This window comes from Allobosea sp. LC85 (assembly GCF_000735605.1).
In the GTDB taxonomy this organism is placed as follows: Bacteria; Pseudomonadota; Alphaproteobacteria; order Rhizobiales; family Beijerinckiaceae; genus Allobosea.
This window is the reverse complement of sequence record NZ_JPKG01000046.1, coordinates 1-114,021: the sequence shown is the minus strand read 5'-3', so window position 1 is coordinate 114,021 and position 114,021 is coordinate 1. Positions and strand designations below refer to the sequence as shown.

Genomic DNA, 114,021 nt, shown 5'->3' with positions numbered 1-114,021 from the left:
GTTCGACGAGGCGGCCAGGGACGCTTTCTATCAGCGCCTGTTCCCGATCTACGAGCGCAATTTCGGCAGTGTCGCGGCGGGCCCCCAGCATGTCGTGCAGATGACGCATGACAGTCTGAACGAGCAGCGTTCGGCTGAGCAGCTCGCCATGCTGGAGATAGCGGTTGGAGAGCCGTTGCGCGGCAAGCGGATGCTCGAGGTCGGTTCGGGAATTGGCCTGACGACCAGCGTCGCCCGCAAGAAGTTCGGCATCGAGGCCTATGGCATCGAGCCGGGCGATGACGAGTATGAAGGCTCGCTCAAGCTCTCATACGATATCCTGAAAGCCGCCGGCGTCGATGCCGAGGCGGTCCGCTATGGCGTCGGCGAGGCGATCCCGTTCCCTGACGATCATTTCGACGTGGTCTATTCGACCAATGTGCTCGAGCACGTGAACGTCCCGCCCAAGGTTCTCGCGGAGATCGTCCGCGTGCTGAAGCCCGGTGGCGTCGCGCAGATCGTCGTTCCCAATTATGGCTCCTGGTGGGAGGGGCATTACGGCATTCTGTGGCTGCCGCATCTGCCGGCGTGGCTCGGCAAGCTCTACGTGCGTGCGCTCGGCCGCGACCCCGACTTCATCGACACTCTGCAGCTCGTCTCGCGCGGGAAGGTCGAGCGCTGGATCGCGCCGCTGGGGCCGCGGATCGACATCCTCGGCTGGGGAACCGATGTCTGGGAGGAGCGGGTGACCGGCCTCGGCTTCTCGGAGTACTCTGCACTTGGCCGCCTCAAGTCGATCCTCCGCATTTTCCACAAGCTGCGTGTCGTGCCGCTGCTGATCAAGGTCGGCAAGCTGCTGCACTGGGAAACGCCGATCATCCTGACCTTCCGCAAGAAGCCTGCTGCACCGGCCTCCGGCCTGTGAAGGCCAGCGGGGCAACGGACGATCACGAGTCGGAGTTCGCACTGTGTCCTTGAAGGCGCGCTGGCATAAGGCTTGTGCCGAGACGATTGGCAGCAAACTGTTCTGGCGCATTGCCGTCGATCATCTTTCGATCGAACGGGAGCTCGTGCCGCTGATCGAACGTCATGCGAAGGGCCGTATTCTGGATGCTGGCGCCGGCCGACTCGCCTGGCGCGAACTTCTCGCACGGCGCAGCTCGCATTATCTCGCGACCGACTATGTGCCCGCGCATCCGGACCTTGCCTTCACGGCCGACCTTCAGGGCGGCATCCCGCTCAGGGATGCGAGCGTCGATACCATCTTCTGCTGTTCGGTCATCGAGCACACGCCCGAGCCCTGGCGCGTGCTGCCGGAGTTCCGCCGGATTCTCGCGCCTGGCGGGCGCGTCATCCTCTCGGTGCCGTTCCTGTATTATCTCCATGACGCGCCGCACGACTATTTCCGCTTCACGCGTCATGGCATCGAGCGGCTGGCCGAGGCGGCCGACCTCGATATCGTCGAGATCAACGTGTCCGGAGGGATGGCACATGCGTTCGGGCAGGCTTTCTCGCTCGTCTGGGCGGGCCTGTTCTGGACGCGAAAGGCGCCCTGGCTGGTGACCCTGCCGGCCGCTGCGGTCTTCTCGATGTGCCGCATGCTCGACCGGCTGGATCGCTCGGGCCTGTTCGCCCAGACCGTCAATGCGGTGCTCACCCCGAAAGCTCCCGGCACCGCTCGCCCCGCCATGCCGCCCGCGACGGCGGCGGAGCGGCCGGCGTGAACTTCCAACGCTTCGCAATACGGCTACGCGCCGCACTGGCATCGCGCTGGGCGAAAGCCATCCAGGCGGCCGTGACGCTGCTCCTGGTCGGCTGGATCGTCACCTCAATCGATCGCGAGGTCTGGGGCAGCCTTCGCAGCACCTCGCTCGTGCTGCTCGCCGGCTGCGTGCTGATCTTCGCCTCCGCTCAGATATTCGGCGGACTTCGGCTTTTTCTGCTGACCCCGGGCCTCGGCTGGCGCCAGGCGCTGCTGACCACCTGGGTCGGCTATTTCTGGGGCAATTTCCTGCCGGGCAGCGTCGGCGGCGATGTCGTCAGGGCGTTCAAGCTGAACAAGGCCGGTATCCCGCTGTCAACTGCCGCAGGGGCGCTGGTGATCGACCGATTGTGCAATCTGATCTCTCTTTCCGTGCTCGTAGCCGTCTCGACTTTGCCGCTCTCGCTCCGCCTGGTGACGACCGCCGAGCTCGAATGGCTCGCGGTAATCCTTGGCCTAGCGGTCATTGCCGTCGGATTGCTGCTCTTCATGTTTCGGGCCCGCTTCGTTGGGGCGCTCGCACGGGGCGCGGCCCCGTTCCTGGTGCTCATAGAGAAGCCTTACCTCGTGCTTGGCGCGCTGCTGCTCTCCTTAGCCAATGTTGGCGTCTCGATCCTGGCCCAGTGGTTGATCGCCAGAGAAATGGGCATCCCGGTCAGCTATATGGAGTTGGCGGGGATCGCCGGCTTCATCACCCTGATCGTCATGTTGCCGATCAGCCTCAACGGTCTGGGCCTCCAAGAGGCGAGTTACATCGCAGTCCTCGTCTCGATGGGGGTGCCGAACGAGAAGGCCATCGCATTCTCGCTCCTGTCACGTTTCCTGATTCTGGCTGCGAGCATCATTGCCGGCATCGTGCTGCTGTTCGATCAGACCACCCGATCCTCGCCGCGGGCGGTCTGAGAGGATGCCATGCTGAAGGCGATACCATGGCTGGGGATCAACGGGCTTGAGATCGCGTGCGCCCTTCTCCTGCTCGGGCTCTTCGGCTGGTTCTTACGCGAGCGGGCGCCGACAGCGCCGGGCTGGATCGCTCTGCTGATCGTGACCCCGGTCCTGTTCCTGACGGCGGCCGAGGGGACCCAGTTCCTCACGATGGACGAAGTCGGCATCTTCATTCGCCTATTCACCGCCGATAACCGCGCCATGGATCAGGTGATGCTCGGCGTCTTCGGCGCCAGCCTGCCGATCTCTCTGCCCCTGACACGCATCCTCGAAGCGTCCGGCCTGAGTGCAGATGCGATCCGGATGTTGCTGAAGGCCCTGTGGTGGCTGATCGGAGGCGGCGTCGCAATCCTGATTGCGCGGCTCCTGCTGCAGTTTGCTGGCTTTTCGAGACAGGGATCGCAGGTGCCGCTGGCTTTTGCCTTCGCCGGTATCCTGACCTTGCCGACCGTGCAGCTCGCTCTCAAGACCTTCAACTACGACATCGTCTCGTCGGGCCTCGGCATCGTCGCGGTGCTGATGATGCTCAAGGCGGTGGCTGAGGGCGACGCGATCTGGCTCAAGCAGGCTTTCATCGCAGCAGTGATCGCCGCGCAGGAGAAGCTGACGGCGGGGCCGATCCTGCTGGCGGCGATCATCGCGATTGGCGTCACCCGTGGCGCGCAGGAAGACCGGATGACGGGCCGTTTCGTCCGAGCCGCTATCTCGGCGGCGACCTATGTCGTGATTGCAATGGCGATCGGCCTGGTGCTGCGGGCGCTTCTTTGGCTGAGCGGCCCGCCTGTCCTGCCGCACTTCTATTGGTCTACCGCCGTGGATGCGTTCTCAAGCTGGCTTTGGGTTCCTCTCAAATACCTGCTCCCGATCGAGACGATCCTTGCCCACCGGTCGGTCATCGCGCTCGCGACGGCTGTTCTGGTCAGCGCGGCCGCCGGCCTCATCGCGATACCGGCTTCACCCGCATCTGCGTGGCTTCGGCGGCTCGATACGCCGCCTTGGTTCGTCTATGCGGCTGCTGCACTCGTGCCGGCTTTTGTTTTCGGCCTCGGCACCTTCGGCCTGCTGACGGTTCAGGGATATTGGGCCCCTTATCATCCGCGGCCCGTCTTCGACGGCGTGCTGTTGCAAGAGCTCAATCTCGTCACACTGCATACGGGGGCTTCGTCCCCAACGCAGCATCATCTCGAAATCGTCCTGTACGCGTTGGCCGTCACGGTCGCGGCGGTTCCGTCCGTATTATGGGCGGCGGGCGCTGGCGGTCTGGTGGCTTCGGGATTGGCGTTGGTGACACGCCGCGCGCTCGATCCAGCGCTCAAGCCTGCTCTCGTCCTCAGCCTCCTCTCCCTGCCGCTGCCGATCCTAGCGGCTCTCGGCGGGGTTCCTTTCGCGCATCGCTATTTCAATCTGAGTCTCGGGCTTCTGGCCTGCGCCCTCATCCTGCTCGGCCTCGCCCTGCTGCGGCCGATGCAGCGCAGGATCTACGGCCATCTGGTCACGGCGCTGTTCTTCCTTGCTCTGCTTGTCGAGATCGCGCCGTTCCGGCCGCTCTTTGCTGCGTTCCGGCCGCTGTGGCTGACCTATGGCGACGCGCGAAAAGCAGAGCCCGGGCGCCTCAACCCGTCCTGGATGGGATGGGGCGAGGACATCATGATCGCCGGAAAGATGCTGGAAGCGAAATGCCGCTCGGGAGCGCCTGAACTGGAAGGCGTCGCCTGCAGAGATCTCACGCTTCACATGATGTCATCCGGCCTTTGGCCTGGGCGCCACGCCATCAAGGTGCTGCCGCTCGATTCCGGCAAGGTGCTCGACAGCAAAGCCGACTACTACATCGTCAACCGGCTCTACCTGATTCAGAATTTCTTCGCGGTGCCGCCGATCGAGCCAGATTATCGCGTTTCTTTCCGCGGCTACGATCTGGCGTGGATCTATCGAGGCGACAGGCTGGGTGCTGCGGGTTATTCCTTTCGCAAGCCGGGAACCTGAGGCCCGATCGAGGAAAGGGGCTTGCCTGCCAAGGGAGGCCGGAATATTCCCTTCCGTCCAATTCCTGAGAATGTGGTGACGATGACGTTTTACGGACGTTTGCCCGACGGAACCGGGCAGCCGGATAACAGCCTTCGCGATGAGAGCGTTGACGCGCGGCAGGCCGGTGGCGGCATCCAGCTGTCGATCGTCATTCCGCTCTTCAACGAGGAGGAAAATGTCCCTGCAATGGTCGCCGAGGTTCTCCAGGCGATGGAACTGGCGGAGCGGACGTTCGAGATCATCCTTGTCAACGACGGCAGCCATGATCGGACGGGTGCCCTCATCCGCGAGATCGCCTCGCGCGATCCGCGTGTCAAGGTCGTGGACCTCCGGCGAAACGCCGGGCAGACAGCTGCGATGATGGCCGGCTTTGACTTCTCCAGCGGCGATATCATCATTCCCATGGACGGGGACATGCAGAACGATCCGGCCGACATCCCGCGATTGCTGCAGAAGCTAGACGAGGGGTTCGGCGTGGTCTCCGGCTGGCGCAAGGACCGCAAGGACAAGCTCTTCGTCAGGAAAGTGCCGAGTTGGATCGCCAACCGGATCATCTCCTGGGTTTCGGGCGTGAAGCTGCACGACTATGGCTGCACGTTGAAAGCCTATCGGCGCGATGTTCTGTCCGGCGTCAGGCTCTATGGCGAACTTCACCGCTTCGTTCCGATTTTCGCGAGCTGGCAGGGTGGCCGCGTCACCGAACTTCCCGTCAATCACCGCGCTCGCGAGTTCGGCGTCTCGAAGTACGGAATGAACCGCATCTTCAAGGTCGTCCTTGACCTGATCCTAGTGCGCTTCCTAACAAAATACCAAGCCAAGCCAATCTATGTCTTTGGTTTTATCGCCATGCTTTTCTTCATCGTGGCCTTCCTTGCAGGAATTTACGCCGTGTTCCTCAAGTATTCCGAGGGCATTGCCTTTATTCAGACCCCACTTCCACTGCTTTTCGTGATGGGCTTTATGAGCGGCACCATGTGCATCCTGCTGGGTCTTATTAGCGAAGTGCTCGTGCGAACGTATTTTGAATCGCAGGGCCGGACACACTACATTGTCGGAACGACGATCAACCTGGATCGGATTTGACGGGATGTGCGGCATAGCCGGCTTCGTCGGGGCGGGGACGGAACGCGATCTCGCCCGCATGACCCAGGCACTTGCCCACCGTGGGCCAGATGGGACGGGCAGCTTCTCGCACGAAACTCAGCGCGTTCACCTTGGCCACACGCGCCTGGCGATCATTGATGTAGCCGGTGGACGTCAGCCCATGGTCTATGATGAGGCTGGCTGTACGATCGTCTTCAACGGAGAAATCTACAACCATCACGCCCTGAGACGCGCGCTTGAGGCGACCGGAGAGCGCTTTTTCACGGACCATTCCGACACCGAGGTCATCCTGCGCGGTTACGCCGCGTGGGGCGAGGCGGTGGTCGAACGTCTCGAAGGCATGTTCGCGTTCGCGATCCACGACGCGCGGCGCGGCACGCTTTTTTTGGGCAGAGACCGTTTTGGCGAAAAGCCCCTCTTCTTTCACGCGGGGGCGGACGGGTTCGTCTTCTCGTCCGAGTTGGCCAGCCTCAGGCAGCATCCGAGCGTCGCGACCTTGCCTGCTGACGAGGCCTCGCTGCGTAAGTTCTTTGCCTATTCGTTTCTGCCAGGCCGCTCGACACCGTATCGCAATGTCGAAAAGCTCCTGCCTGGATCAACGCTGACCTACACAATTGAGAGCCGCGAGACGCGGGCACGACGCTATTGGCAGTTCGCCATTGAACATGGCCGGCCGCCTGAAGGAACAGAGGCGGATTGGATTGAACACGTCCGCATGCTTCTGCGCGAAGCGGTTGCATCGCGGCTAGAAAGTGATGTTGCGCTGGGCGTTTTTCTGTCCGGCGGCATCGATAGCAGCGCGATTGCGGCATTCGCTTCGGAGCGGGCTCCGATCTCCACTTTCACCATCGGATTCAATGAGCCGAGCTACGACGAGTCAGCCTACGCAGAGGCAATCGCTCGACATTTGGGCGCGTCGCACCACGTGCACACATGTGATGTTGCTTTCATGCGCAACGCGGCCCCCGGGATTCTGGATGCTTTGGGCGAGCCGTTGGGCGACCCGTCCCTTATTCCCACCCATCTCCTCGCGGCTCAGGCCTCAAGACATGTGAAGGTGGCCCTTAGCGGCGACGGCGGTGACGAATTGTTCGCGGGCTACGACCCGTTCAAGGCCCTGCGGATCGCAAGCATCTATAAGAAGGCGGTTGCGCGGCCAATCCACGCCGCACTGCGTATGATTGCGGCGCGTCTACCTGTTTCTGATGCGAATATGAGCTTCGATTTCAAGCTTAATCGCGCCTTGCGCGGCATGTCCTATTCGCCGTCGGTTTGGAACCCGGTTTGGCTGGCCGCGCTGGAGCCGGATGATATTGCGCGGATATTCGGGCAGCGGATCTCAATTGACGAGCTTTATGAAGATGCCATTGCCTTGTGGGATCGCTCAGGTGCAGGCGATACCGTCGACAGAACGCTGGAATTCTATACCAACCTGTATCTCCCCGACGACATCCTGGTGAAGTCCGATCGGGCCGGAATGATGAACAGCCTCGAGATCCGGGCTCCGTTCCTAGCTGAGGGCTTGGTGAGGTATGTCCAGCGTCTTCCTTCCCACGTCAAATTCCGCAATGGGACGACCAAGTGGATCCTGAAGGAAGCTCTCAAGGGGGTGATCCCCGATAGCATCCTCGAACGCCGTAAAAAGGGCTTCGGCATTCCGGTTTCGCAATGGCTTCGCGAGATGAAGGCCTCGCCTTGGCGCCCGATCGCCGGGCTTGATGATGGTGTCTTCCGAGGCTGGAATGCAGAGCATCAGAGTAAGCGCAGAGATCATCGGGGAGCGTTGTGGTGTCGCATGGTCCTCGATCGAACGCTAGCTGTACCGTATGGCGGATAAGTTCCAAAGCCATTCAAGGTACTGCATTCAATCCGTTTCGGATGTCAAGGTGTCGATAATTGAATCTGGCCCGGCGATCTACTGGGACAATTCAATCGAAAGTGCGCGGCATCAGGCCTGACAGAAACAATACCGGAGCAATTACGTCATGAAATCCTCGCCGCTAGCTAATTTCACCGACCAGAATGTGCTCGTCGTCGGGGGGGCCGGATTTGTCGGGTCTAATCTCGTACGCCTTATCCTGCGGGATAAGCCGCGCAAACTCACGATCGTCGACAGTTTTCTCTCAGCCGATCCGATGAACGTCCACGCGGATCCGGCGGTTAGGCTGGTCGCTGGTTCGATTACCAACGAACGGATCCTGAGCGAAATCGACGACGATCTCGACTACGCGTACCATCTCGCATGTTTCCACGGGAATCAGTCCTCGATTCATGATCCTCTGATGGATCACGAAAACAACACGCTCACCAGCCTCAAGCTGTTCGATCGCCTAAAGGATATTAGGACGCTGAAGAAGGTTGTTTATTCGGCAGCTGGTTGTGCTGTTGCTACGAAGACCTTCGATGGCGCCTCTGCCACGACAGAAGACGCCCCGGTCTCTCTTTACCATGACAGTCCCTATTCCATCTCCAAACTGATAGGCGAGATGTATGGGAATTACTATTTCACCCGCTTCGGCATGCCGTTCGTCAAGGCGCGTTTTCAGAACGTTTACGGTCCAGGTGAGATTTTGGGCGCCGGTCGTTGGCGCGGCACGCCGGCCACTGTCTGGCGAAACGTTACCCCAACCTTCATCTGGAAGTCCCTGCATCGGGAGGCTTTGCCTGTCGAGAATGGTGGCGTAGCCACGCGGGACTTTATCTTCGTCGAAGATATGGCGCGTGGGCTGAAGGCTTGTGCGCTGAAGGGCGACCCCGGCGAAATCTACAATCTCGGCTCCGGAGTCGAGATCAGCATTCGCGAACTTGCCGAGCGCATCAATCGTCTAACAGGAAACGCCACGCCGATCGCACTAACGCCCGCACGAGATTGGGATCGCTCCGGCCAGCGGTTTGCTGCGACGAACAAGGCGCGCGAAAAGCTCGGGTTCTTGGCCGAGGTGGATCATGAGGAAGGCATTCGCCGCACTGTCGAGTGGACGCGGGCTAACAAAGAGGCTATCACGCGCAGCATGATGAGCCACGCTTTTTTTGTGCCGGACGTCCGCCAATACGCGTGAGCGAAGGCTCTATGAAGTGAGTAAACGATAGTGCCAACCAGCTGCTCCAGCAGCCTAGCCTGAAATGCCATGAAATTAGATACGAGCAAATCCGCATCCCTCGATTTTGTCGAAGGTTTGATGGCTTGGCGCCTTTGGTTGCGCTTTGGCTGGCACGATATTCTTGCGCGGTATCGCAGGTCTTGGATGGGGCCCTTGTGGCTAATCGCCACGACCGCGATCTTCGTAATCGCGTTAGCCTTCGTTTACAGCACCCTCTTCAAGGTAGCGCTTGCTGAGTATCTCCCGTTCATCGCGGTGGGAGTGGTCTTATGGAATTTCATTTCGGCAATATGTGCGGAAAGCGTTATGGCCTTCGTTGAATCGGAGGTCTATATTAGGCAGATTCGCCGCTCACCGTTTGTGTATGTGTTTCGTGTAATTTCGCGCAATATCATAGTATTTTTGAACCAGTTTTTAGTTGCAGCTGCGGTATTAGTTTATTTCGGCGGCGTAAGTGCCTTTAATATTTTTCTTGCTGGTTTCGGAATTGCGCTTCTTTTTCTGCAGACGCTTTGGATCGTACCGCTTGTCGGTCTGATCGGTGCGCGTTTCCGAGATCTGCTGCCAATTATCCAGAGCGCACTTCAGATCTGCTTCTTTGTCACGCCAGTAATCTGGCCCGCAAAGGCGCTTGCCGGTAAGGAATGGGTAGCGCTGGCTAATCCGTTTCATCATATAATCGATATTGTCCGAATGCCGCTGTTGGGCGGGACGCCGGCTTTCGCCTCCTACATAGTCGTTGGAGTAATGAGCATTTTGGGCTTGGCAGCCGCCCACCTGTTCTATAGTCGCTTCCGCTTTCGCATCATCTATTGGTTGTGAGGGAGGGGGGCATGGTTAAGATCGTCCTTGAGAATGTCCATGTTGATTTTCCGCTGCTTCAGCAAGATCAGCGGTCGCTCAAGCGGCTTCTGTCCGCGCCGTTGAAGCCGATGCGGATTACCCTTGATCCTCGCGAGCGGCCGATCCTCCAGGCGCTGAAGGGCGTTAACCTAACTCTCAGCGAAGGTGACCGGGTTGCCGTTGTGGGTCCCAATGGAGCCGGTAAGTCGACGTTGCTGCGCGTACTCGCTGGCATCTATCCACCGACCTCAGGGCGAGCCGTAATTGACGGTCGCGTTGGCGCGTTGCTGACTGTTGGTCTAGGAATGCGTGATGAAGTCTCTGGTTTTGACAATATCGAGTTTTGCCTTCTGCTGCTTGGCGCATCACCTCACGATATTGATCAGAAGCGCGAGGATATCGTTGCGTTCACTGGATTGGGTGAGTTTATTCATTTGCACGTCGGCGCATACTCCGCAGGCATGCGCACGAAACTCGCGTTCGCGATAGCCACGTCGATTGATCCCCAGATCTTGATCCTTGATGAGGTTTTCGGCGCGGGCGACGCAGCATTCGTGCGCAAGGCTGAGGAACGCATGATAGAACTCATCCAACGCTCGCGCATTCTCGTCTTCGCCTCGCATGCCCCAGCACTCATCGAGCGGTTTTGTAGCAAGGCGATTTGGGTCGAGGGCGGTCTTATCAAGGAGTTCGGCGACGTCAAAACTGTCTCGGACGCCTATCTCGCATCCGCTCAGGGCTGAAATCGGAAACGGGCGATTCCCATTTTGCTGTGTTTGTGATTCACCGTTTGCAGAGGTGGATCATGGTGACGTTGCCCCTCAGGCTTGATCCGGTTTGAAGTTCGTTCTGGCCCACTGAGAGGACCAGAAGATGAAGCGTAAGCGCTGTTCCGACCGCACCTTCTTCGCAGCGCGTTGAGCGCCCACTCTGACGATCCTGATTTGGAGGGTCGTTTTGTGTCTAGGCTTGACCATAGACTTGAGCCTGAGGGCGAGGTTCGCCGCTTCGAGGTGATCACCGGCGCGATTGGCCGGCGGCGTTGGAATGCCGACGACCGGGCGCGGATTCTTGAAGAGACGCTGGTTCCTGGAGCGGTCGTCTCCGAGGTCGCGCGCCGGCATGGCCTGATGCCGCAGCAGTTGTTCACCTGGCGCCGCGAGGCGCGCAAGGCCGCGCAGACGCTGCCGGCCTTCGTACCGGCGGTTGTCACTCCCGAACCGGTTCTCGCAGCGGAGCCGCCGGCTGTATCGCCGCGCCGAAAGCGGCGCAGTCGACAACATCGGCGCGCGGCGGCGATCGAGATCGACGTCGCTGGTGTGAAGGTGACGATCGAGAACGGGGCCTCTCCGGCGACGATCGCCGCGGTGCTCGGTGCGTTGAAGGTCGGCTCGTGATCGGCCCGACCGGCGTGGTCCGCGTCATGGTGGCGACGAAGCCGGTCGACTTCCGCAAGGGCGCCGAGGGCTTGGCCGCGCTGGTGCGCGAGAGCATCGGCGCCGATCCGTTCTCGGGCACAGTCTATGTGTTCCGGGCCCGGCGCGCCGACCGGATCAAGCTGGTTTACTTCGATGGGACCGGCGTCTGCCTGTTCTCCAAGAGGCTGGAAGACGGCAAGTTCCAGTGGCCCGCCATCGCCGACGGCGTCGTGCGGTTGAGCGCTGCTCAGCTTCAGGCCTTGCTGGAAGGCCTGGACTGGCGCCGCGTGCACGAACGGCGCGAAACGCTGGTTCCGGTCGCGGCGAGCTGATCCGGTTCGTGCTGGCGAGCTTCTGTAATCTATGATTGCGACGCGGCCGAACCTGTGACCAACGATCCGATCGCGCTTCGTGCGATGCTCGCGGCGGAGCGCGCCGAGAACGATCGGCTGCGCCAGATCATCAAGGAGTTGCAGCGCCATCGCTTCGGCCGCCGGGCTGAAAGCCTGCCGGTCGATCAGTTGCTGCTGGGACTCGAGGAAGCCGAGCAGATCGAGGCCGAGGGTTTTGCCAACGAGGAGGCTGCCGATCCAGAGAAGCACGCCGAGCGGGCCAGGAAGCGGCGCACCAACCGTGGATCGTTGCCGGCACACCTGCCGCGCGTGGAGCAGGTCGTCGACATCCAGGACAAGACCTGCCCCTGCTGCCGCGGCGCGCTGCATGCCATCGGCGAGGACATATCGGAACGCCTCGACGTGGTGCCCGCCGAGTTCCGTGTGATCGTGACGCGTCGGCCGAAATACGCCTGCCGGGCGGGTGAGGAGGTGGTGGTGCAGGCACCAGCGCCCGCTCGCCTCGTCGAGGGCGGCATCCCGACGGAGGCCACGGTTGCCCATGTCCTCGTCGCGAAATATGCCGATCACCTTCCGCTCTATCGCCAGGCCCAGATCTACAGCCGGCAGGGCGTGAACCTGGATCGATCGACCTTGGCCGACTGGGTGGGCAAGGCCGCTTTCCTGCTGCGGCCCGTCCATGCGCGGCTGTTCGAGCGCCTGAAGGCGTCGGGCAAGCTCTTCGCCGATGAGACCACGGCGCCGGTGCTCGATCCGGGACGTGGCCGGACCAAGACCGGCCAACTCTTCGCCTATGCCCGCGACGACAGACCCTGGGGCGGATCGGATCCACCTGGGGTTGCCTATCTCTACGCGCCCGATCGCAAGGCCGAGCAGACGATCCGGCATCTTCAAGGCTTCGTGGGTACGCTGCAGGTCGATGGCTACGCAGGCTACAAGGTCCTGGCCGAACGCAACGCCGTGAGCCTGGCCTTCTGTTGGAGCCATGTCCGGCGGAAGTTCTACGAGCTGGCCCAATCAGGTCCGGCGCCGATCGCCATGGAAGCCCTTGCGCGCATCGCGATGCTCTACCAGGTCGAGGCCGAAATCCGCGGCCGCCCGGCCGACGAACGTCGTGCCGCCCGGCAGGCCAGGAGCCGTCCCATCGTCGCGGCGCTGGAGTCGTGGCTCAAGGAGAAGCTCGGCCTCGTCAGCCAGAAGAGCAAGCTCGCCGAGGCAATCCGCTACGCCCTCTCGCGCTGGCAGGGCCTCTCCCGCTTCCTCGACGACGGCCGCGTCGAAATCGACTCCAACGTGGTCGAACGCGCAATCCGGCCGATCGCGCTCAATCGCAAGAATGCGCTCTTTGCCGGCTCCGACGGCGACGGCGAGCACTGGGCCGTCATCGCCTCGCTCGTGGAGACCTGCAAGCTCAACGCCGTCGACCCGCAAGCCTATCTCGGCGACGTCATCGCCCGCATCGTCGCCGGTCATCCGCAAAGCCAGATCGACGGCTTGCTGCCCTGGGCCCTACGCACCCCAGCCGCTCAAGGCCGTGGCCTGAAAACAGCGGTTACGATGAAGCGCAGCGGCTTCTCGGAAGAACAGATCATCAATCCGCGCGCCCAGATGATCGCGCTCTGCGGGAGCGAATGATCGCGATCGCCCGCGAGCGCCGCCGCTTCGGCTATTGGCGCCTGCATGTTCTGTTCAAGCGCGAGGGGCACGTCGTGAACCACAAGCGGCTCTTCCGGCTCTATCGCGAGGAGAAGTTGGCCGTGCGTCAGCGCGGTGGCCGCAAACGAGCCGTCGGGACCCGGGCGCCCATGCTGGTGCCGCTACGGCCGAACGAGCGCTGGATCGGCCAAAGCCATACTTCGCGGCGCTTGTCATCTGGCGTGGGCGGAAGCCTTCTGTGCCAAGGCTAGTTTGTCTCGCGAGCTACCGCTACGATCATGCAGATCCAAGTCGAACCCGGGGGGCGCTGTTCGGTTGCTTCCGCCGTTGCTGGCTCCCTCCACCACGTTCCAAAGGATACATCGGGCGATGTGCCATTCAATCACAGGGCGTGCTGTAGAGCGCGTGCAATCTTGGCGGCGGCGTCACCAGTGCCGTAATCAGTAATGTCTCGGCGAGGTGCGTAGGTTTTACTCGTCCAGAGCCGATTCCAGCCCGCCTCGATGGTCTCAACCCACTCCGTTTCGTCGCGCAGTGTCACGCACGGAACGCGATGGAAATAGGCCTCTTTCTGCAAGCCGCCGGAATCGGTGTAGACGGCGGCGGACTGACTGAGCAGGCGGGCCATGTCGAGATAGCCGATCGGGTCGATCAGGGTCAGGCCCTCCAGCGTGAGTCCCCGGCTAACGAGAAGCTTGCGTGTGCGCGGATGGACTGGCATCACGATCCGCCGCATGCGGGCGGCTTCCTCTAGCCAGTCCATGACATGCAGGAACCGCTCGGGGTCGTCGGTGTTCTCTGCGCGGTGGATCGTTGCAACGGCGTAGCTGCCCGGCTTCAGCCCGTGGGTCTCGATGATGGTCGAACGACCCTCGGCCCGTTTCACCGCAGCCAGCGTGGTATCGAACATGACGTCGCCCACGGCATGGATGCCCTTGGTGAGCCCCTCGGCGGCGAGATTGCGGACCGCCGTCTGCGTTGGGCAAAATAGAAGAGCGCTGACATGGTCAGCAACGACGCGGTTGATCTCCTCCGGCATGCGGCGGTTGAAGGAGCGCAGACCGGCTTCCACATGAGCGACCGGAATGTTGAGCTTGGCGCCGGCGAGTGCGCCCGCAATGGTGGAGTTCGTGTCGCCGTAAATGAGGATGATGTCGGGCGCTTCCGCCAGCATTGCTTCTTCGAGTTTCTCGAGCATGCGGCCAGTCATGGCGGCGTGCCCTAGGCTGTTGACCTCGAGATTGTAGGCAGGCTTCGGGATATCGAGTTCGTCAAAGAAGACGTCCGACATCAAAGCATCAAAATGCTGGCCAGTGTGGGCGATGACCTCCGTCATGCCCTCCTTGGCGATGGCACGGCTGACGGGAGCGGCCTTGATGAACTGCGGTCTGGCGCCGAGGACTGTAAAGATGTGGGGCATGATTGGTCCGCTGCGGAGGGCCGGCTCATTTTTACGTTCGCCGATGGTATGGCGAATAGAGGACGGTCTCTGGCGATGCAAACTTTCGGGGCACTGGTTGGGCAATACGCCGCCGTGAAACGTGCGTCGTTCCCCGCCGACGGCGAAGCTCTAGCGTGGCTCGTTCGTCGTGGCAATGCGGTTGGGCTCCGCGACCGTGCTCGCGCCGCTCCGCTCTTGACCAATCAATTAGCTTCCACCTATCTCGCTGTACTGATGGAAAGAGGATTGGCATTTGACAAGCGTTCGGCGCGCGCTCGCAGCCTATTCAATGTCAAGTACGTTCGTTCAGACGACGCTTGACTATCTCACTGCTTTCAAGCATTTCGGTGGGTTTGAGGTGGACTACGTTCATGCCACTCACCACGCATCGATAGGTTTCGATTTCGAATCTTATGATATTGTTTTTCATAGCTATTGCGCACGTCTTTGCTTTGAAGGATACGTCTCCGACAGCTATCGGGAGCGCCTGAAGAAATTTTCTGGTATAAAGGTGCTGTCCGTTCAGGATGAATATGACAACACCGACGTTCTTCGGGCCGCGATTAAGGATTTGGGCTTTGATATCGTCTTGACTTGCGTGCCGCAGGATGGTCTCGAGTACGTATACCCTAGATCAGAATTTCCGAATGTAGAATTCATCACAGTCTTTACCGGCTATGTGCCGGATGACTTCGCCTCTGATCTGCCGCCGCCGAAGCCGTTGGCTGAACGATCGATTTTCGTCGGTTATCGAGGGCGCGACATCGGTGGCCGATATGGCCGACTTGGCTTTGACAAGTTCGAGATCGGTCGCCGCATGAAGGAACTCTGTGCTGCGCGCGGTATTGAAACCGACATCGCAATGAACGAGGCAAGCCGGATCTACGGCAAGGCGTGGTTCGATTTCGTCGGAGATTGCAGGGCGATGCTTGGATCGGAATCGGGCTCCAACGTGTTCGATTTCGATGGCAGCATCGACGCCCGTTTCAAGGAGATGACGGCCGCGAACGGTGGTGTTCCTCCGAGCTACGCCGATTTCCTGCCGATCGTTGCAGATCGTGATGGGGCGATCGAGATGGGGCAAATTTCGCCGCGGGTTCTGGAATGCGCGATGATGCGTACCCCGATGGTCCTGTTCAAGGGGCGCTACTCGGACACAATCGCACCGAACGAGCACTATATCACGTTGGAGAAGGATTTCTCCAACGTGGACGAGGTCCTCGCGCGCCTTAGGGATTTGCCGGCGCTCGAAGCAATGACGCAGCGCGCTTTCGACCATCTCGTCGCGTCGAAACACTTTACCTATCGCACGTTCTACGCCGGCATTGCCGCTGCGATCGAACGGCATCTGGTGGCTAAAAATAGGACGCCTGCGGGCCGTTCCGGGGTGTCTCCCGCGATGCTGGATTCGTCCGGCTTGTTGATGGAGCATCCGACCGCACTTCCGGAACAGGAAGAGAGCTTCCAGCTTCGAAAGGACGTGGCTGAAAGTGTCCTATATCGAAGTGAAGTCGATCGGCTGATCGTCGAATTCAGCCATCTTCGATCGTTGCTACAGATTGAGATTCGCCGAAACTATGCCAGCTTCGGTCGTGAAATGGCGCTGTTCAAGGGCCTAACCCAGATTGCCGATATCTGCCGGCTCACGATGCCTCGACCTGTCGAGGTGAGCGATTTTTCAGGAGTGCTCGCCGGCTACGATGCCGAAATGCTCCTGGAGCAACCGCGACGTGCTGCCGCCAGCGCCTCATTCCGTAGCGCTTTGTCGTTTGGCGATGATAGGGCGATGGTTGCCGCCGCGCTGCGCAACATGCTGGAAATCGAGAAGGCAGGTTACTTCAATATGATCGAATGGATCGAGAGGCTGAACAAAGCCTACGATTGCTATAGGGAGGAGATAGCGCAGGCCTATGGTGGAGTGATCGAGTTGGTCCCGGGCGTCCTGTCGCAGCTCACCCCCCGAGAGCGACTCCGCGTGCGCTTTCTCTCTGCTATAATCCGCTTGCGGCGAGCGCGGATGTCTACGCTGCGTGGGATTGTGCGCTCCAGACTCGCGCAGCGCGTGCTTACTGCGCTTCCCGCGATCGAGCCTCTGGCCAAGCGCATTGCAGCACGTCTGAGGTCAAGCGGATGGACCTAAGATTCCTCTCTGCTTGGGTCGTTGAGGTCAAGCTGCTCCACCTTGTTTTTCGGATCGCCTCGCCCCGTGGGTCACACGCTTCTCTTCGCGGTCGGCGCGAGGCCGCCGCATGCGTGGTGTCCGCTCCTCCTTCATCAGCGCTACGGCTTCATATTGCAGCCAGTGGGCGCCCTGCGGGCTCTTTGCCTCACCGGAGCTGTGCGCCGTCGCTCCCACATGCGGTGGAGGATCACGGCGGGCTTGCGGGCGACTGCGACGCAAGCCCGCGCCATGCTGCGATGCCTGGCGATCTTCATCCCCCACGCCCGCAGGCTCAACCATTTCTGGCTGCGCACGAGCAGCGTGTGCGCGGCCTCGTAAAGCGCGGTGCGGGCGAGTTCGTCGCCGCAGCGGCTGATCTTGTCCTGGATGTCGGTCTCGCCGGACTGGTAGCGCGCCGGCGTCAGGCCGAGATGGGTGCCGACGTCCCGCGACCGCCTGAGCCGATCCGGCCGGTGAATCGTCGCGCGGAAGGCGAGCGCCGTGATCGGGCCGACGCCTGGAGCGCTCATCCGCCGCCGACAGACCTCCTCCCTGCGGACGAGAGCCAGGACCTCCTTCGTCAGTCGAGCGAGCGCGACCAGCATGGTAGCCAGGATCGCAAGCAGCGGTTCGGCGAGCTTCACCACCAAGGGATTGCCCTGCGTCAGTTCGCGCACGCGGCCGGCGAAGGTCGGGCGGCCCGGCGTGCCGAGCTTGAGGCCGGCCTCCCGCAGGATCGCCCGCACCACGTTCTCGATCGCGCGCATCTCATTCAGGACCGTGCGGCGCGCCGCCAAAAGCGAACGCCACAGCCGGCACTGCCGGCTCTTGACGTGAACCTGCCGGAACCAGCCCGTCCGCATGATCTGCGCCAGAGCCCGGGCGTCGTTGCGGTCGGTCTTATTCAGCATTGTCTTCATCGCGGCGTTGGCCTGGCGCGTCTCGATGCAGAACGCCGGCAAGCCGGCCGCGCGCAGGCAATCTTGAAGCCAGGCCGTCAGAGAGCACGCTTCCAACCCGATGCGCTCCAGAGGCAGGTCGATCTCATTCAGCGCGACGATCAAAGCCGCAGGCTCGCTGGCCGCACGCGCCTCCTTCACGATCCGCCCGGTTCCATCAACCACGCAAATGGCAGTCTCTTCCAGCGACACGTCCAGTCCGGCATAATGGTTCATGGCTGCTCCTTCCCGATGCTTGTGGCCACTCAACACGGACCAAGTTCCAACATCCCGAACGGAGCAGCACCCGCCGGGTAAGACCCCAATCACCCCATCTGTTTGAGAATACTCAAGGATGGACGACCCGCCGCAGCATGAGGCTTCCGAGTGCGACGTGGGTCATGGCTTCGGAGACGTCGAGGCGCTGCTCATAGTCTCGGACGAGGCGTTTCCACCGGTCATCCAGCCGAAGGTGCGCTCGACGACCCATCGCCTCGGCAGCACCTTGAAGCCGGACGTCTCGATGACGAAGTCGCGATAGGCGGCGGCGTCCAGGAGGCGGGTGCGATCATAGGCGCCGTCGGCGAACAAATGCTTGAGCCAGGGCCAGCGCTTGTGGATGGCGGCAACGATGTGCTGGGCGCCGGCAGTGTCGGAGATGTCGGCGGCGGTGAGGTTGACCATGAGCAGCCTGCCATCGGTATCGACGGCGATGTGGCGTTTGCGTCCGACGATCTTCTTACCGACGTCGAACCCGCGCTTTTCTGCGGCTGGCGCCTTGATCGACTGACTGTCGACGACGGCTGCGGTTGGTGACTGCTCCCGGCTCTCGCGCTCGCGATCGAGCATCAGCGCGACATCATGGATCGTCTTGAACAGCAGGCGGCGAACGAACCGCCTGAACCAATAGACCGTCTGCCAGGGTGGAAAGTCGTTCGGCAGCATCCGCCAGCCGCCACCGGTTCGGGCAAGATAGCGCAGCGCGTCGAGCACCTCGCGAAGGTCGGTCGTCGGCTTGCGTCCGCGATTCGGGATCGACGGCAGGAACGGACGGATGAAGAGCCACTCCTCATCCGTCAGATCAGTCGGGTAGCGCTTCGCGCGTTTCTCAAATCCAGCCATCCGGCCACGGCTTGCTCGGGTCCACATCCCAAGCTTGAATCATGTCCCAAGCTTGAATCATGCCGCCGCAATCGCATCAACCCATTCTCAAACGGTCTCTAAGTTGCCGGTTGGTTCAACCGCTACTTGGTTGCCGTGGCGTACAAATCCAATCCGAACCAGCGTGGAATCCAAGACTTAAGGAGTTCGCGCCGAGGTGGGCTGCGCTCGAACGGGACCCCATTGTCGATGTTCTCAGTCTGGCCGGAGAATGACGCGTAGCCGCGGCAGAGCTTGCGGAGCGATCGGATCGAAACCCAGTCGGTGTGAGGCGCACCTTCACCGGCTTGGTTGGCATCATAGGCCGCCCGCTCGGCTTGCGCGCTCAGGCCGACGACGCCGCGAAAGCCGAAGATCTCGCGCAGCATGTATTTCAGCGTTTCGCTGCGCGCCTGGTAGAAGCGCCTGTATGAGTAGGCGTAGTAGACCATGAAGATGAGCTTGCCGCCCGGGCGAAGGACGCGCTGGCACTCTTCTAAGGCCTTAAACAGATCGCCCGTATGATGCAGGCAGCCGATTGCGACGACATAGTCGAAGCTTTCGTCGGGGAACGGGGCCTGCAGGATCGAACCTTGCTGGGCCTGGCCATCGAGCCCGACCTGCTTCAGCCGGTGGTTGACCATCGCTACAGGGCCGGGGGCTATATCGAGGCCGCGATAGAGCGCGCCAACTTCGGCGAGGCGCTGCGATACGGTGCCATATCCCAGGCCGATCTCCAGGACGTCTTTCCCCTTCATGTCCTCGAAGGGGATATGCACGAACAAATAGGGGTAGAAGGCAAAATACCAGTCGTCGAACTTCTTAAGTGAACTCGCTGAGCTATCGGTGACGCCCAGCGACTTGGCGAACTGTGTCCCGCACAACTCGCTCCAGAACGTAGAATTGCGCGAGTCGACTGCGGCTTGATCCATCATATTCGACATGGAAACCTTCGTGACAAATGTCGTGCGCTGGCAGACCGCGCCGGCGGCTTGATAGAAGCAAAGTCACCACTTTCCAAGTCCGGGCCTGCGATAAATCATGCTTGCCGGCCATATTGCGATTGACAAGGGGGGCTTACTTGGCGACGAGCCAGTATGTTGGCGGAGATGCGGAAGCCGGGGATGCCGGTTGCGCCGGCTCCTGTCTTGTCTTGAGGGCCCTTATCATCATGGCTAGTTCGGCGGCACGGAAGCCGCGTATTGGGCTGATCTGCTTTTCCGCGATTCCCGACGATCCGCGCGTCCGCCGCCAGGGCGATCTGTTTCACGCGCACGGCTGGGACGTGGTCGCAGTGGGGTTGCCCGGCGCGCGTTCGCCGTCGCCGCAATGGTGCAGCCTCGCGATCGATTCCGACAATGCTGCGAGTTTGGCCGCAGAGCATTCCGCTTCTCCGATTGATGCAGGCGGGGAGTCACCGGCTGCGCCAGCTTCGCGCCCACGGGATGCGCTCGACCGGGTGTTGCATCTGCTTCCGGCCAACTGGCGACCGGCGAGCCGAGCAATGGCAGGCCGTATCGCGCGGCGCACGCTCTTCCCCTTTCTGCGTCGGGCTAGGCGCGCCATGGATATCGCGCTGGTCTACGCCACTCCGCAGCACGCCAGTAAGGCCTATTGGACGCTGAACGACCGCTTCGAGCGGCTATACGAGCTTGCCAGCCAGGAGCAGGCTGATCTCTGGCTTGCTAATGACTGGACGGCGCTGCCAATCGCGCGCCGACTCGCGGCCGAACAGCGTGTGCCTTACACCTACGACACACATGAGCTGGCGGTCGACGAATACGCCCAGCGTCTGCTCTGGCGGCTCACCCAGCGCCCGGTCATCGCAGCTATCGAACGCGAGGGTATCGCCGGCGCGGCCGTGACGAGCTGCGTCTCGCAAGGTATCGCCGACCGCCTCTACGAGCTCTACGGTCTTCCCGAAAAGCCGCTGTTGATCCGCAACATGCCACGCTACGAGGCGCACCGGCACCGCCCATGCGGCGAGACCATCGAGGTGCTCTATCACGGAGTCGTCAATGCCGGCCGGGGGCTCGAGTCTTGTATCGACAGCGTCGCTCTGTGGCGGCCGGAGTTTCGGCTAACGATCCGTGGCCCCGGCCCGGCCGAGTATCTCGAGGCGCTCGCCAATCGGATCCGGTCCGCGGGCCTCGGCTCACGCGTCGTGCTGGCACCGTCGGTACCTATGGTGGATCTGGTCAAGGAGGCCGCGTGCTTCGATGTTGGCCTCTTCGCCCTGTCCGGGCACTCGCATCAAAACGTTCACGTCCTGCCTAACAAGTTCTTCGAATACACAATGGCCGGCCTTGCCCTATGTGTTTCGGACTTGCCGGAGATGACAGCGCTGTTGCGGCAGTACGAGCTTGGCCGCCTGATTTCGCAGGTCACGCCGGAGGCCATTGCAAACGCAATCAACGGCTTCGACCGCGCTTCGATCGACGCATACAAGGCGCGCTCGCTGGAGACGGCGAAGGCCCTCAATTGGGAGGCCGAGGCCGACCGGTTCTTCGATGCTATCGACCGCGCTGTCCGCAGCCGGGCGATGCAGGGCGTCGCTGCGCAGTAAGAGCCCCGGATAGACTGCCTCAGGCCGTCGATTGGCAGAGGTGCTCGACTATCGTCAGCAGCTTCGTGCTCTCGGCCTCAAAGTTCACCCGACGCGCGGCTTCGAGGCTGGCGCGTTTGCAGGCGTCGATCCGGTCGCGATCCAGCCCGGCGAGGCAGGCCGCGATTGCTTTCGGTGCGTCCTGGGGGAGCAGCAATCCGCAGCCGGTTGACTCGACGTGCTTGCGGATCTCGGGGAGATCGCTGCTGACGAGCATCAGCCCGGCCTGCATGTATTCGAAGACCTTGTTCGGCAGCGCGAAGCGGGCATGGGTCGTGCTGTTCGAAAGTAGGAAGATACCGATATCCGCTTGCGCAGCCGTTGCCACGACCTGATGGGGCGCAACGGCGGGTTCGAAAGCGATGCGGTCGCCGAGATGCCCGGCCAGACCGCGCAAATGCTGATCGAACTGGCCCTGCGTCGGGCCGCGGATGATCAGCCTGTAGTCGGCCGGCCAGAGCGGCAGGCTCGCAATCAGCGTCTCGAGCCCGCGGCGGGGCACGACCGCTCCGTGGTAGAGCACCGTGACCGGGCTTCCCGTCGGGCGGAAGGCGGTGGCCTGCCAGGACGGGGTGTTCGAGATGACGACGGGACGCTCGGAGAGCCCGTAGCGCTCTGCAAGCGCCTCAGCGATACCGGGGCTGACAGTGACGATCGCGTCTGCCTTGCGGATGTAGCGGTCCTCGACGCGCATGACATGACGTCGAGCCAGCGCGCGCCAGCGCCAACTGTCGGAGAACTCCTCAGGTGCAAATTCATGGCTGTCATAGATGATGCGGGCGCCGCTGGCGCGCCTGGCGGCGAAGGCGACGGGCAAGGAGCGCCAGTCATTGGCGATGACTAGATCAGGGCGATATTTTAGCAGATCGCGGCGCGCCGCCAGCTTGATCGAGGATGCCCAGTAAAGCGAATCCGCGCTGGCTGGCAGGAGCGTCGCCGGAGCCTGCCTGAACACCATGCCGAACCGTACCCGCCAGTCGCTGCCGGGGCCCCGCAAGACCGTTACCGGGGTCGGAGGTGAATCGGGTAGCGGGGCCTGAGCGAAGATGCGGACGTCGTAGCCGGCGCCCGCGAGCAGCGCGGCGTGCCGCAGCACGCGCGAATCATGCCGCAGCGGCGAGATGCAGACGAGTGCGACCCTAATCATGTACGCCCCGATATGGGCAGTTCGCAGTTGCATTCTTTCCTTCGGATCGCGAACGACCAAGGCGACAAACTTACGGCCCCCAGCCGGTGGGGCAAGACCGCGCCTAGGGTGCAGAGCACTTCAGCTGAAATTATGGAATCTTCCATCTGACGCTCGATTGCGCTCATTGTTCCAAATATTTTAAGCAGTATAGTTCCAAGCTCGGCCGCTGCCATCGGTGTCAAGCAGTAAAGTGACGTTGTGGCAAGCGCGAGAGCGGCTCAAGCCGGTTTTATTTGCTGCTGGCAATTCCGCGCATCGACGATGGGAGCAAGGCGCTCAGCAATCTCCTCAGCGCGTTTACGCCAGGAGGCATGTGCCCGAACATAGTCCGCGCCATTATATCCTAGGCGGCGCGCGCGGTCTGGATCGGCAGCAAGCTCCGCAGCGGCTGCGGCGAGGGAGGGCGGGTTCGCCATCGGAATCACCAGTCCGGTCTCGTAGTCACGCACGAGTTCGCGCTGGAAGGGCAGGTCCGTCACGATCACCGGTACGCCGCTTGCCATCGCTTCGAACAATTTCAGCGGGGCGACGCCGGTGCCGAGATGGCCGGCCGTGTCTTCTGTGATGGAAAGTGCGGCCACTGCACCACGCAGATAGGCGGCGACTTCCTTGGGCGGCTGGCGGCCGAGCCAGCGCACGCGCGAGCCAAGGCTTGCGTCTTTGAGGCGATCGCGCTCGACGCCGTCGCCGATGATGACGAGGCTGAGATCGGCCGGCCACGCTGCTTCCTTCGTCGCCGCGATCATGGTTGCGATTCCATGCCAGGCCGTCAGGCCACCGACGAAAGCGATGTAGCGCCCCGGTTCGTTCGACCGTGGCCCATCGGGCGTGAACAGTTTGACGTCTGCACCATTGGTGACGACGCTGATGCGATTGTGCCCGGCCTGGGCCTCGGCCCAACTGCGCAGGCCCTCCGTGACGACGAAAACATGTGCCGCCATTCGCATCTGGCTGCGATAGAGCCAGCCGATCAGCGGGCTGATCCAGCCCAGCCAGCGATATGTCACGAAGATGTCGGCCGGAAGACCGTTGATTTCCTGGAAGACCGGGACGCCCCGCAGCCGCGCCCAGAGCGCGGCTGGCAACGCGGCGAAATGCGCGCGCATATAAACGCCGTCGCACTCGCTCATTCGGCGCGCCAGAACCCACTGCGCGCGGGCGTAATCGAAAAGGCGCGTCAGATAGCCGGTGCCGGAGCTTGCGCCACCCCGGCCGGTTGCGACCAGATCGACCTGCCAGCCGATCTCACGCAGGCCCGCGATGATCTCGTGGACGTGGGTGTAGGTCGCCTGACCTTCGCGCGGGGTTTCGAGCGACAGGTAGACAAGGCGCCGCTTCCGCGTCACGCCGCCGAGGCCTCGCGGTTCAGGGCCTCGCGCACGGCCTCGATGATGTAATCCTGCGTCGCAACGTCGAGATAGGGGTGCATCGGCAGGGCGACGACCTCCTGCGCGACGCGCTCCGAGATCGGCAGGCCGTTGCCGGCAACGGGGAAGTGCTTGTATGCGGTTTGTTGGTGCAAGGGCTTCGGATAGTAAACCGTCGTCGGCACACCCTTGGCCTTCAGTGCCGCCTGGAAGGCGTCGCGGCGATGAGCGTCGACGCGGATCGTGTATTGAGCCCAGGTTGAAATGCAGTCGGGCATCACATGGGGCGTCACCGTGACGTCCTTGAGTGCCTCGGTATAGCGGCCGGCGACAATCTGGCGCTTCTCGATCTCCTCGGCGAAGACCTTGAGCTTCTCGATCAGCACGGCGGCCTGGAGCGTGTCGAGGCGGGAATTCACGCCGACACGGACATTGTCGTACTTGTATGAGCCCTTGCCGTGAAAATGCAGCGAGCGGAGGAGGGCGGCGTGCTCATCGCTGTCGGTGAAGATCGCGCCGCCGTCGCCATAACAGCCGAGCGGCTTGGCCGGGAAGAAGCTGGTGGTAGCGAATTGGCCGATGGAACCGACGACGCGGCCCTTGTAGCGGGCGCCGAATCCCTGAGCGGAATCGGCAATCAGCACCAGGCCGTTCTCGGCGCAGAAGGCTTCGATCGGGTCGTAGTCGGCGGACTGGCCGAAGAGATCGACAGTGATCAGCGCGCGCGGGGTGAGGTTGTTCTTCTTTGCCGTGGTCAGCGCCGCGGCGAGGCCCTTGGGATCGATATTGAAGGTGGCGTCGTCGATCTCGGCGAAGACCGGGGTGGCGCCCATCCAGGCAACGACTTCAGCGGTGGCGGCGAAGGTGAAGCTCGGGCAGATCACAGCGTCACCTGGGCCGACGCCGATTGCCTCCAGCACCAGCACGAGCGCATCGGTGCCGTTGGCGACGCCGATGGCGTGCTTGGCGCCGCAGTAGGCGGCGAGTTCGCTTTCGAACTGCCTGACCTGCGGACCCAGGATGTAATTGCCCTCATGGACCACCCTGAGGATGGCGTCATCCATCGCCTGGCCGATATGCTGGCGCTGTGCCTTGAGATCGATGAACTCGATCGTCGGAGTGCCCATCACAGAATCTCCTCCAAGCTGTCCGGTCCGGTTTCGCGGTAGCGCCTGCCGGTTTCAGGGCAGGCGAGATCCGGCCCAAGCTTGGCGCCATTATGGCTCATCCAGCCGATCCTGCGGGCCGGTACGCCAGCCATCAACGCAAAATCCGGTACGTCTTTCGCCACCACTGCGCCAGCGGCGATGAAGCAGTAGGCGCCGAGCGTGTGGCCACAGACGATGGTGGCATTGGCGCCGATGCTTGCGCCCTTCTTGACGAGGGTGCGGCGGAACTCGGATTTCCGGTTCAGGAAGGCGCGCGGATTGTTGACGTTGGTGAAGACGCAGGACGGGCCGCAGAAGACATTGTCTTCGAGCTCGACGCCGTCATACAGGGCGACATTATTCTGGACCTTGCAGCCGTCGCCCATGGTGACGCGCGGCCCGACCATGACGTTCTGGCCAAGGACGCAGTCCTTGCCGATGACCGTCTGCCCCAGGACATGGACGAAATGCCAGACCTTTGTGCCAGGCCCGAGAGCGACGCCGTCGTCGACATAGGCGCTCTCGTGAATCTTCGCGCCGGGAAAACGCGGGTCGTCGCGCATCTCTGAGGCCGCGGCCATCGTATCAGGCCTTCAGATATTTATGGACAAAGGGATGCTGCTCTCCGCCGGACACGATCGGAGCGTGCCGGAACTGCGAGACGACTTCGACACAGAAGCGGACGTCGTCAAGGCCATAGCCCTTGCCGGCCAGGATTTCCTGGTAGCTGCGCGTGTGAAGGTCGGTGAAGCCTTCGGAGAATTCGACCTCCTCGCCGTCCAGCGAGATCGAACGATAGGTCGTCTTCTTGCCCTTGACGCTCTCGGGCAGATCGTTGGCATCGACCGAGAGGAACCAGCGCACATCGGCCTTCTCGTAGGAGAGGAGGCCGCCGGCGCGCTCCGGCTCGCGGAGATTGGCGGTCTGCGACTTCAGCGGGCCGAAGACATAGGCCAGCATGTCGAAGAAATGGACGCCGATATTGGTGGCAACGCCGCCCGACTTGCTCTCGTCGCCCTTCCAGGAAGCGTGATACCAGCGGCCGCGCGAGGTGATGTAGGTCAGATCGACTGCATGGCGTTCATTCGACTGCGCGATGCGCTCCTTGAGCGCCTGGATCGCCGGATGAAGCCGCAGCTGGAGGATGGTGTTGACCTTGCGGCCGCTGTGCTGCTCGATTTCGGCGAGGCCGTCGATGTTCCAGGGGTTGAGGACCAGCGGCTTCTCGCAGATCACGTCGCAGCCGGAACGCAGCCCGAAGCGGATATGGGCGTCGTGTAGATAGTTGGGCGAGCAGACGCTGACATAGTCGATGTCCTCGCCACGCCGGTGCAGCTTGTCGACATGCCGGTCGAAGCGCTCGAACTCGGTGAAGAAGTGGGCCTGCGGAAAATGGCTGTCGATGATGCCGACGGAATCGTTGGGATCATACGCCACCTTGAGGTCGCCGCCGACGGCCTTGATGGCCATCATGTGACGGGGAGCGATATAGCCGGCAGCGCCGATCAGGGCGAAACTCGTCATCTTATCAGGCCTTGAAAACGTTAGTGGCGACGATGCCGGCGCGGGCACAGGCATTACGCGTGTCGACGACCAGCTTCGAGCCGGCGACGAGGGCGCCATAGTCGACATCGTCATGGTCGGTGGCGATCAGCACCGCGTCAAACCCCGCAAGCGAATCCTTCGAGATCGACACGCTCTTGCGTCCGGTCAGCTCGGCATGCTCGCGGGTCGGCGGGATGACAGGGATATAGGGGTCGTGGAACTCGACATGGGCGCCGCGCTTCTCGATCAGCTCGATCAGCTTGAGCGAGGGGCTCTCGCGCATGTCGTCGATGTTCTTCTTGTAAGCGATGCCGAGGATCAGGATCTTCGCGTCGCTCAGGTTCTTGCGGACCTGGGTGTCGACCAGCTCCGCAAGCTTGTTGACGACGGCATAGGGCATCTGGGTGTTGATCTGCCCCGCGAGTTCGATGAAGCGCGTGGTGATGTCGTATTCGCGCGCTTTCCAGGTCAGGTAGAAGGGGTCGATCGGGATACAGTGGCCGCCGAGGCCGGGGCCGGGATAGAAGGGCATGAAGCCGAAGGGCTTGGTCTTGGCGGCATCGATCACCTCCCAGACGTCGATGCCCATCGCGGCGTAGACCTGCTTCAGCTCGTTGACGAGCGCGATGTTGACAGCCCGAAAGATATTCTCGGTCAGCTTGACCGCTTCCGCGGTGGCGGTCGAAGATACTGGAACGGCCTTAACAACCAGGGCGCTGTAAAGTGCGACCGACATGGCGAGCGAATCGGCGCCGTCGCCCCCGACAACCTTCGGGATCGTCGAAGTACCGAAGTCGGGATTGCCCGGGTCCTCGCGCTCCGGCGAAAATGCCAGGAAGAACTCCTCGCCGCTCTTGAGGCCCGTGGCCTTCTCGAGGATCGGGCGCATGACCTCGTCGGTCGTTCCGGGATAGGTCGTCGATTCGAGGACAACGAGCTGCTCCTTGCGCAGGCGCTTGCCGATCGCCTCCGTGGTCTTCACCACATAGGAGAGATCGGGCTCGCGATGCTTGGTCAGCGGCGTCGGCACCGCGATCAGCAATGCGTCCGGTTCGGCCATGCGGTCGAAGTCCGTGGTCGCAATGAAGTTGCCGTTCTTCACGCCTTCGACGATCAGATCCATCGGGATGTGCTTGATCGCGCATTTCCCGGCATTCAGATCGTCTACGCGGTGCTGGTCGATATCAAAGCCGATGACCTTGATGCCTTGGCGCAGCGCCGCGAGGGCAAGCGGGATACCGACATAACCAAGTCCGACGATACCAATGACGATCGACCGATCCTGGACGCGTTCAATAAACCGCTGCGCGACTGGCGAATTCACATTCAACCTCAAGATTGCGCCAACATCGTTCAATTGGCCGTTTTGTGTGCGTGCTTCTTCCAGACTTGCTGGAAACCGTCAACATCCGTTGAGGGCTTTTCCGGGCATGTGCGCTGAGTAATCGTCCCGCTAGTCCCTGTAGAGACTCTTGAAATGGCGGTTGATTTTGTCGTGGTCTACGACGACGCCGCAATTGCGCTCAGCAAGAAGCGTCTGGTGGAAGTACCAGTCGTCGAAGCCGACATTGAGCCGATCATAGCCTGCCTGGGCTAGAAGGAGCCTGATCTCCTCCCGGCGCGGCTCGACGAAATTGTGCTCGATGGTGAAGAGCGGGATCCTATGGCGCGCCAGATCGATGCTGCGCAGGATGTCGAGTTCGGAACCCTCCGTATCGAGCGAGACATAGTCGAAGCCGTTCAGCGCGAAATCGCCCATCGCAGCAATCTCGTTGAAGGTGATGGTTTCGACCTGAATCAGGCCCTTCTCCGCGACGGCCTGGCGGCGATGTCTGGCATAGCCGTCGCTGTCGGCGAATTCCTCGAGGGTGCCGATCTCCTGGGAGGCAACGAAGTCGAGGATCCTGCCAGACTCGCGATAGACCGCCCTTTCCAGGCAAATGGCGGTTCGGTTCTGCCGGAGCTTTGCGAAAAGTTCGGGATTGGGCTCGACCGCCACACCTTTCCAGCCATGCTCGGTTTCGAGAAAGTAGCTGTTGCTGTGGAGAACCCCGTCGAAGGCGCCGATCTCGGCAAAGCGACCGTCACGCCTGCCATTGCACATCGCAAAGACCCAGCGCTCCTGCTCGATCTGCGAATTGGTCGGCATCTCGTAAGCAAGGCGTGGGTCGAAGGGGCGCGTGTCGTCAAATCCGATCGTCATCCGCTGCCCCATCACCCAGTCTTGTCACGTCGGCGCCTGCCGTGCTCGCCTTGATAATGCCTTGAGCTTTCAACCAGCCCAGGGACAGGGTTTCCACCTGTCGCGAGGCCTGCTGCTTTCGCGGTCACGGTTGGTCGGAAGCTCGCTCAGTGAATCTCCGGTTCCGCCACCTTGGCCGTGCCCTCCAGATAATCGAAATCGCAGCCCTTGTCGGCCTGCCGGATATGGGCGGCGGACATGCGGCCATAGCCGCGCGCATAATTGCGGTCGGGCGGTGACCAAGTGGCGAGGCGTTCGGTGATTTCGTCGTCGCTGAGCTCCACGGAGATGCTGCGAGCCTCGACATCGACGACGATGATGTCGCCGGTCTGAACCGCAGCGAGCGGCCCCTTGATATAGGCCTCGGGCGCGACATGGAGCACGCAGGCGCCGTAGCTGGTGCCGGACATGCGGGCGTCCGAGATGCGCAGCATATCGCGCACGCCCTGTTTCAGCAGCTTTTTGGGAATCGGCAGCATGCCCCATTCCGGCATGCCGGGGCCGCCGACCGGGCCGCAGTTCTTCAAGACCATGACGTGATCGGCGGTGACATCGAGGTCCTGGTCGTTCACCGCGCGCATCATTGCGTCGTAATCCTCGAAAACCAGGGCCGGGCCGCGATGCTTGAGCAGCCGAGGCTCCGCGGCAGAAGGCTTGATGACACAGCCATCGGGCGCAAGATTGCCCTTCAGGACCGCAAGCCCGTTGGCGGTCGAGACCGCCTTGTCGAGCGGGCGAATGACGTTGTCGTCATAGACTTTTGCGAGCGCGATCGTCTCGGCGAGCGGCTTTCCCGTTACGGTCATGGCGTCGGTATGAAGCTTGCTCTCCAGCTGCTTCAACAGGGCGGGCAGACCGCCGGCATAGAAGAAATCCTCCATCAGGAAATCTCCGGACGGCCGCAGGTTCGCGATCACCGGCACCGTGCGCGAGAAGGTATCGAAATCCTCCGGCGTCAGCGGCACGCCGGCCCGGCCCGCCATCGCAATCAGGTGGATGATCGCATTGGTGGAGCCCGCCACCGCCATATGGACGGTGAGCGCGTTCTCAAAGCTCTTGCGGTTAAGGATGCGGTCGGGCGTCAGATCCTCCCAGACCATCTCGACGATGCGCTTTCCCGCAGCCGCCGCCATGCGAGGGTGGGCGGCATCGGCGGCGGGGATGGCGGAGGCGCCGGGCAATGTGAGCCCGAGCACCTCGGCATGGCTCATCATGGTCGCGGCGGTACCCATCACCATGCAGGTGCCGTGCGAGCGGGCGATGCCGCTTTCCATCTCGCGCCATTGGCTGTCGGTGATGTTGCCGGCTTCCTTCTCGGCCCAGTATTTCCAGACATCGGCGCCGGAGCCCAGTACCTTGCCGGCCCAGTTGCCGCGCAGCATCGGGCCGGCCGGCACGAAGATGAAGGGCAGGCCGGCACTGGTTGCCCCCATCACGAGGGCGGGCGTGGACTTATCGCAGCCTCCGAGCAGCACAGCGCCGTCGAGCGGATGGGAGCGGATCGATTCCTCCGCCTCCATCGCCAGGAAGTTGCGGTAGAGCATGGTCGTCGGCTTTTGGTACTGTTCTGACGCCGACATCACGGGGATTTCGACCGGGAAGCCGCCTGCGGCCCAGACCGCGCGCTTCACCGCCTCGGCCCGGTCGCGCAGATGGGTATGGCAGGGGTTGATTTCGGACCAGGTGTTGAGGATGCCGATGACCGGCTTGCCCATGAACTCCTCATGATTGAGGCCCATCTGCAGCGCCCGCGAGCGATGGCCGAAGGAACGCAGGTCGCTGGCGCCGAACCAGCGCCTGCTGCGCAGCGTCTCGGGCGTCTTGCGGGGATGAGTCATGGTGTTTCCTCGGATACTTCTTGCTTGTCGGTCACGACCAAGATTGCGAGCGCAGTGACGGAAATCCAGCGGCAGCAGTTCTAGTTCTAGCTGGATTGTTTTGTCGCGATGCTCCTCGCAATGACGGTGGCGACTATTCCGCAGCCGCCTGCTGTCTGCCCCAACCAGCGACGATACGGCTCAATTCGGCCCGCTCGCTCTCGTTCAGCTCGGGCAGGCCGGGCAAGCGCACGGGGCCGACCGGCGTGCCCAGCAGGCTGAGCGCTTCCTTGACCACTGTGACGTTGGCGCCGTTGCCGTACTTGGTGCGCAGCGTCTCGAAGCCGGCGATCTCGTCGACGAGGCTCCGGGCGCGTTCATAGTCGTTGCCCTCCAGCGCCTTCCAGATCGCCAGCGAGCGTTCAGGCGCGACATTCACCAGGCCCGAGGTGAAGCCACGGGCGCCGAGCGCGTGAAAGGGCGCAGCCCAACCCTCGGCCAGCCCGCAGATCCAGTTCGCGCTGGTGCCCTTGGTCGCGCGCACACACTCAGCCAGCAGCATCATGTTGCTTGAGGCGAATTTCACGCCGGCGACATTGGCGTGGGTCGCGACGCGGGCGAGGTCCTTTATGCCGATCGCGTCGGAGCGGATATAGGCGACGACCGGGATCGACAGGGCCTCGGCGATGGCGAGAATATAATCGGCCTGCGATTGCGGCGCGGCAAAGGGATCGAGTGGGTGATGCACCATCACCGCATCGCAACCGGCAGCTGCTGCGAGCTTGCCGGTCGCGATGGCTTCGCGAAGGGAGCGGCCGATGCCGGCCGTGACCAACGCCTTGCCGGCCGCAGCTTCGGCGGCGGCAGCATGGCTGCGGACAACCTCGTCGGTGGTCATCGGGTAGAATTCGCCGGTGTTGCCGGCCGAGACGATATTGTGAATGCCGGCTTCGGCAATGCGTCGCACGATCTGTCCGGTCCGGGCCCAGTCGGCCTCACCATCGCCGTCCCAGGCAGTGACATGCACACCGGAAATTCCGCGCAATGCGGTCCACAAGCGGTCATTCGTCATAGGCCAATCCCTCCGCATCCGAGCCGAACACCTGGCGCACATGGCTCTTGGCCGAGCGCACGATGTGGCTCCTCATTCGCTGCTCGGCGAGCTGGGGCTTGCGCCCAGCCAACGCCTCGAAGATCCCCTGATGCTCGACAAAACCCTGCCGGCGTTCGTCTTGCTCGCCGAGCAGCGCGATGCGCTGGGCGTGATCATACATGCGCTGTCCGTCGAGCCGGCGCTCCAGATAGGTGCAGCCTGAGATCCGGTGGATCGCGCCGTGATAGGCCTCGTTCAGATTGACCAGGTCCTCGAGCGCGCTGTGCTCGGTTGCGTGCGCCATGTCGTCGATCAGCCGCGACATGTCGCGGATCTCGGCGTCGCTGATGCGGTTGGCGGCGATATGCGCCATCACGCTCTCGATCGCGGCGCGGCCGAGCGCCATCTCCAGAGCCTGGCGCGCGGAGAAGAGCACGAAGACGCCGCGTCGCGCCTCCGTGCGGACAAGCCCCTCGCTTTCGAGCTTGCGAATCGCATCCTTCACCGGGGTCGTGCTGACGCCGAGCATCTCGGCGAGCTGACGCTCGTTCAGCCTCTCCCCGTTCTGGAAGCGGCCGGCAACGATCGCCCGGCGCAGGCGCTCATGCACATGCTCGCGCAAGGAGCGCAGCAGGTGAGGGGCGACGGGTTCGATCGTGATCGTCTCGGTCATCATGATCCAGTTATGTGCGGGTGAGGGGGCTGCCGAATCCCGGCCGGGCTCCGGCGTTCCCCTGCATCGCCACATCAAACACCACAAACATCAAGTCGCAACAAGTCTGAAATTTCAGATTTCAAATCTGAAATGCCGTGCTATGTCCTGCGGCAAGGAGCCCGAGAAGGGCCGAGCCGGCGCGAATTGTGCGGGCGCTGCAACAAGGGAGGAAGACCTGATGAGTTTGACGCGACGCGCGGCGATGGCCGCCGCCTGCCTGATGATCGCACCGGCTGCTCTGGCGCAGTCGGATTACCCCTCGAAGGTCGTGACCATCGTGGTGCCCTTCGCGGCCGGCGGCACGACCGACCTCCTCGGCAGGATCCTGGCCGAGCGGCTGGCGGTGCGGCTCAATGGCAAGTTCATTGTCGAAAATCGGGCCGGCGCGGGCGGCAATACCGGCGTCGCGGCGGTCGCACGGTCGCCGGCTGACGGTTACACCCTGACGATGGGTACGGTCTCGACGCATGCGATCAATCCGGCCGTCTACAGCAAGATGCCGTATGACCATATCAAGGACTTTGCGCCGATCTCGCAGGTGGCGAGCGTGCCGAATATCCTGATGGTCAATCTCGACTTGCCGGCGAAGTCCGTGCCCGAGCTCGTCGAGCTGCTGAAGAAGAACCCGGGCAAATACTCGTTCGGTTCGTCTGGCGCCGGCACCTCGACGCATATGGCGGCCGAGCTGTTCAAGGTCGCGACCGGCACCGACATGGCGCATGTGCCTTACCGCTCGAGCGGGCAGGTGACGCAGGATCTGCTTTCCGGCCAGATCCAGCTCTCCTTCGACAACATCACCATCGCCTGGCCGCATGTCGAAGCCGGCAAGATCAGGGCGCTCGCCACGGCTACGCCGGGACGGCTGGCCGTTGCCAAGGACCTGCCGGCGCTGGCCGAGTTCATTCCGGGCTACGCCGCGACCTCCTGGCACGGCTTCTTTGCTCCCGCCGCGACGCCGAAGCCGATCGTCGACAAGCTCTCCGCCGAGGTGCAGGCGATCATGCGCGAGCCGGCCACCGTCGAGCAGCTCAGGAAGCTCGGAGTCGACCCGGTCGGCTCGAACCAGGCCGATTTCACCGCCCATATCGCCGCCGAAACCAAACGCTGGGCCGAGGTGGCGCAGAAGGCGAACGTAAAGATCGAATGAATCGCGATTGCCGTGGCCTGAACAAGGGCGTCACGCCGGGGCTGCGCGGCGTTCCGGTCCCGGGGCGGCGATTATCAGCGCGGGATGCCGCTTCCTTTGAGCGAATGAGGATCACTTTCCAATGACGCCCGTGCTGACACCCGAAAACCGCGAGAAGCTGAAGCGCGTCTCCAGCGCCACACTGACGACTGCGCTGTTCAAGCGTGGCTTCCGCAATGTCTTCATCCAGGACGTACGGCCGTTGGGGACCGTGGCGCCTCGGATGGTCGGCGAGGCCTATACGCTGCGCTACATCCCGGCACGTGAGGATCTCGACCATCTCGGCGTCTTCGCCGATATCGAACATCCTCAGCGCAAGGCGGTCGAGGCGTGTCCGCCGGGCCATGTCATGGTGATCGACAGCCGCAAGGACGCGCGCGCGGCTTCCGCTGGCGGCATCCTCGTCTCGCGGTTGATGCAGCGGGGCGTCGCCGGCGTCGTCACCGATGGCGGCTTCAGGGATTCGCCCGACATCGCCCAGATGCCATTCCCGGCCTTTCACAACCGGCCGAGCGCCCCGACCAACCTGATCCGCCACCACGCCGCCGATATCAACGTCCCGATCGGCTGCGGTGATGTGCCGGTGTTCCCGGGGGACATCGTGGTCGGGGACGGCGAGGGGGTCTGCGTGATCCCGGCTCATCTCGCCAACGAGGTCGCCGAGGAGGCTTATGAGCAGACGGCCTATGAGGATTTCGTCGAGGAGCGCGTCCGTGCCGGCGAGTCCATCTTCGGACTTTATCCGGCCAATGCCGAGACCAAGGCGAAGTTCGCGGCCTGGCGGTCAGGTTGGTCTTGAGTTTGGAAATCTCTACCGGGGGTTGAGCCTCATCCTTCGCCGGAGAGCGAGGCTGGCTTCGTAGATGCCCGTCTCGCTGCCTCGATCGGGCAAGACGACGGGGAAATGCGCACGACCTTCCCGCCGTCAGCCGTAAAAGGCCCGGTACCAGTCGACGAAGCGCTGAATGCCGTCCTCGATCGTGGTGGAGGGGCTGAAACCGACGCGGGCTGCGAGGGCGCTCACATCGGCATAGGTCGCCGGCACGTCGCCCGGCTGCACCGGCAGATGGCGCTTGATGGCCTCCTTACCGCAGGCCGCTTCGATTACGGCAATGAAGCGGTCGAGCCGGACTGGCGTGTGATTGCCGATATTGTAGACACGGTAAGGTGCCGCGGATGTTGCGGGATCCGGCGAGGCGACGTTGAAATTGGGCGAAGGGGCGGGCGGTTCCCCGACCAGCCGAACGATCGCCTCGCTGACATCGTCGACATAGGTGAAATCCCGGCTCATCTCGCTTTCGGCATAGACGTCGATCGGCTGACCTTCGAGAATCGCCTTGGTGAAGCTGAAATAGGCCATATCCGGTCGGCCCCAAGGACCATAGACCGTGAAGAAGCGAAGGCCCGTGACCGGTATGCTGTAGAGATGCGCATAGGAATGCGCCATCAGTTCATTGGCGCGCTTGGTTGCCGCATAGAGCGAGACTGGATGGTCGGCGCCGTCATGCTCACTGAACGGCACCTTGGCGTTGGCGCCATAGACCGAGCTCGATGAGGCATAGATCAGGTGCTGGACCGGATGGTGCCGGCAGGCCTCCAGTACTGAGAGGAAGCCGTCGAGATTGGCGCTGGCATAGGCGCGCGGGTTCTCAAGTGAATAGCGCACGCCGGCTTGCGCCGCGAGATGAATCACGGCGTCAGGGCGAAAGCGAGCAAAGGCGCCTTGAAGCGCGTCATAGTCGGCAATGTCGAGCTGCTCGAATGAAAAGCCGTTGCGCGGAGCCAAACGGTCGAGCCTCGCCTGCTTGAGCGCAGGATCGTAATAGGGAGTGAGATTGTCGATGCCGAGGACCTGAACGCCCTGCACCAGCAAAGCCTCGGTGACATGAAAGCCGACGAAGCCCGCTGCGCCCGTAAGCAGAATCCGCTGTGGTGAGGCCTTGATCGTCACAGGATGGGCCGCCAGATCGTCATCGTTGATAGCAGCAGAGCGACTCATTTCGCTCCCCCAGCAGAACCAATCAAGTTCAGCTTTGGGTGTCTGGCACGACGGGCGCGCGGCCACAAGGAGAGGGAGCTTCAACCAACGCAATGCGGGAAGCAGCCCCTTCGCCGCATCATGTTCGCCGCGCGATATTCCACCGGATCACGCGTTCGGCTCTGGTCCCGCGGAACTCGGCCGCGATTGGACGAACCGCAGCCCCCTGCTAAAGGGGCGTCATGTTCGATCTACAGAACCTTCCCGCCGATATCCGCGCGATCATCTTCGATTGCGACGGCACGCTCGTAAATACACTGCCGGTTTATGCCGAGGCCTGGACGCAAGGGTTTCGCACCTCGGGCAGGGACATGATGCGCGACTGGTATCTCGGCCGCGCCGGTCACTCCGAACATGCGCTCATGGACCTCTTCGAGGCCGACCAGGACGTGACGCTCGACCGCGAGGCAGTGATCAAAGTCATGCGGAAACATTTTCTGCAGAATGTCGCGTCCGTCGGCGAGGTTGAGGCGATTACCGCTGTTGCACGCCATAATCAGGGCCGCCTGCCGATGGCTGTCGCATCTGGCGGATCGAGGCAGATCGTCACCGCCACGCTTGAGGCGACGGGCCTGATGCCCCTGTTCGATACGATCGTGACGATCAACGATGTCGTGCGTCCCAAGCCCGAACCCGACTTGTTCCTGGAAGCAGCGCGGCGTCTGGGCATTGCCGCGGCTGATTGCCTGGTCTTTGAGGATTCTCCTGAAGGGATGGAAGCCGCTGACCGCGCTGGCATGCGCTGTATCGATGCCAGGCCGCACCGGGCTTAGGTCAATTGGGGAAGCGTCGTTCAACCGTCGTACGCGAATCGAGAAGCGGGCTGCTGCCGCTGAATGCGAGTTCGATCGTGTGAAAGAGACCGGTCCCGGAGGAAGGGCGAAACCCGCGCAGCTGGACGAGTGTCCGAAGGTGGTGGCTCGGCATCCCGCGACGGGCGATCCAGTTCCAATGGCCATCAGAGCGGCGCACGTTTCGCCGGCACTGGCTTTGGCCCCGGCGGGGCTTTTCCCTGGTCGTGCACAAAATTGCTGCATTCCGTCGGCTTAATGCCCCAACTTCGCCACGAGTATGACAAGGGGCCATTATGGCGAACATTCTCTGTCGCGCAGGCATCGCGGGCCTGCTGGTATCTGGTTGCTTGCCGCAATCGGTGCCGACGGTCGAAGCGATCACTAAGCCGACGATCGAAACCTTTGCCCGGTTGGGGGGCTGGCGACCCTGGCAATCTGCTCAAGCCGAGAAACAGCAGGCGGCGCCCGCAGTGCCTCCTGCCGATCCCGCGCTGGAGCCGAGCAGACCAGTGTTGCTCGAGCGCGAGCAGGTGAAGGTGATGAGGCCAGCCCTGAAGCCCACTCCCGTCGTTGCAACTGTACCGAAACCTGTCGCTCCGCCCGCGCCACGCAGCGCGCCCGTTGCGATGCGGGAGGAGCCGACCAAGTCCCTGCCAGCCCTGGTCTCTTGCCGTACGCACAACGAACCAGGTCAACGCGTGCGCATGGAGTGCAACCCAGTCGAATGATGGCGAGCGCCGAAGGTGCAAAAAAGTTGAGCTGCACGTTTCTTCAGGTCAAGCCAAGCTGAACAAGGACGGGCAATATTGCGCCCTGGCTTCGGCCTTCCAGCGTTTAGATCGCGCTATGCCGGAGTTATGCCGACCGCAAGAAGCTGAGTGTCGTTGACTGATTCAGCGACAGCGACAACGCCTGCTCTGGCGCTTCGATTCTCGATTGATACGGGCTGATTGCACTGCGAGCAGCGGAGCTGCGCTCCTTCTATGTCGCGCCAAGGCCAGCGCTCCGATCGCCCTAGTCGGGCGATGAACGATCTCGCCGCAGTCCAATCGAATGGAGTTTTGGGATGGTAGCGGGAGAGGGACTCGAACCCCCGACACGCGGATTATGATTCCGCTGCTCTAACCAGCTGAGCTACCCCGCCCCAAGACCAGCGACAGTGGCGCCGGCGGCTTGCGATGGCGCGGATATAGGGGGCGCAGCAGGGAGCCGTCAAGCCTGCTGGTGAATGCTTCACATCCTTTACGCCGATGCGGGAGCTTACGCGCGCGGACGGGCACGGCAATTGACCCGGGTCCGCCATGCGTTCCTGCAATGACGAGGCGCTTGATCCCGGCTTGAGCATGCCTAGGTGAGGGGCGAGGGGCACAAATGTTGGTCATCGCAGGCTGGGCTGCAGGTTGCCGCCGGTGCCGCAGGGCATCGTCGTCCGCGAGGCCATGATCCAGGAGTCCTCGCGAATGAGTTCGATCGTACAAGAACAATCCAGCTTTTCGATGCGTTTGAAGCTGTTCGCTCGAAGGGGCCTGCTCGCTGGTGCAACTGGGCTGACGCTGTTGACGGCGCCCTTCGCGATGATCGCTCCCGTCGCAGTGCAGGCTGCCGAACCCTGGCAGCAATCCTGCGCCTACAAGACCCAGTTCGGGGTGCTCGGTACCGGGATGGGGATTGCCACCGATTACTGCACGCGGCTGACTTTCTGTCAGAAGATGGCCGACCGGAACGATCCGAACATGGCGCAGAAGGGCTGCTTCGGTTTCGCGTCCAGCGCCCCGGCCTCGCAGGAGTTCGTCAGCAAGTATCGCTGAGCGACAGGCGCCCGGCCGGGTTCAGGCCTTTGCCGGGCGCTTCTTCAGCCTGACCACCTTGAAGTAGCCCTTACCGACATGGACAGTGTCGTAGCGGCCCGTTCGCGCGGCCCAGTCCGTCAGGCGGCGGACCTTGAAATCCGTGCTCCAGCCAATCGCCTTGGCAATCGGGGCGAGCGCCGTCCAAAGCGGCGCGGTCAGCGCACTGTCGTCGACCAGCCGGCTTGAGATGATGATCTCGCCACCTGGCTTCAGGACGCGGTCCATTTCGTCGAGCGCCTGTTCCGGGTTCGGCACCAGCGTGATGACGAATTGCGCCGTCACCGCGTCGAAGCACTCATCGCCGAAGCCCAGGCGACAGGCGTCCATCACCATCAGCCCCTTGACATGCTTCAGGCCCTGACTGGCGACCTTGCGGTTGGCCACTTTCAGCATGTCGAGGGAGAGATCGGCGCCAAGCACGCGGCGGTCCGGCGTGAAATAGGCTAGCGTGAGGCCGGTTCCGACGCCGATTTCGAGAATGTCGGGGCCACAGGCACAAGCGGCGGCAACGGCCTCGCGCTGGGCGCGAGCGAGCAGGCGCAAATAGACCTTGTCGTAGAACTTCGCCCAGGTGGCGTAGACCCGCTTCTGGCCTTCGAGGTCATAGGTCACAGGCATCGGGCAGCTCGACTGGATCGGAGTGGCGTGGGCGGGGAAGGAGGGGCCGCGATCACGATGCGGCGAGGGCAAGCTCAAGCCGGGCAGCCGCAGCCTGGGCCGCAGGCGAGATGATGGTGCCGCCGCCGAGGACACGAGCACCAGATCCGACAGTGTCGTAGATCACGCAAGCCTGGCCGGGGGAGACGCCTTCCTCCTCGCCGGCAAGCATGATCATGAGGCCGGCATCGTCACGCAGCAGCCGGGCTTCGCGCGGGGCGCGGGTCGAGCGGACGCGCACCGCCACGTCGAGCCCCTCGGCCGGCAGGGCGTCCAGCGAGACATCGCCGATCCAGTTGAGATCGCGCAGCCGAACTTCACGCACGCCGAGCGCCTCGCGCGGTCCGACGATGACGTGCGCCCGGTCGGCATCGAGCCTCAGCACATAAAGCGGTTCCGTCGTGCTGATTCCAAGCCCCTTGCGCTGTCCGACCGTGTAGTGGAGGACGCCTTCGTGGCGGCCCAGAACGCGTCCATCGAGATGGACGATGTCGCCGGGCCGTGCGGCGCCGGGCTTCAGCCGTTCGATGACGTCGGCATAGCGCCCGTTCGGCACAAAGCAGATGTCCTGGCTGTCCGGCTTGTCGGCGATGGCGAGGCCAAGCTCGGCGGCAAGGGTGCGGGTCTGAGCCTTATCGATCTCGCCGAGCGGGAAGCGCAGCAGGTCGAGCTGATCCTGCGTCGTCGCATAAAGGAAATAGCTCTGGTCACGCGCTTCGTCCGCGGCGCGGAAGAGACCGCGATGGCCATTGGCAAGCGCCCTGCTGACGACATAGTGCCCCGTCGCCAGAGCATCGGCACCGAGTTCGCGTGCGAGCCCGAGCAGATCGCGGAACTTGACGGTGCGATTGCACTCGACGCAGGGAATGGGTGTCTCGCCGGCGAGATAGCTCTCGGCGAAGCGCTCGATCACGGCATCGCGGAAGCGGCTCTCATAGTCGAGAACATAGTGCGGGATGCCGATCGTCTCGGCGACGCGGCGGGCGTCATGAATGTCCTGTCCCGCGCAGCAGGCTCCGGCCCGATGGACAGCGGCTCCGTGGTCATAGAGCTGCAGCGTGACGCCGACGACATCATAGCCTTCACGCTTGAGCAGGGCTGCCACCACAGACGAGTCCACGCCTCCGGACATCGCCGCGACGACGCGCGTCGCCGCAGGCGGCTTGGCGATGTCGAGGGAGTTGAGGGAGGTCATGGCGAGCGGGATCATCCTGGCGAAGGCGACTATGTGGCGGTTCTATACCGGCTTTGACAGGGGGGGGCCAGTGAGCGATCGGCAAATCCTGCCGCCTCGCCAGAGGGGGCAAGGAGAATCTTGCCGCTCACGATCCGAGCATGGCTGCTACCGCCTTGAAAATAAAGGAACGGCATCCTGGCGCGAGACTTGCTGCTCGCGGCCTGGGCATGTTCCTGCCCGCGGTCCGGATTTACCTGATGTCTGCCGTCTCCTCGTCAGTCGCCTCGCCCAATGCCGAGCAGGCTGCGTCGCGCCGCCGCGCGCCAGAGCGCGGCTCTGATGGCACTGCTTCGCCATTCAGTCTGACTGAGGGTGGCGGTGGCCAGGACGCGCTAGCCACGGTGAAGGATGATACTGCCGCGACGAGGCCGGAGACAGGGGGCAAGGTCGGCGCAGCACAGGAGCAGAAAGCCGCTGCGTCCGCGCCGGCCGCGGTGCCACCCGTGGCGCTGCTCAAGGGAGCCGCCACGGTGGCGCCGGCCGCTGAAACCGCCGAAACAGCTCCGACCACGACCCAACCCAAGTCGGATATCGGCGCGCTCGTCGCCATCGTCGTTGCCGAACAGGCCGCAGCCGGCAAGACGCCCGTCGACGGCAAGCCTGGCGCCGAAGAAAAATCCGGGAATCCGGAGGCGACGGAAACGGCCTCGGCCGACAAACCTGTCGAGACCGCTGTCGTGATGCCAACTCCCGTGCCAGTGACTATCCCGGTCATCGTTACGCTGCCGCTGGTCGGCAGCGATGTTGTCCCGGGAGGCATTGGCGATGAAGCCGCCACGGGCGGCGCGAAATCGGGTCCGAGGATTCGTGCTGGCATGGAGCAGGCAGCTACGCCGGCCCAGGCTATCGTGACAGCCGTCCCGACTGCTGTGGCCGCTGGAATGGCCGAAACCGATGCCGCCGCGCCGACCTTCGAAGGCGATGAGGTCGGCAAGCCAGCGGAGAAGCCGCATACGGGACCGGCGATCGCCGCATCGAAGGACAGTGCAACCGGCCCGGCTGCCAGCTCGGTCGCCGCGGGACAGCCTCTCGGCGAGCTGTTCAAGCCCGTCGAGGCCTTGCAGCAGGCTCCTGCGTCGATCGATCTGTCCGCAGTCGTGTCGCCGCGTTCCGGTAAACCGGAGGGCGTTGCCGGCCTGCCTGACATCGACCCGGCCAAGGCGGGACAGCTGCCGTCGGCCGGTATGCATCGTGGCATGCCCGACGGACAGCCGACGCCTCTCCATGTCGTGCCAATCGAGATCGGCCTGCGTGCGCTTGCCGGCAGCAAGCGCTTCGACATTCGGCTCGACCCGCCCGAACTTGGTCGCGTCGACGTCAATCTCGAGATTTCCGAGAAGGGCGAGGTCAGCGCAAAACTGGTCGTCGATCGTGTCGAGACCCTGCATCTGCTTCAGCGCGATGCGCGGACGCTTGAGCGCGCCTTCGAGCAGGCCGGTCTCAAGCCCTCGGATAGCGGCGTCGACATCACATTGCGCGATCCCAACGATCAGTCCGGTTTCCGCCAGCAGCGACAGGACGACCAGGCGCCGCGCCGTGCCCGCATCGAGCCTGATGCGGCTGATCTGGGCGATGCCTCAGCCATTCCGGCGCAGCCCGCGCCCATCCGCCGCCTCGTCAGGCTCGGCGGCGTCGATCTCAGCATCTGAAGGGGCGCTGATCATGACCGTTTCCAACACCTCGTCGAGCTCCTCCACCAATTCCGCCACCACTCTCAGTGGTGGCTCAAGCTCGATCGCCAATAACTTCGATCAGTTCCTGACGCTGCTGACGACCCAGCTCAAGAACCAGAGTCCGCTCGATCCGCTCGACACCAACCAGTTCACGGCGCAGCTCGTGCAGTTCGCCGGCGTCGAGCAGCAACTCAAGACCAACGAGACGCTGGGCTCGCTGCTCGGCCTCAGCGCCGCCAGCACGGCGACCAATGCCGTCGGCTTCATCGGCGCGACGATTACGGCCGAGGGCGCGACCGCACGGCTGAAGGACGGCGCCGCCTCGTGGAAGGTCAACGCTCCGAGAGGCGGCTCCGCGACCATCACCATCAAGAACTCCACGGGAAGCGTCGTCCAGACCCTGACCAGGAACCTCGATGCGGGTGACCAGACCTATACCTGGGATGGCAAGACCTCGACCGGCGTGAATGCGCCTGCGGGCGATTACACCATCAGCATCGATGCCAAGGACACCACCGGACAGGCGATGACCGCCAAGACCCAGATCAGCGGCGTCGTCGACGGCGTCGACTTCACCAGCTCGATCCCGATGCTCAAGATCGGCACCATCAGCGTCGCCATCGACAAGGTGAAGACCGTGGTGCGGGCGCAGTGAGCATTCGTGCCGATACCGAAATCCGGCGCTATCGCTTTAGGCAATTCTTAAAGCCGCGGTCTTAAGGTCAACACAACTAGGTCTGTTGAGTTGTGTGAGTGTATCATGACCGAGCCGTTGCGACCGCGGGTGAAGTATGTGATCGGCCCGGACGGAAGTCCGCTGACGATTGCCGATCTTCCGCCAATGAATACGCGCCGCTGGGTCATCCGGCGTAAGGCCGAGGTGGTTGCTGCCGTGCGCGGTGGCCTGCTCAGCCTTGAAGAAGCCTGCCAGCGCTACACCCTGACTGTTGACGAGTTCCTGAGCTGGCAGATGTCGATCGACCAGCATGGCCTCGCCGGGCTGCGCACCACGCGCATCCAGCATTACCGTCAATAGGCCGGAGGAGCGGAGCGTTCGCGCTTTGCAAAATCGGTCCTGTCCGGGCACACAGGGCGCGCTGCGAGGCGCGCCCTGTGTGTTTCAGTCGAGCTCGAAGGCTTCCTTGTAATCGAGCTTGAGGCCGGGATCCTGCGCCTCCTTTCGGAGGATGCAGTTGCCGGCGACGAGGACCTCGATCTCCGACCCCATGAAGCAGCGGAAGGCGTCGGTGGCGTTGCAGACGATGGGTTCGCCACGCACGTTGAAGCTCGTGTTGACCAGTACGGGACAGCCGGTCAGTTCCTTGAAGCGGCTGAGCAGCGCATGATAGCGCGGGTTGGTGTCCTCATGCACAGTCTGGACGCGTGCGGAATAATCGACATGGGTCACGGCCGGAATGTCGGAGCGCGGCACGTTGAGCTTGTCGATGCCGAAGAGGGCCATCTCGGCCTCGGTCATGTCGCGGCGACGCTCTTTGCGCACATCAGCGACGAGCAGCATATAGGGCGAGTCCGTATCGAGCTCGAACCAGTTCGCGACATCCTCGCGCAACACCGATGGCGCGAAGGGCCGGAAGCTCTCGCGGTACTTGACCTTGAGGTTCAGCATCTTCTGCATCTGAGGCGAACGTGGATCACCGAGGATCGAGCGGCCGCCGAGTGCGCGCGGACCGAACTCCATCCGACCCTGCATCCAGCCAACCGCCTTGCCCTCGGCCAACGCCTCTGCGGTCGCTTCGATCAGAGCGTCGTCGCCGAGAACCTCGAAGCGTGCGCCGGCTGCCGTCAGCTCGGCCTCGATTTCGGGCTGCGGGAAGCTGGGGCCGAGATAGCTGCCCTGCATTGAATCACTGCCGCCCAGATTGGGTTGGCGCGGGTGGCCGGCGAAGAGATGATAGCCGGCAAGCGCTGCCCCAAGCGCCCCGCCAGCATCGCCGGCCGCCGGCTGGATCCAGAGGCCGTCGAAAATGCCCTCGCGCAGGAGCTTGCCATTGGCGACGCAGTTCAATGCGACGCCACCAGCGAGGCACAGGTTCCTCTGCCCGGTTTCAGCCCGCACCGAACGGGCGAGGCGCAGCACGATCTCCTCGGTCACCGCCTGGATCGAGGCAGCCATGTCCATGTGGAACTGGGTGAGCAACTGTTCGGGCGCACGCACCGGCTGGCCAAACAACGCGGCGAAGCGCTCGTTCGTCATGGTCAGGCCGGTGGCGTAGTTGAAGTAGCTCTGGTCGAGCTGGAAGCTGCCGTCCGGCTTCAGATCGACCAATTTTTCGAGCATCAGGGCGGCATAGCGCGGCTCGCCATAGGGCGCGAGGCCCATGACCTTGTACTCGCCGGAATTGACCTTGAAACCGATGTAATAGGTCACGGCTGAATAGAGCAGCCCGAGCGAATGCGGGAAGTGCAGCTCCTTATGGATCTTGAGATCGCTGCCCTTGCCGATGGCGAGCGTCATCGTCGCCCATTCGCCGACACCATCCATGGTCAGGACGGCCGCTTCCTCGAAGGGTGAGGGGTAGAAGGCCGAAGCGGCGTGCGAGAGATGATGCTCGGTGAAGAGCAGTTTCTCGGGATCGAAGCCGGGCGCGATCTTGCGCAGTTCCTTGCCGATGATGTGCTTCTGGAACAGCTTCTCGCGCAGCCAGAGCGGCATCGCCATGCGGAACGAGCTGAAGCCGCGCGGGGCGAAGGCGAGGTAGGTCTCGAGCAGCCGCTCGAACTTGATGAAGGGCTTGTCGTAGAAGACGACCGCGTCGAGTTCGTCCAACCCGCAGCCGGCGACCGAGAGACAGTACCCGACCGCGCGATGCGGAAAATCGGCATCGTGCTTCTTGCGGGTGAAGCGCTCCTCCTGAGCGGCGGCCGCGATGGTGCCGTCGACGACGAGCGCCGCGGCGCTGTCGTGATACAGGCCCGAGATACCCAGAACGCGCATGCAGGCCCGATCAGAACAGGGTGTAGACGAAGGGCGCCACTGCACTGCCATGCGTCAGCACGAGCAGGCCGCCGAACAACAGGCTGATCAGCAGGATCGGGATCAGCCAGAACTTCTTCCGGGCCTTCATGAAGCGGAAGAACTCTCTCAGAAACGACATCAGGGCTGTCCCATTAGAATTGATCTTTCATCGAGAGCGGCTCCGGTCCCGGCGGATCGCGGGGGATCCAGTAGCTTGCAGCTTCGGGCTTGCGTCGAAGTCTCAGGAAGTCCTTGCCGAGAAGCCGGGCCAGCAGACCGATCGGCGTGAAGACGGCGAAGAACAGCAGCCCGAGCACGATCGGGTTGACGATGCTGCCGAGCAACAGTCCGAAGCGGGTCCACAGCGTGTTCAAAGGCGCGAGCAGCGAAGCGCGCACCAGTGCGACCCCGAGAAAGGCCGCCGCGATTCCGGCGAGCCAGGGCCAGGCTCGGCCGTGGTGCCAGCCATTATAGAGGGTCAGCAGCGCAAACACGCCGGCGAAGACAAGCCCGAAGGAGCGATCGCTCGATCCCTCGACTGCCCCGTGTCCGGAGCGGAATTCGTGATGCTCGCCTTGACCTGCCACCCGGCTCTCCTCCGACGTTGCGTGCTGTCTAGACGATAACCGGGGTCGGAGGAAACGGGATTCCCCAATCTCTGCCCTTGTCCGCTGGCCCCAGAGGCGGGCGGAGGCTGCCGAAACACAGGCCCATCAACAGCATTCTTTACGGCGCGGTGTCAGAAATTAACGGGTTGCTAACCATGCACTGGGAAAAACTTGCCTAGTGAGCGGCGTTGCGCGCGTTGCTCTGACGGGGTTGTGAAACGGATGACGGCGTGAACGGGATCGTCGAGCAGTTTACGAAATTCGGGGCGGCCCGGCTGGCAGCGATGCTGGCAGTCACGCTCGCGCTCATCGGCTTCTTCGGCTTCGTCATGCTGAAGATGTCGCAACCCGCCATGAGTGTGCTGTTTTCGGATCTCTCGACCCAGGATGTGAACGCGATCCTGAAGGATCTCGACACCCGCGGCATCAAGTACGAACTGCGCAGCGACGGCCAGACCGTGCTGGTCGCCAAGACGGATGTGCCGCGCCTGCGACTGGACCTTGCCGGCAAGGGCATCCCCTCCGGCGGCGGCGTCGGCTACGAGATCTTCGACAAGGGCGATGCCTTCTCGTCGACCAGCTTCGTTCAGAACATCAACCACCTGCGGGCGCTCGAGGGCGAGCTGTCACGGACCATTCGTTCGATCGGCCGGGTGCAGGCGGCGCGCGTCCACCTCGTCATCCCGGAGAAGCGCCTGTTCGAGCGCGATCGCGAACCGCCACGTGCCTCGATCGCGTTGAAGCTCGCAGGCGAACTCGATCCGGCCCAGGTTCGTGCGGTTCGTCACCTCGTGGCTTCTGCCGTCGATGGCCTGAAGCCCGAGCGCGTCTCGATCGTCGACGAGCGCGGCCGCCTGCTCGCCGACGGCGCTCAGGGCGAGCAGGGACTAGCCGGGCTCGGGCTCGACGAGCGCCAGACCGCGATCGAGAAGCGAATCAAGACGCAGATCGAGGACATCGTCGCCAGTATCGTCGGCCAGGGGCGGGCGCGGGTGCAGGTCTCGGCCACGCTTGACAGCAACCGCATCGAGAGCCGCTCCGAGACCTTCGATCCCGAGAGCAAGGTCATCCGGTCGAGTCAGAACCGTACCGAGAACTCCGCCAGCAACGAGGCGCAGAACGGCGCCGTCACCGTCGGCAACGAGTTGCCCGGTGCACAGCAGCAAGGGCAGAACGCGCAAAACCAGCGTGACGTCTCCGCCAAGAACGAAGAGGTGGTGAACTACGAGATCTCGCGCACGACTCGAACCGAGGTCCTCGAAGGCGGGCGGGTCAAGAAGCTCTCGGTCGCGGTGCTGGTCGATGGCAGCTATACCCGCAGCCAGGGCAGCGAGCTCGGCTATCAGCCACGCAGCCCGGAAGAACTCGAGCGGATCAATCAGCTGGTTCGCACCGCGGTCGGTTTCGATCAGGCCCGCGGCGACAAGGTCGAGGTCGTCAATCTGCGCTTCGCCGAGGCGCCTCCGGCCGTTGCCGACCTCACCGAACAGACGCTGATGCAGCAGCTGATGTCGTTCACCCGGGAGGACGTCATCCGCCTCGTCGAGATGGGCGTCATTTCGCTGCTGACCTTGATCGTGCTGATGGTGGTGGTGCGTCCGCTGCTGAAGCAGGTGCTGGCAAGCGACAAGTCGGTGCGCGCGATTCCCACCTTCATGCGCAACGGCGTCGCAGTGATCAACGATGGGACCGGTGACCCTGCGAGCCCACGGATCATTGGCCCGAATGGCGAGGTGACGGCAGTTGAGGTCGAGGCTCCGTCCGAGCGGATGCTGGCGATCGCGCAGATCAAGGGCCAGCTCAAGGCGCAGTCGGTCGAGAAGATCGGCGCGATGGTCACGCAGAATCCCGCTGACACGGTTGCGGTGCTGCGCGGCTGGATTCACGAAAAAGCGCCGGCGTGATGGGCTCCTGAGGCATGGCAGCAACCCGATCCATCGCGACACGCAATTCCGGAAGTGACGGAGGCGATGCCTCCGACTTCGACCCCGGACTGGTGCCGATGAACTATGCGGGCATGACCGGGCCGCAGCGGGCCGCTGTCATCCTGCTTGTGCTCGGCGAGGAGCACGGACGAACCATCTGGCAGGAGTTCGACGACGAAGAGATCCGCATCATCACCCGCGCGATGGCCGAGCTCGGAACGGTCGATTCCGACATGGTCGAGCGGCTGATGTTGGATTTCGTTAGCAAGCTCTCCAGCGCGGGTGCGATCACCGGCTCCTTCGATCGCACCATTTCGCTGCTCGAGAAGATCCTGCCTTCCGATCAGGTCGCGCTGATCATGGAGGAGATCCGCGGCCCGGCGGGGCGAAACATGTGGCAGAAGCTCGGCAATATCGATGCCGTCGTGCTCGCGAACTTCCTGAAGAACGAGTACCCGCAGACCATCGCCGTGATCCTGTCGCGCATCCGGCCCGAGCACTCCGCCAATGTCCTGCGCAACCTGCCGAACGAACTCTCGATCGAGGTGGTCGCTCGCATGCTGCGGATGGAGTCGGTGCAGAAGGAAGCGCTCGACCACATCGAGAACACACTGCGCTCGGAATTCGTCGCAACGCTGACGCAGACACGCAGGCGCGACCCGCACGAGATGATGGCCGAGATCTTCAACGGCTTCGACCGCCAGACAGAAATCCGCTTCATGTCGGCGCTTGACGAATCCAACCAGGAATCGGCCACGCGCATCCGCGCCCTGATGTTCACCTTCGAGGATCTCGCCAAGCTTGACCAAGCGGGGCTTCAGACCCTGATGCGGCAGGTCGACAAGGATGTGCTGGCCCGGGCCTTGAAGGGTGCAAGCGAGGACATGCGCGCCTTCTTCTTCGGTGCCATGTCGCAGCGCGCAGCCAAGAACATGCAGGACGACATGCAAAGCCTCGGGCCGCTCCGGCTGAAGGAGGTCGACGAGGCACAAACCAAGATGGTCACCCTGACGAAGGACCTTGCCGACAAGGGCGAGATCGTTCTGTCCAAGGGTAATTCCGAAGACGAGTTGGTCTACTGACGATGAGCACTGCCAAGAAATTCATGTTCGGAACCGATTTTCGCGAGGGCAGCTGGCGTGCTGTCAGCGAAGCGGATCTGGCGGCGGCGCGCTCGGAAGGGTTTGCCGCCGGGCAGGAGCAGGGGCGACGCGAGGCCGACGCGCAGTTGAACGGGCTGCTCGCCCATCTCGTGCGGTCGGTCGAGCGGCTGCTCGTGGAGGAGGACAAGCGCGCCTTCGCCATCGAGGAACAGGCGGCCCAGGTCGCCATCGTGACGGCGCAGACGCTCGCCGGTGCGGCCTTGGCCGAGCGACCGCTCGCAAGGATCGAAGCTGCGGTCCGCGAATGTCTGAGTCACGCCCGCCTCGCTCCGCATCTCGTGGTGCGTGTCCATGAAAGCGCGGTCGAGACGATGGAGAGCATGCTGGCCGGGCTCGCCCGGGAAACCGGCTTTGCCGGCCGCCTCGTTGTCCTTGGTCAGTCCGACATCGGGGCAGGCGATGGGCGTATCGAATGGGCTGATGGCGGCATGGCCATCGACAGCGCCTTGATCGGGCAGAAGGTCGAAGAGGCCGTGCGCAGCATCTTTGGCCATATGCCCCAGTTCAACGCCACGCAGGGAGGATCGCTATGAGCCAGGAGAACGATCTGAACCTGCCGCCGCTGAACCCTGCCGATCTCTCTTTCGACCATAACGCGGCTTCGGTTGCTCGCTCCGGCCCGGTTCCGATCAAGACCGCCGAGGATCTGGAACAGGTCTTCGACGTCCCCGTCACGGTCTCGGCCGTGCTCGGCTCGTCTCGGATCGCGGTCGGCGATCTGCTTCAGATCGGCCCCGGGGCGGTGCTTGAACTCGACCGGCGCGTCGGCGAAGCGATCGACATTTTCGTCAACGAGCGCCTGGTTGCGCGCGGCGAGGTCGTGGTCGTCGAGGATCGTCTCGGCGTCACGATGACCGAAATCATCAAGGCTGACCGCTGATGTCTGCCCGGCCCGCCACGCATTCATTCGGAAAGGCCTGAGCCATGCGCCTCATCATAGTCGGCGGTCTTAAGGGACAGATCATCGCTGCGGCCAAGATCGCCATCTCGCATGGCGCTGCGGTGACCCATACCGACGGCCTCGAGCAGACCCTGGCGGTGTTGCGCGCCAAGGGCGCGGACCTGCTGATGATCGATGTCGCCCAGCCGATCGCGCAGTTCGTCGCGGCGCTGGCGAGCGAGCGCATCCGCACGCCGATCGTCGCCTGCGGTACCTCGACCGACGCCCGCGCGGCGGTTGCCGCGATCCAGGCCGGTGCGCGCGAGTATGTCCCGCTGCCGCCTGATCCGGAGCTGATCGCGGCAGTGCTGGAGGCGGTTGCAGCCGACCAGTCCAGCCTGATCTGGCGCGATCCTGCCATGGAGCGGGTGGTGCAGCTCGCCGGCCAGATCGCGCGCTCGGAGGCTCCTGTCCTGGTGACCGGCGAGAGCGGTACCGGCAAGGAGGTCATTGCCCGCCATCTGCATCAGAAGTCGCTGCGCAAGGACAAGCCCTTCGTTGCCGTGAATTGCGCGGCGATTCCGGACAACCTGCTGGAATCGGAATTGTTCGGCCATGAGAAGGGCGCGTTTACCGGCGCCATCGCGCGGCGCATCGGCAAATTCGAGGAGGCTCATGGCGGCACGCTGCTGCTCGACGAGATTTCCGAGATGGACGTGCGCCTGCAGGCGAAGCTGCTGCGGGCGCTCCAAGAGCGGATGATCGACCGTGTGGGCGGTTCGCAGCCCGTGAAGGTCGATCTCCGGATCATTGCGACCTCGAATCGAAATCTCGGTGAAGCCGTTCGCGAAGGCTCCTTCCGCGAAGACCTGTTCTATCGCCTGAACGTCGTGCATCTGCGGCTGCCCGCCTTGCGCGAGCGGCCGGGCGATATCCTCGTGCTGGCGGATCACTTCGCCAAGAAATATGCCGAGATCAACGGCATGCCTCTGCGCCCGATCGCGGCCGATGCCCGCAAGGCACTCCTCGCCAATGGCTGGCGAGGCAATGTGCGGGAACTGGAGAACACGGTTCACCGGGCGGTCCTGCTGGCCCAGGGCGCGGAGATCGGGCCTGATGCGATGGTGACGCCGGAAGGCGAGACGCTCGGGCTGTCGTCAGGTCATGACGTCGCAAGCCGTGTCGTTCAGACGGCAGAGGCCGTCACGCGCGGGCTGGTGGGGCGGACCGTTGCCGATGTCGAGCGCGACCTGATCCTCGATACGCTGGACCACTGCCTCGGCAACCGTACGCATGCGGCCAAGATCCTCGGCATCTCGATTCGCACGCTACGCAACAAGCTGGGTGAATATACTTCGGCGGGCATTGCGGTTGCCGAGCCGGGCCAGGCGCGCGTCAGCGTCGCCTGATCCGGGCGGGCCTCCGTTTCGAGCGTCAGTAATAGTACCGACGGCGATAATACGGGCGGTAATACGGACGATAGTAAGGGCGATAGTAAGGGCGATAATATCGGGGGCGATAATAGTATCTCGGCCGATAATAAGGCCGATACCCATAATAACGTCGTCTGTAGTAGGTGCTGTACTCGGCGTCGGCCTTGTCCAGCGCCTCGCTGGTTTCGGCGGCGAGCTTGCCATCATCCTTGGCCGGTTCGCGGGTGGGGATGAGCTTGGGCTCGGCCGCTTCGGCGACGGCCAGGCCGCCAAGGCTGGCCGCGGCCATGCCGCCGAACAGGGTCATCATGAACGAACGTCTATCCACGGCGTCCTCCCAGACAGGGTTTCGGCCACCCTTTCGGTATCCACGAAATGGTGCGGTATGATAACGCAGGTCCCAGCGCATTGTTCCGGCCGATCGCGCTCCCTCTCGTATCGGCACTCCCAGCGGGCTCAATCCGCCGCATTCAAAGGCCGCGCGACGCTCTCCAGCGGCCGACGCTCGGCCCTGACGGCGTAGAGCGCCGCAATGACGGCCGCGGCCAGCATGAGGGCCGCGCCAAACAAGTAGCCGCCGAAGACGCTTGCTCGCGATCCGGTGTCGATCAGCGCGCCGAACAGCCAGGGGCCGGCAACGCCACCCGCTCCGGTGCCGATGGCGTAGAAGACTGCGATGGCAAGCGCGCGCATCTCGACGGGGAAGGTTTCGCTGACCGTCAGATAGGCCGAGCTTGCAGCGGCTGATGCGAAGAAGAACACGACGCTCCAGCACAGGGTGAGTTGGGGGGCCGTCACCAGATCCTGAGCGAACAGATAGCCGGTGCCGGCCAGCAGGAGCGCCGACAGGGCATAGGTCGCTGCGATCATGGTGCGCCGGCCGAGCGTATCGAAGAGCCGGCCGATCAGCAGCGGACCCAGGAAATTGCCGGCGGCGAAGGGCAGGATGAACCAGCCGATCAAATGCGACGGCACCTGGTAGAAATCGGTTAGGATCAATGCGTAGGTGAAGAAGATCGCATTGTAGAAGAAGGCCTGCGAGACCATCAGCGCCAGCCCGACCAGCGCGCGCTGGCGGTGTGTGACGAAGAGGGAATGGAACACCTCGCCGAGCGGCGTCGCGGGGCGTGGCCGCAGGCGGATTTGCGCCAGGCCTTCACTGGTGCTGTAGCTGACGCCGGCCAGCGTCTCGATGCGTGTCACGATCGCGGCCGCCTCCTCGGCGCGGCCATGACTGAGCAGCCAGCGCGGGCTTTCAGGAATCCAGCGCCGCAGGATGAGAATGACCAGACCGAGCGCCGCACCGATGAAGAAGGCAAGCCGCCAGCCCAGTTCAGGGTTGATGGTTGCGGGGTCGAGCAGGATGATCGCTCCGATCGCGCCCATGGCAGCTCCGACCCAGAACGAGCCGTTGATGACGAGATCGGTCCAGCCACGGACGCGCGCCGGCACCAACTCCTGAATGGTCGAGTTGATCGCGGTGTATTCACCACCGATCCCCATACCGGTGAAGAAGCGGAAAATCAGGAAACTTGTGACGTTCCATGAGAACGCCGTCGCGGCTGTGGCTGCGAGATAGACGAGAACGGTGATGCTGAAGAGGCGCTTGCGGCCGAGCCTGTCGGTCAACCAGCCGAAGAACAGGGCGCCGAGGACGGCGCCGGCGATATAGGCGGCACCGGCAAGACCGATCTCCGTATTGGTGAAGCGCAGCACCGGGCTTTCCTTCAGTGCGCCCGAGACCGAGCCGGCAAGCGTCACTTCCAGCCCATCCAGGATCCAGGTGATCCCGAGCGCCACCACGACCAGCGTGTGGAAGCGCGACCATGGCAGGCGATCGAGCCGGGCCGGGATATCCGTCGCGATGACCGCGGGCGGAGCCGCGTTATGTGGCGGCATGACGATCTCCCTCTGGGTCTGGCGTGCCGTCATGGCTTCGCCTCATGCGAAGAAGGCGGTGCCCCTCGGCACCGCCTTCTCGAAACTCTGCGGCCTAGCGCACGATCACATCCCGGCGTAGCACCACGGGACGGCGATAGCGCGGGGCGGGGCGGCGCACGACGCCGCGCTCGCGCACGACGACCGGGCGCCGGTAGGCCGGACGCGGCCGTCGAACGACGGTGCGTTCGCGGACCACCACCTGATTGAAATCGGCATCGGCACGATCAAGCGCGGCCTTGGTTGCAGCATTCAATTCGTTCGCAGGCAGCATCTCCGGCGTCGGGGTGGTCTTGTCCATCGCTGCCTGGGCCATGGCGGTTCCGCCAAGCCCGGCCGCGGCGAGGCCACCGAAAATGCTCAAAACAAAGGAACGTCTATCCACGAATATCTCCAATCAAGTCGGCCAGAGAAGCCAGTATGTCGACCCCACCCGCGAGTTGTCCGGCCGAATGGGGCCAGAAGGCGGCAATTCAATAACCAACCATTCAGGAAGGGGTTCCACGGCCGGATTTTCTGCCCGGCTTAACCATTCGTTCACCATGAACCCGGCAAGAATTGCCGGGTATCGTCGCGGAAGCTGGAGGGGCATGGTTGCCTGACGGCCGCGTCGCGACGGGGAGTGGACTGGTCGATGACGGACGTGACGGCGGGTGCCGGTGGCGGTTTCAAGATCCCCAGCGGCGGCGCCATGGGGAATTTCCTCAACCGGCCCGACCTGTTCCTAGCCATTGGCGTCATGGGCATCCTCGTGGTGCTCATCTTCCCGCTGCCGGCGCTGCTGCTCGACCTGCTCCTGGCCTTGTCGATCATCCTGTCCGTGCTGGTGCTGATGACGGCGCTCTTCATCGAGGAGCCGCTGGAGTTCTCGGCCTTCCCGACCGTGCTGCTGATCGTCACGATGCTGCGGCTGGCGCTCAACCTCGCCTCGACGCGCCTGATCCTTGCTCATGGCCATGAAGGCAGCGCGGCCGCTGGCCACGTCATCGAGGCCTTCGGCAACTTCGTGATGAGCGGCAATTTCGTGATCGGGGTGATCGTCTTCACCATCCTGATCATCGTCAATTTCGTGGTCATCACCAAAGGTTCGGGCCGCATCGCCGAGGTTGCGGCGCGATTCGCCCTGGACGCGATGCCCGGCAAGCAGATGGCGATCGACGCCGATCTCTCGGCCGGCCTGATCGATCAGGACGTCGCCAAGGAGCGCCGCAAGGCGCTGGAGGACGAGGCCAATTTCTTCGGTTCGATGGACGGTGCCTCGAAATTCGTGCGCGGCGACGCCATCGCCGGCCTGCTCATCACCTTCATCAACGTCCTCGGCGGCATCATCATCGGCGTCGCGCAGCAGGGCATGGGCTTCGGCGATGCGGCGCGCGCCTACACGCAGCTGACCGTCGGCGACGGCCTCGTCAGCCAGATTCCGGCCCTGATCGTCTCAACGGCGGCCGGCCTGCTGGTCTCCAAGTCAGGCGTGCGCGGCGCGGCCGACAAGGCGCTCGGCAGGCAGCTCTCAGGCTACCCGAAGGCGCTCGGCATGTCGGCGGCGGTGATGCTGCTGATCGCGGTCCTGCCCGGTATCCCGATGCTGCCCTTCCTGCTGCTCGCAGGCGGTTCGGCCTGGCTCGCGCGCCATTTCGGCCGGATCGCCAAGGCTAGGGAAGTCGAGGTGGCGGAGGCTGCGCAGGCTGCATCGCCGCTTGCTGCCGACGGCACGCCGAAGGAGGAGACACTCAACGATCTGCTCAAGCTCGACGAACTCAAGATCGAGATCGGCTACGGGCTGCTACCGCTGGTCAACGCGGCGGGCGGCCAGGATCGGCTGACCGATCAGGTCAGGGCGCTGCGCCGCCAGCTTGCTGCCGAGCTCGGCTTCGTGATGCCGGCGGTGCGCATCGTCGACAACGTCCAGCTCGAAGCAAACCACTACTACATCAAGATCAAGGAGATCGATGCCGGGCACGGCATCGTCTATGCCGGCCAGTTCATGGCCATGGACCCGATGGGCGGCAGCGTGAACCTGCCCGGCCATAATGTGCTGGAGCCGACCTTCGGCCTGCCTGCGACCTGGATCGATGCGTCACTGCAAGACGAGGCGCAGCTGCGCGGCTTTACCGTGGTCGATGCCGCCACGGTGATCTCGACGCATCTGACCGAGGTGCTGAAGTCGCATATGCCGGAGCTGCTCTCGCATGGCGAGGTGCAGAAGCTGCTGCGCGAGCTCCCCAAGGACCATGCCGACCTCGTCAAGGAAATCGTGCCGAGCCAGATCTCGACCACCGGCATCCAGCGCGTGCTGCAATTGCTGCTCGCAGAGCGCATCTCGATCCGCGATCTCGCCACCGTCGTCGAAGGCATCGCCGAAGTCGCCGGCGGCATCAAGAATCCGCGCGACATTGCCGAACATGTTCGGGTGCGGCTCGCGCGGCAGATCTGTGCCCAGTTCTCGAACCAGCAGGGACATTTGCCGATCATTACGCTCTCGCCGGCCTGGGAGAGCATCTTTGCCGAATCGATCGTCGGCCAGGGCGAGGATCGGCATCTGGCCATGCAACCCTCCCGCCTGCAGGAGTTCGTGCATCAGGTGCGCGACAAGTTCGAAGACGCAGCGCGTATCGGCGAGATGCCGGCGCTGGTCACCTCGGGCATGGCACGACCTTTTGTGCGCCAGATCATCGAGCGCTTCCGGCGCGAGACGCCCGTGCTGTCTCAGGGTGAAATCCATCCGCGCGTCCGGCTGAAGACGGTTGGAAGCGTCTGAGCCGGCCTCAGCGGCGCACGACGACAACGAGATAGCGTACCGGCTCCGGTCCGGGGTTGCTGAAGCTGCAATCGCTGGGCGGGCCGAGCTCAAGGCAATCCCCGGCCTGCAGCCGCCTCATCGCCTCGCCTTCGCGGAAGTCGAGCGTGCCGGACTGCACCCAGATCTGCTGCCTGATGAAAGCGTAGGAGTCTGCGGGATACGAGATGCGCGCTCCGGGCGGCAACTCGGCATCGACCAGTTCGATGCCCGCTTCGCCAGTCGGCGAAATGGCGCGCCGCGTGAAGCCGGTCTCCGGATCGCGCCAGAATGGTTGATCTGCGCAGCGTCTGAGAAACTCGCTCGGCGTCTCGGCTCGCGCGAGAAGGTTCGACAAGGTCAGCCCGAAGGCACCGGAAAGTCGACCGAGCAGAACAGCGGTCGGGCTCGCTTCTCCCCGCTCGATCTTGCTGATCATCGCGCGGGAGACCCCGGATTTGTCGGCGAGATCGCTCAGGCTCCAGCCGCGACTTTCCCGCTCGATCCGCATGCGGTCGGCGAGCATTGACGTCAGGTCGTCCATTATCATAGCGTCAAATCTTCTATAGTGGATGAGCCGGAGTGCAACCCATGACAGGCGGCGCGGATGCGCAGGATGCACGCCTGCGTCACGCCCATGCAGCCGTCGCCAATCCGGCATTGGTCCTGTCGTTTCGGCATCGCTAAGGACCGGGTCATGTCGCGCAACGCCTTCTATTTCGCCCTGATGTGCCTGGTTTGGGGGCTGACCTTCCTGCCGGTCAAGATCGGATCGGCCCATGTCCCGCCGATCTTCCTCGCGGCGGCACGATTTTCGATCGCCGGGGTCCTGATGTTGCTCTGGGCCGGGCGCGACGTTCTCGCCGTTCCGCCGGCGGCTCGGCGCCGCCTGCTGGTCACCGCGCTTCTGGTGAATACGGGCAATTACACTTTCCTGTTCTGGGGGACCGCCCATGCGCCGTCTGGGCTCGCCGCCGTCGTCAACCTTGCGACGATCCCGATCTACACGCTGATCGCGAGCCGCCTGATCGAGGGGCAGCGGGTCACCGGCCCACGCATTGCGGCCATCGTGCTCGGGCTCACCGGGCTGTGCTTTCTGTTTGCCACGCGGGCTTCCAGCGGCTGGAGCGCGGCGCATGGCGATCCGATGGAGATCTGGGGGCTGGCGGCCGTGGCCTTCGGCACGCTGCTCTACTGCTTCGGGGCCGTACTGACGCGGCGGATCGCCGGGACCATGCCGACGCTGACATTGGCCGGCTGGCAGACGGTGATTGGCGCGCTCGGCCTCGCGGCGGTCTCGTTCGCTGTCGAGCCGGTCACGCTCGCTGACATGCGCTTGCTCGGAGAGTGGCCGGTCTGGCCGGCGCTTGCCGCACTGGTGTTCGGCGGCTCCCTGATCGGCTTCACCATCTACATGCGGCTGCTGCGCGACTGGGGCGCCTTTCATGCCGGGCTCTACGCCTTCGTCAGCCCCGCCATTGCGGTCACGGCCGGAGTCGTCGTGCTGAACGAGCCATTCGGCCTGTCGGAGGCAATCGGCGCGGTGCTGATGTTTGGCGCAGCCGCAATCGCGCTCAGGCGCTGAGGCCATGTTCTAGCGCGTGATGCTGCCCGCCTTGTCGGCATTATGCTTGTCAGGGCGGCGGCGCGATGCGGGTGTTCTTCCTGAGCTGGCTGCGCTCGAAGGCCAGCACGATCGGCAGCGAAATCACCAGCGGCAGGATCAGGTAGAACAGCCGCCAGATCAGCAGCGCCGCGAAGACGGCTGGCGCCGGCACGCCTGGCATGACCGCGAGGAAAACCGCTTCCATCACGCCGACCCCGCCCGGTACCTGGCTGAGCAGCCCAGCCGAGAAGGAGAGGAGGAAGGCGCCAAGCACGATGAAGAAGCCGGGGTTTCCCTGATCGGGCAGTGCGAAATAGATGATGCCGGCGGCGCCCATCAGTTCCAGCGGCGCGGCGAGATACTGCCGTGCAACGACCGGCAGACGGGGATAGATCAGCTCGAACTTGCCGATCTTGAGCGGCTTGAACTTCAGCCAGGAGCCGATTGTGTAGAGCCCGACGAAGGCAAGCAGCCCGAAACCGATCAGTCGGGCTGTCGTGTCGCCGAGGGTGAACCAATGCGAGAGCCGACCGAGCGGACGCAGGATCTGAGGCTCCCCAATCAGGACGAGCCCGAGCAGCAGAATGGTTCCGAAGGCGAAGGTGAAGGAGCAGAGCGCCACCAGAACTGCGACATCGGCCGTTGTCAGGCCCTTCGCGGTATAGGCGCGGAACCGTACCATGCCGCCAGAAAAGACCGAGGCGCCGATATTGTGCGAGAGCGCATAGGTCACGAAGGAACAGAGGGAGATATAGGGCCAGGAGATGCCCTTTTCCTTGCCAAGATGGATCAGGGCAATGCGATCATACCAGGCAAGCGCAGCGTAGGCGACGAGCGTTGCGAGAGCTGCGTGCAGGAAGGCGTCCGGCGAGATCAAGGCGATCTTCTGGCCGATGCCTGCCGCAATGATCTTGACGTTCTGCCAGAGGGTTCCCTGCTCCAGCAACGCCTGGACGGCGCCGTCCGTGCCGGCCTCGGCCTTGAGCTTGTCCCAGAGCAACTCGACCGACCAGACGACCGCGACGAGACCGATGAGCGGCCAGAGATAGTCGAGATAGCGTTTCATGAAACCGGCAGGCTGCGAGGAGGCGTCGAAGGCGGTGTCGCGGCGCGCAGGGGAAGGCCTGGGGAAGCCGGCCGGAGCGAACCTTCGCCTGTGTGCCAGCGAGGGAGGGCGAGGGCAAGCGGCGTTGCCCACGCCCGGCCGGTTCGGAGGGCCTATTTTCCGTTTTTCTTCAGCCAGTCCCGCATGAAGGCGATCTCCTTCTCCTGGGCGGAGACAACCTCCGTGGCGAGCTTCTTGATCTCCGGGTCCTTGCCATGGGCAAGCACGATCTTGGCCATGTCGATGGCGCCCTGATGATGCGGAATCATGCCACGAACGAAATCGGCATCGGCGTCGCCGGTGAAGGAGGTCGCCATGTCCTTGTGCATCTTGTCATTGGCCGCCTTGTAGGCCGTCGTCGCCGGTGTGTCCGCAGCGCTGGCCGCCGAGCCCTGCATGGCGCCGTGCCCCTGATGCTGCTGCGCAATGGCGACACCGCCCAGTGCCGCGATGCCGAAAAGAGCGGCGGCGAGCTTCAGCTTTACATGTCTGGCCATCGAGAGAATCCTTGTCCGTTTGAAGCGGTGCGCCACGGCTTCACCTGGCGGGAATGGGGCATGCACCGCACGATCTGATCTTTCCGCCGGGATCATGTCATGATCGCGGCGATATCCGGCAGCCTCGATGGCGCCGGATTCGCGTTTCGGCCGCACGGCGAACCTACTGCAGACAGGACCATGAGCGACAGCCTATCCATCAGCCTGACCGGCATCACCGACCTTCCGCCCGGCAAGATCGCGGCAATCGTCACGTCTCTCGAGATGTTTGCGCCGCCGGCCAGGCGGGCCGATCCGCCCGGCCTGTCGGGCTTCTCGCTCGAGCCGATCGGGAGGGACGATGTCGCGCGCTACCTCGCGATCTATCGTGTGCTCGGCGAACGCTGGATGTGGTTCAGTCGGCTGGTCAAGCCCGTAGCGGAGATCGAGGCGATCCTCGCCGATCCCGCCGTCGAGTTCTTCGCCGTTCGGGCCGATGGCCGGGACGTGGGATTGCTGGAGCTTGATTTCCGCGTCCCGGGAGAAGGAGAGCTCAGCTTTTTCGGGCTGGACGAATCCGTGCTCGGCCGCGGCGCCGGCCGTTGGCTGATGAATCGGGCGCTGGAACGGGCCTGGGCGCAGCCGATTTCGCGCTTCTGGGTGCATACTTGCACGCTCGATCATCAGAGCGCGCCGGAATTCTATCAGCGCTCGGGCTTCACGGTCTTCAAGCGCAGTGTCGAGGTCGACGATGATCCGCGGCTGAAGGGGCATATGCCGCGCGACTGCGTGCGGCACCATCCGGTGATCGAATGAGAAAAGGGGCGGGAGGCCAACGGCCTCCCGCCCCTTTTTGCATGCAAGGCCCCTGAAGCCAACGGTCAGGCGCGCGAGCGCAGCCCGATCGAATCCATCATCGACTGGTCGCGCGCCGCTTCGGCGGCTCGTTCGGAGGCACGCTCGCGATCGTCGAGAATCTCGACCTTCTTCATGTCCTCGAAGGCTTCCTGAAGCTCGGCCTTGGCTTCATCGAGCTGGCCCTTCAGATTATCCGCCGACTGCCGCAGGTTGTCGCGGCGCCCAAGCGCTGCCTTGGCATAGGTCGGATAGGCGAAATGAGCTGGGTCGGAAATACCGGCCCGTGTCTCCTCGCTCTGGATCTCGCGATCCAGATCGGTCGCCATGCGATGGAAATCCGCAATCATCATCTCAATCTGGCTTACCCGGCGACGCTTTTCGTCCACCTGGAAGCGTTTGAGACGCAAGAGGGTCTCTCGCGACTTCATGTCGTGTCCAACTCCTGGTTACGCATGGCGGCTCCCCGACCCCTCGGTTCGCCGCCGGAACTTGATCCGCGAGACGAAAAGTACAATGGCGCAAGGAGGTTGACCGTTTCTTACCGAGGCAGCCCGCTTTCGACGCATATTGAGTCCGCGTCGCCGCTGCTGCCGTGGCCTGAGCGTCCCCTATAGACTCTGCGTCTGTTACCAGGGCGTTCGCCCGTCTTTCCCTGCCGGATCGCTTTCCTTTGCTTGCCCTATCACGCCTTCCGGAGCACTGGCCGCTGCTCAGCGGCCTCGCTCTCACCCGCATCATCGGCTGGGGATCGACCTATTACGCACCGTCGGTTCTGGCCGCCTATCTCGATCGCGAACTGGGGATGAGCGGGGAGATCGTCTTCGGGGGCATCACCATCCTGCTCGTGACCGGTGCTGTGGTCGCGCCGATGGTCGGGAGACATCTCGATCGTCGCGGAACGCGACGCGCCATGTGTGTCGGGGCCGTCATCTGCGCGCTGGGCCTTGCCTTGCTTGCCGCTGCACAGGGGCCGATCAGCTATCTCGCGACCTGGTTCGTCATCGGTATCGGTCACTCGCTGACGCTCGCCAATGTCGGCAATGTCACAGTGGCACAGCTGATGGGTGCGCGAACGCGTCGCGTCATCGGTGTGATGATGCTGGTCACGGGGCTTGCCTCCAGCGTGTTCTGGCCGTTGTCCGCAGCCCTTTGCGCTGCCTATGGCTGGCGTGTGGCCCTGCTCATCTTTGCCGCGATCCAGATCGCGATCGTGCTGCCGATCCATCTCGCCATCCCGGGCACACCGCCCCAGGCGCCCGCTGCCGGCCCGACAGCGGCGGCTGTGCCTGCCGATGAGGGCAGGGTGTCTGCGCAAGAGCGTCGCCCGATCTTCTGGCTGCTGGCCTTCGCCTTTTCGGCAAGCGGGTTGGTCTCCTGGGGCCTGCCCCTCCATCTCATCGGCCTGCTGGAGAATACCGGGCTGACCAGCGCCACGGCTGTCACGATCGCTTCGCTTGGCGGTCTTGCAACGCTTGTGGCAAGACTGGTCGATGTCCTGGCCGGGGAGCGCTTCGCGGTCGAGCGCGTGGCCTTGGTCGGCCTCGTGCTCGGGCCGCTCTCCTGCCTGTTCATGGCGCTGGCATCAGGGACCGCTCTTTCAGCCATCGGCTTTGTCGCCGCCTTCAACGCCGCCATGGGCGTCATCGCCGTGGCACGCGCCACCTTGCCACTTTCGCTGTTTGGCCGGCGCGGCTTTGCGACCATGCTCGGGCGGTTGACGGTGCCGCAGAACCTGACCTTCGCAGCGGCGCCTCTGCTTTTTGCGGTGATGATCGAACGTTTTGGCAGCAGTGCGACGCTGATGATCTCGGCGGCCGTCCAGACCTTCGCGCTGGTAGCGATGCTGGTCCTGGTGCGTCGCGTCAGCTCGCCATGATGGCTGCGAGCCTGGCGTAGCCGTCCCCCAGCGTCGTCGCCTCGTCCTTGGCCTGTTTCAGGAAGGCTTCGAGCTGCGGGTTGAGCCGGATGGCCTCGTCGACCTCCGCCGATGCGCCCTGGCGATAGGCGCCAAGCCGGATCAGCTCCTCCATGTCGGAATAGGTCGCGAGCGTCGCGCGGGCCTTCTGGACGACGGGATAGTAGGAGGGGTCGCAGGAGCGCGGCATGGTGCGCGACACGGATTTCAGCACGTTGATGGCGGGGTAGCGTCCGCGCTCCGCAATCGAGCGTTCCATGACGATATGGCCGTCGAGAATGCCGCGGACCGCGTCGGCGACAGGTTCGTCATGGTCACCGCCGTCGACCAGCACCGTGAACAGTCCGGTGATGGCACCTTCTCCGATGCCGGGGCCGGCGCGTTCGAGCAGGCGTGGCAATTCGGCGAAAACGGTCGGTGTATATCCCTTGGTCGTTGGCGGCTCGCCGGCGGCAAGGCCGATCTCGCGCATCGCCATGGCGAAGCGCGTGACCGAGTCCATCAGGCACATCACCTGTGCGCCCTGGTCGCGGAAGTATTCGGCCAGGGTGAGAGTGGTGAGCGCGGCCTGCTTACGCATCAGCGCCGGCTCGTCGGAGGTGGCGACCACGACCACGGAGCGCGCCAGACCCTCGGGGCCGAGGTCGTCCTGCAGGAATTCCTGAACCTCGCGACCGCGCTCGCCAACGAGCCCGATGATGTTGACATCGGCACGCGCGTATCGGGCCAGCATGGAGAGAAGAACCGATTTGCCGACGCCCGAGCCGGCAAAGATGCCCATGCGCTGGCCAAGGCAGCAGGTCAGGAAGGCGTTGAGCGCGCGAACGCCGAGATCGAGCGGGGAGCCGACGCGGCGCCGCGCATGCGCGGGCGGCGGGTCGGCGCGGTAGGCGCAAAGATGTTCTCCCTGGGGCAGGGGCGGGCCGCCATCCACAGGTCTTCCGAGCGCATCGACAACCCGGCCGAGCCAAGCATTGGTCGGCCGGATGCCCGGGGCCGCCTGATCCACATAGGCAGGGCAGCCGCGGCGGACACCGTCGAGGCCGCCATAGGGCATCACCAGCGCTTTTTCGCCGGAAAAGCCGATCACTTCGCAGGGGACACGCGTTCCCGGTGCGATCTCGATCTCGATGCGCCCGCCAAGGCTCATCGCGCCGATCGGCCCGGAGACCTCGACCATCAGGCCGCGCACGCCCGTCACCCGGCCGAAAATCGTTACAGCGTCGAGGTTGCCGATTGTGGCGGCGAGGTCGGATAACCTGTCTGTGCCGTGCTTTGCGACGCTCATTCCCCGTCCCGTCAATCTTTCATTTACCTCTGTGATTAACACTGTGCATCGAGGCTGTGTCGTGTCGCAGGGGCTTTTCGTCCCTGTTCCTCGAAATAGTCCTCCGCGAAAGGCGATTTCGCGGGCGAAGGTCTCCCGATCCGTGTCAATTTCGACTCACCTCGACAAGGATCGTTCACTTTCTCCCTGGAAGCGCTTGCGCTCGGGAATCACGGTTTGTTAACCATTTTCCCAGTAGCGTGTCGTGTGGCGTTTCATCGGGCAAGCGCCTGGTCGTCCAGAGCCATGAGGGTTCGGATGAGAATGTGGTCGAGCTTGCCTCGGGGCGAAATTGGGGACGTGACATGCGGGTTCTGCTGATCGAGGACGATAGCGCGACCGCCCAGAGCATTGAGCTGATGCTCAAATCAGAGAGCTTCAACGTCTATACGACCGATCTGGGCGAAGAGGGTGTCGATCTCGGCAAGCTCTACGATTACGACATCATCCTCCTCGACCTGAACCTGCCGGATATGTCGGGCTACGAGGTGCTGCGCTCCCTTCGCGTCGCGAAGGTGAAGACGCCGATCCTGATCCTCTCCGGCCTTGCCGGCATCGAGGACAAGGTGAAGGGCCTCGGCTTCGGCGCCGACGACTATCTCACCAAGCCCTTCCACAAGGACGAGCTGGTTGCGCGCATCCACGCCATCGTGCGCCGCTCGAAGGGGCATGCACAATCGGTCATCACCACCGGTGATCTCGTCGTCAATCTCGACACCAAGACAGTCGAGGTCGATGCCGCCCGCGTGCATCTGACCGGCAAGGAATACCAGATGCTGGAGCTGCTTTCGCTCCGCAAGGGCACGACGCTGACCAAGGAGATGTTCCTGAACCATCTCTATGGCGGCATGGACGAGCCGGAACTCAAGATCATCGACGTCTTCATCTGCAAGCTTCGCAAGAAGCTCGCCAATGCGTCCGATGGAAAGAACTACATCGAAACCGTTTGGGGGCGCGGCTATGTGCTGCGCGAGCCGAACGAAGTCGAGGAACGCATCCCAGCCTGATCGGTGTCATCCGGTCGTCACGAACGGATGCGACAAGAGACACAGCCTGATCGTCGGATGTACACGACAGGTTGACGGGACCCCGCCGAGAGGCGGGGTTTTTGTTTGTGACAACAGTGGTTGAAGCATCGGTCCGAGAAGTGGATTGGGCCCGAAAAGTGGATTGCGGTTTTCGAGGAAGCCGATGCAAACACGTTAGATCATCGGACGGGATACGATATCCGCTCCGATGATCTATAGGCGGGTGCCAATCACGGCTGGTGGGCGCGACCGATCGAAGGGGTAGCCTAGGGCAGGCGACTGAGCCTTGCCGGAGCGGCCGTCGCGGTAGAGGCCGCGATGCTGCTTGTCCGGAACGATGCTGGTGGTGATGCCGATCACTGTTTCGGCGGCGCCAAGCAGGAAGGCTCCGTCCGGGGCAAGCCGCTGGGCCAATGCGGCCATGACCCGCGCCTTGGTCGGAACGTCGAAATAGATCAGGACGTTGCGGCAGAGGATCACGTCGAAGAGGCCGAAATGACCGCTTGGTTCGAGCAGGTTATGCTGCCGCAGCTCAATCATCGCGCGAATCTGCTCCGAGATGCGCCATTTGTCGCCTTCCTGCCGGAAGTGCTTCAGCAGGAGTTGGATCGGCAGGCCGCGTTGGATCTCGAATTGGGTGTAGAGCCCCCCGCGGGCACGCTCCAGAACTTCGGCGGAGATATCGGTTCCGACGATCTCGATCTTCCAGCCCACCAGCTGCGCCGCCATCTCGTCCAGTATCATGGCGAGGGAATAGGCTTCTTGTCCGGTCGAAACCGCGGCGCACCAGATCCGCAGGGACCGGTGGGCAGCATTCGCGGCGAGTTTCTCAGGGAGGATCACATTGCGAAACAGGTCGAATGGGGTCCGGTCGCGGAAGAACAGGGTCTCGTTCGTCGTCATGGCCTCGACGACGGCATTCTCAAGGCCGCGATCGCCTTCGAGCCGGAGGCGCTGCACAAGCGGACCGAGCCCCGCGATATTTCGCTTTCGGCAGAGGATACCGAGCCGGCTCTCGACGAGGTAGCGCTTCTCGGTGCTGAGAGAGAGACCTGAACGCAGGTGCAGTAGCGTGCGCAGGAAGTCGAAATCGGCCTCCGTCATGCGGGGTATCCTCCACGCACAAGCGCACGAATGGCCGGGCCGATGCCGTCGAGCGCAACGACGGTGCTGGCATGGCGGGCGCGCACGACAGAGCCGGGCATGCCCCAGATCGTGCTCGACATTTCATCCTGTGCGATCACGGCGGCTCCGGCGCGCCGCAAGGCGCCTGCGCCGTCCGTGCCGTCACTGCCCATCCCGGTCATCACCAGGCCGAGGGCGGCCGGACCGAGGTGATTGGCAGCTTCGCTGAAGAGCACATCGACGGCGGGCCTGCAGAAGCGCACGGGCGGCCCGTCGCCGATGCTCGCGACGATGTGGCCGAGCCTGCGATCGATACCGAGATGGCGCCCTCCCGGCGCGATATAGACCGTGCCGCGACTCAGCCTTTCGCCATCGAAAGGCTCGCGTGCCCTGACTCCGATCTGCCCGGAGAGCTGTTCCGCGAAGGATGCCGTAAAAAGCGGAGGCATATGCTGGACGACGAGGGTCGTCAGGTCCTGGAGGCCTTCGCCAATATCGGTGAGGACCTTGGCCACGGCGCGGGGGCCGCCTGTCGAGGCGCCGATGACGAGGTAGCGCGGCATCATCGAGATCAGCGGTCTGAGATCCGTGATGCCGCTCGGCAGACCCGGTTCGGGCGGGACTTCGCTGAACGGCAGCAACGCCTCGTGCGAGGATTGTGCGATGCTGCCGAGCTTGGTCAGGAATTCGCTCCGGAAATCCAGCGACAGCGTCATGCCGGCGCGACTTTCAGGCTTGGGCAGCACGTCCATGGCACCCATGGTCATGCCCTGCAGGGCGAGCCGGGCGTTGCGTTCGGTCAGCGTCGTGGCCAGCAGGATCGCGGTCTTCGGGCTCTCCCTGACGATCTGGGGCAGCGCTGCCAGCCCGTCGAGGCCGGGCATGTCGAGGTCGAGAACCATGATGTCGGGGCGGTAGCGCGTGGCATGCTCCACGGCCATCTCACCATCGCCAGCCACCGCGACGACATGAAACTGGCCGCTCTCGCCGAGCCAGCGTGCGAACAGCCCGCGCACGACGACGGAGTCGTCGGCGATGACGACGGTCTTCGGACGTATGGCTGTTCTGCCATGGCTGGATGAGCGAGGGCTCACCATTCGGCACGACCCCTGTGCGTCGAGTGCAGGGCTGGCTGAGCGGGCCGCGAACGGCCCGCCGAAGAACATGCCGCGACAACGCCGGCCGCGGCGCGGCTTGTCACAGCAGGCCGACCTGATGGAATTTGGAAGCGACGATCTCCTTGTCGAACGGCTTCATGATGTACTCGTCGGCGCCGGCGTGCATGGCGCGTGCGATATGGGCAATGTCGTTTTCGGTCGTGCAGAAGACGACCTTGGGGCGCTTGCCACCTGGCATCTGCCGCAAGGTGCGCAGGAAATCATAGCCGTCCATGATCGGCATGTTCCAGTCGAGCAGCACCGCATCCGGCATCTCGCCCTTGCAGGCATCGATCGCCCGGGCGCCGTCCTCGGCTTCCGCGATCCGGAACTGGAGCCCCTCGAGAATGCGGCGTGCGACCTTGCGGATCACCGCTGAGTCATCGACGACGAGGCAATATTTCATGATCACTCTCCAGAATGGGCGGGCCGCGGCTCAGGCAGCCAAAGGCAGGTCGATTTTCAGCACGGCGTCCACGTCGAGCACGACGAGAAGGCGGTCTTCGAGGCGGTGGACACCGGCCGCCAAAGAGGCCCAGGCGCGGTCGAGATGGACTGGCACCGGCTCCAGTGTGGAATGATCGAGACGGATCACCTCGCCGACCGTGTCAACGATCAGTGCGTAGGCTTCTCCACCGTGATCGATCCCGACCGCAACCAACTCCGGGGCTCCGTTCTGCAGGGGCTCCCGGCCGAGGCGCTTGCGCAGGCAGATTGCGGTCACGACCCGCCCGCGCAGGTTGAGCAGGCCGATAATCTCGGGTGGCGCCAGCGGCACCGGTGTGATGCGGCTGGTATTGAAGACATCCTGCACGCGGCCGATCGGCAGGCCGAGCAACTGCTCGCCAATGGTCACGGTGACGTAGTCGAGGGATTCGGTGAAGCCCATCGCGTCGGGCGCCGGACGTGCGCTGCTCGGCTTTGGGCTCATGCCGCCTGCCTCAACCTGGAGTGGCTCTCCGCCAGCTCGGCGAGCAAGGCGCGGCGATCGAACTTTGCGACGATGGCGTCCATGTGCGCCTGCGCTGCGAGCGCATGGAGCTCCGGGGTGGCGAAGGTCGTCATGCCGAGGATGCGGAACGCATCGCCGCCTTCGCCGTGACGCAGTTCGGCTGCGAAGCCGAGCGCTGCATCGGTGTAGCGGTCGAGATCGATCAACACGCCGTTGAGCCCGCCAGCCGCGACATGCTGCCGGGCGCTGGCGATATCGGCGGCCAGTGTTACGCGAAGTCCCGCGGCCTTCAGGACGGGGGCCAGCATTTCGCGCAGGAATTCGGATGGCTCGACCATGAGGACATGCGCGCTGCCGGCAAGGCCTTCGCGGCGGCTCGCGCGCAACCAGTTCGGATCGCCCTTGGGCAGGTAGTGAGCCAGATCGAGGATCTCGGTGGCGCGCCCCCTGATGATGGCCGACCCTACGGCACCCTGGTCGAGCATGGCCTGCAACTCGACATCGAGAATCTCGTCAACGATGTCGACGATCGCGTCGACTGCGAGACCCATGGTCAACTCGCCTTCCGCGATGATCACGAGTGCCTGCAGGCCCTTGCTCTTCACGTGAGTCTCGCCGACGGGGATGACCGGCATCAAACGGCCGCGATAGTTCAGCAGCACGCGACCGCCGCTGATCTCGAACCGCTCTGCCTCGACCTCTTCCAGCCGTGTGACGAGCGAGAGCGGTACGGCTTTCAGGCTGTCGGCCCCGGCGCGAAACACCAGCATGGTCGTGCGTTCACCGACTGGGGAGGGGCCGCTGGTCGCGTTCTGCTCGGGGGCATCGGCAGAGGTTGTCGCTCCGACGAGGCTTGCGACGCCATTGGGATCGACGATCAATACGACCGCGCCATCGCCAAGGATGGTGTTACCGGAGAAAATCGGGATGTGACGCAGCTTCGTCGACATCGGTTTGACGACGATTTCCTCGGTGTGGAAGACAGTGTCGACCAAAATGCCGAACTGACGTTCGCCGATCTGTGTCACCACGATGAACCCGTCATCTGCCGCCGCGGGACCGGCGTGCAACAATCCGGCAAGTGCGATGATCGGCAGCAATCGACCACGCAGCCGGAGGACAGGAGTGCCGTTGATCTGCTCGACCCGGTGATCCGCACCTGCCTTCACGCGCACGAGCTCACGTACGACGATCTGAGGGATAGCGAAGCGCTGTTCGCCGCAGGCCACGATGAGGGCCGCGACGATGGCGAGCGTGAGTGGGATCTTGATGGTGAGGGTGGTACCGACGCCCGCTGCGCTGGCGATATCGATCAACCCACCAATGGCGTCGATGTTCGACTTGACCACGTCCATGCCAACGCCGCGGCCGGAGATCGCGGTGACATTCTCCGCGGTCGAGAATCCGGGGTGAAATATCAGGCGGCTGAGCTGCGCTTCGCTCATGCGCTCGATCTCGCCATCATGGGCGAGACCCTGCTGCAGGGCCTTGCGGCGAATGCGCTCGAAGTCGAGACCGCGCCCGTCATCCGAGATCGAGATGGTGACCGACCCGCCCTCGTGATAGGCGGCGAGGCGAATGGTGCCATGGGCCGGCTTGCCGGCCGCAATACGATCGGCCGGTGGCTCGATGGCGTGATCGGCGCAGTTGCGCACCATATGGATCAGGGGATCCTTGATCAGGTCGAGGATCTGCCGGTCGAGCTCGGTATCGGCACCTTCGGTGACGAGTTCGATGCGCTTGCCGAGTTCGCCGCTGAGGTCGCGCACGATGCGCGGCAGCTTCGACCAGGCATTGCCGATCGGCTGCATGCGGGTCTTCATCACCCCGTCCTGCAATTCGGCGGTGATCAGAGACAGACGCTGAAGCGGAGCCTTCAGAGCGGCGTCATCCTGGCGGCGCGAGATTTCGAGCAACTGGTTGCGGGTCAGCACGAGCTCCGAGACCATTGTCATCAGATGCTCGATGGTGTCGACATTGACGCGAAGGCTTGCCGGCCCCGCCGAGCGGCTCTCGCGGGGGGAGGCGTCGTCGGCGGCTGCATCGTGGCGGGCGGCGCTTTCGATGCGCCCGTCCGGTCCGCGCTGCGGTCCGGGCGCGCTCTGGAAGACGAGGTCGAGGCCGTCATCGGTCGCGGATGCAGCGTGCCGGGCCAGGTAGGCGGCCACCGGATCCGACGGGCTGACCGAGGGGGACTGCGCCAGCTCCTTCTTGGCCTGGTCTGCCAGCGCTTGCAATTCGCGGATCAGGACCTCGTCGCTGCCGCTCGGTTCCTGACCCTTGTCGGCCAGTTCCGCCATGATTTCCTTGATGCGGTCGATGGTCTCCAGAATCGCGGTCACCGCAATCGCATTCACGGTTGCGCCGTCGCGGAACTGGCCCATCACGGATTCTGCCGCATGCGTCAGGGCTTCAAGACGCGGCAGGCCAATGAATCCGCAGGTGCCCTTCACGGTGTGAACCAACCGGAAGATGTTGCGCAGGATGTCGCGATTATTGGGCTCCTGTTCGAAGCGCACGAGCTCCCTGTCGACGGTGTCGAGATGCTCGCCAGTCTCGCCAAGGAACTCTTGGAGCAATTCGTCCATGCCGAAGACCATTACCCACGCAACAACGCTGCACCCATCTATGCAGCGGAAGGGTTTATGATCGGTTGAGACAGGACTGAAAGCGCGATGTTCCTGCGCTTTCGGCCGAAATGGTTCAGTCCGCCTTGTCGGCCGTGATCGTCACGGTGTCGCCGTCGATGGAGAAGGAGATCTTCATGTTCGCCGCGCGGGCGACCATGCCGGCGTAAAGCGGCTGGACGGCGTGAGCGTCGATCGTGCCGGTCTCGGAGCGGCTGGCGAGCAGTTCCTCGACATGGGCCGGAATTCGGGCATGCGAACCGGTGGCGGTGATATGGAAGCTGCCCTGCTCGCCCTCCAGGGTGGTGCGGGCGACGAGGCGTCCGCCGCGCGGCACGGCCTGTGTCGCCAGGATCAGCAGGTTGAGCACGAGCTTGACCTGATTCTTCGGCAGCAACGCGCGCGGAGCCTCCCAGTCGAGCGAGAGCTTGTCGTCATTCAGAAAGCCATTCGCGACCGTGCCGGCATCGCCGAGGTCGATCATCGCGCCCGCCGACCCCGCCGCGCCGAAGGCAAGCCGGGCGAACTGCAGCCGGGCGGACGCGCTGCGCGCGCTCTTCTTGATCAGTTCGAGCGCGAAATCTCGCATCGAGGGATCGTCTTCCTCCAGAACCTCGAGCGCGTTGACGATGGCGCCGACCGGGCTAATCACGTCATGGCAGACCCGGCTGCAAAGAAGCGCAGCCAGATCGAGCGGCTCGAGCGAGATGTCGGTCATGGCAGATGTCCTGGGAACAGCGTTTCGGGGCGCTCATGGCAAACGAAGCGCCGATAGGATAAGGTATGAGGTGATCTTGGTTTGCATGTGGTTAACTGTGTTTTGGCCAGCAGAACAGCGAATGGGCGCCCAATCCGCATGATAGCGCCCGATGATCCGCGCCTTTCCGACCGCAATGCCCTGGCTGAGAAGCTGGCCGAGGCGGCGCGCCTCAGCGGCGCCGTGCTGCTGGCCATGCGCGCCGCAAGGGATGTGCGGAGCAAGGCGGACGGTTCGCCGGTCTGTTCCGCTGACCTTGCTGCCGATCACGCCGCGAAGGCGGCCCTCACGAGGTTGCTGCCCGATTTCCCCGTGATCAGTGAGGAGAGCGTCGAATCCGCGCAGCCCGCACCCGTCTTCATTTTACTCGACCCGCTGGATGGCACACGCGAGTTCCTGGCGGCTGGCGGAAGCTATTGTGTCGCGATCGCCATTATCAGCGGCTCGCGGCCGATCGCGGGGGCGATTGCCGCGCCGGAGATCGGTCGGCTCTGGTTTGCGGGGGAAGATGCCTTTGCACAGGCCATCGCGCCGGACGGTTCAACGCTCGGGGTGGCGCAGCGCATCGTCGCCCGTCCAACGCCGGCGAGCGGCCCGGTCGTTCTGGTCAGCCGCTTTCACGGAGACGCACTCAGCAGCAGCGTTCTCAGCGCGATGTGCAAGAGTGAACAGATGCCGATGTCCTCGGCGGTGAAATTCGGCCTGATCGCCAGTGGCGAGGCCGATCTTCATGTTCGCGGAGGAACCACGATGGAATGGGATATTGCTGCTGGCGACGCGATTCTGACCGCGGCGGGCGGTGTCGTCCGGCAGCTCGATGGCAACGTGCTGCACTATGGCTGTGCCGAGCGGCAATATCGTAACCCATCCTTCGTGGCGGCCAGCAATGAGGGATTGGCCGGGCGTGCGATCGCGCTTGCGAAGGAACTGACGCCTGTCGGCCAGACGGGGCCGATGAGCTAACCTTGTAAGATTGCATCGGCTTTTCCGAAAACCGCAATCCACCTTTCGGGCCGATGCTTTAGCGAGCGATCTGCCGGCTGACGAGCTGCCAGTTGGATTGCGCGAGCTGGCGCAGGGAGGCTTCCTGGGTGAAGCGGCGCTTGTTCTCTTCACTTCGGAAGAGGAACAGCCGCGAATCAATGATCGCGAAGCGACGCGGGTCGGACTCAACCGCACGTCCATCGGCAACCGCGAGCGGGTCGAAGCCTGCAAAGGCTGGCTCGTAGATATCGGGCGAATCACGAAAGGCTTCGCGGTTGCTGGCAGTGCTGAAGCGCCAGACTGCGCCCTCGTAGACCAGCTCATAGTCCGGGCGGCCGGAAACCGCGCGCGCTTCTGCCTGATAGGCAACGGGGTCATAGCCGCGCAATGCCAGCCCGGAACGGATGTCGCGCTGCATTTCCTCGCCAATGGCAGGCAAATCCGGAAGACCATCGGGTAGCGCCGCCGGCTGAGCCAGCACCGGCTGGACCGCGATGGCAAGGGCAAGGACGCCGACCGCGATCGAAATCCAGCGCTGCCATTTTACGGCCTTCATCACAGATTCCTTTGCTGGGGGGACGGCGGGGAGCAGCTCCGCGCGATCTTCACGGGTTGGATACTCTTGGGGCGTATCAAACTGGTTACTGAATTGTCGCGCATTTGCGTGATGCCGTGCCCCGCCGCGCATCCGGCCACCCGGCCGGGATGCGACGCCTAGCCCGGAGTTTCCTCGATGGATCTCACTCGCCGTTCTCTTCTGGCCGGTGCGGTTGTCTCAGCCACCCTTGGCCTGAGCAGCCTGCCGGTCCTGGCGCAGCGCCAGAATCCGCAGTCCTTTTCCCAGACCGAGCTTGTCAGCTCCGGTCATCAATTCTTCGGCAACGTCTCACGCGGGCTTGCGCTGACGATCGAGGAGGCCGTCCGCCGCTGGGGCGAACCCAATGGCTATGTGCTTGGCCAGGAAGCGTCCGGCGCTTTCGTCGGTGGCCTCCGCTTTGGCGAGGGCACGCTGTTCACACGCAATGCCGGCGACCGCAAAGTGTTCTGGCAGGGCCCGTCCGTCGGCTTCGACTTCGGCGGAGAGGGCGCTCGCACCATGATGCTGGTCTACAATCTGCCGGTCGTTGATGCGCTCTATCAGCGATTCGTCGGCATTGATGGCTCGGTATACTTCGTCGGTGGCTTCGGCTTCACCGCAATGGCAGCCGAGGGCGTGACGCTGGTGCCGATCCGGACGGGCGTCGGCTGGCGCCTCGGCGTCAATCTCGGCTATCTCAAGTTCACGCCGCAGGCGACCTGGAACCCGTTCTGACCGGAAGGGCTCGTTTTGCTGGCCATGGCGCCGTTGTCATGGCAGGGTTTCGTGCTTGGAATCGTTCCTGACCGGAGCCCCGTGATTTGATCGAAGCCGTTATGCTCGTCACGCTCGGCTTCCTGACAGCCCTTCTGCTGGCGCTGGCGGCATTGCCGGCGCTCGCCCGGCGGGCCGATCGCCTGGCTCGCAAGCGGGCAGAGGCGGCATTCCCGCTGTCGCTGGCGGAGATCGCAGCCGATCGAGATCATTTGCGTGCGGAACTGGCGATGCAGGCGCGGGCTCTCGAGCAGCGGGCCGAGAGCGGATTCGCTGCAAGGGCCGGCGCGATGGAAGAGCTCGGCCGCCGCGACATGGCGATCGGGCGGCTCGAACGGGAACTCGGCGCGCGCGAACATCGCATCAACGGGCTCGAGGGCGATCTGGCGGCCACACGCTCCGATCTCGCCGAAACCCGCGACGCGCTGGCCAGGGAAACCGCCGCCCTGACACTGGCCGGCGCCACCATTGAACAGCGGATCACTGATCTTGGCGCATTGGACCGCAGCCTGAACGAAGCGAGACATGCGCTGCGTGGCACCGGCTCCGATCTCGATGCGCGGACCGGAGAGTTGGCAGAGCTGCGCGCGGCGCTCGAACGGACCGAGGCGCTGCTTGCGGAGCGCGAAACGGAGCTCGCGCAGTCCCGCCAGGAGAGCGACGCCCATCGCGTTGCGCAGGTCGAGGGTCGCACGCGCGTCATGGTGATCGAGGGAGAACTCGCGGCCAGCCGGCGCGCCGTTGATCAGGCGGAAGCTGCGCTCAAGGCGATGACGACCGATCGAGACAGCGAAAGACAGCGCGCCGACGCCCTGGCCACACGCGCGACACAAGCCGAGGCAGGCCTTGCTGCTGTGGATTCCGGTGCGGTCGAGGTCGCCGCAGAGGCCGCGCGTCTCGCCGCACTCGCCCGCAAGGTCGAGGCGGAGCGCGACCAGCAGGTGCGGATGAAGCAGGAACTCGAAGTGGAATTGGCGCAGGAGAAATCCATGAACGCGTCCAGAAAGCAGCGGGCCGCCGAAGAGGTTGCGCAGGTCCAGAACGAGTTGCGTGCTCGGGATGCCCGACTCGAAACCGAGCATGCAGAAGCGCAGACCCTGCAAGGAGCGCTGGCTCAGGTGCGAGCCGAGCTTGCGCGCACCAAGCAGGAACTGGCGCAATTGCGACGGGACGCGAAGCCCGGCAGTAATCCGGCTGCACGGAGCGACAATGCCGCTCTGCGGCAGGAGATCGTGCGCATCGCCGATCAGCTGATGGCGCCGCCGTCGAGCCGGGAAGCGGCGGAATAGCTCGCAACTCAGCGGAAAACCGTTTCCACCTTGGGCGCTTGATGCTTTAGATCGCCGTGCGTCCATTCGGACGCAGGATGGGCGATCTATCTCTTTGTTCGAGCATCGGATTTTTCCGAAAACCGGATTCCACTTTTCGGTCCGATGCTCTAGGAAGGCGCGCAGGCTTTTCGCCGCGTCCAACAGCTCTGGCCTGAGACGGTGCCGTGACGGATAAGACACTCGACATTCTCTGCATCGGCGAACCGCTGGGCGAGTTCAACGCGACCCGCGGCGAGGCAGGTGCCTTCCGCTTCGGTCATGGCGGAGATACTTCGAACTGTGCGATCGCCGCGGCGCGGCAGGGCGCCAGCGTCGCCTATGTCGGCGCTTTGGGGGATGACAGCGCAGGCCGCTCCTTCCGCGAACTCTGGGCCAGGGAAAATGTCGATGACAGCCATGTCACGACCCATCCGACCGCGCCGACCGGGCTCTATTTCGTCGATCACGGACCGAATGGGCACGTGTTCTCCTATTTGCGTGCGGGCTCGGCTGCGAGCCTCTGCGGGCCGCGCGACCTGCCGCTCGATTCTGTTCGCTCGGCCAAGGTGGTGCAGGCTTCGGGTATCAGTCAGGCGATTTCGGCAAGTGCCTGCGATGCGGTGTTCGAGGCTTTTGCCGTGGCCCGCGCCAGCGGCGTCACCACGGCCTATGATACCAACCTGAGGCTGAAGCTCTGGCCGCTGACCCGGGCGCGGGCGATCATCCATGCCGCCTGCGCCATGGCCGACATCGTGTTGCCGGGTTTTGACGACGCGACCCAGTTGACGGGCCTGAGCGAGCCGGATGCGATCGCCGATTTCTATCTCGGGCTTGGCGCGAGGATTGTCGCGCTCACCCTAGGTCACGCGGGCTCGCTGGTTGCGACGCCGGAGCGGCGCCAGCGCTTCGTGCCGATCAAAGTCGACGCGATCGATGCGACCGGAGCCGGCGACTGCTATGACGGCGCCTTCCTCGCCGAATATGTGCGCACCGGCGATCCTTTTGTCGCCGCCGCCTACGCCAATGTCGCAGCGGCACTTTCCACGCTGGGTTATGGCGCAGTCGCGCCGCTGCCAAGGCGCGCCGATGTCGAGGCGCGGATGGCCGTCGAGGCAAGGGCTTGATTGAGATGAACGTTCCGATCCTGAGCCAGGCCGGCGATTTGCTCGCCGGCTATGACGTGCTGATCAGCGATGTCTGGGGCGTCGTGCATGACGGTGTCTGGGCCCTCGAACCTGCCTGCGATGCGTTGATCAAGTTCCGGCAGCGTGGTGGCACGGTCGTGCTGCTCTCGAACGCGCCCGGTCCCTCGGAGCAGATTGCCGGCGTTCTCGACGACAAGCGCGTTCCTCGCATGGCCTGGGATCGGCTGGTGACCTCCGGCGATGTGACCAAGGCGCTCATCGCAGCGAGCCCGATGCGGCAGATCTATCATATCGGCTGGCATGCGGACCGAGCGGTGTTCGCGGGCCTCAATGTCAATCTCGTCAACGAAGCGGACGCCGAACTCGTCGTCGCGACCGAGCTGAACGACTATCGGCGCGAGACGCCCGAGGATTACCGTCCGCTGCTAACGCGCCTTGCGGCGCGCAATCTTCCCTTCATTTGCGGCAATCCCGATCTTGTCGTGCATGTCGGCGAGGATCTGCTGCCCTGCGCCGGCGCGCTTGCGACGATTTACGAGGAGCTCGGTGGCTCAGTGGCCTGGGCTGGCAAGCCGCATCGTCCGGCCTATGACTTGGCGCTTGCTGCCGCCCGGGAGGCTCGTGGCGGCCGCGAGATCGAAGCCGACAAGGTTCTGGTGATCGGCGACGCGGTGCGGACCGATCTCGCTGGTGCACGCATGATGGGTTTCGACAGCCTTTTCGTCGCCGGTGGCATCCATCGCGAAGAGACGATCCTGGATGGCGAGGTGGACCCGGCCGGCGTCACCCGCGTCCTTGCCGGGCAGCCGGCCGTGCCTGTCGCGGCCATGGCCGCACTCGCCTGAACGCGCTTCAGACCGGGGGCGCTCGCTGAGCCTTCAGCCAGGCTCCGATATCGGCGTAGAGCCCCTCGAAAGGGCGGAAGACGAAGCGGATCTTCGATCGGCCCGGTGGTACAGCGACCGCCCTGAACAGGACATTGGCGCGCAGCAACTGAGCTGGCTTGCCGTCGACCTCGACCTGCCACCAGTGATGCCAGACATCATTGAGCACAACATAGCCGCCGCGCGGTGCATCCGCCTCGACAGCGACTTCCGTGGTGCCGTAATCGACGATGCGGACCGAGCCCGGCCCCACCGGCCCGGCGGGCAGGGGTGGTGGGGCTCGCTCCAACAACACCGCGGTTCTCGGGTCGAAGCCCGCCGGCCATTGGCCGCTTGCCAGGATCGCGCCGAAATCGGCCCGCTCGGCCTGCGCGACAAACAGGACGCGCGGCAAGGCGCGCGCGTTCTCGTAGACATAGGCATCGCGCGTCCTGGCGATCTGAACGAGGTCGCCGGGCTTCAGAGTCTTGTCGATCTGCTCGGCGGGGACGCCGGTCGCGATGAAGCGCAGGCCGAGCATATCGGCGAGCAGCGAGCGGTAACCCGGCATCAGCGGCGAGAACGTACGCTGGTCCGGCAGCGCGACATGATCGCCCGCGCCAGTCGCCTTGCTGTAGAGACCGAGCCTGAGGGGATTGTAGCCGAGCGTATTGTCGAGCTGATGGACGAGACTGGCATTGGGCCAGTGGAAATCGATGCCCGCGAGCTCGATGCGGTCGCGGCGGTCCGGTGCGGCGGTGCGGGCCGTCTCGCGCTTGAGGAGCGCAATCGTCTCGTTCGTGCTGTCGGCGCGCAAGACGTCATAATTCTGCGAGGGCAGCGCGGTGGATTCGCTCGGGCCGTTATTGACGGAGAGATCCACCGTCAGCGTTGCTGCCAGCAAGGCAGCGGCCGCAAGCGTTGAACCCCTCAGCGCAAACTCGCGCGCTGCAACCAGTGCGCCCGCGCTCAAGAGGGCGCAAAGTAGGGCAGTGACCAGCGGGATCGTCGCAACACCGACACGCCCGATGGTCCAGGCGAGCCAGAGGGCGAGGCCAGGGGCGCCGACCAGAAGAGCTGCCTCGACGAACCTTTGCCAAAGCCGCGCAGGTGGCGCGGTGTCGGTCATGACGAGATGGGTCAGGTAGCCGCCGAGGATCGCGAGCAGCGCCCCGAGGATGAAGAGCGCATCGGCCGGCCGCCGGTAGAAATTCACTCCCGGCAGCACCTCGAAGATCAGCCGGAATCCGGGTGTGTAGCGGCCGAGTGCATAGACCAGCACCAGCAGCGCGGCAGTGGTGAGGGCGATGATCTCGCGCCGCAGCAGTGCGCCACGCACCAGCCCGACTGTCAGGATCAGCAGCATCGGCAGGAAGCCGAGATAGAGCTGGCCCATGTTGCGGGCGAGATAGAGATCGAGCGGCCCGAATCGCTGTTCCCAGGCGGGACTCGGCGGCCCCCAGAAGTTTTCGAGTGGACCTGCCGCGCCATAGAGGTTCGCGATCAGCCCGGTGAGCAGCGATGCAGGGTGCAACGAACCCTTTCCAGCGCCGATGAGATCGATCGCGGGACGGTTTGATTCCTGTGCCAGGAAGGCGGTGAGCAGGATCGGAACGGTGGCGACGAAGATGGCACCGAGCGCTCCCACGAGCAGCGGGAGGATGCTTGCACGCAAGGCCCGCAGCGGCCTGTCGGCCATGGCAATGGCGGCGCCCACCAGTCCGGCCAGGACATAGACACCGATCAATGCGACCTGATCGCGGCCAAGCACCATGAAGCCGGCCACGATTCCCGCAGCGAAACCGTAAATCAGCGAGCTGCGCTCAAGCGAGCGCGACAGCAGCAATAGCGTTATGGCGAAGTAGCCGAGACTGAGCACCTGCCCGATATGCTGGATGCGCCAGGCTGCCGAGGCGCCGAAGGCGAAGGCCAGAGCTGCAATGACGGCGCCGGCCGGATGCCAGCTGCGATCGCGAAACAGCAGCACAAGGGCGAGGGCGCCTGCCAGCAAGGTGCCGAGCACCGCGCCGTCGCTCCAACGAAAGCTCGGCGAAGCATTGAAGATCGCGATCAGGGCGAAGGGGGGTGAAAAGATCAGGGATTGCGGGTCGGCGACCTGCGGCGATCCGGCAAAGACATAGGGCGTCCAGAACGGAGAGAGGCCGCGATTCAGCGCCGTCGCCAGGAATTGCAGCTGCGGGTGAAAATGGGCCTTTGCATCCCAGGGAATCGTGACGATTCCTGAGAGCCAGGGCCAGGACAGGGCCAGCCAGGCGCAGAGGGTGATGCAAAACACGCTGGCGAGCGGCCAGCGTGCCGAGGGAACCGGAGGGGAGGTGGTGCCGGGCTCGGACATCAGTGAGCTCTGCCCGAAGCCGCTGCCTCGATCAATCCGTCGGCGCGGCACGGGCCATCAGCGCGTCCATGTCGATGAAGTGGCCGGCACGGTCCCGCTTGGAGGCGAGATAGCGGACATTATGCACATTCGGCCGGCCGAGCACGCGCTGGGTTGCTGCGACTTCGAGGCCGGCAGCCTTGATCGCGCCGATCTTGAGCGGGTTGTTGGTCAAGGCGGTGACGCTTGTCACGCCTAGCTGCTTCAGCATCGTGGCGGCAAAATCGAAATGGCGCTGGTCGAGGTCGAAGCCGAGCACTTCGTCTGCATCATAGGTATCCCACCCCTGACTCTGCAGCCGGTAGGCGCGCATCTTGTTGGAGATGCCGTTGCCGCGGCCTTCCTGGTCCAGATAGAGCAGGATGCCACCCTCGTTCTCGGCCATCCACTGCACGGTCTCGCGCAGCTGGTCGCCGCAGTCGCATTTCAGCGAACCGAAAAGATCACCGGTCAGGCAGGCCGAATGCAGGCGCACGGGCACGGCGGTGTCGAGATCCGGCTTGCCGACGATGATCGCAACCTGATCGCGCAGGCCTTCGCCGCCGCGGAAGACGACGAACTCGGTTTCCGGTGCACCCTCCAATGGCACCGGCGCGCGCCCGACGATCGCCAGCGACGCGACCTGCTCGGCCCGGTAGGCGTTGATCGCTGCAATGGCGACCTCGACCAGCGGTTCTCCGGCGATCTCCTCGGCGGTGACCGGAACAAGGATCGTCGCCGGCAGAACCAGCGAAAGTCTGGCGAGTTCGAGCGCGGCTTCGTCGAGCGAACCGGCCGGCGCAACCGGCGCATCGACCCTGGCGTCGATCTTCAGGGCAAGTGTTTCGATGCGGGCAAGATCGAGTGTCGGCATCGCCAGAATGCCGGTCTCGCTGCGACCCTTCGCACCGAGCCTCCGCAAACGCGCCGCGCTGAGAATGAGATGCGCGCGGCCGCGGGCAAGTTCGTCGAGCCGCTGAACCAGATCAACCTCCGCGAGCTCCGCGGAGAGAGCCAGAGCCAGGCTGGCACCATCGTGCAAGAGCACCGGTCGGGCAGCGCGGAATTCGGCGATCGCACGATCGACCGTTACGAGGTTGGTTTCTTGCGAGCGGCCGAAGAGCGTACGCGACCTAGACATCGGCGACTTGGGCATCGAACTGTCCGTCAGATTGCACCGGCGAGCGGTGGAGGAATGTTTATTCTACGATCAGGAAATCGCTTGGGATGCGCGACTGACCCCGGCTTCGAAACGTTCCTGGGGGCGGACGGTTCCCGTTGCCAAAACCCTCATGTCGGCTGAACTTAGCAGCCATCCAATCTGTTGCCGCCAGCTGTATAGGAAGGCGAGATTGAACGCGAGATGAATGGGCGAAGGTAGCGGTATACCCAACAACAGCAAGCCACGGGAGAGCACGGTGATCAGTCACGACGCCACGGCGGCCAAACCGAGCATGGCAGCCGTCTACAGCCCGGTCGCACGGCGCTTCCACTGGCTGACTGTCGCGCTCGTCCTTGTGATGATCCCGCTTGGCCTGGCGATGACCTATCGCGGCAAGACGCTCGATATCTGGGATACCCTGACCAACTCTCTCTACAGCGCGCATAAGCTGATCGGCTTCACGCTGCTCTGGCTGATGGCCGGGCGACTGGCCTATCGCTTGCTGCATGGTGCTCCATCCGACGAGCCAACCCTGTTGTGGTGGCACAGGGCGGGCTCGCATCTGGTGCATTGGCTGCTCTATGGCTTGCTGCTGATCGTGCCGATCCTGGGCTGGATCGGTGTGTCGCTCTTTCCAGCACGGACGATCTTCGATCTGTTCAATCTACCGGCACTCACTGCGCCGGATGAGGAAATGGCGAAGAGAGTGCTCAATATCCACGGCTGGCTCGCGCTCGGCATGGCTCTGCTGATCGCAACGCATATCGCAGCGGTGATCTATCACCGCTTCATCCGCAGGGACGGCGTGCTGCGGCGGATGTGGCCCGGAGCGCGCGAGAGCATGCTGCGAAAAAGTGGCAACGGTTTTTCGCATTGAGCATGCTCTAAACTATGAGAGTCGATCACGTTTTCTACGTTTGGACGACTTCGTCCAAACGCAGCGTGATCTAGCCGATTCGCTTCAGACCGGCCGAGCCCAAAGGTCCTGGTGACCGACGAGCCCGGAGACGGCCCGGCGCTTGGTCTCCAGCCAGTCCGCGACCGTGGCGGGGTCGACATGGCCGGTTTCGGTGACTGCCTCGGCGATGCCTTTCGTCAGGGCCTCGGCCAATTCGCGCTGGCCCTCGTCGATCAACCATGGACTTTCGCCGGTGGAAACCGCGAAGCCGGATTTGCGGAAAGCCTCGGCCATCGCCTCCGTGGCCTCCGGTCCGGCGGCAGGACCAAAGCCCTTGTCGCTGTGTTGATGATGGTGAAACGCGGCCAGGACCCTGGAGTCGGCGCCATGTTTCGGCTGCCACTGCTCGCGGCCGTCATAGGTCAGCACGGTGTAGAGCGGGACGTTCTGGCTCACGAGTGCGGCGACGAAGCGTTCGAGCCATCGCTTCGAGGTGAGGTCGAACAAGGCCGCGGCGGTCACCAGATCCGGCTGCCAGCCCAAGACCCATTCGAGATCCTTGTTCAGGTCGGCCTTGCGGGTATCGACGGTAATTGTCCTGTCACCTTTGCCCAGGACGAGTTCCTCGCCCTGCTCGCGCACGTCATCGGCCCAGGCAGCGAGGCGTTCACGGGCGACGTCAAGCAGTCGCTCATCGAAATCGACGAGCGTCCAGTGCTGCCGGGGCGGGAGCGCCGAATAGGTGCCGCGTAGATTGGAGCCCGCGCCACAGCCGAGATCGACGATGGTGAGTGACGGGCGGTTGGAGAAATAGGCGCCAACGGCTGCAAGCAATTGCGGGTTGCGCGCCGCGTGATCGGCCGGCTCGCGCAAGGCCAACCAGTCTGGAGAAAAGCCGCTCATGCAAATACCTTTCGGCAGGTCTCGGCGACGATCGTCGCGGTGTCGTGCCAGCGAGGCAATGTCTCTGCCGCGGCCCAGGAGGCATCGGCCAGGCGCTTTCTGCCAGGCGGTACAGCCAGAAGCTCACTCAGCGCCCGGGTCAACGCGCCCGCATCGCCGGGAGCAACCTTGATGGCGGCCGCATCCGGCACCGTTTCAGCTGCTGCGCCGCCGGTGGTGCACAGGATCGGCAGGCCTCGCGCCATCGCTTCAGTCAGCACCATGCCATAGCCCTCGAAAAGGGAGGGCATGACGAAAAGTTCGGCCTTGTCATAGGCGTGTGCCAGCTCGACTTCGCCAACCGCACCCGCCAGCATGATCCGGTCCTGAAGCCCGGAAGACGCGATCTGCGCCTTGAGCGCGAGAGTTGTCGCGGGCGCCCGGTCGGCCGCACCGATGATCGTGAGTTGCCAGGACACATCCCTCAGCGGGCGCAATGCCTCGACCAGGATGTCGTAGCCCTTGCGCGGGACGAGGGACCCGACCGCGAGCAGTTGCAGGGGCTCGCCCGGGCGCCCGCCGGCGGCACGCGGTGCCCGGTCTACGCCCGGCTCGGCAACCGCGATGCGCTCGGCGGGGACGCCGAACTCGGAGACCAGGAGGCGCTTGGTCGCCGGACTCGTGACAATGATGGCGCTGGCATAACGCAGGGCAGCGGTTTCGCGCGCAATCAGCGCGCGGGCCTGCTCCGTCCCAAGTCCGGTTTCGAAGCCGAGGGGGTGGTGCACCAGCGCGACCACCCGACCAGCCAGGTCGGCCGCGATGCTCTCCGGAAAGGCACCATAGGCCAATCCATCGATCAGCAGGACGCGGTCGAAGGGCTGCGACAGGAGCAGTCGCCCGGTCTCGTCGAGATCCGTCGGCGTCGGATTTGGAAAGGAACCGGGCAGAGCGAGATGCTGCGCTGCGACGCCGTTGGCGTGCCACTCCCGCAACAGGCGGCGATCATAGCCATAGCCGCCCGTGGGCAGGTCGATGTCGCCGGGGATCGCGAAGACGATCTCGCTCACGCGAGGGCGCCCTCATAGCTGGCGCGGGCGAGGTCGGTCTCATGCAGGGTGACGCGGATGCGGGAGAGCCCGGCGCCATCTTCACCGAGGGCCCCCGACTTCGCGGCTTCGGCGACCGCGTCGAAGATGTATTTGCAGAGGAATTCCGTGGTGGTGAGCACGCCCGCGAACTGCGGCAGCGTGTCGAGGTTCTGATAGTTCAGCGGCTTCAGCGTCTTGTTCAGCACGTCGAGTGCGGCGCCGATATCGACCACGACATTCTGGCGTGTGAGCCGCTCGCGGAAGAACGCGACATCAACCACGAAGGTCGCGCCGTGCATGTTCTGCGCCGGGCCGAAGAACGGATCGGGCAGCGAATGGCCGATCATGATGCGGTCGCGGACTTCGACGGAAAACATGTGCAACTCCCTTAGGCCGGCGCGTCGGCAGGCCCCTGTCTTGGCCAAAGCCCCTGCGTCAGGTCAATAGCGCAGCACTGCGGCAAGCCCGCGCCAATCGGCGGAAAGCACGCCGGGAAGCTGCGCCGGAGCGCCGGCGAAGGGGATTTCCTGCGTGATCAGCCCGTCCAGCCGTTCGTCGGCGAGCAGTGCCATCGCGGCCTGGGCACGCCTTGCGTAATCCCATCGCGAGCGGCGCGAAGGCGAGACCTGGCCAACCTGCGAGGAGACGATCTGCAATCGCTTGGAATGGAAGGCGCCGCCGAGCGGAGCGGGCACGGCGCCCTCGCCATACCAGCTCAGCTCGACGATGCGGGCCTCGAGACCGGCAGCTGTTATCGCAGTGGCAAGCCCTGGCGCCGAGGCACTGGCATGGAAGACGAGATCGGCATTCTCGGGGGCGGCGTCGGGCTGTGCGAAACCGAAGCCGAGCTGTCCTGCCAGCGTTGCGCGGCCGGGGTCGATATCGACAAGCGTCACGTCCGCACCGGGAATCCCTGCCGCGATCCAGGCGACCAGCAGGCCGAGCACGCCACCCCCGACGATGACAATGCGGTCGCCGGGACCTGATGCGGCATCCCAATGCGCGTTCAGCGCGGTTTCCATATTGGCGGCGAGCACAGCCCGGCGAGCAGGAACGGCATCAGGCACGATGGTCAGCCGTTCGCGCGGCGCAACGAAGCGGTTCTGATGCGGATGGAGGCCGAACACCGTCTTGCCGACGATGTCCGCCGGTCCGGCTTCGACCTGCCCGACGGCGCAATAGCCGTATTTGACCGGGAACGGGAACGCCCCTTCCTGGAAGGGGGCGCGCATGCGCTCGTGCTCCGAAGGCGGCACGCGCCCTTCGAAAACCAGGCGCTCGGTGCCGCGGCTAATACCGCTCCAGAGCGTGCGAACAAGGCAATCGCCCGGTCCCGCCGGGGGCACTGTCACGGTGTTCAGGGCGCATTCACGAGGCGCCACATACCAGAGGGCCGTTGCCGTCGAACTTGCGCCGGCTGCGAATGCCGGCTTTAGCTCCTGCGCCATGTTAAGCAGACCCTCGCCTTGCACCATCGCGTGACGGAAACCGCCATGAATCAGCGCCCCGCTCCGACCACGTTCCAGCCGGCTGCGCAAGAGGCAGGCGTGCTGCCGGGGTTGACCCCTGCCGGGCTGCAGACGATCGGCGTGTTGCGGGCCCGCCGGCTGCTGGTTCTCGTGCTCAATCTCGTCACGCTCGCCGGCCTTCTCTTCGGGCTGTCGCGTGTGCTGGGCGCGGGCGGATGGACCCTTGCCGACATCGTGATCTTCGTCGCCTTCCTGTTCGGTGCGCCCTGGACCGTGCTCGGCTTCTGGAATGCTGCAATCGGGCTCTGGCTGCTGCATGGCGTCGAGGATGGACGCGAGCAGGTCGCGCCCTTTGCTGTTGACGGCGATGCCGCGACACCACTGGCGGTTCGCACTGCGGTATTGATGACCCTTCGCAACGAGGATCCCGCACGGGCCTTTCGCCGCCTGCGCGTGGTCAAGCAAAGCCTCGACGCGACAGGGCAGGGCGCCTGGTACGACTACTTCGTGCTCTCCGACAGCAATGATCCGCGTGTCGCCGCTGCGGAGGAGCATCTCGCTGAGGGGTGGGCGAACGAGATTGGCGAAAGCGGGCGAGTGACCTATCGCCGCCGGACCGACAATGCCGGCTTCAAGGCCGGCAATGTCCGTGAGTTCTGCGAACGCTGGGGCGATCGTTACGAGCTCATGTTGCCGCTCGACGCCGACAGCGTGATGTCGGGCGAGGCGATCGTCAGGCTGACCCGCATGATGCAGGCCCATCCGCGACTCGGCATCCTGCAGAGCCTTGTCGTCGGCATGCCGAGCAAGTCGGCCTTCGCGCGCATCTTCCAGTTCGGCATGCGTCACGGCATGCGCCCTTACACGATGGGATCGGCCTGGTGGATCGGCGAATGCGGACCCTTCTGGGGGCACAACGCCATGGTCCGGATCGCACCCTTCCGCGATGAGTGCCATTTGCCCGTGCTTCCGGGCGGACCGCCGCTGGGCGGGCCGGTGATGAGCCATGACCAGGTCGAGGCGACCCTGATGCGCCGCGCCGGCTACGAGGTGCGCGTGCTGCCGGAGGAGATGGGGAGCTGGGAGGAGAACCCGCCGACCATGCTCGAATTCGCCAAGCGCGACCTGCGCTGGTGCCTCGGCAACCTGCAATATCTCAAGCTGATCGATCTACCCGGCCTGAAGCCGATGAGTCGCTTCCAGCTCGTCTGGGCGATCCTGATGTTCCTCGGCCTGCCGGCCTGGACGCTGATGATCGCTCTGCTGCCGTGGAAGGTGATCGAGGATGGCGGTATCGCCGATTACCCGGCGGGGCTCGCGGCTTTCCTCTACGTGCTGTTCTTCATGATGTATCTCTCGCCCAAGCTGGCGGGCTTCGCCGATATCCTGCTGACCAGGGCAGGCACGAAGCGTTACGGCGGCACGGGCTGCTTCATCACCTCGTCGCTGATCGAGATCGTCTTCGCCTTTCTGCAGGGAGCGGTCTCGACCTTCCGCACGACGCTGTTCATGATCGGCCTTGCCTTCGGGCGAGCGAAGATCGGCTGGAACGGCCAATCGCGCGATGCACACGCGCTGTCCCTGGCGACGGCATTCGCAGGTTTGTGGCCGCATCTGCTTTTCGGGCTCTATATCTTCATTGCGCTAGCCATTTTGTCGCCAACGGTGCTGCTCTGGTCGCTGCCGCTGACCGCCGGCTATGTGCTGGCGGTTCCCTTCGCCATGCTGACGGCCGCACCGGCGCTAGGAGAATGGTTCGTCGCCCGCGGCCTCTGCGGTATTCCCGAAGATTTCGATCCTCCGGCCGAACTCGTCGCCATCCAGGCGGAGACGCGCGCGTGACGGGCGTGGCCTATCCGAAGGGTACGGCCAAGGCGATTGCGCGCTCCCTCAGGGTCTATCACCGCGATCGTGAACACCATGCCGCGATGGATGCGCTCTATTCCGGCTTCCTGAAACCTGGCGATCTCGCTTTCGATGTCGGAGCCCATGTCGGCGACCGGATTTCCTCTTTCCGACGGCTCGGTGCGCGCGTTGTTGCGCTGGAGCCGCAACCCGGCCCGGCACGTGCCATTCGCCTGATTCACGGTCGGGATCGGGATGTCACTCTGGTGCAGGCCGCCTGCGGCGACCGGGTCGGCACCGTGACGCTCCGGATCAACAGCGCGAACCCGACGGTCTCGACCGTCTCCGAGCAGTTCGTCGGTGCGGCCCATGGCGCCGAGGGTTGGACCGGCCAGGTCTGGGATCGCGAGATCACGGTGCCCTGCACGACTCTGGACGCGCTGATCTCGCGCTATGGCGAGCCCGCCTTCATCAAGATCGATGTCGAGGGTTTCGAGGCCAATGTCCTTGCCGGGCTCTCGCGGCGGGTGCCGGTGATCTCGTTCGAATTCACCACGATCCAGCGCGATGTCGCGGAGGGCTGCCTCGCACTGCTCGAGACCCTGGGGCCGTACCGCTTCAACGTCGCTCTCGGTGAAAGCCAATTCCTCGAACTCGCTGAGGAGGCCAGCGCCGAAGCAATGGGCGGCTTCCTGCGTGATTTGCCGCATTCGGCCAACTCAGGCGATGTCTACGCCGTCCTGCAGCGGTGAGCGGCAGGGCATCGTCGCAGCGCTCAAGCCACCGGCTGCCCGAGCCAGGACAGTGCCGCCGCTACCAGAAGGCCTAGCCAACCCGGATCCCTGCCCTTCGTTGCCACCAGGACGACAAGGGCACTGCCGACCAGTGCTAACGCTGCGATGCGCACGACGGTTGGGCCTGCCACGGGTTCGTCCGGAGCGGCCGCGATCGAGATCAGCAGAACGCCGAATGCCCCCAACCGAGAATGCTCGGGAGATGCCAGCTCGCCCAGAGGATGCGGACATGTCGCTCCCGCAGCAGCGGCTGGCCCATGGTCGGGACCAGGCTGCCACGGCGCATGTGCCGGAAGATCAGCATTTCGCCCAGAACGGAATGGATCAGCCCGATGACGAGCATCAGTGCACCGGCCAGCAGTACGCGTCCCCCATGGCGCGAGCGATCCGCGCGCCAGGTCGCACCATCGGATAAGTTAACCGCTTGCCGCAACATCCGCCTCTGCGGGCGCATGCTTTCATCGGCTCCCCGCACCCCCTATGAGGAAACCAGCCAGCTTGCATTCATCAGGCCTTCGCCATGCTGGCGACGAAGCCGTTTTTCGAAGGATGGTCATGTTCAGCCTCGCCCGCCCAATCGCTGTCTCGTTCGCCCTTCTGCTTTTCGCCTTGCCGGTGCGCGCTGCGGGCGATGTCGCTGTCGAGGTGAAGAACGAGTCGGAGCCGGTGCTCTGCGCTGAGAAGGACAACGTCACAATCAAGGCGATCTCGCCTGAAGTGCGGCGTTTCCAGATCGAGGCGGCGCATCCGGCCTATATCGCCGGGCTGGTCCGGGATAACTGGGAGGCTGACTGGACTGCCTGCGACATGACCGGCGATCCGGTCTTCGCTGCGCCGACACCGCCGCGGCGCGTCACCTTCTACGAGAGCATCGATTACTGGCTCGTCGGCTACACCTTCCCGACCTTCTGGCGGCCGTCGGACACGACGTTCAAGGTTGGCGACCGGGTCGAGAAAGGCCTGCATCTCGTGCAGCTCTGGAAGCTCGGCAAGGACAAGTCCTATGAGGTCCTCGTGGTCTATCCGCAGGATGGCTACTGGCGCGCCCGGCCGATGCCGCCGCAGCATCTCGGCTTCTCCTCCTATGGCTCATCCTTCCTGTTCGGACCGATCGAGCAGGATGGCGCGCGGCCGGTGGTGAACATCAAGGAGATCGAGTTCGACCCGAAGACGACCTCCTTCAAGATGAGCTTCAAGGATGGTTCGGCTGCCACGCTCAAGCTCGACAGTGTCGACGAGAACCGCATGGTGCTGGATGCCGTGCTCGACAAGCCCGTCACCGGTGGCAAGGCCTTTGTGGCGCTGCGCTCGATGTATGTCACCGAATTCAACAACGACGTCGCCCGCATCGCCATACGCGAGCCCGGAGCCAAGGGTTGGCGCGAAGAACTGCTGATGCCCTTCGGCGGCGGCAAGGCGAGCGATATCTGGATGGGCCGCACCACCCATTCGCGTCACAATACCTCTTCGCCGGACATGGTCTTCCGCAATTTCTCCAAGGACCCGAACCCGCCGGCGGCGCCTGCCAAGAAATAGGAGCGCTCCCGCGGCTCTCAGATATGTCGCCGGAGCCCGCTGGTCGTCCGGGATGGTTTCGCGAGGAGGCTGCTCTCCCATCGGAACGCAACGCGCCTCTGTTGCGTTCTCACATGACGCAGGACGTGCGGCCCGATAGGTTGGCGCGTGTTTCGTTTGCCTGAGGATGCCATGCCGCGTTTTGCCGCCAATCTGTCGATGATGTTCAACGAATGGGAATTCCTCGACCGCTTCAAGGCGGCCCGGGAGGCCGGATTCGCGGCCGTGGAGTTTCTGTTCCCCTACGAACACCCGGTCGAACAGGTGAGTCTTGCGCTAGCGGGGGCTGAACTCGAGCAGGCGCTGTTCAATCTGCCGCCTGGCGACTGGGCCAAGGGCGAACGCGGCATGGCTGCGATTCCCGGCCGCGAGGCGGAATTCCGCGCCTCTGTCGAGACGGCGTTGACCTATGCGCAGGCCACCGGGGTCAAGCGTCTGCACATGATGGCCGGGCATGCCGATCCCCGGGATCCCGCCGCTCAGGTGGCCTATCGTGCCTCGCTCGCCTATGCCGCCGACAAGCTCGCCGAGCACGGCATTGACCTCCTCCTCGAGCCGATCAACGGCAAGGACATGCCGGGTTATTTCCTCAATGATTTCGATGCCGCCGCCGCTTATGTCCGCGAGTCCGGGCGGCAAAATGTCAGGCTGCAGTTCGACATGTATCACTGCGAGCTGATCCATGGCGACGTCTCGGGCAAGCTGAAGGCGCTCTTTCCGCTGGTCGGCCATGTCCAGATCGCCAGCGCCGATGGCCGCCATGAACCGGACGCGCTCGGCCCGGATTATCCGCGTCTGTTCGCCGAACTCGACGGTCTCGGCTATACTGGTTTTGTCGGCTGCGAGTACCGGCCAAGGGCCGGGACGCTCGAGGGGCTCGGCTGGTTCTCCGACTGGAAAAAGCAGGCCTGAGCGATGCGCGCCGAGCCCTTTGCCTACCCGGTCCTCGTTGCAGATATTGGCGGGACCAACTCCCGCCTTTCGCTCGTGCAGCACGCCGGTGCACGGCCTGAGCCGCTGGCCCGTATCCATACCGGCAGCCATCCGACGCCTGATGCAGCGCTGGCTGCGGTTCTGGCGTCCCTCGATCCGCGCCCTCGCTCGGCGGTTCTTGCGGTCGCAGGGCCACTCGATGGCCGTACTGCCCGGCTGACCAATGCCAATTGGCATTTCGACGGGCCTGGCATGGCTGCCGAGCTTGGGCTGGTGCAGGGGCTGCTGGTGAATGATTTCGAGGCGCTCGCCGCCTCGCTTGCTGTCCTGAAGCCGCAGGACATGGTCACCCTGGTGCCGGGGCAGCCCGAGGCGGAGGGGGTGCGTCTCGTGCTGGGACCCGGGACCGGTTTTGGTGCGGCAGCCTTGGTCAGCCGGAACGGCAGGGGTGCATTGATCCCGACCGAGGCGGGCCATATCGGCGTCGGGCCCGAGGATCAGGCGGAGGAGAAGATCTGGCCGGCGCTGGCGGCCGGTCTGCCGCGCGTCACGGTCGAGGCGCTCTTGAGCGGTGACGGTCTGGTGCGCCTGCATCGCGCCATCGCCAGCGAAACCGGCATGGAGGAGGCGAGAGTTAGTGCCGCTGATGTGACCACGCTGGCGCTCGACGGCAACCCCGCTGCACTGATGGCGGTCATTCGCTTTTGGCGATTGCTGGCGCGTGTTGCCGGTGATCTCGCACTCATCTTCAAGGCGACCGGTGGCGTCTATATCGCCGGTGGCATCGTGCCGCGGCTCCTGCCGCTCGCCGGCAATGCCGCACTCCATGCTATGTTCAATGGCAAGCCGCCGATGGAGGAACTCGCGGCGCGCTTCGCCCTGCATGTCATCACGACTGCGGACGCTGCCGAACAGGGGCTTGCCGCCATTGCGGCGTCCCCGTCCCGCTTCGGCCTCGACGACGAAGCCCGATTGTGGTTTCCGTGAGCGGCAGGTAGCAGCTGCGCTTCGCGATCAGTGCAGAGCGCCGCATCCTCTCTTCAGGGCTTTTCCGCTTCTTGTCCCAGCTCTATGGCATCCAGGTACTGCGCGCCTTCGCGGCTTTCATGGTCGCCGTGCATCACGTGCAGCCGGACGCGCTTGCTCTGGCTCAGCGCTCAGGCGAGAGTCTCACACCCTCCTATCTCCTGCCGTGGATGGCCGGCGTCGATATCTTCTTCGTCGTCTCCGGCTTCATCATGGTGCATGCGTCCAGCAAGCTCTTCGGCCGCAAGGATGCGCCTCGCCTGTTCCTGGCGCGCCGGCTTGCCCGCATCGTGCCGCTCTACTGGGCGGCGACGACGCTGTTCCTGCTTGTCGGGCTGCTGCTTCCCGGCGCGCTTAATTCGGCTGCGCCCGATCTCGGGCAGATCCTGGGCTCCTATCTGTTCTGGCCGGTCGTCTCTCCTGCCGGTCTCGTCCAGCCCGTCTACTCGCTCGGCTGGACGCTGAATTACGAGATGCTGTTCTACGCGTTATTCGGCGCGGCGCTCATCCTGCCGCGGGCTGCAGTCGTCCTGACGGTCACGTTGGCGCTTGCGGTGCTGGTTGTGGCGGAGGCTCTGTCTGGCCCCCTGCCATTGCCATTCGGCTTCTGGGGGCAGCCGATCGTGCTGGAATTCGCTGCCGGGATGGGACTGGCCTTGCTGAGGCGGCAGGGCTTTCGGCTTACCGGCGGACCGCGCTGGCTCGTTGCTGCCCTGGGCGTTGCAATCCTGCTGCTGGCGGCCTGGCTCCCCGGAGCGGACACGCCCTGGATGTCCTTCACACTGCGAGGCTCGGCTGCAGTGCTCTTGGTCGCGGCGGCGTCATCCGGCAGCGGCAATTCGGCCCCGTCGGCTCTGGTTCGTGGCCTGGCTGGTCTTGGCGATGCATCCTACGCGCTCTACCTCGTCCACCCCTTTGCGATCAGGGCGCTACGCGAGATCTTTATGCGTGTGGCTCCCGGCTGGCCTGGCCTGTACGTCTTCGCGGCACTGATCGCCTCGGTCGTCGCTTCGGTGCTGGTCTATCGCTGGTTCGAGCGACCGGCGACGCGCTGGCTCAGGAAGCGGCTTGAAGCCTAGATCGCCATGCGTCCTACCGGACGCAAAGTGGCGATCTATCGCTTTGAGCAGCGTCGGATTTTTCCGAAAAGTGGATTCCACTCTTCGGGCGGATGCTCTAGTCGCGCGGCCGCTTCAGGCGCATTCCCTTCAACGACTGGCCGACGATGCCGCCGGCCTTACGCCTCTCAGCCCGCTTGACGACGATCGCCGCGACATGCTCCGGCTGCGGAAAATAGCCACGTTCCATGATTTCGAGTGTGTATTCCTCATAGGTCAGACCGAGTTCCTCGGCCCGTTCCTGCCGCCGCACGGCGATCGAGGGCGGCTTCGTCCAGGCCTTGCGCGAAGCGAAGCGCCAGTCGAAATAGCGGCCGATCTCGCCTTTGCCCCATTCTGGCTGGCGCTGGGCTGGGTCTTCGAGCGGGGGGCCGCCATTGTCGCCGATCCTGGCATCGCGGGCTCTGCGGGAAGGTAGGCGCGTCATGGGTCTCGTCCATTAAGGGATACTATTTGTATCCTATGATGGATAATCCGCAGCGCAAGGGGCCGTGACGCCGTGGCGGCGTGACAGGCCGGGCGTGCCAGTCTATCCCGACCGCTCGACAATCAACGGGTATCGAATGGCTCCTCTGCTCCACCTGCGCGACGTCGCCCTGACCTTTGGCGGCCAGCCCTTGCTCGAAAGCGCGGAGATCGCGGTATCGCCGGGCGAGCGGGTCTGCCTTGTCGGCCGCAACGGCTCGGGCAAGTCGACACTGCTCAAGATCGCGGCCGGGCTGGTTGAGCCCGACAGCGCCGAGCGCTTCCTGCAGCCGGGAGCGACCGTCCGTTACCTGCCGCAGGAGCCGGATTTCTCCGGCTTCAGGACGTCGCTTGCTTATGTCGAAGCCGGCCTCGGCCCCGGCGACGATGCCTATCGCGCCCGCTATCTCGTCGAGGAGCTGGGTCTGACCGGCGACGAGGATCCGGCGACCATGTCGGGCGGCGAATCCCGCCGCGCGGCGCTGGCGCGCGTGCTGGCGCCGGAGCCCGACATCCTGTTGCTCGACGAACCGACCAACCATCTCGACCTCCCGGTGATCGAGTGGCTTGAACAGGAGCTGAAGTCGCTGCGCTCGGCCATGGTGCTGATCAGCCACGACCGGCGTTTCCTGACTTCGCTTTCCCGCGCGACGATCTGGCTTGATCGCGGCCAGACGCGGCGCATGGATCGTGGTTTTGGCGAGTTCGAGGCCTGGCGCGACGAGGTGCTGGCACAGGAAGAGCTCGACCGCCACAAGCTCGACCGCAAAATCGCGCGCGAAGAGGACTGGCTGCGCTATGGCGTCAGCGCGCGTCGCACACGCAATCAGCGCCGCCTCGGCGAGCTCCATGCGCTGCGTGACCAGCGCCGCACGGCGCGCGGAGCCGTTGGCTCAGTCCGGCTCGAGGCCAGCGAGGCCCAGATGTCGGGCAAGCTGGTGATCGAGGCGATCGACGTCGCCAAGGCCTATGACGACAATGTCGTTGTCAAGAACCTCTCGCTGCGCGTGGCGCGCGGCGACCGGATCGGCATCGTTGGGCCGAACGGCGCCGGCAAGACCACGTTGATCAACCTGCTGACCGGCGCGTTGCAGCCGGATTCCGGCAAGATCAAGCTCGGGGTTTCGCTCGAGATGGTGACGCTGGATCAGCGCCGGGAAAGCCTCGACCCGGCGACGCCGCTCGGCGATGCGCTGACCGGCGGTGGTTCCGACCAGGTCATGGTCGGTGGGCAGCCGCGCCATGTCATCAGCTACATGAAAGACTTCCTGTTCCAGCCCATCCAGCGGGGCACGCCGGTCGGAGCGCTCTCCGGCGGTGAGCGCGGGCGGCTCATGCTGGCACGGGCGCTGGCAAAACCTTCAAACCTGTTGGTGCTGGACGAGCCGACCAACGATCTCGATCTCGAAACGCTGGACCTGCTCCAGGAACTGCTGGCGGACTATCAGGGTACGGTGCTGCTGGTCAGCCATGACCGCGACTTCATCGACCGGGTCGTTTCCGCGACGCTGATCTCGGATGGCGACGGGGTCTGGACAGAGTTTGCCGGCGGCTATTCCGACATGCTTGCGCAGCGCGGGCGTGGCGTCGGCGCGAAGGCGCGCGCCGTGGCGGAGAAGGTAGCGCCTGCGCCCTCCAAGTCGGTTGCTGCCGTGCCGGCGGCAGCCAGCAAGCGGAAGCTCTCCTTCAACGAGAAGCATGCACTGGAGACACTGCCGAAGCGCATCGAGGCGCTTCAGGGGGAAGCTGCCAAGCTCAACACGGCTGTCTCCGGCGATCTTTACACGCGCGATCCCAAACTCTTTGCCAAGGCAACGGCCCGGCTCGACGAGGTCACACGCGAGATCCATGAGGCCGAGGAGCGCTGGCTGGAGCTCGAGATGCTGCGCGAGGAGATCGGCTAGAGCATGCTGCGAAAAAGTGGCAACGGTTTTTCGCATAAAGCATGCTCTAAACTATGAGAGCCGATCACGTTTTCTGCGTTTGGACGATGTCGTCCAAACGCAGCGTGATCTAGGCCGGCCTTCACCGGGCTGGCCGAGGCGTGATCGGGCCGGCCATAGGATTTAGGTATCCGGGCAATCGCAAAAACGCATTTTTGGCCGGCCTCAAATCGTCCCAATGTCACCACCTCAGAGAAGATCACGAGGAAACAGCATGAGACTGAAGGGCAAGACCGCGCTGGTCACCGGCGCTGCGCAAGGGTTCGGCTTCGGCATCGCCGAAACCTTCGTGCGCGAGGGCGCGCGGGTGGCTGTTCTCGACATCAATCGCGAGAAAGCGCAGGAGGCGGCGAAAGCGATCGGCCGCAAGGCCTTTGCCGTGGCCTGCGATGTCGGCAAGGGAAAGAGCGTCGATGCTGCCGTGGCGAAGGTGATCACGCGCCTCGGCAGGCTGGACATCGTTGTCAACAATGCCGGCATAAGCCACCGCAACCAGCCGATGCTGGAGGTCTCGGAAACCGAATTCGACCGCGTCTTCGACGTGAACGTGAAGTCGCTCTACCTGATGGCCAAGGCGGTGGTGCCGCATTTCCGCGAATATGGCGGTGGGGTGATCCTCAATATCGGCTCGACGGCTGGCCTGCGTCCGCGCCCGGGACTGACCTGGTACAATGGCTCGAAGGGGGCCGCGAACCTGCTCTCGAAGTCGATGGCCGTCGAGCTCGCGCCTGACCGCATCCGTGTGAATGCGATCGCACCGGTTGCCGGCGAGACCCCGCTGCTTGCGACCTTCATGGGGGAGGACACGCCGGAGAAGCGAAAGGCTTTCACCAGCACGATTCCCTGGGGCCGTTTCTCGACTCCGCAGGACATTGCCAACGCCGCGCTCTTCCTGTGCTCCGATGAGTCGGAAATGGTGACGGGCAGCGTGCTTGCGGTGGACGGCGGCCGCTGCGTTTAAGCGGTCTTCCCTGCAAGATCATCGGGCCGGATATCGTATCCGGTCCGACGATCTAACCTTTTTGTGTTTGCATCGGCTTTCCCGAAAACCGCGATCCAGTTTTCGGGCCGATGCTCCAGACCTGTCGGGGGCGCCGTCATGCGGCGCCCTTTATTGTTGCTTAGGGGCGCTCGCAACGGATGGAGGGAGCGTCAAACCGGCTTGGCGTGAAGCACAATCTCCTGGCGCATCCTCACGGTGCCGTCGGGCTCGAAGCCACGTTGCTCGACGCCGATCGACGGAGCCTTGGCATCGCCCTCGATCTTGATGAGGTGCCAACTCGCCATCTCACCATGGCCGAGCGGCCCGATGGAGGCGGAGGGCACGCCGACAATCGGGATATCGTGATCCGGACCCGGCCGCCAGGCGAGCGAAAAGCGGTGGTTGTGGCCGTGCAGGACGAGGTCGGCGCCCTTGCGTCGCAGCATCGATTCGAAAGCATCCGCGTCGAGCAATTCGCGGGTGCGCCGCGCGCCGCCAAGATAGGGCGGGTGATGGATCAGAACGACGCGGATCAGTCCTGCAGCCTTGGCCCGATCGAGGAGCATCTCCGCCTTGGCGATCTGCTCGCGCCCGACGCGGCCTGTCGCCATCAGTGGCAATGTCGGGATGCCGGTGTTCAGTCCGATGAGCGCGACGGGGCCGCGCTTGCGATACCAGGGATATCCGACTGTGCCGTCATCGCTGCTGCACCATGGGCCAAGCAGGCTTGCGAGGGGTTTTAGCGAAGAGCGGGCATAGGCATCGTGATTGCCCGGCACGAAGCTGACATCCGCGCGCGGACCCAGCGTGTCGAGGAAGGTGACTGCGGTCTTGAATTCGTTCGGCAGGCCGATATGGGCGACATCGCCTGTGCAGGCGACATGGTCCGGCGCCTGCGCGCGGATATCCGCGACGATCAGCGCCAGGATTTCCATGTCATGGGCGTGCCGGCGCTTGCGACGCCAGTTGACGTAGCCGGTCGCGCGCTTGCCCAGTAGCTGATGCAGAGAGAACTCGGCGAGCGGGCCGAGATGCGGGTCGGACAGGTGCGCGATCTTGAACACGCCCTGCGCTTGCCCTCAGAGCATGGCAGCCGTCAAGCGCATCCGCGCGGCGGCTCGCCTCAATCCGTTCCCAAACCCCGGTGAGGTTCGGGGCCAAGGACTCAGTTGAACGAGTCGGTGAGTTCCGAGACGATGCGCGGATCGGTGAGGGTGAGGGCGGGCTTCCACACGAAAGCACGCTTGGCCCGGAGGCGAGCGGTGATGAAAGCGAGAAGCATTGTGGTAACCCCAGCGGTGATGGCGCTGGTTTCTACCTGCTTTGCGGCGCGTTTGTGACGTAACGGCAGCGCAAACAATGGTCTGTTATGCGTTATTTGCATAGGCAAATACGCGGCCGATGAGAGGAGCGCGAGGCGTGTCGCATGGGCCCGACCCCAAAACCGGCCGCGAAACAAGGTATGTTCGCGAGCCGCGCCCGATCGCGAGGCCCCTGCGCAGGCTGCTGCACCTGTATTTCTGGCTCACGCGCGGCATGACGCTGGGCGTGCGCGCTGCAGTGCTCAGGGGAGACCGCGAGGTTCTGCTGGTGCGCCATACCTATACGCCGGGGTGGCATCTGCCGGGCGGTGGTGTGGAGACGGGCGAGACATTGCGAGACGCGCTCGACAAGGAACTGCGTGAAGAGACGCTTGTCAGGCTCACCGGCCCGCCACAACTGCATGGCGTCTTCCTCAACCGAACCGTGTCGCGCCGCGATCATGTCGCGATCTTCGTGGTGCGGGAATTCGCTGTGGACGGTGTCAGGCAACCGGACTGCGAAATTGCCGAGGCCCGTTTCTTTCCGCTCGATGCGCTACCTGACAGCACCACAGCCGGCACCCGCCGCCGGCTCGACGAGATACTCGGCCGACGTCAACCCACGGCCGATTGGTGAGATCGATTTCTGCGGGGAAGGGGTCATGCAAGGGCACGTGCCGCGCCGATCATGATCTCAACGCAAACAGCGTCGCTAGTCCTCTCATCCGTCAGCGCTTCGCGCTGCCATCTTCACTCGCGACGTGAGACGGAAAACACGCAGCCATTTCTGACATGGACGCCCGCCCGTGCCTCTGCTACAGGCGATTCATGGCTGACCGGCAAGATCACTCCATCCTGCGACGACCGGCGCGCTGAGCGCGCCCTTCCGCTCGGCTGCCTCACGGCGCCTGAGCTTCTTGCCCCCCTGTCCGTTCGCAGGTTTGCCGACGCCATGACTTCGCTTCCCCTGACCATTCGCCACGAGCTCCCCGCCGATCATGCCGCCATCGAGCGTCTGCATGAGCGCGCCTTCGGTCCCGGCCGTTTTGCCCGCACGGCTTTTCGCCTGCGCGAGGGCGTGCCGCAGGACCCGGCGCTATCCTTCGCTTCGCATGTCGGGACCTTCCTGGTCGGTTCGGTGCGCGTGACCCGCGTCTCGGCAGGTGGGCAGCCGGCGCTGATGCTTGGGCCGCTCACCGTTGATCCCGCCTTCGAGGGGCGTGGTATCGGCGCTGCACTGATGAACGCTTCGATCGAAGCCTCGCGGGCGGCCGGGCACGACCTCATCATGCTGGTCGGGGATGCGCCCTATTACGCCCGCTTCGGTTTCAAGCCGATCCCGCCCGGGCAGCTGACCTTGCCTGGGCCGGCGAATCCCGCGCGCTTCCTCGCTCTCGAACTGGTCGAGGGCGTTCTGGCCAAGCGCAGCGGGGCGGTCATGGTGTTGCGTCCGGGCTCCGCCTGAAGCGCCGGCCGGTCTCGCCGAGCCAGCCGGCCACCAGCGCACCAAATAGCAGGGCGAGGCCGATCAGTCCGATGAAGACCGGCGAGATCGAGACGCCCCGCACGATGCCGGAATCGCTGATGCGCAGGCCGATCCAGTCCGCACCAGCGAACTGGCTGCCGGAACGGACCGGAACGATGCGCGGCACGGTCACGCCCGAGCCGCTGTCCTGGCCGATCCGGCGGGAGGAGCCGCCCGTCGCTTCGGCAAGCTGCTGAAGCTTCGCCGGGTCGCTGACGACCTCCATGAGTTCGCGCGGGTTCTCCGGGCCGACGCTGGCAAAGGCTGTCAGATTATCCGCCGAGATGCGATGCAGGCCGAATTCGGTGGTCGGGATGCGGGCGCTGAAGATGCCGGGCCGTCCGGCTTCCAGCTGAACCGTGCGCGACGTGCCGTTGGGGTCGGTGACGACGATTGGGGAGGGGGCCTCGCCCAGCGTCTGGCGCTCGATCTCGATGGTGCGGCCGCGTGCGGTTGCGCGAAGCGCCTCTTCCTCGAGTTCGGGTTCCTTCATCAGCCAGTGGCCGAGGCGGCGCAGCAGGTCGAGATGCGGTCCGCCATCGCGGAAGCCGCGCGCCCAGAGCCAGGCATGATCGGAGAGGAAAAGTGCAACGCGGCCCTTCTGCTCGCGGCTGAGCATGAGCAACGGTCTGTCGCCCGGGCCGGTCATGATGGTCGAGCCCGTGCGGGCGCGCGCACCGACCATGCGCAACCATTCGCCCCAGCGCGGCGGCTCGACCTCAGAACCGGGCAGATCGCGGGTGACCGGGTGGCGGCGGCCGGGGTCGCTGACACGGGCGCGATAGGCCTCGTCGATGACGCTGCCATCGGGCAGGGCCGGCAGGATCTGGCCGAGCGGTGTGCGTGCAAGCGACTGCGAGCCGGAATATTCCGGACCAGCCGCGACCAGCAGGGCGCCACCCTCACGCACATAGCGGACGATGTTGTCGAAGTAGAGCAGCGGCAGAATCGACTGGTTGGCGTAGCGGTCGAAGATGATCAGGTCGAATTCCTTGATCTTGACCTGGAAAAGCTCGCGTGTCGGGAAGGCGATCAGCGAAAGCTCGTTGATCGGCGTGCCGTCCTGCTTTTCCGGCGGACGCAGGATGGTGAAATGGACAAGGTCGACATTGGCGTCGGCCTTGAGCAGGTTGCGCCAGGTCCGTTCTCCGGGATGCGGCTCGCCGGAGACCAGCAGGACGCGCAGCTTGTCGCGCACGCCCTCGATGGTGATGACGGCGCGATTATTGGCAAGCGTGAGCTCGTTTTCGAGCGGCGCCGCCTCGATCTCGACGACATTGGGCCCGCCGCGGTCGATCCGAACCGGCACCTGCACGATCTGACCCGCGGTGACCTCGCGGCGAGCGACGATCTCGCCGTCGCGGCGGATCGTCAGCCCAGCGCGGCCGGGACCACCCTTGTCCAGGACGCGCAGGCGAATGACCTGGTCCTTGCCGACGATGCCGAAGCGCGGCGAATCGACAAGTACGATACGGCGGTCGATCTCGGCGTTGCGGCCGGTCGTGAGAACGTGCAGCGGCGCCTTGAGACCCAAGGTTTCGGCATTGGGAGGGGCATCATGGGCGAGGCCGTCGGTGATGACGATGGCGCCGGCGACGCGCTCCGAGGGCACATCCGCGATGCTCGCGGCCATCGCCTCGAAGAGACGGGTCCCGTCGCCTGAGCCCTGCATATCGGTGACGTCGACGATGCGCGGCTCGACGCCAGGCACGCCGCGCAATTGCCGCTCGACGTCCGCCAGGGCGGCTTCAGTCTGCACGGTTCGGTCGGCGAGGCGGTTCGAGCCGGAGCGATCGACCACCACCGAGACGACATCCTTGACCGGCTCGCGGTCCTCGAAAACGAGCGAGGGGTCGGCCAGAGCGAGCGTCAGCACGATCAGTGCGAGCGCGCGGAGGATGGCGCTGCGGCCGGCGAGAACGAGCGCGGCGCCGGCCGCGACAGCAGCCAGCAACGCGAGGCCGATCAGCAGTGGCAGAGGCACGAGCGGGGCGAAAGAGAGACTCCACATGGTCTATTGCCCCAGACGCTCGAGCAGGGCCGGCACGTGGACCTGGTCGGCCTTGTAGTTGCCGGTGAGCGCGTACATCACGAGATTGACGCCGGCGCGGAGCGCCATTTCGCGCTGGCGGGGATCGGAACTGGACATCGGCACCAGGCCTTCGCCGCGGCGATTTATGGCCCAGGCCGAGGCAAGGTCGTTGGAGGTGATGACGATCGGCGAGACACTGTCGCCGGCCCGTGCCGGCCGACGCCCGTCCTCGCCGGCGGGCGGCAGGATTTCGACCCAGGTCGTGCCGGTGTCGTAACGGCCGACGAAACCGTCGAGGATGTAGAAGGTCTTGGTCAGCACGTGGTCGCGCGGGATCGGCTCGAGTTCCGGGATGTCGAGCGTCTGGAGCATCCGCTTGAGCTGATCGCCCTCGGGCGTGCTGCCGCCGTCGGGTCGAGCGCTCATGGCGTCGCGCGTATCGAAGATCACGAGCCCGCCGCCCTTCATGTAGGCTTCGAGCTTGCGCAGGGTTTCGGGCGCCGGAATCGGGCGCCCGGCCACAACCGGCCAGTAGAGGATCGGGAAAAAGGCGAGCTCGTCGCGGGCTGGGTTCAGGCCTACCGCTTCGCCGGGTTCGAGCGCCGTGCGCGCGCCGAGCACGGTGTTGAGGCCGGCAAGCCCTGCCTTCGACATGTCATCGACCGCCTTGTCACCGGTCAGGACATAAGCGAGGCGCGTGACGGCGCCGGCCGCGAAAAGCTCGCGCGGGATCGGCGGTCGGGTGTCCTCCGGCGCCGCCGGGACGGGTTGGGCCAGGGTCGGAACGGCCGAAAGGGTGAGAGCCAGCCCCAGCCCCAGCCCCAGCAGGAGCGCCGCGGCAGCAGCCTTGCTGGCACGTGCCATGCGCAGGCGACCGCCGAGCCAGAGTGTCGCCAGCGTGTCGAGGATCAGCAGCAGCAGCGCGATGACCAGGAGCTGCGGCCGGATGTCTTGTGCGACCGGCTTGTCGATCGGCAGGATCGGCGCGCCGAGCGAGGCGAGATCCAGCGCGTGCAGCATGTCGGTCGAAGCGAGTGCATTGACCGCGAGCGCGCCGTCGGCCGGGCCATAGATTCCGGGGGGGTGGGCAAGGGTGGCGCGCCCGGTGAAGGTCCGCGGTACCGGCTGAGCTGTCGCAGGTGGTGCACGGAAGGAGCCTTTCCCGTCCAGCACGCGGGTTGGCGAGAGCGTCTCGACCTTGGCATCCTCGGCCTGGGCCTCGGCCGGGCCGGTTCCGGCGAGCGCAACCACCTTGCGCAGCATCTCGACGAAGAGGCCGGAAAGCGGCAGGTTCGACCACGTGGTGTCGGCGGTGACATGCATCATGGCGATCACGCCATCGCCGCGTCGCGCGCCAGTGACCACAGGCGTGCCGTCTTCGAGCGCAGCCCAGGTCTTGCGCGCAAGATCGGCATCGGGCTCCGCCAGGATCTGGCGATTGACGCGGACGTCGTCGCTGATCTGCGTGCCGAAGAACGGACTTTCCCGGGTGAAGGGGGCGAGCTTGCGCGGGGTGTCCCAGGAGAGGCCGCCGCCGAGTGTACGCCCGCCGCGACGCAGGCGAACGGGTGTCAGCTCGTCGGAGGCCGTGGCGAGGCGCGCGCCGGCAAAGCGCAGCAGAACACCGCCCCGCTCGACGAAACTGGTGATCTTCGTCGCCGTCTCAGGGTCGAGCGCGCCGATATCCGCGAGAACGAGGACCGAGAGATTCTGTGCCAGCAACTCGCCGACGGGGTCGTTCGAACCAGGGCGCGGCTCGCGGATCTCGGCGAAGGGTGAGAGGGCGCGCGAGACATAATAGGTGGGAGACAGCAAGGGCTGCGCGGTATCGGTGGTCGCGCCGGAAACGATCCCGACACGGCGACGCTTGGCGCGGTCGTCGAGCAGAGCCACTGCGCCCGCGCTCTGTTCGCCCACGACCTCGAGCCGCGAAACGGCGTTGCGCACTTCGATCGGCAAGGTCAGGCGGGCCACGGTCTGCGTTTCCGTCGGGCCAAAGGCGAACGGAGCATCCCCCAGCGGCAGGCCCTTCAGATCGAGGGCGCGAACCTGGCCGCTTGCCGGAGCGCTGGTCGACGGCCGGAGCACCTTGACCGTCAGGGCGCCGGAGAGGTTCTCCGCGGCTGTCAGTGCGAGCTGATCGGCGGGGGTGGCGTGGATGGAAAGTCGGCGTGCATCGGCTTCCTGTTTCAGGCGCGCCAGGAAGGCGCCCTCGTCGCTCAGGCTGAGCCCGTCGGAGACCCAGACGATTTCGGCGTCAGGCGTGGCACGCAGAAAGGCCTCGATCCGTGGCAATTGGGTGGTGCGGTCGGGCGCATGCGGCTGCAGTGCCAATGCGCGCAGCTTGTCGAGCGCCGCGCGCGGCTCCGACAGTGTGACCTCACCCGGCGTTTCCGCGAGGCCGATGATGGCGACCGGGCGTCCCTCGCGGGCCGCAGCATTGACCCGCGACTCCGCCAGCGCCACACGCTCGGACCAGTCGGTCGCGGCGCCGAAGCCGTTGTCGATCAGGAGCAGCACTGGCCCGCGCGTTGGCGCTGTCGCCACCGGTGGGTTCCAGACCGGGCCGGCAACGGCGATGATGGCGAGCGCCGCGACGGCCATCCGCAAGGCAAGCAGCCACCAGGGCGTATGCGCCGGCATTTCGCGCTTGGCGATCAAGTCGGCCATGATCTTGAGGGGCGGAAAATCGATGCGGCGCGGACGCGGCGGCGTCACTCGCAGGATCAGCCAAAGCGCCGGCAGCAGTGCAAGCGCGGTCAGCGCGAGGGGGGCAGAGAAGGCGATGGGCAGTTGCGTCAGCATCGTTGGCGCCCTCCTAGCGGCCCCGGCCGCCGCGCGAAGCGGCGATCAGGCTCGCAATCCGGAGTACGCCTTCGCTGGCGGGCCGGTCCGTGCGGTGCAGGGTCAGCGTCCAGCCGGCCTTGCGGCAGGCCTCCCGAATGGTCTCTCGATGGGCTTCGAGGCGCCGGTGATATTCCTCTCCCCAGGCTCCGGCATCGCCGACGCGCAGAGTGAGACCGTCTTCGAGATCGAAAAGCTCGGCCTGGCCGCTGAAGGGAAATGTCTCTTCGATCGGATCGGCGATTAGAAGAATATGGCCGCGCGCGCCGCTGCTCGCCATGGTGGCGATACGTTTGCCGAGCGACTGCGCCGGCGAAAGCCCGTCGGTGATGATGATGGCGTCAGCCAGGCGTGGCAGAGGCGCATCCGGCGGCAGATCGGCAGCCTCGCCCTTGCGGTCGATCATGATGGCCTGCGCCAAGGTCTCGACGATGCGTCGCGAGGCGAGCGCCCGCGTCAGGCCAAGATGCCCGACACGCTCGCCGCCCTCGACCAGGGTCTCGGCCAGGGCGAAGCCCGCAACAAGCGCGCGGTCGACCTTGGAGGCCATGGCGAGCGACGAGGAAAAGCCCATCGAGGCCGAGCGGTCGATCCAGAGCCAGATTGCATGCGAGGCCTCCCACTCGCGCTCCCGGACGAAGAGATGGCCGTCGCGGGCCGAGCGGCGCCAGTCGATGCGTGAGGCGGCCTCGCCGGTCACCAGAGGGCGGTACTGCCAGAAGGTCTCGCCGGGCCCGGCGCGCCTGCGGCCATGAATGCCGTGCACGCTCGCCGAGACGCGCCGGGCCTCGAGGATCAGGCGCGGCAGGCGTGCCGCGAGATCGAGCGAAGCCTTCAGAACCGGCGGGGCCGGCCGGCGTTCGGATGGGCCGAGGACGCGCGTGCGCAGCATCACTGAAGTCCCTATCCCAATCGCTCCACGAGCCTTGCGATGACGCTCTCGACCGTCTCGCCATCGGCGCGTGCGGCGAAGGTGAGCGCGATACGGTGCTTGAGCACGGGGGCGGCGAGCGCAATGACGTCATCCACGGACGGTGCGAGCCGGCCTTCGACGAGCGCGCGGGCACGGGCGGCAAGCGTCAGGGCCTGGCTGGCACGCGGACCGGGGCCCCAGGCCAGCTTGCTGGTCAGCGCCGGGTCGCCGTCGCCGGGGCGAGCCGAGCGCACGAGATCGAGAATGGCGTCGACCACGTTCTCGCCGACCGGCAGGCGGCGGACGAGGCGCTGTGTCGACATCAGCGTTTCTGCCGTCATTGCCTGAATCGGTTTGTGCTCGGTGGCACCGGTGGTCTCGAGCAAGATCCGCCGCTCGGCCTCGCGGTCGGGATAGCCGACGTCGATCTCGAGCAGGAAGCGGTCGAGCTGGGCTTCCGGCAGCGGATAAGTGCCTTCCTGCTCGATCGGGTTCTGGGTTGCCAGCACATGAAAGGGCGCGGGCAGGTCGTAGCGTTCACCGGCGACGGTGACGTGGTGTTCCTGCATCGCCTGCAGCAGCGCCGACTGCGTGCGCGGGCTGGCGCGGTTGATCTCGTCGGCCATCAGCAGCTGGGCGAAGACCGGCCCCTTGATGAACCGGAAATGGCGCTTGCCGTCGGCGCTCTCGTCGAGCACTTCGGAACCGAGAATGTCCGAAGGCATCAGGTCCGGGGTGAATTGCACGCGTCTCGCGCTCAGGCCGAGGACCGTTCCCATCGCCTCGACCAGCTTGGTCTTGGCGAGGCCGGGCACGCCGACGAGCAGACCGTGGCCACCGGCGAGCAAGGTGATCAGCGAGAGGTCCACCACCTCCTGCTGCCCGAAGATGACCTGGCCGATCTCGCGGCGGGCGGCACCGATGGCGCCGAGCGCAGCCTCAGCTGCCTCGACGATCCCGGTATCGAGATTGACGGGTTGGCCGGCCTCGCTCTTGCCATCCGTCGCACGGACTTGCGCCACCATGTCGGTCTCCTTCACCCTCGTCGTCGCACCTTGCGCCGCCTCACGCCCCGCAAGCTTCCCGAACCGATGACTGTGGACGGGCTATCCAACCGGCTCAAGGGGCTGCAGGCTCTGGTGCACAGAACTCGGCTTCACGATTATGTAGAGTTCAAGGCGAAACGGGTCATGCAACCAATATGCCGCGGGCGGCGATTTCGGGTATTTCGATGAACCATTCAACGCAGGCGATGGAGCGGCTGCTGGTCGCACTGAAGGACGGCCGCGCGCGAGCCTTGCCGCCCGTCGAGCGTTGGAACCCGCCCTATTGCGGTGATATTGACATGCGGATTACTGAGGACGGCACGTGGTTTTACCTCGGAACCCCCATCGGCAGGCCGGCGCTGGTCAAGCTTTTCTCCTCGGTCCTGCGCCGCGACGGCGGCGATTATTTTCTGGTGACACCGGTCGAAAAGGTCGGGATCAAGGTCGATGACGCGCCGTTCCAGGCCGTCGAGATGACAGTCGAGGGGACAGGCGACGAGCGCGCCATCGCGTTCCGGACGCTGGTTGACGATATCGTGAGCGTGAGCCCGGAGCATGCGATCCGCTTCGTGCGGGATGCGAATGACGGGCTCAAACCCTATGTCCATATCCGCCGGGATCTCTGGGCCAGGGTGACGCGGGCGCTGACCTATGACCTTCTGGCCCTTGGCGAGATCCGCCCGGTCGATGGCGTCAGCATGTTCGGGCTGGCGGTTGCCGGGGCATTCTATCCGGCCGTGCCGGCCAGCGAGATCGAAGGACTCTGATGCAGGCTCTGAAGCTGACGGCGGCAGAGCTCGTCGCCCTTGCCGAGGCGCGGCTGCGCCACGAACCGCCGGATCTCGGCGACCTGATCAGCCGGCCGCGCGGCGATCATGATCTCCAGCCGGAAGCGATCGAGCCACCGGACGAGGCGGCGGCGATCGAGGCGGCCGTGTTGATCCCGATCGTGCTGCGCGAGGACGGGCCGACCGTATTGCTGACGCAGCGCGCAGCGGCATTGCGCAGTCATTCCGCACAGGTTGCCTTTCCCGGCGGACGCGTCGATGCCGTCGACGGCTCGCCCGTGGTCACGGCGCTGCGCGAGACGGAGGAGGAGATCGGTCTCGCCCGCGAACGTGTCCGTGTCGTCGGCTTCCTCGACGCCTATCTCACCGGCACCGGCTACAGGGTCGTGCCTGTCGTGGGGCTGGTCGAGCCGCCATTCGCGCTGACGATCAATCCGCACGAGGTCGACGAGGCCTTCGAAACGCCGCTCGCCTTCCTGATGGATCCAGCCAATCATCGCCGCGAAGGGCGGGAATGGAAAGGGCGGTATCGTACCTACTATGCGATGCCCTTCGGAGATCATTATATCTGGGGTGCAACCGCCGGCATGATCCGTAACCTTTACGAGCGTCTCTCCGGCTAGTCTGATTGGATGGCGCGCCCATGCTGCGTACGGTGATCGAAGAGATTCTGCTCTTCGTCCTGCCCTTTTGTATCTTTGCGAGCTATCTGATCGTCAGGCGGCGCAACCCGTTCGACGTCGAGCACTGGGACGGGCACGTGTTCTGGCTGTCGGTCGTGGGTCTCGTGATCTCGATCGGCTTCGTAGCCTATACCGGCTGGATCGCTCCGCGCAGTCTGGGGGTTTACGTGCCGCCTCACATGGAGAACGGGCAGCTCGTACCTGGCCAATTCAGATGAACGAAGCGGAGCGGGCTCGGATCGAGAGCTTTCTTCAGCGGCCTGCAGTGGGGGACGTGCTCGCTGCGTTCAATGGCGGCGGCGAGGAGACGCGCGTCATCGGCGGTGCCGTACGTGACCTGCTGCTGGGGGAGCCGGTCGGCGATGTCGATCTGGCGACGACCGCGTTCCCGGATGAGACGATCCGGCGCGCAACGGCGGCGGGCTTCAAATCGGTCCCGACGGGAATCGAGCACGGCACGGTGACAGTCGTCGCCCATGGCATTCCCTTCGAAATCACGACGCTGCGCCGCGATGTCGAGACCGATGGTCGCCGCGCGAAGGTGGTTTTCGGGCGCGATTTCGCCGAGGACGCGATCAGGCGCGATTTCACGGTCAACGCCCTCGGGCTCGGGCGGGACGGAACCGTTCATGATTATTGCGGCGGGCTTGCCGATCTCGCTGTGCGGCGCATCCGTTTCATCGGCGATGCAGGCCTGCGCATCCGCGAAGACTACCTGCGCATCCTTCGCTTCTTCCGTTTTCACGCCCGCTATGGCGAGGGGGCTCTGGACGAGACCGGGCTGGCCGCCTGTACGGCTGGCCGAGCCGGGCTCGGCGGGCTTTCGCGTGAGCGGGTGCGAGCGGAGCTGCTGAAACTGCTCGTCGCGCCGCGCGCGGTCGATGCGCTGTCGGCGATGATGGGGGCGGGGCTTCTTGTGCCGGTAATCGGCGGCGTGCCCCGGCTTTCGCGCTTCGCGGCGATTGCGGCGGGCGAGTCCGCGGGGACAGTCTATCCGGCCTTTCGGCTCGCGGCACTGGCGGTTGTCGTGCGCGAGGATGCGCTGCGCCTGAGGGAAGGGTTGCGGCTATCGAACGAGCAATTCGACCGGATCGAGCGCATGGCGCTGGCGCTTGAGGGGCTCTCGGGGCGCTCGACGGATTCTTCGATCGCCATGCTGCGGCACCTGGCGCATCGCGTCGGGCCTGATGCGGTCGCCGGCGGGCTCGTTCTGCTCACGGCCAACGACAGTCATGGTGGGCACACCGACGTGCAGGCTGCGATTGCGGAACTGGGGCGAACGCCGCCCTTTCAGCCGAGTGGCCGTGATGTGCTCAAACGGGGAGTTGCCGCCGGGCCGGATGTCGGGCGCGTGCTCGACCAGGCACGGCGCGACTGGATCGAAGCGGGGTGCCCTGGCGAGCGGGCGCAGCAGCTTGCCTTTGTCGAGAGCGCGGTCGCTCAACGCGCTCGCTGAGATCCGTCAGGGCCAGCGCACGGTCGGCGGCAGCGAGGAGAGGATCGAGGCGACATTGCCGCCGGTCTTGAGGCCGAAGATCGTGCCGCGGTCATGGAGCAGGTTGAACTCGACATAGCGACCACGCCGGACCTGCTGTTCGTAACGCTCAGCCTCGGTCCAGGGCTTGCCCATATTGGCGCGCATGATCTGCGGATAGATGTCGAGGAAGGCGTTGCCGACAGCCTGGGTGAAGGCGAGATCGATCTCAGGATCGCCGGACCAGACATAATCGAAGAAGATGCCGCCGATGCCACGCGGCTCGCCACGGTGCTTCAGGAAGAAGTACTCGTCGCACCATTGCTTGAAGCGGGGATAGTCGGCGACAGGGGCGAAGCTCTCGCAGGGCGTGCGCATCGCGGCGTGGAAGGCGACGGCGTCGGGGTCATCTTGCGTGCGCCGGTTGTCCAGCACAGGGGTCAGGTCGGCTCCGCCACCGAACCACGGCTTCGTCGTCACCACGAAGCGGGTGTTCATGTGCACTGTCGGTGCATGCGGGTTCCAGGGATGGGCGATCAGCGAGATGCCCGTGGCATGGAAGCGCGGATCTTCGGCTGCGCCCGGGATCTGCCCTGCAAACTCGGGCTGAAAGGTGCCGTAGACGCTGGAGACATGGACGCCGACCTTCTCGAAGACACGGCCTTGCATCATCGACATGACGCCGCCTCCGCCTTCGGTGCCATCATGGTTGCGACGCTGCCAGGGCGTCCGCTCGAAGCGGCCGGGAGTGTTTGTCTCGGGAGGGAAGGGGCCGGTGGCATCATCCTCCAGCGCCTCGAAGGCAGAGCAAATCCGGTCGCGCAGGGCTTCGAACCAGGTTGCCGCGCGCGGCTTCATGGCCTCCGCAAGGGCGAGGTGGGACGTCGTGGGGGCCGGGGCAGTCGGTCGGGTGGTCATCGGTCCATTTCCGTTCCCTCTCGCCGCGAACTGCCTTCATCCGCGGTGACCAGGGATTTCGCGCCTATCTCGGATAAGCAACCAGCTGCCGCAAGGCCTCTCCCATAATCACCGCTGCGGCAATTGCGACATTGAGCGAACGCAAGCCCGCGCGCATCGGCACGTGGACACTGTTGTCGGCAGCCGAATAGAGCTCGGCGGGGACGCCCGCCGATTCGCGGCCGAGGAGCACGATATCGCCGGGAGCGAAGGTAAAATCCGTATGGGCCGTGGCCCCATCCGTCTCGGCCAGGATCAGTCGGTGGCCGCCGGCAAGCCGCCATGCGTCGAAAGCCTTGAACGAATCATGCCGGGTGATCGCGGCCCGTTCGAGGTAATCCATGCCCGAACGCCGGAAATGGCGGTCGGAGACGTCGAAGGCCGCAGGTTCGATGATGTCGACCGCGATGCCGAGGCAGGCAGCCATGCGAATCATCGTGCCCGAATTCTGCGGGATGTCCGGCTGGTAGAGGGCGAGGCGCAACATGCGCTGCTGTCATGCGGTCACGGCATGACATGCGTCAAGCCTCTGGCCGCGACCGGAAGGCTGCCCCATATGACGCCAAGATTTCGTCGTCATGCCGGTCCATGGAGGGCGGCACGCCATGTTCGCCTCCCTGTTCCGTTTCCTCGAAAGCCGTATCGACGTCTTCGCGCCCTTTGACGAGGGCCAGACGCCGCCGAAGGGCGTGTGGCCATTCATGTGGCACCACATCAAGGGCGTGAAGGGCTGGATGGCCCTGATCATGCTCACCGGCCTCGGCTTCAGCGGCATCGAGGCGGCGATGTATCTGATGGTCGGCTGGTTCGTGGACCTGCTGGCGACGCAGTCGCCAGAAACGATCTGGCGCGATCACGGCACGGTGCTGCTCGGCGCGGCGTTCCTGCTCGTCGTGGTCCGCCCACTGATCTATTTCGCCAATCATGCGATCGTGGACCAGGTCGTGGTGCCGCAGATCACCAATCAGATCCGCTGGCGCAACCACGTCTACACGCTCGGACATGCGCTTTCCTATTTCCAGAATGATTTCGCCGGGCGGCTTTCGGCGCGCGTGATCCAGGCGGGGCAATCGATCCGCGGCGCCACGATCGAGGTCATCGACGATCTCTGGTACGCGCTGATCTTCGCATCGGTGGCGATCGGCTTCTTCGGTTCGACCAGCCTCTGGCTGGCGCTGCCGGTCATCGTCTGGTTTTCGGCCTATGTCGCGCTGCTGATCTATTTCGTGCCGCGGGCGAAGAAGCGTTCCGAGGCGAACTCGCTGGGGCGTTCCTCGACGACCGGACGCATCGTCGATGCCTATACCAATATCCTGACGGTCAAGCTCTTCGCCCGCGCCGATGCCGAGCGCTCGTCGGTCCGCGACTCGCTGTCGCGCTGGAACGCGTCCTTCCTGCACCTGTCGCGGCTGATCACCGGTGTCAGCGTCATCCTGCAGACCATGAACAGCCTGCTGGTCGTGACGACGGCGTGGATTTCGCTGCATCTCTGGAGCCAGGGCATCATGTCGCCCGGAGCGGTCGCGGCCGCAATCGGCCTCGTGCTGCGGCTGGTGCAGATGTCGAGCTGGCTGATTCATCTCGTGCGCGGCGTGTTCGAGAATATCGGCTCCGTGCAGGAGAGCATGGAGACGATCGCCAAGCCGCATGACCTGACCGATGTGCCGGATGCCAGGCCCCTGTCGGTCGGCGAAGGGGCGATCCGCTTCGAGCAGGTCCGCTTCAACTATGGTCGCCAGGGCGGTCTGTTCGAGGGGCTCAACCTCGATATCCGCCCGGGCGAGAAGATCGGCCTCGTCGGGCCGTCGGGCGCTGGCAAGTCGACGCTCGTCAATCTGCTCCTGCGGCTCTATCCGCTGGAGGCCGGCCGCATCCTGATCGATGGGCAGGATATTGCGCGCGTCACGCAGGACTCATTGCGGGCGCAGATCGGCATGGTGACGCAGGATAACTCGCTGCTGCATCGCTCGATCGGCGACAATATCGGATACGGCCGGATCGACGCGACCGCGGACGAGATCATCGAGGCGGCCAGGCGGGCATCCGCGCATGACTTCGTCACGGCCCTCAGTGACCAGGACGGGCGCGAGGGGTTCGAATCGCGGGTCGGCGAGCGCGGCGTCAAGCTCTCGGGCGGGCAGCGTCAGCGCATCGCCATTGCTCGCGTGCTGCTCAAGGATGCGCCGATTCTGATCCTGGACGAAGCCACCTCGGCACTTGATTCAGAGGTCGAGGCGACGATCCAGGAGCAGCTCACTGCCCTCATGCAGGGCAAGACGGTCATCGCGATCGCGCACCGGCTCTCGACGATTGCGGCGCTCGATCGGCTGATCGTGCTCGACAAGGGTCGCATCGTCGATCAGGGCAGCCATGCTGAACTCGTCGCGCGGGGCGGCCTCTATGCCCGGCTCTGGGCTCGCCAGTCGGGCGGTTTCCTTGCCGTTGCCGACCCGGAGACGGTCACGGCCTGAGTCCCGCTGAGGGCAGGCTGCGATGCACATTGTCGCCGCCCGGAACAGTAGACTTCGTCCAAAGTGCATGCCAAAGAGCGCGGCGGCGACGTGCCGCCGCATTGCGGCTGCGAAGGGGCGCACCTAATGAGGGGCGTCAGACGATAATTTACAGCCGTTCCAGGCTGGGCGAAGAGCAGAGGATTCGATCGTGGCTCACGCGACCGAGACGACCCAAACCACCCGCCGCGACTTTCTGATGCTGGCGACCGGCGCTGCCGGTGCCGTCGGCCTCGGTGCTGTTGTTGTTCCGCTCGTGAGCCAATTGGCTCCGGACGCGCAGACCGTTGCTGCTGGTGCGCCGATGGATGTCGATCTCGGTCCGATAGCGGAAGGCCAGGCCATCAAGCTGTTCTGGCGCGGCAAGCTGATTTTCGTGCGTCACCGCACCAAGAAGGAGATCGAGGAGGCGCGTGCAGTCAATGTCGCGACGCTGCCCGATCCGCAGACCGACCAAGCCCGCGTCAAGGAAGGCCACGAGCAGTTCCTCATCGTTTACGGCAATTGCACCCATCTCGGCTGCGTGCCGCTCGGCAATTCTCCCGGCGATCCGAAGGGCGACTTCGATGGCTGGTTCTGCCCCTGCCACGGTTCGCACTACGATTCGTCCGGCCGCATCCGCAAGGGGCCCGCGCCGCTCAACCTGCCGGTCCCGCCCTATGCGTTCAACGCAGATACGAAGATCCGAATCGGCTGAGCTATGCGCTTCTCCATGATTTCCAATGATACCGAGAAAGCCTTGAGGCATTCGTCATGAGTGGTCATAGCACCTACGTTCCGAAGACCGGCTTTGAACGCTGGCTCGATGCCCGTCTGCCGATCGTTCGCCTCATGCACGATTCGGCCGTTTCCTACCCGGTCCCGCGGAACCTGAACTACCTTTGGACCTTCGGTGGCATCCTGGTGTTCATGCTCGTCGCGCAGATCGTGACGGGCGTCATCCTGGCGATGCACTACACGCCGCACGCGACCATGGCCTTCAACTCCGTCGAGCACATCATGCGCGACGTGAATTTCGGCTGGCTGCTGCGTTACCTGCACTCCAACGGCGCCTCGATGTTCTTCGTCGCCGTCTATGTCCACATCTTCCGCGGCCTCTACTACGGTTCGTACAAGGCTCCGCGAGAGGTGCTCTGGATTCTCGGTGTCGTCATCTTCCTGCTGATGATGGCCACGGCCTTCATGGGCTACGTGCTGCCCTGGGGGCAGATGTCCTTCTGGGGCGCCACCGTCATCACCAACCTGTTCTCGGCGCTGCCGGTGGTTGGCGAGACGATCGTGACCTTCCTGTGGGGCGGCTACTCCGTCGACAACCCGACGCTGAACCGCTTCTTCTCGCTGCACTACCTGCTGCCGTTCATGATCTTCGGCGTCGTGATCCTGCACATCTGGGCGCTGCACGTCGTCGGACAGAACAACCCGACCGGCGTCGAGGTGAAGAACGTCCAGAAGGACACCGTGCCGTTCACGCCCTACGCGACCATCAAAGACATCTTCGGGATGGTCTGCTTCATCTTCGTGTTCGCCTATTTCGTGTTCTATCAGCCGAACTTCATGGGCCATGCCGACAACTACATTCCGGCCAACCCGGCGGTGACGCCGACGCATATCGTGCCTGAGTGGTACTTCCTGCCGTTCTACGCGATCCTGCGCGCCATTCCCGACAAGCTCGGCGGCGTCCTGGCGATGTTCGCGGCGATCGCGGTGCTGGCTTTCCTGCCCTGGCTCGACACCTCCAAGGTGAAGTCGATGAGCTATCGGCCGGTCGCCAGGGTCCTGTTCTGGGCGTTCCTCGTGGTCTGCATCGTGCTCGGCTATCTCGGCGCCATGCCTGCCGAAGAGCCCTTCGTGACCTACTCGCGGATCTTCACGGCGCTGTATTTCGGCTACTTCATCTCGCTTGTGCTGGTCGGCATCTTCGAGAAGCCGGCGAAGCTGCCGAACTCGATCGCCGACTCCGTGCTGGCCAATATCAAGGGTGGCTCGGGCGCGAGCCTTGCGGCCGCCACCGCCTCCGAACCGAACGCCAAGGGCTGACGAAAGATGAGCACCACCCCGTTTCGCCTTGCCCTGGCGGGGCTCAGCTTCGGCCTTGCCCTCACTGCCAGTGCGCTGACGGTCCAGGCCGCCGGCGACCGTGTGATCCCGCCGCAGCAGAGCTGGTCCTTCTCCGGCCCGGTCGGCAAGTTCGACCGTGCCCAGCTTCAGCGTGGCTTCAAGGTCGTCAAGGAGGTCTGCGCCAGCTGCCACGCGATGAGCCTGATCCCGATGCGGACTCTGTCGCAGCCCGGTGGCCCGGAGTTCACGCCCGGGCAGGTCACTGCGCTGGCCGCGACCTACCAGATCAAGGATGGCCCGAACGACCAGGGCGAGATGTTCGATCGTCCCGGCCGTCCGGCCGACCGTTTCCCGTCGCCGTTCCCGAATGAGCAGGCGGCGCGGGCCGCCAATGGCGGGGCCTTCCCGCCGGATCTGTCGGTCCTGGCCAAGGCGCGCACCTATGAGCGCGGTTTCCCGCGCTTCATCTTCGACATCTTCACCCAGTATCAGGAGCAGGGGCCGGACTATATCGCGGCGCTGCTGGCCGGGTACAAGGAACCGCCGCAGGGCTTCCCGCCGCTGCTGCCGGGCCAGAGCTACAACACCTATATGCCGGGCCACCTCATCGCGATGCCGCAGCCGCTGCAGGACGGGCAGGTCGAGTATCCGAAGGGACCGGACGGCAAGTCGCCGGTTCCGGAGACCGTGGCGCAGTATGGCAAAGACGTCGCGGCCTTCATGGTCTGGATGGCTGAGCCGCATCTCGAGGCGCGCAAGCGCATCGGCATGCAGGCGATGCTGTTCCTCATCGTCTTCGGCGGTCTGCTCTACTACACCAAGAAGAAGGTCTGGTCGCGCATGCCGGATGGCTCAACCGCGCACTGACCACCACTGAGAATGGGAAAGGGCCCGGCGCAAGCCGGGCCTTCTCTTTTGGGGCGGTAGGAGTCAAGCAAAGGCTCTCCTCGCGGGATGATAGAGCCCGCGGCTGATCGCGTTGGCTGATTGCCGACAAGCATCTGCAAAGCGCAGCGCGATGGCGA

Annotated in this window: 103 protein-coding genes, 1 tRNA gene and 4 pseudogenes (1 of these 108 only partly in view); 58 read left to right on the top strand and 50 right to left on the bottom strand. The window is 64.2% G+C overall.

Features of this window, described 5'->3' with window-relative positions; genetic code table 11:
* From FG93_RS31360 to FG93_RS21090, 13 genes and pseudogenes are all read left to right on the top strand, one after another.
* Positions 1–904: the 3' portion of a class I SAM-dependent methyltransferase gene (locus FG93_RS31360; RefSeq protein WP_081881705.1), read on the top strand. It extends 26 nt beyond the left edge of the window; only the last 904 of its 930 coding nucleotides appear in the window; the start codon falls outside the window, past its left edge; it ends in the stop codon at positions 902–904.
* Between the two features lie 43 nt (positions 905–947).
* Positions 948–1,703, top strand: coding sequence for a bifunctional 2-polyprenyl-6-hydroxyphenol methylase/3-demethylubiquinol 3-O-methyltransferase UbiG (locus FG93_RS31355; protein WP_161783859.1), 756 nt, complete (start codon positions 948–950; stop codon positions 1,701–1,703).
* Positions 1,700–2,644, top strand: coding sequence for a lysylphosphatidylglycerol synthase transmembrane domain-containing protein (locus FG93_RS21140; protein ID WP_043238006.1), 945 nt, complete (start codon positions 1,700–1,702; stop codon positions 2,642–2,644). Before FG93_RS31355 ends, FG93_RS21140 begins: the two co-directional genes overlap by 4 nt.
* 9 nt (positions 2,645–2,653) lie before the next feature.
* Positions 2,654–4,669, top strand: coding sequence for a hypothetical protein (locus tag FG93_RS21135; RefSeq protein WP_043238004.1), 2,016 nt, complete (start codon positions 2,654–2,656; stop codon positions 4,667–4,669).
* Positions 4,670–4,750: 81 nt separating this feature from the next.
* Positions 4,751–5,794, top strand: coding sequence for a glycosyltransferase family 2 protein (locus FG93_RS21130; protein ID WP_081881700.1), 1,044 nt, complete (start codon positions 4,751–4,753; stop codon positions 5,792–5,794).
* 4 nt (positions 5,795–5,798) lie between these two features.
* On the top strand, positions 5,799–7,652 hold the full coding sequence (gene asnB, locus FG93_RS21125) for an asparagine synthase (glutamine-hydrolyzing) (protein ID WP_043238002.1): 1,854 nt from the start codon (positions 5,799–5,801) through the stop codon (positions 7,650–7,652).
* A 148-nt stretch (positions 7,653–7,800) separates the two neighbouring features.
* A complete protein-coding gene (locus tag FG93_RS21120; RefSeq protein ID WP_043237999.1) occupies positions 7,801–8,874 on the top strand; it encodes an NAD-dependent epimerase/dehydratase family protein in 1,074 nt (357 codons plus the stop codon).
* Between the two features lie 69 nt (positions 8,875–8,943).
* Positions 8,944–9,738 (top strand): ABC transporter permease, encoded by a 795-nt coding sequence (locus tag FG93_RS21115; protein ID WP_081881698.1) that lies wholly within the window; start codon positions 8,944–8,946, stop codon positions 9,736–9,738.
* An 11-nt stretch (positions 9,739–9,749) separates the two neighbouring features.
* A complete protein-coding gene (locus FG93_RS21110) occupies positions 9,750–10,502 on the top strand; it encodes an ABC transporter ATP-binding protein (protein WP_043237994.1) in 753 nt (250 codons plus the stop codon).
* 216 nt (positions 10,503–10,718) lie between these two features.
* On the top strand, positions 10,719–11,156 hold the full coding sequence (locus FG93_RS21105) for a transposase (RefSeq protein WP_043237991.1): 438 nt from the start codon (positions 10,719–10,721) through the stop codon (positions 11,154–11,156).
* Positions 11,153–11,509 (top strand): IS66 family insertion sequence element accessory protein TnpB, encoded by a 357-nt coding sequence (gene tnpB / locus FG93_RS21100; RefSeq protein ID WP_043237989.1) that lies wholly within the window; start codon positions 11,153–11,155, stop codon positions 11,507–11,509. The genes FG93_RS21105 and tnpB overlap by 4 nt, the downstream gene beginning before the upstream one ends.
* Before the next feature lie 84 nt (positions 11,510–11,593).
* Positions 11,594–13,039, top strand: a pseudogene (locus tag FG93_RS21095) (IS66 family transposase); the annotation flags it as partial.
* Positions 13,040–13,119: 80 nt separating this feature from the next.
* A pseudogene (locus FG93_RS21090) lies at positions 13,120–13,368 on the top strand (IS3 family transposase); the annotation flags it as partial.
* 200 nt (positions 13,369–13,568) lie between these two features.
* On the opposite strand, the gene wecB reads toward FG93_RS21090, so the two are convergent.
* Positions 13,569–14,606 carry a non-hydrolyzing UDP-N-acetylglucosamine 2-epimerase gene (gene wecB, locus FG93_RS21085; protein ID WP_043237986.1) on the bottom strand — a complete coding sequence of 346 codons (1,038 nt, stop codon included), beginning with the start codon at positions 14,604–14,606 and terminating at the stop codon, positions 13,569–13,571.
* A gap of 310 nt (positions 14,607–14,916) precedes the next feature.
* On the opposite strand from wecB, the gene FG93_RS31350 reads away from it, so the two are divergent.
* Complete coding sequence (locus FG93_RS31350; protein ID WP_052514004.1) at positions 14,917–16,767, top strand: hypothetical protein; 1,851 nt, start codon at positions 14,917–14,919, stop codon at positions 16,765–16,767.
* A gap of 187 nt (positions 16,768–16,954) precedes the next feature.
* Here the strand turns inward: FG93_RS31350 and FG93_RS21075 are convergent.
* From FG93_RS21075 to FG93_RS31345, 3 genes and pseudogenes are all read right to left on the bottom strand, one after another.
* Positions 16,955–17,963 (bottom strand): annotated as a pseudogene (locus FG93_RS21075) (IS110 family transposase).
* 112 nt (positions 17,964–18,075) lie between these two features.
* A pseudogene (locus FG93_RS21070) lies at positions 18,076–18,875 on the bottom strand (IS5 family transposase).
* 95 nt (positions 18,876–18,970) lie between these two features.
* Entirely contained in the window at positions 18,971–19,810 is an 840-nt protein-coding gene (locus FG93_RS31345; protein WP_052514003.1) for a class I SAM-dependent methyltransferase, read from the bottom strand.
* A gap of 560 nt (positions 19,811–20,370) precedes the next feature.
* On the opposite strand from FG93_RS31345, the gene FG93_RS31995 reads away from it, so the two are divergent.
* Positions 20,371–21,432, top strand: a complete 1,062-nt coding sequence (locus FG93_RS31995; RefSeq protein ID WP_348270488.1) for a glycosyltransferase — start codon at positions 20,371–20,373, stop codon at positions 21,430–21,432.
* A gap of 19 nt (positions 21,433–21,451) precedes the next feature.
* Here the strand turns inward: FG93_RS31995 and FG93_RS21055 are convergent, their stop codons facing one another.
* The 10 genes from FG93_RS21055 to FG93_RS21010 form a co-directional block, all read right to left on the bottom strand.
* Positions 21,452–22,651 (bottom strand): glycosyltransferase, encoded by a 1,200-nt coding sequence (locus FG93_RS21055; RefSeq protein ID WP_081881695.1) that lies wholly within the window; start codon positions 22,649–22,651, stop codon positions 21,452–21,454.
* 227 nt (positions 22,652–22,878) lie between these two features.
* Positions 22,879–24,006, bottom strand: a complete 1,128-nt coding sequence (locus tag FG93_RS21050) for a glycosyltransferase family 4 protein (protein ID WP_043237980.1) — start codon at positions 24,004–24,006, stop codon at positions 22,879–22,881.
* Positions 24,003–25,154 carry a DegT/DnrJ/EryC1/StrS aminotransferase family protein gene (locus tag FG93_RS21045; protein WP_043237978.1) on the bottom strand — a complete coding sequence of 384 codons (1,152 nt, stop codon included), beginning with the start codon at positions 25,152–25,154 and terminating at the stop codon, positions 24,003–24,005. The genes FG93_RS21050 and FG93_RS21045 overlap by 4 nt, the downstream gene beginning before the upstream one ends.
* Complete coding sequence (locus FG93_RS21040; protein WP_280114151.1) at positions 25,154–25,756, bottom strand: acyltransferase; 603 nt, start codon at positions 25,754–25,756, stop codon at positions 25,154–25,156. The genes FG93_RS21045 and FG93_RS21040 overlap by 1 nt, the downstream gene beginning before the upstream one ends.
* Before the next feature lie 4 nt (positions 25,757–25,760).
* Positions 25,761–26,699: a Gfo/Idh/MocA family oxidoreductase gene (locus tag FG93_RS21035; protein ID WP_043237975.1), complete on the bottom strand. Its 939-nt coding sequence runs from the start codon at positions 26,697–26,699 to the stop codon at positions 25,761–25,763.
* A gap of 4 nt (positions 26,700–26,703) precedes the next feature.
* A complete protein-coding gene (locus tag FG93_RS21030; RefSeq protein WP_043238278.1) occupies positions 26,704–28,044 on the bottom strand; it encodes a nucleotide sugar dehydrogenase in 1,341 nt (446 codons plus the stop codon).
* A gap of 129 nt (positions 28,045–28,173) precedes the next feature.
* Positions 28,174–28,923, bottom strand: coding sequence for an FkbM family methyltransferase (locus FG93_RS21025; RefSeq protein WP_052514002.1), 750 nt, complete (start codon positions 28,921–28,923; stop codon positions 28,174–28,176).
* Between the two features lie 146 nt (positions 28,924–29,069).
* Positions 29,070–30,800, bottom strand: a complete 1,731-nt coding sequence (gene araD / locus FG93_RS21020) for an L-arabinonate dehydratase (RefSeq protein ID WP_043237973.1) — start codon at positions 30,798–30,800, stop codon at positions 29,070–29,072.
* Between the two features lie 133 nt (positions 30,801–30,933).
* The gene (locus FG93_RS21015; protein WP_043237970.1) at positions 30,934–31,851 is read right to left on the bottom strand and encodes a dihydrodipicolinate synthase family protein; all 918 of its coding nucleotides are present in this window, start codon (positions 31,849–31,851) and stop codon (positions 30,934–30,936) included.
* Entirely contained in the window at positions 31,841–32,545 is a 705-nt protein-coding gene (locus FG93_RS21010) for a GntR family transcriptional regulator (protein ID WP_244448672.1), read from the bottom strand. The genes FG93_RS21015 and FG93_RS21010 overlap by 11 nt, the downstream gene beginning before the upstream one ends.
* Before the next feature lie 220 nt (positions 32,546–32,765).
* Here FG93_RS21010 and FG93_RS21005 point away from each other — a divergent pair, with 220 nt between their 5' ends.
* Positions 32,766–33,734 carry a tripartite tricarboxylate transporter substrate binding protein gene (locus FG93_RS21005; RefSeq protein WP_043238270.1) on the top strand — a complete coding sequence of 323 codons (969 nt, stop codon included), beginning with the start codon at positions 32,766–32,768 and terminating at the stop codon, positions 33,732–33,734.
* Positions 33,735–33,855: 121 nt separating this feature from the next.
* Positions 33,856–34,572, top strand: a complete 717-nt coding sequence (locus FG93_RS21000; RefSeq protein WP_043237968.1) for a ribonuclease activity regulator RraA — start codon at positions 33,856–33,858, stop codon at positions 34,570–34,572.
* 126 nt (positions 34,573–34,698) lie between these two features.
* Here the strand turns inward: FG93_RS21000 and FG93_RS20995 are convergent, their stop codons facing one another.
* On the bottom strand, positions 34,699–35,772 hold the full coding sequence (locus FG93_RS20995) for an NAD-dependent epimerase (protein WP_081881689.1): 1,074 nt from the start codon (positions 35,770–35,772) through the stop codon (positions 34,699–34,701).
* Between the two features lie 221 nt (positions 35,773–35,993).
* Here FG93_RS20995 and FG93_RS20990 point away from each other — a divergent pair, with 221 nt between their 5' ends.
* Positions 35,994–36,584 carry an HAD family phosphatase gene (locus tag FG93_RS20990; RefSeq protein ID WP_043237965.1) on the top strand — a complete coding sequence of 197 codons (591 nt, stop codon included), beginning with the start codon at positions 35,994–35,996 and terminating at the stop codon, positions 36,582–36,584.
* A 314-nt stretch (positions 36,585–36,898) separates the two neighbouring features.
* Positions 36,899–37,333, top strand: a complete 435-nt coding sequence (locus tag FG93_RS32530; protein ID WP_152579546.1) for a hypothetical protein — start codon at positions 36,899–36,901, stop codon at positions 37,331–37,333.
* Positions 37,334–37,672: 339 nt separating this feature from the next.
* Here the strand turns inward: FG93_RS32530 and FG93_RS20980 are convergent.
* Positions 37,673–37,749: transfer RNA gene (locus FG93_RS20980), tRNA-Met, on the bottom strand.
* 265 nt (positions 37,750–38,014) lie between these two features.
* Here FG93_RS20980 and FG93_RS20975 point away from each other — a divergent pair.
* The gene (locus tag FG93_RS20975) at positions 38,015–38,413 is read left to right on the top strand and encodes a hypothetical protein (RefSeq protein ID WP_152579545.1); all 399 of its coding nucleotides are present in this window, start codon (positions 38,015–38,017) and stop codon (positions 38,411–38,413) included.
* Between the two features lie 21 nt (positions 38,414–38,434).
* Here FG93_RS20975 and FG93_RS20970 read toward each other — a convergent pair whose 3' ends face one another.
* Both FG93_RS20970 and mnmA read right to left on the bottom strand, forming a co-directional pair.
* Positions 38,435–39,073, bottom strand: a complete 639-nt coding sequence (locus tag FG93_RS20970) for a class I SAM-dependent methyltransferase (protein WP_043237959.1) — start codon at positions 39,071–39,073, stop codon at positions 38,435–38,437.
* Positions 39,074–39,125: 52 nt separating this feature from the next.
* A complete protein-coding gene (gene mnmA, locus FG93_RS20965; protein ID WP_043238264.1) occupies positions 39,126–40,307 on the bottom strand; it encodes a tRNA 2-thiouridine(34) synthase MnmA in 1,182 nt (393 codons plus the stop codon).
* A gap of 239 nt (positions 40,308–40,546) precedes the next feature.
* Here mnmA and FG93_RS20960 point away from each other — a divergent pair, with 239 nt between their 5' ends.
* The 3 genes from FG93_RS20960 (at position 40,547) to FG93_RS20950 (ending at position 43,058) form a co-directional block, all read left to right on the top strand.
* On the top strand, positions 40,547–41,998 hold the full coding sequence (locus tag FG93_RS20960) for a flagellar hook-length control protein FliK (RefSeq protein WP_152579544.1): 1,452 nt from the start codon (positions 40,547–40,549) through the stop codon (positions 41,996–41,998).
* Between the two features lie 13 nt (positions 41,999–42,011).
* Positions 42,012–42,677 carry a flagellar hook assembly protein FlgD gene (locus tag FG93_RS20955; protein ID WP_043237954.1) on the top strand — a complete coding sequence of 222 codons (666 nt, stop codon included), beginning with the start codon at positions 42,012–42,014 and terminating at the stop codon, positions 42,675–42,677.
* A 105-nt stretch (positions 42,678–42,782) separates the two neighbouring features.
* The gene (locus FG93_RS20950) at positions 42,783–43,058 is read left to right on the top strand and encodes a DUF1153 domain-containing protein (protein WP_038359348.1); all 276 of its coding nucleotides are present in this window, start codon (positions 42,783–42,785) and stop codon (positions 43,056–43,058) included.
* An 84-nt stretch (positions 43,059–43,142) separates the two neighbouring features.
* Here the strand turns inward: FG93_RS20950 and FG93_RS20945 are convergent, their stop codons facing one another.
* From FG93_RS20945 to FG93_RS20940, 3 genes are read right to left on the bottom strand one after another with little or no spacing between them, the layout of a single operon-like run.
* Entirely contained in the window at positions 43,143–44,978 is a 1,836-nt protein-coding gene (locus tag FG93_RS20945; RefSeq protein ID WP_043237950.1) for a carbamoyltransferase, read from the bottom strand.
* 10 nt (positions 44,979–44,988) lie between these two features.
* Positions 44,989–45,138 carry a DUF5989 family protein gene (locus FG93_RS33240; RefSeq protein WP_162835449.1) on the bottom strand — a complete coding sequence of 50 codons (150 nt, stop codon included), beginning with the start codon at positions 45,136–45,138 and terminating at the stop codon, positions 44,989–44,991.
* A 13-nt stretch (positions 45,139–45,151) separates the two neighbouring features.
* Entirely contained in the window at positions 45,152–45,586 is a 435-nt protein-coding gene (locus FG93_RS20940) for an SxtJ family membrane protein (protein WP_043237948.1), read from the bottom strand.
* Positions 45,587–45,837: 251 nt separating this feature from the next.
* Between FG93_RS20940 and fliF the strand changes: the two genes are divergently transcribed.
* The 5 genes from fliF to FG93_RS20915 all read left to right on the top strand — a co-directional run bounded on the left by fliF (position 45,838) and on the right by FG93_RS20915 (position 50,984).
* Positions 45,838–47,511, top strand: coding sequence for a flagellar basal-body MS-ring/collar protein FliF (fliF, locus tag FG93_RS20935; RefSeq protein ID WP_043237946.1), 1,674 nt, complete (start codon positions 45,838–45,840; stop codon positions 47,509–47,511).
* 98 nt (positions 47,512–47,609) lie between these two features.
* A complete protein-coding gene (fliG, locus tag FG93_RS20930) occupies positions 47,610–48,614 on the top strand; it encodes a flagellar motor switch protein FliG (protein ID WP_043238261.1) in 1,005 nt (334 codons plus the stop codon).
* 2 nt (positions 48,615–48,616) lie between these two features.
* Complete coding sequence (locus tag FG93_RS20925; protein ID WP_052514001.1) at positions 48,617–49,228, top strand: FliH/SctL family protein; 612 nt, start codon at positions 48,617–48,619, stop codon at positions 49,226–49,228.
* Positions 49,225–49,575, top strand: a complete 351-nt coding sequence (gene fliN, locus FG93_RS20920; RefSeq protein ID WP_043237944.1) for a flagellar motor switch protein FliN — start codon at positions 49,225–49,227, stop codon at positions 49,573–49,575. Before FG93_RS20925 ends, fliN begins: the two co-directional genes overlap by 4 nt.
* 44 nt (positions 49,576–49,619) lie before the next feature.
* A complete protein-coding gene (locus tag FG93_RS20915) occupies positions 49,620–50,984 on the top strand; it encodes a sigma-54-dependent Fis family transcriptional regulator (protein ID WP_043237942.1) in 1,365 nt (454 codons plus the stop codon).
* Positions 50,985–51,009: 25 nt separating this feature from the next.
* Here FG93_RS20915 and FG93_RS33170 read toward each other — a convergent pair whose 3' ends face one another.
* The 3 genes from FG93_RS33170 to FG93_RS20900 form a co-directional block, all read right to left on the bottom strand.
* Positions 51,010–51,336 (bottom strand): hypothetical protein, encoded by a 327-nt coding sequence (locus FG93_RS33170; protein ID WP_152579543.1) that lies wholly within the window; start codon positions 51,334–51,336, stop codon positions 51,010–51,012.
* A 128-nt stretch (positions 51,337–51,464) separates the two neighbouring features.
* Positions 51,465–52,907 (bottom strand): MFS transporter, encoded by a 1,443-nt coding sequence (locus FG93_RS20905; RefSeq protein WP_244448682.1) that lies wholly within the window; start codon positions 52,905–52,907, stop codon positions 51,465–51,467.
* Between the two features lie 94 nt (positions 52,908–53,001).
* Positions 53,002–53,331, bottom strand: a complete 330-nt coding sequence (locus FG93_RS20900; RefSeq protein WP_152579542.1) for a hypothetical protein — start codon at positions 53,329–53,331, stop codon at positions 53,002–53,004.
* A gap of 306 nt (positions 53,332–53,637) precedes the next feature.
* Between FG93_RS20900 and flhA the strand changes: the two genes are divergently transcribed.
* Positions 53,638–55,704 (top strand): flagellar biosynthesis protein FlhA, encoded by a 2,067-nt coding sequence (gene flhA, locus FG93_RS20895; protein ID WP_244448681.1) that lies wholly within the window; start codon positions 53,638–53,640, stop codon positions 55,702–55,704.
* Between the two features lie 7 nt (positions 55,705–55,711).
* Here flhA and FG93_RS20890 read toward each other — a convergent pair whose 3' ends face one another.
* Complete coding sequence (locus tag FG93_RS20890) at positions 55,712–56,266, bottom strand: XRE family transcriptional regulator (RefSeq protein ID WP_348270487.1); 555 nt, start codon at positions 56,264–56,266, stop codon at positions 55,712–55,714.
* A 153-nt stretch (positions 56,267–56,419) separates the two neighbouring features.
* Between FG93_RS20890 and FG93_RS20885 the strand changes: the two genes are divergently transcribed.
* Positions 56,420–57,307 carry a DMT family transporter gene (locus tag FG93_RS20885; RefSeq protein WP_043237933.1) on the top strand — a complete coding sequence of 296 codons (888 nt, stop codon included), beginning with the start codon at positions 56,420–56,422 and terminating at the stop codon, positions 57,305–57,307.
* 49 nt (positions 57,308–57,356) lie between these two features.
* Here the strand turns inward: FG93_RS20885 and FG93_RS20880 are convergent, their stop codons facing one another.
* The gene (locus tag FG93_RS20880) at positions 57,357–58,394 is read right to left on the bottom strand and encodes a YbhN family protein (protein ID WP_043237930.1); all 1,038 of its coding nucleotides are present in this window, start codon (positions 58,392–58,394) and stop codon (positions 57,357–57,359) included.
* Between the two features lie 152 nt (positions 58,395–58,546).
* Complete coding sequence (locus FG93_RS20875; RefSeq protein WP_043238251.1) at positions 58,547–58,930, bottom strand: DUF305 domain-containing protein; 384 nt, start codon at positions 58,928–58,930, stop codon at positions 58,547–58,549.
* Positions 58,931–59,110: 180 nt separating this feature from the next.
* On the opposite strand from FG93_RS20875, the gene FG93_RS20870 reads away from it, so the two are divergent.
* Positions 59,111–59,725 (top strand): GNAT family N-acetyltransferase, encoded by a 615-nt coding sequence (locus FG93_RS20870; RefSeq protein ID WP_043237927.1) that lies wholly within the window; start codon positions 59,111–59,113, stop codon positions 59,723–59,725.
* A gap of 65 nt (positions 59,726–59,790) precedes the next feature.
* On the opposite strand, the gene fliJ is transcribed toward FG93_RS20870, so the two are convergent.
* Complete coding sequence (gene fliJ / locus FG93_RS20865; protein ID WP_043237924.1) at positions 59,791–60,195, bottom strand: flagellar export protein FliJ; 405 nt, start codon at positions 60,193–60,195, stop codon at positions 59,791–59,793.
* Positions 60,196–60,437: 242 nt separating this feature from the next.
* Here fliJ and FG93_RS20860 point away from each other — a divergent pair, with 242 nt between their 5' ends.
* The gene (locus tag FG93_RS20860; RefSeq protein ID WP_043237922.1) at positions 60,438–61,643 is read left to right on the top strand and encodes an MFS transporter; all 1,206 of its coding nucleotides are present in this window, start codon (positions 60,438–60,440) and stop codon (positions 61,641–61,643) included.
* Here FG93_RS20860 and fliI read toward each other — a convergent pair.
* Positions 61,630–62,970, bottom strand: coding sequence for a flagellar protein export ATPase FliI (gene fliI / locus FG93_RS20855; RefSeq protein ID WP_052513999.1), 1,341 nt, complete (start codon positions 62,968–62,970; stop codon positions 61,630–61,632). The two genes, FG93_RS20860 and fliI, sit on opposite strands and share 14 nt — an antisense overlap.
* A gap of 344 nt (positions 62,971–63,314) precedes the next feature.
* On the opposite strand from fliI, the gene ctrA reads away from it, so the two are divergent.
* A complete protein-coding gene (gene ctrA / locus FG93_RS20850) occupies positions 63,315–64,016 on the top strand; it encodes a response regulator transcription factor CtrA (protein ID WP_043237919.1) in 702 nt (233 codons plus the stop codon).
* 234 nt (positions 64,017–64,250) lie between these two features.
* On the opposite strand, the gene FG93_RS20845 is transcribed toward ctrA, so the two are convergent.
* From FG93_RS20845 to chpT, 6 genes are all read right to left on the bottom strand, one after another.
* Entirely contained in the window at positions 64,251–65,141 is an 891-nt protein-coding gene (locus tag FG93_RS20845; RefSeq protein ID WP_043237917.1) for a protein-glutamate O-methyltransferase CheR, read from the bottom strand.
* Positions 65,138–66,259 carry a chemotaxis-specific protein-glutamate methyltransferase CheB gene (gene cheB / locus FG93_RS20840; RefSeq protein ID WP_043237914.1) on the bottom strand — a complete coding sequence of 374 codons (1,122 nt, stop codon included), beginning with the start codon at positions 66,257–66,259 and terminating at the stop codon, positions 65,138–65,140. The genes FG93_RS20845 and cheB overlap by 4 nt, the downstream gene beginning before the upstream one ends.
* A 100-nt stretch (positions 66,260–66,359) precedes the next feature.
* A complete protein-coding gene (locus FG93_RS20835; protein WP_043237911.1) occupies positions 66,360–66,725 on the bottom strand; it encodes a PleD family two-component system response regulator in 366 nt (121 codons plus the stop codon).
* A gap of 30 nt (positions 66,726–66,755) precedes the next feature.
* On the bottom strand, positions 66,756–67,208 hold the full coding sequence (locus FG93_RS20830; RefSeq protein WP_043238245.1) for a chemotaxis protein CheW: 453 nt from the start codon (positions 67,206–67,208) through the stop codon (positions 66,756–66,758).
* 38 nt (positions 67,209–67,246) lie between these two features.
* Positions 67,247–69,859, bottom strand: coding sequence for a chemotaxis protein CheW (locus FG93_RS20825; RefSeq protein ID WP_043238243.1), 2,613 nt, complete (start codon positions 69,857–69,859; stop codon positions 67,247–67,249).
* Between the two features lie 115 nt (positions 69,860–69,974).
* Positions 69,975–70,616 carry a histidine phosphotransferase ChpT gene (gene chpT / locus FG93_RS20820; RefSeq protein WP_043237909.1) on the bottom strand — a complete coding sequence of 214 codons (642 nt, stop codon included), beginning with the start codon at positions 70,614–70,616 and terminating at the stop codon, positions 69,975–69,977.
* Positions 70,617–70,754: 138 nt separating this feature from the next.
* Here chpT and FG93_RS20815 point away from each other — a divergent pair, with 138 nt between their 5' ends.
* Positions 70,755–71,618, top strand: coding sequence for a 3'(2'),5'-bisphosphate nucleotidase CysQ (locus FG93_RS20815; protein ID WP_052513998.1), 864 nt, complete (start codon positions 70,755–70,757; stop codon positions 71,616–71,618).
* Positions 71,619–71,676: 58 nt separating this feature from the next.
* On the opposite strand, the gene FG93_RS20810 is transcribed toward FG93_RS20815, so the two are convergent.
* Positions 71,677–72,327, bottom strand: coding sequence for a YHS domain-containing (seleno)protein (locus FG93_RS20810; protein ID WP_152579541.1), 651 nt, complete (start codon positions 72,325–72,327; stop codon positions 71,677–71,679).
* Positions 72,328–72,372: 45 nt separating this feature from the next.
* Between FG93_RS20810 and FG93_RS20805 the strand changes: the two genes are divergently transcribed.
* The 4 genes from FG93_RS20805 to FG93_RS20790 all read left to right on the top strand — a co-directional run bounded on the left by FG93_RS20805 (position 72,373) and on the right by FG93_RS20790 (position 76,290).
* Positions 72,373–72,951: a DUF1134 domain-containing protein gene (locus FG93_RS20805; protein WP_043237907.1), complete on the top strand. Its 579-nt coding sequence runs from the start codon at positions 72,373–72,375 to the stop codon at positions 72,949–72,951.
* An 86-nt stretch (positions 72,952–73,037) separates the two neighbouring features.
* The gene (locus tag FG93_RS20800) at positions 73,038–74,279 is read left to right on the top strand and encodes a hypothetical protein (protein WP_152579540.1); all 1,242 of its coding nucleotides are present in this window, start codon (positions 73,038–73,040) and stop codon (positions 74,277–74,279) included.
* A gap of 206 nt (positions 74,280–74,485) precedes the next feature.
* Positions 74,486–75,424 carry a sugar kinase gene (locus FG93_RS20795; protein WP_043237904.1) on the top strand — a complete coding sequence of 313 codons (939 nt, stop codon included), beginning with the start codon at positions 74,486–74,488 and terminating at the stop codon, positions 75,422–75,424.
* A 5-nt stretch (positions 75,425–75,429) separates the two neighbouring features.
* Entirely contained in the window at positions 75,430–76,290 is an 861-nt protein-coding gene (locus FG93_RS20790; RefSeq protein WP_043237901.1) for a TIGR01459 family HAD-type hydrolase, read from the top strand.
* A gap of 7 nt (positions 76,291–76,297) precedes the next feature.
* On the opposite strand, the gene FG93_RS20785 is transcribed toward FG93_RS20790, so the two are convergent.
* Both FG93_RS20785 and ribA read right to left on the bottom strand, forming a co-directional pair.
* Complete coding sequence (locus FG93_RS20785; RefSeq protein WP_043237898.1) at positions 76,298–78,664, bottom strand: hypothetical protein; 2,367 nt, start codon at positions 78,662–78,664, stop codon at positions 76,298–76,300.
* A gap of 31 nt (positions 78,665–78,695) precedes the next feature.
* Entirely contained in the window at positions 78,696–79,823 is a 1,128-nt protein-coding gene (ribA, locus tag FG93_RS20780) for a GTP cyclohydrolase II RibA (RefSeq protein ID WP_052514020.1), read from the bottom strand.
* Positions 79,824–80,100: 277 nt separating this feature from the next.
* Between ribA and FG93_RS20775 the strand changes: the two genes are divergently transcribed.
* Entirely contained in the window at positions 80,101–80,721 is a 621-nt protein-coding gene (locus FG93_RS20775; protein WP_244448671.1) for a cytochrome b, read from the top strand.
* A gap of 84 nt (positions 80,722–80,805) precedes the next feature.
* On the opposite strand, the gene FG93_RS20770 is transcribed toward FG93_RS20775, so the two are convergent.
* The 4 genes from FG93_RS20770 to FG93_RS20755 form a co-directional block, all read right to left on the bottom strand.
* Positions 80,806–81,645: a class I SAM-dependent methyltransferase gene (locus FG93_RS20770; RefSeq protein WP_043237892.1), complete on the bottom strand. Its 840-nt coding sequence runs from the start codon at positions 81,643–81,645 to the stop codon at positions 80,806–80,808.
* A complete protein-coding gene (locus FG93_RS20765; RefSeq protein WP_043237891.1) occupies positions 81,642–82,694 on the bottom strand; it encodes a glycosyltransferase family 4 protein in 1,053 nt (350 codons plus the stop codon). Before FG93_RS20765 ends, FG93_RS20770 begins: the two co-directional genes overlap by 4 nt.
* Complete coding sequence (locus tag FG93_RS20760) at positions 82,691–83,092, bottom strand: 6-carboxytetrahydropterin synthase (RefSeq protein WP_043237888.1); 402 nt, start codon at positions 83,090–83,092, stop codon at positions 82,691–82,693. The genes FG93_RS20765 and FG93_RS20760 overlap by 4 nt, the downstream gene beginning before the upstream one ends.
* A 63-nt stretch (positions 83,093–83,155) precedes the next feature.
* On the bottom strand, positions 83,156–84,163 hold the full coding sequence (locus FG93_RS20755) for a zinc-binding alcohol dehydrogenase (protein WP_052514019.1): 1,008 nt from the start codon (positions 84,161–84,163) through the stop codon (positions 83,156–83,158).
* A gap of 45 nt (positions 84,164–84,208) precedes the next feature.
* On the opposite strand from FG93_RS20755, the gene mdoH reads away from it, so the two are divergent.
* The 7 genes from mdoH to FG93_RS20720 all read left to right on the top strand — a co-directional run bounded on the left by mdoH (position 84,209) and on the right by FG93_RS20720 (position 91,436).
* Positions 84,209–86,026, top strand: coding sequence for a glucans biosynthesis glucosyltransferase MdoH (gene mdoH / locus FG93_RS20750; protein WP_043237885.1), 1,818 nt, complete (start codon positions 84,209–84,211; stop codon positions 86,024–86,026).
* Positions 86,023–86,781 carry an FkbM family methyltransferase gene (locus FG93_RS20745; protein ID WP_052513995.1) on the top strand — a complete coding sequence of 253 codons (759 nt, stop codon included), beginning with the start codon at positions 86,023–86,025 and terminating at the stop codon, positions 86,779–86,781. Before mdoH ends, FG93_RS20745 begins: the two co-directional genes overlap by 4 nt.
* A 271-nt stretch (positions 86,782–87,052) precedes the next feature.
* On the top strand, positions 87,053–87,238 hold the full coding sequence (locus FG93_RS32975; RefSeq protein ID WP_161783857.1) for a hypothetical protein: 186 nt from the start codon (positions 87,053–87,055) through the stop codon (positions 87,236–87,238).
* A 140-nt stretch (positions 87,239–87,378) separates the two neighbouring features.
* Complete coding sequence (locus tag FG93_RS20735; protein WP_043238226.1) at positions 87,379–88,359, top strand: hypothetical protein; 981 nt, start codon at positions 87,379–87,381, stop codon at positions 88,357–88,359.
* 171 nt (positions 88,360–88,530) lie between these two features.
* Entirely contained in the window at positions 88,531–89,310 is a 780-nt protein-coding gene (gene otnI, locus FG93_RS20730; RefSeq protein ID WP_043237883.1) for a 2-oxo-tetronate isomerase, read from the top strand.
* Between the two features lie 3 nt (positions 89,311–89,313).
* Positions 89,314–90,318 carry a glucokinase gene (locus FG93_RS20725; RefSeq protein ID WP_043237882.1) on the top strand — a complete coding sequence of 335 codons (1,005 nt, stop codon included), beginning with the start codon at positions 89,314–89,316 and terminating at the stop codon, positions 90,316–90,318.
* Positions 90,319–90,389: 71 nt separating this feature from the next.
* The gene (locus tag FG93_RS20720) at positions 90,390–91,436 is read left to right on the top strand and encodes an acyltransferase (RefSeq protein WP_244448670.1); all 1,047 of its coding nucleotides are present in this window, start codon (positions 90,390–90,392) and stop codon (positions 91,434–91,436) included.
* A gap of 97 nt (positions 91,437–91,533) precedes the next feature.
* Here FG93_RS20720 and FG93_RS20715 read toward each other — a convergent pair whose 3' ends face one another.
* Positions 91,534–91,902, bottom strand: a complete 369-nt coding sequence (locus FG93_RS20715; protein WP_081881680.1) for a hypothetical protein — start codon at positions 91,900–91,902, stop codon at positions 91,534–91,536.
* A 136-nt stretch (positions 91,903–92,038) separates the two neighbouring features.
* On the opposite strand from FG93_RS20715, the gene FG93_RS20710 reads away from it, so the two are divergent.
* Positions 92,039–93,844 carry an ATP-binding cassette domain-containing protein gene (locus FG93_RS20710; protein ID WP_043237880.1) on the top strand — a complete coding sequence of 602 codons (1,806 nt, stop codon included), beginning with the start codon at positions 92,039–92,041 and terminating at the stop codon, positions 93,842–93,844.
* A gap of 253 nt (positions 93,845–94,097) precedes the next feature.
* Positions 94,098–94,844, top strand: coding sequence for a glucose 1-dehydrogenase (locus FG93_RS20705; protein WP_043237879.1), 747 nt, complete (start codon positions 94,098–94,100; stop codon positions 94,842–94,844).
* A gap of 191 nt (positions 94,845–95,035) precedes the next feature.
* Here FG93_RS20705 and FG93_RS20700 read toward each other — a convergent pair whose 3' ends face one another.
* On the bottom strand, positions 95,036–95,929 hold the full coding sequence (locus FG93_RS20700; protein WP_052513994.1) for a metallophosphoesterase: 894 nt from the start codon (positions 95,927–95,929) through the stop codon (positions 95,036–95,038).
* A 472-nt stretch (positions 95,930–96,401) separates the two neighbouring features.
* Between FG93_RS20700 and FG93_RS20695 the strand changes: the two genes are divergently transcribed.
* Positions 96,402–96,803: an NUDIX domain-containing protein gene (locus tag FG93_RS20695; protein WP_244448680.1), complete on the top strand. Its 402-nt coding sequence runs from the start codon at positions 96,402–96,404 to the stop codon at positions 96,801–96,803.
* Between the two features lie 315 nt (positions 96,804–97,118).
* On the top strand, positions 97,119–97,631 hold the full coding sequence (locus FG93_RS20690) for a GNAT family N-acetyltransferase (protein WP_043237876.1): 513 nt from the start codon (positions 97,119–97,121) through the stop codon (positions 97,629–97,631).
* Here the strand turns inward: FG93_RS20690 and FG93_RS20685 are convergent.
* The 4 genes from FG93_RS20685 to FG93_RS20670 are packed head-to-tail and all read right to left on the bottom strand — an operon-like array spanning position 97,603 to position 104,505.
* A complete protein-coding gene (locus FG93_RS20685) occupies positions 97,603–99,702 on the bottom strand; it encodes a membrane protein (RefSeq protein ID WP_043237873.1) in 2,100 nt (699 codons plus the stop codon). The genes FG93_RS20690 and FG93_RS20685 overlap by 29 nt on opposite strands.
* A gap of 3 nt (positions 99,703–99,705) precedes the next feature.
* Positions 99,706–102,525, bottom strand: coding sequence for a DUF4159 domain-containing protein (locus tag FG93_RS20680; protein ID WP_152579554.1), 2,820 nt, complete (start codon positions 102,523–102,525; stop codon positions 99,706–99,708).
* Positions 102,526–102,541: 16 nt separating this feature from the next.
* The gene (locus tag FG93_RS20675) at positions 102,542–103,459 is read right to left on the bottom strand and encodes a DUF58 domain-containing protein (protein WP_043237867.1); all 918 of its coding nucleotides are present in this window, start codon (positions 103,457–103,459) and stop codon (positions 102,542–102,544) included.
* Between the two features lie 11 nt (positions 103,460–103,470).
* On the bottom strand, positions 103,471–104,505 hold the full coding sequence (locus tag FG93_RS20670) for a MoxR family ATPase (RefSeq protein ID WP_043238211.1): 1,035 nt from the start codon (positions 104,503–104,505) through the stop codon (positions 103,471–103,473).
* A 206-nt stretch (positions 104,506–104,711) separates the two neighbouring features.
* Here FG93_RS20670 and FG93_RS20665 point away from each other — a divergent pair, with 206 nt between their 5' ends.
* The 4 genes from FG93_RS20665 to FG93_RS20650 are packed head-to-tail and all read left to right on the top strand — an operon-like array spanning position 104,712 to position 107,453.
* A complete protein-coding gene (locus FG93_RS20665; protein WP_043238208.1) occupies positions 104,712–105,293 on the top strand; it encodes a DUF1285 domain-containing protein in 582 nt (193 codons plus the stop codon).
* Positions 105,293–105,937, top strand: a complete 645-nt coding sequence (locus FG93_RS20660) for a CoA pyrophosphatase (protein WP_043237864.1) — start codon at positions 105,293–105,295, stop codon at positions 105,935–105,937. The genes FG93_RS20665 and FG93_RS20660 overlap by 1 nt, the downstream gene beginning before the upstream one ends.
* Before the next feature lie 20 nt (positions 105,938–105,957).
* A complete protein-coding gene (locus FG93_RS20655) occupies positions 105,958–106,215 on the top strand; it encodes a DUF6111 family protein (RefSeq protein ID WP_043237861.1) in 258 nt (85 codons plus the stop codon).
* Positions 106,212–107,453, top strand: coding sequence for a CCA tRNA nucleotidyltransferase (locus FG93_RS20650; protein WP_043237858.1), 1,242 nt, complete (start codon positions 106,212–106,214; stop codon positions 107,451–107,453). The genes FG93_RS20655 and FG93_RS20650 overlap by 4 nt, the downstream gene beginning before the upstream one ends.
* A 6-nt stretch (positions 107,454–107,459) precedes the next feature.
* On the opposite strand, the gene hemF is transcribed toward FG93_RS20650, so the two are convergent.
* Both hemF and FG93_RS20640 read right to left on the bottom strand, forming a co-directional pair.
* On the bottom strand, positions 107,460–108,389 hold the full coding sequence (gene hemF / locus FG93_RS20645; RefSeq protein ID WP_043237856.1) for an oxygen-dependent coproporphyrinogen oxidase: 930 nt from the start codon (positions 108,387–108,389) through the stop codon (positions 107,460–107,462).
* A gap of 64 nt (positions 108,390–108,453) precedes the next feature.
* Complete coding sequence (locus FG93_RS20640) at positions 108,454–108,915, bottom strand: tRNA (cytidine(34)-2'-O)-methyltransferase (protein WP_043237854.1); 462 nt, start codon at positions 108,913–108,915, stop codon at positions 108,454–108,456.
* 118 nt (positions 108,916–109,033) lie between these two features.
* On the opposite strand from FG93_RS20640, the gene FG93_RS20635 reads away from it, so the two are divergent.
* From FG93_RS20635 to FG93_RS20620, 4 genes are all read left to right on the top strand, one after another.
* Positions 109,034–110,899, top strand: coding sequence for an ABC transporter ATP-binding protein (locus FG93_RS20635; RefSeq protein WP_043237853.1), 1,866 nt, complete (start codon positions 109,034–109,036; stop codon positions 110,897–110,899).
* 190 nt (positions 110,900–111,089) lie between these two features.
* The gene (gene petA, locus FG93_RS20630; protein ID WP_043237850.1) at positions 111,090–111,635 is read left to right on the top strand and encodes a ubiquinol-cytochrome c reductase iron-sulfur subunit; all 546 of its coding nucleotides are present in this window, start codon (positions 111,090–111,092) and stop codon (positions 111,633–111,635) included.
* A gap of 56 nt (positions 111,636–111,691) precedes the next feature.
* Entirely contained in the window at positions 111,692–112,975 is a 1,284-nt protein-coding gene (locus FG93_RS20625; RefSeq protein WP_043237847.1) for a cytochrome b/b6, read from the top strand.
* A 6-nt stretch (positions 112,976–112,981) separates the two neighbouring features.
* Positions 112,982–113,863, top strand: a complete 882-nt coding sequence (locus FG93_RS20620; protein ID WP_043237845.1) for a cytochrome c1 — start codon at positions 112,982–112,984, stop codon at positions 113,861–113,863.
* Positions 113,864–114,021 lie beyond the last annotated feature (158 nt).

What these genes read in the sequence shown, in the direction of transcription:
- FG93_RS21015 (WP_043237970.1), bottom strand. Translation starts at nt 31,851, where the DNA reads ATGACGAATGACCGCTTGTGGACCGCATTGCGCGGAATTTCCGGTGTG.
- asnB (WP_043238002.1), top strand. Translation starts at nt 5,799, where the DNA reads ATGTGCGGCATAGCCGGCTTCGTCGGGGCGGGGACGGAACGCGATCTC.
- FG93_RS20880 (WP_043237930.1), bottom strand. Translation starts at nt 58,394, where the DNA reads ATGAAACGCTATCTCGACTATCTCTGGCCGCTCATCGGTCTCGTCGCG.
- FG93_RS21115 (WP_081881698.1), top strand. Translation starts at nt 8,944, where the DNA reads ATGAAATTAGATACGAGCAAATCCGCATCCCTCGATTTTGTCGAAGGT.
- FG93_RS20915 (WP_043237942.1), top strand. Translation starts at nt 49,620, where the DNA reads ATGCGCCTCATCATAGTCGGCGGTCTTAAGGGACAGATCATCGCTGCG.
- FG93_RS20845 (WP_043237917.1), bottom strand. Translation starts at nt 65,141, where the DNA reads ATGACGGAGGCCGATTTCGACTTCCTGCGCACGCTACTGCACCTGCGT.
- FG93_RS20635 (WP_043237853.1), top strand. Translation starts at nt 109,034, where the DNA reads ATGTTCGCCTCCCTGTTCCGTTTCCTCGAAAGCCGTATCGACGTCTTC.
- FG93_RS20705 (WP_043237879.1), top strand. Translation starts at nt 94,098, where the DNA reads ATGAGACTGAAGGGCAAGACCGCGCTGGTCACCGGCGCTGCGCAAGGG.
- FG93_RS21040 (WP_280114151.1), bottom strand. Translation starts at nt 25,756, where the DNA reads ATGGCCGCGGCCTCAGAGATGCGCGACGACCCGCGTTTTCCCGGCGCG.
- FG93_RS20945 (WP_043237950.1), bottom strand. Translation starts at nt 44,978, where the DNA reads ATGCGCGTTCTGGGTATCTCGGGCCTGTATCACGACAGCGCCGCGGCG.
- FG93_RS21035 (WP_043237975.1), bottom strand. Translation starts at nt 26,699, where the DNA reads ATGACGAGTTTCGCCCTGATCGGCGCTGCCGGCTATATCGCTCCCCGT.
- FG93_RS21110 (WP_043237994.1), top strand. Translation starts at nt 9,750, where the DNA reads ATGGTTAAGATCGTCCTTGAGAATGTCCATGTTGATTTTCCGCTGCTT.
- FG93_RS21120 (WP_043237999.1), top strand. Translation starts at nt 7,801, where the DNA reads ATGAAATCCTCGCCGCTAGCTAATTTCACCGACCAGAATGTGCTCGTC.
- FG93_RS31995 (WP_348270488.1), top strand. Translation starts at nt 20,371, where the DNA reads ATGGCAGGCCGTATCGCGCGGCGCACGCTCTTCCCCTTTCTGCGTCGG.
- FG93_RS20725 (WP_043237882.1), top strand. Translation starts at nt 89,314, where the DNA reads ATGCGCGCCGAGCCCTTTGCCTACCCGGTCCTCGTTGCAGATATTGGC.
- FG93_RS20955 (WP_043237954.1), top strand. Translation starts at nt 42,012, where the DNA reads ATGACCGTTTCCAACACCTCGTCGAGCTCCTCCACCAATTCCGCCACC.
- FG93_RS20650 (WP_043237858.1), top strand. Translation starts at nt 106,212, where the DNA reads ATGAACGAAGCGGAGCGGGCTCGGATCGAGAGCTTTCTTCAGCGGCCT.
- FG93_RS20905 (WP_244448682.1), bottom strand. Translation starts at nt 52,907, where the DNA reads ATGCCGCCACATAACGCGGCTCCGCCCGCGGTCATCGCGACGGATATC.
- FG93_RS31350 (WP_052514004.1), top strand. Translation starts at nt 14,917, where the DNA reads ATGTCAAGTACGTTCGTTCAGACGACGCTTGACTATCTCACTGCTTTC.
- FG93_RS20790 (WP_043237901.1), top strand. Translation starts at nt 75,430, where the DNA reads ATGAACGTTCCGATCCTGAGCCAGGCCGGCGATTTGCTCGCCGGCTAT.
- ctrA (WP_043237919.1), top strand. Translation starts at nt 63,315, where the DNA reads ATGCGGGTTCTGCTGATCGAGGACGATAGCGCGACCGCCCAGAGCATT.
- FG93_RS21005 (WP_043238270.1), top strand. Translation starts at nt 32,766, where the DNA reads ATGAGTTTGACGCGACGCGCGGCGATGGCCGCCGCCTGCCTGATGATC.
- otnI (WP_043237883.1), top strand. Translation starts at nt 88,531, where the DNA reads ATGCCGCGTTTTGCCGCCAATCTGTCGATGATGTTCAACGAATGGGAA.
- chpT (WP_043237909.1), bottom strand. Translation starts at nt 70,616, where the DNA reads ATGACCGACATCTCGCTCGAGCCGCTCGATCTGGCTGCGCTTCTTTGC.
- fliJ (WP_043237924.1), bottom strand. Translation starts at nt 60,195, where the DNA reads ATGAAGTCGCGAGAGACCCTCTTGCGTCTCAAACGCTTCCAGGTGGAC.
- FG93_RS20670 (WP_043238211.1), bottom strand. Translation starts at nt 104,505, where the DNA reads ATGGTGGCGCAAGTCCGTGCGACGGATGGCAAGAGCGAGGCCGGCCAA.
- FG93_RS20990 (WP_043237965.1), top strand. Translation starts at nt 35,994, where the DNA reads ATGTTCGATCTACAGAACCTTCCCGCCGATATCCGCGCGATCATCTTC.
- FG93_RS33240 (WP_162835449.1), bottom strand. Translation starts at nt 45,138, where the DNA reads ATGTCGTTTCTGAGAGAGTTCTTCCGCTTCATGAAGGCCCGGAAGAAG.
- FG93_RS21130 (WP_081881700.1), top strand. Translation starts at nt 4,751, where the DNA reads ATGACGTTTTACGGACGTTTGCCCGACGGAACCGGGCAGCCGGATAAC.
- FG93_RS20890 (WP_348270487.1), bottom strand. Translation starts at nt 56,266, where the DNA reads ATGGACGACCTGACGTCAATGCTCGCCGACCGCATGCGGATCGAGCGG.
- FG93_RS20640 (WP_043237854.1), bottom strand. Translation starts at nt 108,915, where the DNA reads ATGTTGCGCCTCGCCCTCTACCAGCCGGACATCCCGCAGAATTCGGGC.
- fliI (WP_052513999.1), bottom strand. Translation starts at nt 62,970, where the DNA reads ATGAGCGTCGCAAAGCACGGCACAGACAGGTTATCCGACCTCGCCGCC.
- FG93_RS20785 (WP_043237898.1), bottom strand. Translation starts at nt 78,664, where the DNA reads ATGTCCGAGCCCGGCACCACCTCCCCTCCGGTTCCCTCGGCACGCTGG.
- FG93_RS32975 (WP_161783857.1), top strand. Translation starts at nt 87,053, where the DNA reads ATGTCGCTCCCGCAGCAGCGGCTGGCCCATGGTCGGGACCAGGCTGCC.
- FG93_RS20810 (WP_152579541.1), bottom strand. Translation starts at nt 72,327, where the DNA reads ATGCGCGGCGGGGCACGGCATCACGCAAATGCGCGACAATTCAGTAAC.
- FG93_RS20685 (WP_043237873.1), bottom strand. Translation starts at nt 99,702, where the DNA reads ATGTGGAGTCTCTCTTTCGCCCCGCTCGTGCCTCTGCCACTGCTGATC.
- FG93_RS20885 (WP_043237933.1), top strand. Translation starts at nt 56,420, where the DNA reads ATGTCGCGCAACGCCTTCTATTTCGCCCTGATGTGCCTGGTTTGGGGG.
- FG93_RS20925 (WP_052514001.1), top strand. Translation starts at nt 48,617, where the DNA reads ATGAGCACTGCCAAGAAATTCATGTTCGGAACCGATTTTCGCGAGGGC.
- ribA (WP_052514020.1), bottom strand. Translation starts at nt 79,823, where the DNA reads ATGTCTAGGTCGCGTACGCTCTTCGGCCGCTCGCAAGAAACCAACCTC.
- FG93_RS20620 (WP_043237845.1), top strand. Translation starts at nt 112,982, where the DNA reads ATGAGCACCACCCCGTTTCGCCTTGCCCTGGCGGGGCTCAGCTTCGGC.
- cheB (WP_043237914.1), bottom strand. Translation starts at nt 66,259, where the DNA reads ATGGTGAGCCCTCGCTCATCCAGCCATGGCAGAACAGCCATACGTCCG.
- FG93_RS21045 (WP_043237978.1), bottom strand. Translation starts at nt 25,154, where the DNA reads ATGGGCACTCCGACGATCGAGTTCATCGATCTCAAGGCACAGCGCCAG.
- FG93_RS20870 (WP_043237927.1), top strand. Translation starts at nt 59,111, where the DNA reads ATGAGCGACAGCCTATCCATCAGCCTGACCGGCATCACCGACCTTCCG.
- FG93_RS20830 (WP_043238245.1), bottom strand. Translation starts at nt 67,208, where the DNA reads ATGGGCTTCACCGAATCCCTCGACTACGTCACCGTGACCATTGGCGAG.
- FG93_RS20625 (WP_043237847.1), top strand. Translation starts at nt 111,692, where the DNA reads ATGAGTGGTCATAGCACCTACGTTCCGAAGACCGGCTTTGAACGCTGG.
- fliN (WP_043237944.1), top strand. Translation starts at nt 49,225, where the DNA reads ATGAGCCAGGAGAACGATCTGAACCTGCCGCCGCTGAACCCTGCCGAT.
- FG93_RS20760 (WP_043237888.1), bottom strand. Translation starts at nt 83,092, where the DNA reads ATGTTTTCCGTCGAAGTCCGCGACCGCATCATGATCGGCCATTCGCTG.
- FG93_RS20805 (WP_043237907.1), top strand. Translation starts at nt 72,373, where the DNA reads ATGGATCTCACTCGCCGTTCTCTTCTGGCCGGTGCGGTTGTCTCAGCC.
- FG93_RS21000 (WP_043237968.1), top strand. Translation starts at nt 33,856, where the DNA reads ATGACGCCCGTGCTGACACCCGAAAACCGCGAGAAGCTGAAGCGCGTC.
- FG93_RS21010 (WP_244448672.1), bottom strand. Translation starts at nt 32,545, where the DNA reads ATGACCGAGACGATCACGATCGAACCCGTCGCCCCTCACCTGCTGCGC.
- flhA (WP_244448681.1), top strand. Translation starts at nt 53,638, where the DNA reads ATGGGGAATTTCCTCAACCGGCCCGACCTGTTCCTAGCCATTGGCGTC.
- FG93_RS20655 (WP_043237861.1), top strand. Translation starts at nt 105,958, where the DNA reads ATGCTGCGTACGGTGATCGAAGAGATTCTGCTCTTCGTCCTGCCCTTT.
- FG93_RS20970 (WP_043237959.1), bottom strand. Translation starts at nt 39,073, where the DNA reads ATGCCTGTGACCTATGACCTCGAAGGCCAGAAGCGGGTCTACGCCACC.
- FG93_RS20815 (WP_052513998.1), top strand. Translation starts at nt 70,755, where the DNA reads ATGATAGCGCCCGATGATCCGCGCCTTTCCGACCGCAATGCCCTGGCT.
- FG93_RS20715 (WP_081881680.1), bottom strand. Translation starts at nt 91,902, where the DNA reads ATGACGCGCCTACCTTCCCGCAGAGCCCGCGATGCCAGGATCGGCGAC.
- FG93_RS20695 (WP_244448680.1), top strand. Translation starts at nt 96,402, where the DNA reads ATGACGCTGGGCGTGCGCGCTGCAGTGCTCAGGGGAGACCGCGAGGTT.
- wecB (WP_043237986.1), bottom strand. Translation starts at nt 14,606, where the DNA reads ATGCCCCACATCTTTACAGTCCTCGGCGCCAGACCGCAGTTCATCAAG.
- FG93_RS20825 (WP_043238243.1), bottom strand. Translation starts at nt 69,859, where the DNA reads ATGGACGAATTGCTCCAAGAGTTCCTTGGCGAGACTGGCGAGCATCTC.
- mdoH (WP_043237885.1), top strand. Translation starts at nt 84,209, where the DNA reads ATGAATCAGCGCCCCGCTCCGACCACGTTCCAGCCGGCTGCGCAAGAG.
- FG93_RS20710 (WP_043237880.1), top strand. Translation starts at nt 92,039, where the DNA reads ATGGCTCCTCTGCTCCACCTGCGCGACGTCGCCCTGACCTTTGGCGGC.
- fliG (WP_043238261.1), top strand. Translation starts at nt 47,610, where the DNA reads ATGAACTATGCGGGCATGACCGGGCCGCAGCGGGCCGCTGTCATCCTG.
- FG93_RS31345 (WP_052514003.1), bottom strand. Translation starts at nt 19,810, where the DNA reads ATGTCGAATATGATGGATCAAGCCGCAGTCGACTCGCGCAATTCTACG.
- FG93_RS20675 (WP_043237867.1), bottom strand. Translation starts at nt 103,459, where the DNA reads ATGCTGCGCACGCGCGTCCTCGGCCCATCCGAACGCCGGCCGGCCCCG.
- FG93_RS20660 (WP_043237864.1), top strand. Translation starts at nt 105,293, where the DNA reads ATGCAGGCTCTGAAGCTGACGGCGGCAGAGCTCGTCGCCCTTGCCGAG.
- FG93_RS20690 (WP_043237876.1), top strand. Translation starts at nt 97,119, where the DNA reads ATGACTTCGCTTCCCCTGACCATTCGCCACGAGCTCCCCGCCGATCAT.
- FG93_RS21135 (WP_043238004.1), top strand. Translation starts at nt 2,654, where the DNA reads ATGCTGAAGGCGATACCATGGCTGGGGATCAACGGGCTTGAGATCGCG.
- FG93_RS20950 (WP_038359348.1), top strand. Translation starts at nt 42,783, where the DNA reads ATGACCGAGCCGTTGCGACCGCGGGTGAAGTATGTGATCGGCCCGGAC.
- araD (WP_043237973.1), bottom strand. Translation starts at nt 30,800, where the DNA reads ATGACTCATCCCCGCAAGACGCCCGAGACGCTGCGCAGCAGGCGCTGG.
- FG93_RS20665 (WP_043238208.1), top strand. Translation starts at nt 104,712, where the DNA reads ATGAACCATTCAACGCAGGCGATGGAGCGGCTGCTGGTCGCACTGAAG.
- FG93_RS20960 (WP_152579544.1), top strand. Translation starts at nt 40,547, where the DNA reads ATGTCTGCCGTCTCCTCGTCAGTCGCCTCGCCCAATGCCGAGCAGGCT.
- hemF (WP_043237856.1), bottom strand. Translation starts at nt 108,389, where the DNA reads ATGACCACCCGACCGACTGCCCCGGCCCCCACGACGTCCCACCTCGCC.
- FG93_RS20755 (WP_052514019.1), bottom strand. Translation starts at nt 84,163, where the DNA reads ATGGCGCAGGAGCTAAAGCCGGCATTCGCAGCCGGCGCAAGTTCGACG.
- mnmA (WP_043238264.1), bottom strand. Translation starts at nt 40,307, where the DNA reads ATGACCTCCCTCAACTCCCTCGACATCGCCAAGCCGCCTGCGGCGACG.
- FG93_RS21025 (WP_052514002.1), bottom strand. Translation starts at nt 28,923, where the DNA reads ATGACGATCGGATTTGACGACACGCGCCCCTTCGACCCACGCCTTGCT.
- FG93_RS20835 (WP_043237911.1), bottom strand. Translation starts at nt 66,725, where the DNA reads ATGAAATATTGCCTCGTCGTCGATGACTCAGCGGTGATCCGCAAGGTC.
- FG93_RS20995 (WP_081881689.1), bottom strand. Translation starts at nt 35,772, where the DNA reads ATGAGTCGCTCTGCTGCTATCAACGATGACGATCTGGCGGCCCATCCT.
- FG93_RS32530 (WP_152579546.1), top strand. Translation starts at nt 36,899, where the DNA reads ATGGCGAACATTCTCTGTCGCGCAGGCATCGCGGGCCTGCTGGTATCT.
- FG93_RS20770 (WP_043237892.1), bottom strand. Translation starts at nt 81,645, where the DNA reads ATGAGCGGCTTTTCTCCAGACTGGTTGGCCTTGCGCGAGCCGGCCGAT.
- FG93_RS20735 (WP_043238226.1), top strand. Translation starts at nt 87,379, where the DNA reads ATGTTCAGCCTCGCCCGCCCAATCGCTGTCTCGTTCGCCCTTCTGCTT.
- FG93_RS21055 (WP_081881695.1), bottom strand. Translation starts at nt 22,651, where the DNA reads ATGCAACTGCGAACTGCCCATATCGGGGCGTACATGATTAGGGTCGCA.
- FG93_RS20875 (WP_043238251.1), bottom strand. Translation starts at nt 58,930, where the DNA reads ATGGCCAGACATGTAAAGCTGAAGCTCGCCGCCGCTCTTTTCGGCATC.